We start from the raw sequence: 109011 nt of genomic DNA, 5'->3' as shown, positions 1-109011 counted from the left end.
CCGCAGCGAACGGACGGCACGCGCGCGGCGTGCGCAAGGGTCCGCGCACGTTCGGGCTCGCGGCCGCTGGGTTGCCCGGATGACGGCTGCGCAATAAGATGCAGGGCATCAGCACATTTATCGAGGGGTTGGCCGACGCTATTGTGCGTCAAAATCCTGCCGGCGTCCCGACCTTCGCCGGCCTTCGACGCCGCTCCCCGGCCCCTTCATTGCCATGACCGACACGCCTGCCCTGCCCGACAACCCTGCTCCGATCCGTCCCCGCGACACGGAACCGACCGAAGCCAATATCCGCGACCTCGTCTACGCGTTCTACGACCGCGTGCGCGCCGACCCGCTGCTCGGGCCCGTATTCGACGCCAAGCTGGCCGGCCGCTGGGACGACCACCTGCCGAAGATGGTGAGCTTCTGGTCGAGCCTCGTACTCGGCACCAAGGGCTACCGCGGCAATGTGCAGCAGGCGCACCAGCCGCTCGACGGCCTCGAGCCCGCGCACTTCAGCCGCTGGCTGTCGCTGTTCCTGAAAACGGTGGAGGCGCGCTATACGCCGCCTGCGGCGGTCCGGTTCATGGAGCCGGCGCTGCGGATCGCGCAGAGCCTGCAATTGAGCCGGTTCGGCTGGGATTACCAGATCCCGCCCGAGCAGCAGGCGCTGCTCGACGCCGTCGCGCCGCGCCGCCGCGACGATTCGGCGCACCTGCCGCCGCGCCCGCGCGGGGAGCCGTTCCCGGCGAAGATCATCGGGCGCGGTTCGTCGGACGAATGAGCGGCGCGCGACACTGAGCGGCGCGCGCGCTCAGCGTGGCGCGTTGCCCGATTCGACGCCCCAGCGCGCGAGCGCTGTGTCGTCGGTGCTGCGGGCGTCCACCCAGCGTTCGCCTTCGGGGGTCGTTTCCTTCTTCCAGAACGGCGCCTGGGTCTTCAGGTAGTCCATCACGAACTCGCACGACGCAAACGCGTCGCCGCGGTGCGCGGCGACCGTCGCAACCAGCACGATCTGGTCGAGCGGATACAGCTTGCCGACGCGGTGCACGATCGCGACGTCGATGCCCGGCCAGCGCCGGCACGCGTCGCCGGCAATCTTCTCGAGCGCCTTCTCGGTCATCCCCGGATAGTGCTCGAGTTCCATCGCGGCGACCGATTCGCCGTCATTCAGGTCGCGCACCGTGCCGACGAAGCACGCGATCGCGCCGATCTTCGGATTGCGCGCGCGCAGCGCCGCCACCTCGGCGTTCAGATCGAAGTCGTCGGTCTGGACTCGCACCGTTGCCATTGTTCGTCCCTTACCCGTTCGTTACCCGCCCGTCACCGGCGGAAAAAACGCGACTTCGCAGCCGTCGGTGATGCGCGTGCCGGCATCGGTCATCTCGTGATTGCACGCCATGCGCAGTGCGCGGCCTTCGGCGAGCGTCTCGGCCCACGCGCCGCCGCGCGTGCGCAGCCATGCGCGCACGTCGCCGACGGTCGCTATGCCGTCCGGCACGTCGGCCTGCTCGTCGGCCACACCCAGCGCCTCGCGCACGCTTGCAAAGAATTTCAGCTGAATCTTCATGTCGGTTCGCTGCCGCGTCAGGACAGCAGTTCGGAAAACGGAAGGAAGCGAACGGTTTCGCCCGCGCTGATCGCGTGGTGCGGCGGATTGTCGATCAGGCCGTCGCCCCAGACCGTCGACGTCAGGACCGCCGAACTCTGGTTCGGGAACAGGTCGAGACCGCCCGCCGCGTTGATGCGCGCGCGCAGGAACTCGTTGCGCCGGTCGGCCTTGCCCTGCGTGAAATCGGCGCGCAGCGACAGCGCGCGCGGCGAAACGTCGCGCACGCCGGACAGGTGCAGCAGGAACGGCCGGACGAACAGCAGGAACGTGACGAAGCTCGACACCGGATTGCCCGGCAGCCCGATGAAATGCGCATCGGGCCGGCTGTCGCCGCGCCGGATCGCACCGAACGCGAGCGGCTTGCCGGGTTTCATCGCGATCTGCCAAAGCGCGAGCCGGCCTTCGGCTTCGACCGCGGGCTTCACGTGGTCCTCGTCGCCGACCGACACGCCGCCGCTCGTCAGGATCACGTCGTGGTCGCGCGCGGCCTCGCGCAGCGTGTCGCGCGTGGCGGCGAGCGAATCGGGCACGATCCCGTAGTCGGTCACGTGGCAGCCGAGCCGCTCGAGCAGCCCGCGCAGCGTGAAGCGGTTCGAGTTGTAGATTGCGCCCGGCTTGAGCGGCTCGCCGGGCATCGTCAGCTCGTCGCCGGTGAAGAACGCCGCGACCTTGATCCGCCGTGCGACGGACAGCTGCGCGCAGCCGACCGAAGCGACGAGGCCGAGCGCCTGCGGCGTGAGCCGCGTGCCGGCCGGCAGGATCACCGAGCCGCGCCGGATGTCCGCGCCCTGCGCAGTGATCCACTCGCCGGGCTTCGGCGTGTGCAGGATTTCCACCGCGTCGCCGTCGGGCTCGGTCTGCTCCTGCATCACGACGGCATCGGCGCCGGGCGGCACCGTCGCGCCGGTGAAGATGCGCGCCGCGGTGCCCGCCGCGAGGGGCGCTGCCGGATGGCCGGCCGGAATGCGCTGCGACACGGGCAGGCGCCGGTCGCCGTGCAGCAGGTCGGCGACGCGCACCGCATAACCGTCCATCGCGCTCGTATGCATCGGCGGCACGTCGAGCGGCGACTCGACATCGGCCGCGAGCACGCGCCCGAGCGCGTCGAGCGTCGCGACGGATTCGGCGCCGGGAAGCGGCGTGGCGGCGTCGAGCAGCGCGGCGAGCGCCTCGGCGGTCGACAGCATCGGCGCGCGCGGCGCCGCAGGATTCGGGTTCGACATCGATGGAATCGGGATTCGTGGGAAGCAATACGTCATTGTAGCGACGCCTTCGGGCCGGCGTGCGATATGGCGGACATGCGGGAATGTCTATCTCCAGGACTGCGTGCCCCAACGAAAACGGCCGGAAAACCGATCCGTCGACGAATCGGCTTCCCGGCCGTCAGGCCGCGCCGGGCGAACCGCCCGGCGGCGGGTCGTCACGCGCCCGTATGCGCGGCGATGAAGTCCTTCACCTGCTGCGCGTCGGCATTGACGACCTCGAAACGCTGCGGCAGCGCCTCGAGCCCGTCGAACGCGGCCGGCCGCTCCGGCTCGCGATCGAGCGCTTCGCGGATCGTCTCGCCGAACTTGATCGGCTGTGCGGTTTCGAGCACCACCATCGGCACGCCCGCATCGAGATGCTCGCGCGCGACCTTCACGCCGTCGGCCGTATGCGTGTCGATCGTCGTCGCATAGCGCGCGAACACGTCGCGGATCGTCGCGATGCGGTCCGCATGGCTACTGCGGCCCGACACGAAGCCGAACTCGGCGACGCGCGCGAAATCGCCGCTCGCCGCCAGATCGAAGCCGCCCTTCTCCTCGACGTCGCGGAACAGCTGCATCACGCGCGCCGGGTCGCGGCCGAGCAGGTCGAACACGAAGCGCTCGAAGTTCGATGCCTTCGAGATGTCCATGCTCGGGCTGCTCGTGTGATACGTGTTCTCGGCGCTGCGCACGCGGTAGGCACCGGTGCGGAAGAACTCGTCGAGCACGTCGTTCTCGTTGGTCGCGACGACGAGCTTCGCGATCGGCAGGCCCATCATGCGCGCGATGTGGCCCGCGCAGACGTTGCCGAAGTTGCCGGACGGCACCGTGAACGACACGCGCTCGTCATTGGACTTCGTGGCCGCGAAATAGCCCTTGAAGTAGTAGACGACCTGCGCGACGACGCGCGCCCAGTTGATCGAGTTGACCGTGCCGATCTGGTGCTTCGCCTTGAACGCGTGATCGTTCGACACGGCCTTCACGATGTCCTGGCAGTCGTCGAACACGCCCTCGACCGCGAGGTTGAAGATGTTCGGATCCTGCAGGCTGAACATCTGCGCGGTCTGGAACGCGCTCATCTTCTTGTGCGGCGACAGCATGAACACGCGCACGCCGGCCTTGCCGCGCATCGCATATTCGGCCGCGCTGCCCGTGTCGCCCGACGTCGCACCGAGGATGTTCAGCGCCTGGCCGTGCTTCGCGAGCGTGTACTCGAACAGGTTGCCGAGCAGCTGCATCGCCATGTCCTTGAACGCGAGCGTCGGACCGTTCGACAGCTCGAGCAGCGAGATCGGCGCGCCGTTCTCGGTGCCGAGCGTCTTCAGCGGCGTGATGTCGGCCGCGTTCTCGCCGTGGCGCGTGTTGCGGTAGACGTCGGCCGTGTACGTGCGGCGCGTGATCGCGCGCAGGTCGTCGGCCGGGATGTCGTCGCTGAACTTCGACAGGATCTCGAACGCGAGATCCGCGTACGGCAGCGTGCGCCAGCGGGCGAGCTCGTCCGCGGACACCTGCGGATACTCGGTCGGCAGGTAGAGCCCGCCGTCCTTCGCGAGGCCGCCGAGCAGGATGTCCGAGAACGTATGGCGCTCGCCGATGCCGGCGCCGCGCGTGGAGATGTAGTTCATGTCGCCCTCGATCCTCAGTTCAGCGCTTCCATGCGCAGCTTCGTCACCTTCGACACGACCGTCGCGAGCCCTTCGATCCGCGCGATCGCCGCATTGACGTTCTTCTCGACCGTCACGTGCGTGATCAGGATGATGTCGGTTTCGCCGTTCGCGTCGTCGACCTGCTCAGATTCCTTCTGCAGCAGCGCGTCGATCGAGATGCCCGAATCGGCGAGGATGCGCGTGATGTCCGCGAGCACGCCGGTCTGGTCGGCAACACGCAGGCGCAGGTAGTAGCCGCTCGTGACCTCTTCGATCGGCAGGATCGGCGTGTTCGACAGGCTGTCCGGCTGGAACGCGAGATGCGGCACGCGATGCTCGGGGTCCGCCGTGTGCAGGCGCGTGACGTCGACGAGATCTGCGACGACCGCCGACGCGGTCGGCTCCGCGCCCGCGCCCTTGCCGTAGTAAAGCGTCGTGCCGACTGCGTCGCCGTGTACGACGACCGCGTTCATCGCGCCTTCGACGTTCGCGAGCAGGCGCTTCTCGGGGATCAGCGTCGGATGCACGCGCAGCTCGATGCCGTTTTCGGCGCGGCGCGTGATGCCGAGCAGCTTGATCCGGTAGCCGAGTTCTTCCGCGTAGCGGATGTCGGTTGCGTCGAGCTTGCTGATGCCCTCGACGTACGCGCGGTCGAACTGCACCGGCACGCCGAACGCGATCGCGCTCATGATCGTCGCCTTGTGCGCGGCGTCGACGCCCTCGATGTCGAAGGTCGGATCGGCTTCCGCGTAGCCGAGTTCCTGAGCGGCCTTCAGCGCGGTCGCGAAGTCGAGGCCGCGGTCGCGCATTTCCGACAGGATGTAGTTGGTCGTGCCGTTGATGATGCCGGCGATGTACTGGATGCGGTTCGCGGTCAGGCCTTCGCGCAGCGCCTTGATGATCGGGATGCCGCCCGCGACGGCCGCCTCGAACGCGACCATCACGCCCTTCTCGCGCGCGGCTTCGAAGATCTCGGTGCCGTGCACCGCGAGCAGCGCCTTGTTGGCGGTCACGACGTGCTTGCCGTTCGCGATCGCGCGCAGCACGAGCTCGCGCGCGATGCCCGTGCCGCCGATCATCTCGGCGACGATCGCGATCGACGGATCGTCGACGACCGCATTGAAATCGTCGGTGATCTGCGCGCTGCCGGCGTCGCCGCCGAGCGCGGCCTGCGCCTTCGCCGGGTTGCGCACCGCAATGCGCGTGACCTCGATGCCGCGCCCCGCGCGCCGTTTGATTTCTTCCTGATTGCGGCGCAGCACCGTGAAGGTGCCGCTGCCTACCGTGCCGAAGCCCAACAGGCCAACTTTGATCGGTTCCATGCTGCGTGTAATCGATGAGTGAATGGTGAATGTGTCCGGCGTGTCCCGCCCGTGTCAGACCGAATGGCGCTTGCGATAGCCGTCGAGGAAGCGCGCGATCCGGTTGATCGAATCGGTCAGGTCGTCATGGTTCGGCAGGAACACGACGCGGAAATGGTCAGGCGTCGGCCAGTTGAAGCCCGTGCCCTGCACGAGCAGCACGCGCTCCTCGAGCAGCAGCTCGAGAATGAACTGCTGGTCGTTCTGGATCGGATAGAGCTTCGGATCGAGCCGCGGGAACATGTAGAGCGCAGCCTGCGGCTTCACGCAGGTCACGCCCGGGATCGACGTGAGCATCTCGTACGCGAGCTCGCGCTGCTTGAAGAGGCGCCCCGACGGCACGATCAGCTCGTTGATGCTCTGGTAGCCGCCGAGCGCCGTCTGGATCGCGAACTGCCCGGGCACGTTCGCGCACAGGCGCATCGACGACAGGATGCCGAGCCCCTCGAGGTAGTCCTTCGCTCGGCGGCGGTTGTCGCCGCCGAGGCCCGACACGGCCATCCAGCCCGCGCGGTAGCCGCACGAGCGGTAGCTCTTCGACAGGCTGTTGAACGTGACGGTGATCACGTCTTCCGACAGCGCACCCATCGCCGTGTGCTCGAGGCCGTCGTAGACGATCTTGTCGTAGACCTCGTCGGCGAACACGATCAGCCCGTGCTCGCGCGCGATCTGGAGCAGCTCGAGCAGCAATTCGTCGGAATAAAGCGCGCCCGTCGGGTTGTTCGGGTTGATCACGACGATCGCCTTCGTGTTCGGCGTGATCTTGCGGCGGATGTCGTCGGGGTCGGGCATCCACGCGTTCTGCTCGTCGCAGATGTAGTGCACGGGCGTGCCGCCCGACAGGCTCACGGCGGCCGTCCACAGCGGGTAGTCGGGCGCCGGCAGCAGCACCTCGTCGCCGTCGTTCAGCAGCGCCTGGGTCGCCATCACGATCAGCTCGGACGCGCCGTTGCCGATGTAGATGTCGTCGAGGCCGACGCCTGTGACGCCCTTTTGCTGCGTGTAGTGCATCACGGCCTTGCGCGCCGAGAACACGCCCTTCGAATCCGAGTAGCCGGACGACGTCGGCAGGTTGCGGATCATGTCCTGGATGATCTCGTCCGGGGCGTCGAACCCGAACGGCGCGAGGTTGCCGATGTTCAGCTTGATGATGCGGTGGCCTTCTTCCTCGAGGCGCTTCGCGTGCTCGAGCACCGGGCCACGGATGTCGTAGCAGACGTTGAGCAGCTTGTTCGATTTCTGGATCGGTTTCACGACGACACGGTTCCTGGATAATGCCTGGCGGCCTGGGAGAAGACGGGAATCGAAACTGGAAAGCGGCCGGTCTGTGCGCGCTGTCTAGGCTGGACGATTGTGGCGGCCGGGCGCGGCTTGTGGCGACGCACGACGCGAACGCCGCCGGGGGGCGGCCAAAAAGTTATAATTTAGCGGATTTTGGCCGACTTTCGCAATGCACAATGCCGGGCCGGGCCCGCGCCGTCGGGCGCCCCGGGCGCCCGGCATGCGTAACCGGCCGCCCGGGCCCGCGCGGCCCGCCTGGGCGGCCTCACCGGGTCGGCCCATCGAATTTCCCTTTCGGAACCGCGGACATACTGATTTGAAACTGCACCAGGACTCGAGCGGCGCGCTCAACACCGTCACCGGCTACGGCCCCGATTACGTCGATGTCAACCTCGAACGTCACGAACAGAGCGTCATCGTGCTGCCCGGCGCGCCGGTCCAGGCGTGGCCCGTGTCGTCGTTCGACGCGCTCGCGCCCGAGCATTTCGCGATGCTGCTCGAGCCGGCCCCCGAGGTCGTGATCTTCGGCAGCGGCACGCGCCTGCGCTTTCCGCACCCGCGCCTCGTCGCGGCGCTCACCGCGAAGCGGATCGGCGTCGAGACGATGGATTTCCAGGCCGCCTGCCGCACATACAACATCCTGATGGCCGAAGGCCGCAAAGTCGCCGCCGCGCTCTTAATTGAACGTTAACCGCCGATGCGGTAAAACTCTCGCCGGCGAACCGGGTCCGATCCCCGGTCCGGCGCTTGCCCCTGCCGCCCGCCCCGCGTAAGCCGCCGGCAGCACATCACAACAACCAACAGGCTCAATTCCATGAACGATACGCCGTCGAGGCTACCGCTCAACCGTACCGCGCTCGTCCTGCTGATTCTCGCGCTCGCCGTCATCTGGTTCGCGCCGCTCGGCCTGCGCCACCTGATCCCCAGCGACGAAGGCCGCTACGCCGAGATGGCGCGCGAGATGTTCGTCACCGGCGACTGGATCACGCCCCGCTACAACGGCTACAAGTACTTCGAGAAGCCGCCGCTGCAGACCTGGCTCAACGCGCTGACGTTCGCGTGGTTCGGCATCGGCGAATGGCAGGCGCGCCTCTATACCGCGGTCGCGGCCTTCGCCGGCGTGCTGCTTGTCGGCTTTACCGGCGCGCGCCTGTTCAACCCGCTGTCGGGCTTCCTCGCGGCCGTCGTGCTCGCGTGCTCGCCGTACTGGAACCTGATGGGCCACTTCAATACGCTGGACATGGGCCTCGCGTTCTGGATGACGCTCACGCTGTGTGCGCTGCTGCTCGCGCAACGCCCCGGGCTGCGGCCCGCCGCGGTGCGCGGCTGGATGTGGGCGTGCTGGGCGGGGATGGCGTTCGCGGTGCTGTCGAAGGGCCTGGTCGGCCTGATCCTGCCGGGCGCCGTGCTGGTGCTCTATACGCTGATCGCACGCGACTGGGTGCTGTGGAAGCGCCTGTACGTCGTCAGCGGGCTCGTGATCTTCTTCGCGATCGTCACGCCGTGGTTCGTGCTCGTGCAGCAGCGCAACCCGGAATTCTTCAACTTCTTCTTCATCGTCCAGCAGTTCCGCCGGTATCTGACCCCGGAACAGAACCGCCCGGGGCCGTTCTACTACTTCGTGCCGGTGCTGCTGGTCGGCTTCCTGCCGTGGCTGTCGGTCGCGTGGCAGAGCCTCCGCCACGCGCTGCGCATGCCGCGCCAGCCGAACGGCTTCGCGCCGATGCTCGTGCTGCTGATCTGGAGCGCGTTCATCTTCCTGTTCTTCAGCGCGTCGCACTCGAAGCTGCTCTCGTACGTGCTGCCGATCGCGCCGGCGCTTGCGCTGGTGATCGGCGCGTACCTGCCGCTCGTGTCCGCCGACCGCTTCCGCCGGCACCTGCTCGGCTATCTCGTCTTCCTCGTCGTCGCGGCATTCGGCATTATCTTCCTCGCGTACCAGGGCGACGCCCGCACGCCAAACGCGCTGTACCGCGCGTTCCAGCACTGGCTGTATGCAGCACTCGCGATCGCGGCCGCGCTGACGCTCGCCGCCGCGTGGCTCAACCGCCATGCGCGTGCCGGCGTCACGGCCGCGATCACCGCGTTCGGCGCGGCCTGGCTCGCGTTCGGCACGATCGGCGGCACCGGCCACGACGAATTCGGCCGCTACAGCTCGGGCGCGCTGCTCGCGCCGGCCGTGCGCGCCGAGCTCGCGAAGCTGCCGGCCGACACGCCGTTCTACTCGGTCGAGATGCTCGACCATACGTTCCCGTTCTACATGGGCCACACGACGATCATGGTGCACCGCCAGGACGAGCTCGCGTTCGGGATCTCGGTCGAGCCGAATAAATGGGTGCCGACGGTCGACGAATGGATCGCGCGCTGGAAGCAGGACACCCACGCACTCGCCATCATGCCGCCCGGCCAGTACGACACGCTCGTCAAGCAAGGCGTGCCGATGAAGGTGATCGCGCGCGACAACCGCCGCGTGATCGTCGAAAAGCCGCAATCGTAAGTAAGCAAGGACGTCCCACTTGAACCCGATCTCGCTCGTCTGCATCATCACCGGCGTCATGCTGAACGCGTGCGCGCAACTGCTGCTCAAGGCCGGCGTCAACGCCGTCGGACACTTCGAATTCACCCGTGCGAACATTGTGCCAGTCGGCCTGAAGATCGCCACCCAGCTCCCGATCATCGGCGGGCTCGGGTGCTACGTGCTCAGCGTCGTCGTCTGGATCGTCGGGCTGTCGCGGGTCGACGTGTCGATCGCCTACCCGATGCTGTCGCTCGGCTACGTCGTCAATGCGTTTGCCGCGTGGTACCTGTTCGGCGAGGTGCTGACCGTCCAGCGCCTCGTCGGCATCGGCATCATCCTGATCGGGGTGTTCGTACTCGCGCGCAGCTGAGCGCGGCCGCGTACCCGCCGCGCATCTGTCGCGCAGCTGTCGATTAAGCATCCGCCTACAAAAAATCACGGTACGAATCGGTCAACCGGTGTTTAATGCCGGTTTCGGGCGAACCGCCCGTCCCTTTTAATACACGCCACTACGAGTCAAGCGTCCATGAACCAGACTGCCGTTCCGTTCCTGCCGTTCACGCGTCCCGAAATCGACGAGGAAACCATCCAGGGCGTCGTCGAGGTGCTGCGTTCGGGCTGGATCACCACCGGCCCGCAAAACCAGCGGTTCGAGGCTGCGCTGTCCGAATACTTCGGCGGCCGCCCGGTGCGCGCGTTCAATTCGGGCACCTGCACGCTCGAGATCGGCCTGCGGATCGCCGGCGTCGGCCCCGGCGACGAGGTGATCACGTCGCCCGCGTCATGGGTGTCGACGAGCAACGTGATCCTCGAGACCGGCGCGACGCCCGTGTTCGCCGACATCGATCCCGTCACGCGCAACATCGACCTCGACCTGCTCGAGAAGGCGATCACGCCGCGCACGAAGGCGATCATTCCCGTCTACCTCGCCGGCCTGCCGGTCGACATGGACCGCCTGTACGCGATTGCGCGCGCACACAACCTGCGCGTGATCGAAGATGCGGCGCAGGCGCTCGGCTCGACGTGGAACGGCAAGCGCATCGGCGCGATCGGCGACATCGTGTCGTTCAGCTTCCACGCGAACAAGAACCTCACGACGATCGAAGGCGGTGCGCTCGTGCTCAACAACGAGGACGAGGCGATCCTCGCGCAGAAGTACCGGCTGCAGGGCATCACCCGCACCGGTTTCGACGGGATGGACTGCGACGTGCTCGGCGGCAAGTACAACCTGACCGACGTCGCCGCGCGCGTCGGCCTCGGCCAGCTGCCGCACCTCGAACGCTTCACCGCGAAGCGCCATGCGCTCGCCCGCGCGTATTTCGCCGCGTTCGAAGGCGGTGCAGCCGCGAAGCTCGGCCTCGGCCTGCCGCTCGCCGAATTCGAGCACGGCAACTGGCACATGTTCCTCGTCACGCTGCCGCTCGACCGGCTGACGATCACCCGCGCCGAGTTCATGGCGCAGATGAAGGAGCGTGGCATCGGCACCGGGATCCACTACCCGGCCATCCATCTTTTCTCGCTGTACCGTGCGCGCGGCTTCAAGGAGGGCATGTTCCCCCACGCCGAACGGTACGGCGCGTCGACCGTCACGCTGCCGCTCTTCACGCAGATGACGGAAGACGACGTGCGTCGCGTCGTCGACGCCACCAACCAGATTTGCGAACAATACGGAAAGTAAGCGGACATGAGTCACCTTGAAGCACGCGCCGGGCACCCGGGCGCCGGTCATCCGGGCGCAGCGAAGCCGGGCGCCGGGCAACCGGAAGTATCGGTCGTCATCCCCGTGTACAACGAGGAAGACGGCCTCGCTGCGCTCTTTGCGCGGCTGTATCCGGCGCTCGACGCGCTCGGTACGTCGTACGAAGTGATCCTGGTCAACGACGGCAGCCGCGACCGCTCGGCCGCCCTCCTCGCGGACCAGTTCCACGTGCGCCCCGACACGACGCGCGTCGTGCTGCTGAACGGCAACTACGGGCAGCACATGGCGATCCTCGCCGGCTTCGCGCAGTCGCGCGGCGAGATCGTCATCACGCTCGACGCGGACCTGCAGAACCCGCCCGAGGAAATCGGCAAGCTGATCGCGAAGATGCGCGAGGGCTACGACTACGTCGGCACGATCCGCAAGCAGCGCCAGGACAGCCTGTGGCGGCGCAAGGCGTCGCAGATGATGAACCGGCTGCGCGAGCGCATCACGCGCATCAAGATGACCGACCAGGGCTGCATGCTGCGCGCGTACAGCCGCCGCATCATCGACACGATCAACGTGTGCGGCGAAGTCAACACGTTCATCCCGGCACTCGCGTACACGTTCGCTCAGAACCCGACCGAAATCGAGGTCGCGCACGAAGAGCGCTTCGCGGGCGAATCGAAGTATTCGCTGTACAGCCTGATCCGCCTGAACTTCGACCTCGTGACCGGCTTCTCGGTCGTGCCGCTGCAGTGGCTGTCGTTCATCGGCGTGATCCTGTCGCTCGGCTCCGCGGCGCTGTTCGTGCTGCTGCTCGTACGCCGCTTCATCGTCGGCGCGGAAGTGCAAGGCGTGTTCACGCTGTTCGCGATCACGTTCTTCCTGCTCGGCGTGATCATCTTCGCGCTCGGCCTGCTCGGCGAATACATCGGCCGCATCTACCAGCAGGTGCGCGCCCGCCCGCGCTACCTGATCCAGACCGTGCTCGAGCGGCACGGCAACGTGCACGATGCGCCGTCGGACGAAGGCCGCCAGGAGGTCACGCGATGAAGCCGCGCGCAGTCGTGTTCGCGTACCACAACGTCGGCGTGCGCTGCCTGCAGGTGCTGCTCGCGCGCGGTGTCGACGTCGCGCTCGTCGTCACGCACGAGGACAACCCGAACGAGAACATCTGGTTCGGCAGCGTCGCGTCGGTCGCGGCCGAGCACGGGATCGCCGTCACCACGCCGGCCGATCCCGCCGACCCCGCCCTGCGCCGCGCGATTGCCGACGCACGGCCGGATTTCATCTTCTCGTTCTATTACCGGCACATGCTGCCCGTCGACCTGCTCGCGATCGCACCGCGCGGCGCGTACAACATGCACGGCTCGCTGCTGCCGAAATACCGGGGTCGGGTTCCGACCAACTGGGCGGTGCTGAACGGCGAGACGGAAACCGGCGCGACGCTGCACGAAATGGCCGCGAAGCCCGACGCCGGCGCGATCGTCGGCCAGACCGCGGTGCCGATCCTGCCCGACGACACCGCCGCGCAGGTGTTCGACAAAGTCACGGTGGCCGCCGAGCAAACGCTGTGGCGCGTATTGCCCGCACTGCTCGCGGGCGAAGCGCCGCATCTGCCGAACGATCTGGCGGCCGGCAGCTACTTCGGCGGGCGCAAGCCCGAGGACGGCCGGATCGACTGGTCGAAGCCCGCCGCGCAGGTCTACAACCTGGTCCGCGCGGTCGCGCCCCCATATCCGGGCGCGTTCACCGATCTGAACGGCGCACGCTTCGTCGTCGCCCGCGCGCGCGTTGCGGCGCCCGGCAGCGCGGCCGCCGCGGCGGCGGCCGATTTGCCGCCCGGCCTGCACGTAAGCGATAATGCGCTATTCGGCGTCTGCGGCGACAGCCGCGCCATATCCATTCTCGAGCTGTGGCAACAGCGCGACGGCAGCGAAACCGTCGTGACGCCCGCGGAATTCGCGCAGTTCATACATTCTTCCCGTCATTCATGAAAGCAAAAAAAGTCCTGATCCTGGGTGTGAACGGCTTCATCGGCCATCACCTGTCCAAGCGCATTCTTGAAACCACCGATTGGGAAGTGTTCGGCATGGACATGCAGACCGATCGGCTGGGCGACCTCGTCAACCACGAGCGGATGCATTTCTTCGAAGGCGACATCACGATCAACAAGGAGTGGGTCGAGTATCACGTGAAGAAGTGCGACGTGATCCTGCCGCTCGTCGCGATCGCGACGCCCGCAACCTACGTCCAGCAGCCGCTGCGCGTGTTCGAGCTCGACTTCGAGGCGAACCTGCCGATCGTGCGCTCGGCCGTGAAGTACGGCAAGCACCTTGTGTTCCCGTCGACCTCCGAGGTCTACGGCATGTGCGCCGACGAACAGTTCGACCCGGACGCGTCGGCCCTCACCTACGGCCCGATCAACAAGCCGCGCTGGATCTACGCGTGCTCGAAGCAGCTGATGGACCGCGTGATCTGGGGCTACGGGATGGAAGGCCTGAACTTCACGCTGTTCCGCCCGTTCAACTGGATCGGCCCGGGCCTCGACTCGATCTACACGCCGAAGGAAGGCAGCTCGCGCGTCGTCACGCAGTTCCTCGGCCACATCGTGCGCGGCGAGAACATCAGCCTCGTCGACGGCGGCTCGCAGAAGCGCGCGTTCACCGACATCGACGACGGCATCGGCGCGCTGATGAAGATCATCGAGAACCCGAACGGCGTCGCGTCGGGCAAGATCTACAACATCGGGAATCCGAACAATAATTTCTCGGTGCGCGAACTCGCGCACAAGATGCTCGAACTCGCGGCCGAGTTCCCCGAGTACGCCGATTCCGCGAAGAACGTGCAGCTCGTCGAGACCACGTCGGGCGCGTACTACGGCAACGGCTACCAGGACGTGCAGAACCGCGTGCCGAAGATCGACAACACGATGCAGGAGCTCGGCTGGGCGCCGCAATCGACGTTCGACGAAGCGCTGCGCAAGATCTTCGAGGCGTACCGCGGCCACGTCGCCGACGCGCGCGCACTCGTCGAGCAGCAAGCCTGACGCGGGACGCACGCTTGGCTCGCATCGTCCTCAAGATCGACGTCGACACGCTGCGCGGCACGCGCGAAGGCGTGCCGAACCTCGCGCGCATCTTCGACCGCTTCAGCGCGCGCGCAACCTTCCTCTTCAGCCTCGGGCCCGACCATACGGGCTGGGCGCTGCGGCGCGTGTTCCGCCCGGGGTTCCTGAAGAAGGTGTCGCGCACGTCGGTCGTCGAGCATTACGGCGTGAAGCAGCTGATGTACGGCGTGCTGCTGCCGGGTCCCGACATCGGCCGCCGCGCGATCGCCGACATGCGCGCGATCCACGAGGCCGGCTTCGAATGCGGGATCCACACGTGGGATCACGTGTACTGGCAGGACAACGTCCGCCAGCAGGACCGCAACTGGACCGCGCGCGAAATGCAGAAAAGCCACGCGCGCTTCGTCGAGATCTTCGGCGCACCGCCCGTCACGCACGGCGCGGCAGGCTGGCAGATGAACGACGCGGCGTTCGAGCAGATCGACGCGTGGGGCATGCGCTACGCGTCCGATGGCCGCGGCCATTCGCCGTACCTGCCGGTCGTCGGCGGCCGGACGCTCGCGCACGTGCAGATGCCGACGACGCTGCCGACGCTCGACGAGGTCCTCGGCGTCGACGGCGTCGACACGCACAACGTCGCCGCGCACATCCTCAAGTTCACCGAAACCAATCCGCACGACCAGGTCTTCACGCTGCACGCGGAGCTGGAAGGCCAGAAGCTCGCGCCGGTGTTCGAGCAACTGCTCGCGGGCTGGCGGGCGCAAGGCCACACGTTCGCGACGATGGGCGACTATCACGCGACGCTGGACCGCGACACGCTGCCATCGTACCCTGTCACGTGGGGCGAAATTCCGGGCCGCTCCGGCGAGCTGATCGTCCAGCCCGACTGAGCTGGCGCGCGGGCAGGCGCCGGCCGATCCCGACCCTCCGGTGCGGCTGCCGCCGCACCGCACCCTGTACGCCGCCGTGCACGCGCGATCGATGCGCAGCGCGCAAACGCGCCATCGCCAAGGCGCCCTTCCATAACAACAGGAGAAACACGTGTCCGTCGAAGTTGACCGTCAAGTTCCCGATTTCACCGCGCCGGCTACCGGCGGCGACCTGTCGCTGTCCGACCTGCAGGGCAAGAAGCTCGTGCTGTATTTCTATCCGAAGGACAACACGCCCGGCTGCACGACCGAGGGGCTGCAGTTCCGCGATCTCTATCCGAAGTTCAAGAAGGCCGGCGCGGAAATCGTCGGCGTGTCGCGCGACAGCCTGCGCTCGCATGACAATTTCAAGGCAAAGCTCGAGCTGCCGTTCGCATTGATTTCCGATGGCGACGAAGCGCTGTGCACGCTGTTCGATGTCATCAAGATGAAGAAAATGTATGGCAAGGAAGTGCGCGGAATCGAGCGCTCGACGTTCCTGATCGACGCCGACGGCGTGCTGCGTCGCGAATGGCGCGGCATCAAGGTACCGGGCCATGTAGACGACGTGCTGGGTGCTGTACAAGCGCTTTGAGGCGCGCTATATTGGGCCGCAATGAATGCCAGTACGCCCCATATTTCTCGTAGCTGCGCCGGTGCTCGTTGCGATGCTTTCCGGCACCTGACGCGCATCACGACGGTATCAGCCGAGCCGCTTGTCCCGGTCGACGGGGCAGCGGCTTTTTTTATGGTCTGCGCGCCGGCACTCGGTCCGGCCCTTCACCCCGTCAAGGAGCTGATCGACATTTAGGCGAACCGGCTAAACGAAATTCATGTGCGCCACCGCGCGCAAACTGCCAGCGTCTTCGTCACGAAGCAGAATGCGATCAGCGGCGCATGCCATGCGACACGATTCCTCCCGAGGGACACCATGCCTTTGCCTACCCCCCCCAGCAAGCTCGGCAGCCTGCTGCCGCCCGACGAATACAAGGCGAAAGCGCGACCCGCGAAAGCCGCGAAGCAATCCGCCGAAGGGGACGTTTCCACAGCCGGTGACTACGGCCCGGCTAGCGTGGCCCAACCGATGACCGAAGCCGCGAACACCGCTGCGCCGCTGCGCGCAGTCGGCGCAATTGCCCCGACGCAGGAAGCCGCGAGCACCCCCGCGCGCGGCCGCAAGACCAAGCAGACGGCCGCGCTGCTGCAGCCCGTGCCGGCACCCGCAGAACCCGCCGCGCCTGCCGCGCGTGCCGAGAAGCCTTCGGCCACGAAACCGGCCGCCGCCGTCGCGCGCGAAGCCGGCACCGCGACCAGGTCGCGCGGCCGCAAGGCCGCCGAAGCCGAGATGCAGAAGCTGTTCGTGCTCGACACGAACGTGCTGATGCACGATCCGAGCAGCCTCTTCCGCTTCGAGGAACACGACGTCTATCTGCCGATGATGACGCTCGAGGAACTCGACAACCACAAGAAGGGGATGTCGGAAGTCGCACGCAACGCGCGCCAGGTGAGCCGCACGCTCGATGCGCTCGTCGCCGACGCGGGCCCGATCACGACCGGCATTCCGCTGTCGCGCCTCGGCAACCGCGATGCGCTCGGCCGCCTCTATTTCCAGACGACGCTCACCAGCATCGAGCCCGTCGAGGGCCTGCCGCAAGGCAAGGCCGACAACCAGATTCTCGGCGTCGTGCGCGCGCTGCAGCGCGACCGGCCGGACCGCCAGGTCGTGCTGGTGTCGAAAGACATCAACATGCGGATCAAGGCGCACGCGCTCGGCCTGCCGGCGGAAGACTACTTCAACGACCAGGTGCTCGAGGACAAGGACCTCCTGTACACCGGCGTGCGCGAGCTGCCGCAGGATTTCTGGACCAAGCATGCGAAGGGCATGGAGAGCTGGCAGGACACGAAGACGGGCACCACGTACTACCGCGTGACGGGCCCGCTCGTCGCATCGATGCTCGTCAACGAGTTCGTCTATCTCGAGCCGCAGAACGGCGAGCCGACGTTCCATGCGGTCGTCCGCGAGCTGAACGGCAAGACGGCGCTGCTGCAGACGCTGCGCGACTACAGCCACCACAAGAACAACGTGTGGGGCATCACCGCGCGCAACCGCGAGCAGAATTTCGCGCTGAACCTGCTGATGAACCCGGAGATCGACTTCGTCACGCTACTCGGCCAGGCCGGCACCGGCAAGACGCTCGTCGCGCTCGCGGCGGGCCTCGCGCAGGTGCTCGACGACAAGCGCTACAACGAGATCATCGTGACGCGCGCGACCGTGCCCGTCGGCGAGGACATCGGTTTCCTGCCCGGTACCGAGGAAGAGAAGATGCAGCCGTGGATGGGTGCGTTCGACGACAACCTCGAAGTGCTGCAGAAGACCGACGACGCCGCCGGCGAATGGGGTCGCGCAGCGACGCAGGAACTGATCCGTTCGCGCTTGAAAGTGAAGAGCATGAACTTCATGCGCGGCCGCACGTTCGTCGACAAGTACCTGATCATCGACGAGGCGCAGAACCTGACGCCGAAGCAGATGAAGACGCTCGTCACGCGCGCGGGCCCCGGCACGAAGATCGTCTGTCTCGGCAACATCGCGCAGATTGATACGCCGTACCTGACGGAAGGCAGCTCGGGCCTCACCTACGTCGTCGATCGCTTCAAGGGCTGGAGCCACGGCGGCCACGTGACGCTCGCACGCGGCGAACGGTCGCGGCTCGCCGACTACGCGTCGGACATCCTGTAACGCAGCCGGCCGGCTCGGGCCTGCTCGAGTCGGTTCGCGACATCGCACGGCGCTCCGGAAACGGAGCGCCGTTTTCTTTTTGGGGCCGCAAGCGCTACGTACCGTCGTCATGCAACAACCCTGTTTACGCGCGAAACTTCAAGTAAATTCTCAGGAATGGTTGCCTAAGCCCCGTCGGTGCGACTACTATCGGGCCTATCCGTCGTCATACGATTCGCGAGCGCGCCGCGCTCGCCTGCCTGTCATGCTTCGAATCTGGGTTCCCGTCGCCGTCGTGTCGCTGCTTGCGGCCTGCTCCAGCGTGCCGCCGCAGTCGGCGTCGCGCTCGTCGGGGATGACGATCACGACGCCCCGCGCGTTCCCGCCCCCCGCCAATCTCCCGAAATTCGTCGACCACAGCGTCGGCCAGGAAGAAATCTCGATCCAGGCGATGAGCCTCGTCGGCGTGCCGTACCGCTGGGGCGGCAACACGCCGGCCAGCGGCTTCGACTGCAGCGGGCTCGTGCGCTACGTGATCGGCCGCGCGGCGGACGTGGACCTGCCGCGCACGACCGCGGACATGAGCGGCCGCGGCATGTCGATCGACCCGGACCAGGTCGCGCCGGGCGACCTGATCTTCTTCAACACGACCGGGCGGCCGCATTCGCACGTCGGCATCTATGTCGGCAAGCTGCGCTTCGTCAATGCGCCGTCGACGGGCGGCACCGTGCGGCTCGACTACCTGACGAATCCTTACTGGGCGAAACGCTTCGACGGCATTCGCCGCGTCGCGCCGCCGAAGGCGAAGCCGACGCCGTTCGATGCGCCGACCTACGAAGCGCGGCGCGATGTTCCGCGTGCGCAGCCGGCAGCACCGGCGCCTGTCCTGGCGGCCGTCGCGCCGAGGCAGCCGGCCGACGCGGCTGCACCGCCGAGCGTGGCACCGCAGTCGCCGGCCACGACGGCTGCACCGACGACTCCGGCAACGTCGACCGCACCGGTGCTTCAGGCGGCAGCCGCCGATCCGTACGAGCCTCCGCCACCGCGCATGCTGGCGGCCCAGCAGCAGGCGGCATCCGTGAATGACGTTGCGACGACAACGGCAAGCCCGTCGCGAGCCGGCGCCGCCGAGGTCGGCACGCCGATTCCGACGACCGCCCTGACTGCCGCCGAAGCCGCCGCATTCGATTCGGAACCGCCGCCCTCTGCCCCGGCGACACGCCAGGCGAGCACCGTCGAGCCCGACGGCATCCAGGTACTGCGCGCATCGACGCAATCCGCCCCAGTCAGCCCGCGCACCGGCACGGCCGACGACCCGATCGCCCGCTTCGCGAACGGCACCTACTGATACAGGACGCTCTCGTCGCACCGCCCGATGCGCGGCGTAACGGTTAGCCAGCCCGACCTGCCTGCCTGCCTGCCTGCCGCGCCATCGTCACGCGTCGTGCACCGCAGTCGACGACACACGCCGTGCATCGCCTCAACCCACCCGCAGTCAACGTGCTGCACGCTGCGTGCATTCGTCGCGCCGTGCAAACTGCCGGCCGGATTTTCCCGACACGCACGGCGGCGTCATCGCGAGCGCCGCCGGATCACCCGTGCGATGCCGGCCGTTCGCAAGCGATGCCTCCGCGACATCCACACAACCGAGGTGCGCCGCCCTCGCCCGATACGCGCGCATGAAAAAAGCGCCACAGCCTGTCGGCATGCGGCGCTTTTGGGATCGAAGCGGCAAGTGATGCGATATGACGCGATCAGAAGATCCGGTGGCCGAGCCACCAGCCGCCCGCCGCGAACAGCGCGGACGCCGGCAGCGTCAGCACCCACGCCCAGACGATGTTGCCGGCCACACCCCAGCGCACGGCCGACAGCTTCTGCGTCGCGCCGACACCGACGATCGCGCCGGTGATCGTGTGCGTGGTCGATACCGGGATGCCGAGGAACGACGCGATGAACAGCGTCATCGCACCGCCCGTCTCCGCGCAGAACCCGCCGACCGGCTTCAGCTTCGTGATCTTCTGGCCCATCGTGCGCACGATCCGCCAGCCGCCGAACAGCGTGCCGAGACCCATCGACAGATAGCACGCGCCGATCACCCACGCGGGCGGCGCATCGGCGGTGGCCGACGCATAGCCGGTCGCGATCAGCAGCATCCAGATGATGCCGATCGTCTTCTGCGCATCGTTGCCGCCGTGACCGAGGCTATACAGCCCGGCCGACAGCAGCTGCAGGCGGCGGAACCGCCGATCGACCTTGCTCGGCGCGGTGCGGAAATACAGCCACGACACGCCAAGCATGAACAGCGAACCGAGGATGAAACCGAGCAGCGGCGAGATGAAGATGAACGCGACCGTCTTCATCAGGCCGTCGATGTTCAGCGAGCCCCAGCCCGACTTTGCGAGCGCCGCGCCGACGAGACCGCCGATCAGCGCATGCGACGAGCTCGACGGAATCCCGTAGTACCAGGTGATGACGTTCCAGCCGATCGCACCGATGAGCGCGCCGAACACGACGTAATGGTCGACGATCTCAGGGTCGATCGTGCCTTTGCCGACGGTCTGCGCGACCTTCAGGTGGAAGATGAAATACGCGATGACGTTGAACGCGGAGGCAAACGCCACCGCCTGCTGCGGCTTCAGCACCCCGGTGGACACGACGGTGGCGATCGAGTTCGCCGCGTCGTGGAAGCCGTTCATGAAGTCGAATACGAGCGCGACGAGCACCAGCGCCGCGACCATCCATAGTGCGAGTTGTATCGAATGCATCGTAATCGGCTCAGGCGTTTTCCAGCACGATGCCTTCGATGATGTTCGCGACGTCCTCGCATTTGTCGGTGATCTCTTCGAGCAGCTCGTAGATCGCCTTCAGCTTGATCAGCGTCTTCACGTCGTCTTCTTCGCGGAACAGCTTCGACATCGCCGCACGCAGCACGCGGTCGGCTTCCGATTCCCAGCGGTCGATTTCCTCGCACGCCTTCAGGATCTGCGCGGACTGCTTCATGTCCGACAGCAGCGCGACGGCCTGCTGCACGTGCTGCGCGGCCTGCGTGACGATGTGCGCGAGCTGGCTCGCCTCGGAGGTCACCGAGCGCACGTCGTACAGCGACACGGCGGTCGCGACATCCTCCATCAGGTCGAGGATGTCGTCCATCGTCGTGATCAGCTTGTGGATCTCGTCGCGATCGAGCGGCGTGATGAACGTCTTGTGGAGCAAATCGATCACTTCGTGCGTCAGCTTGTCGGCGGCCTTCTCGGCCAACTGCACGTTTTGCTTGTGAATCTCGGCATCGGCGAGATTGTCGATCAGCAGTTCGAGCTCGCGGCCCGCGGCAACGATGTGCTTCGCGTGCGCATTGAAGTATTCAAAGAACTTGCCCTCGGTGGGCATGAATCGACCGAACATGGGATTCCTGGAGGATTGTCAAACGGCTGTCACGAAAATCGGCGACATTGTACCGTTTCCCGTCCGGCGCGCGCACGGGACACGCGCGCGCACCGCGACGGGATACAACGTTTCGTGAAATAGGGGTTTACATCCGGCGTCACTCGCCGTAGAAGGTCTGCGCCCCGGCAAAATTGTCGAACTTCGTGTATTGGCCGAGGAACGTGAGCCGAACGGGCCCGATCGGGCCGTTACGCTGCTTGCCGATGATGATTTCGGCAGTGCCCTTGTCCGGGCTGTCCGGGTTGTAGACTTCGTCCCGGTAGATGAACAGGATCACGTCCGCATCCTGTTCGATTGCGCCGGATTCCCGCAGGTCCGACATCACCGGACGCTTGTTGGGCCGTTGTTCGAGACCACGGTTCAACTGCGACAACGCGATCACCGGCACGTCGAGCTCCTTTGCGAGGCTCTTCAGCGACCGGGAAATTTCCGAGATTTCGGTCGCGCGGTTCTCGCCCGACGACGAACCCGACATCAGCTGCAGGTAGTCGACGATGATCAGCCCGAGCTTGCCGCACTGGCGCGCAAGGCGCCGCGCGCGCGAGCGCAGTTCCATCGGGTTCAGGCCGCCCGTCTCGTCAATGAAGAGCTGCGCCTCGCTCATCTTCTGCACCGCATGCGTGAGCTTCGGCCAATCCTCGTCGGTGAGACGCCCGGTCCGCATCCGATGCTGGTCGAGTCGGCCTATCGAGCCGAGCATACGCATCACGAGCTGGGTGCCCGGCATTTCCATCGAGAACACCGCGACCGGCAGCCCGTATTCCACGGCGACGTATTCGCCGATGTTCATCGAGAAGGCTGTCTTACCCATCGACGGACGCCCCGCCACGATGATCAGCTCGCCGCCGTGCATCCCCGACGTCATCCGGTCGAGATCGACGAAGCCCGTCGGCGTGCCGGTGACGTCACTCGGGTTCGCGGTGTGATACAGCGTGTCGATCCGCTCGACGACCTGCGTGAGCAGCGGGCCGATCTCGAGGAAGCCGTTGTTGCCGCGCGCGCCCTCTTCAGCGATCGAGAACACCTTCGCTTCGGCTTCGTCGAGCAGCTGACGGACTTCCTTGCCCTGCGGATTGAACGCATCGGCGGAAATCTCGTCCGCGACGGACACGAGGCGGCGCAGCACCGCGCGATCGCGCACGATCTCCGCATAGCGGCGAATGTTCGCCGCACTCGGCGTGTTTTGCGCGAGCGCGTTCAGGTAGGCGAGCCCGCCGACGTCGTCCGCCTTGCCCGACGTGGTCAGCGCTTCATATACCGTCACCACGTCGGCCGGGCGCGTCGCCGCGATCAGGCGGCCGATGTGCTCGTAGATGATCCGGTGGTCGTAGCGATAGAAATCGCCCTGCGACAGGAAATCGGCAATCCGGTCCCACGCCGCGTTGTCGAGCAACAGGCCGCCCAGCACCGACTGTTCGGCTTCGACCGAGTGCGGCGGGACTTTCAGCGATTCGATTTGAGGATCTTGCGGCGCGTTCATGGGTTGGGATTATCGCGAATTGAGCGCGGGGACGCCAGCCGGTCGCCGGCTGCCGGACAACAAAAAAGGCAGGCCCCGGTTACCCGGGCGCCTGCCCTTCATCCGGGCGGCGGGAGCCGCCCGGCAAGACTGCGTACGCGTTAAGCGTGGTCGCCGATCACGTTGACCGTGACGTCGACGACGACGTCCGTGTGCAGCGCGACCTGGACAGCGTGCTCGCCGATCATCTTCAGCGGGCCTTCCGGCATGCGAACCTGTGCCTTCTCGACGTCGTAGCCTGCCTTCTTCAGCAGTTCAGCGACGTCCGCGTTCGTGACCGAGCCGAACAGACGGCCGTCAACGCCCGACTTCTGCGTGATTTCGAACGACTGGCCTGCCAGCTTCTCGCCGACTGCCTGCGAAGCCGCCAGCTTTTCAGCGGCGATCTTCTCGAGCTCTGCACGGCGCACTTCGAATTCGGCGATCGCTTCCTTCGTTGCGCGGCGAGCCTTGCGGTTCGGAATCAGGAAGTTGCGTGCGTAACCGTCCTTGACCTTGACGATGTCGCCCAGGTTGCCCAGATTGGCGACTTTTTCCAACAGAATGATTTGCATTCGAATTCTCCTTATTGCGTCGCCTGATTACGCCTTGTGCTGATCGGTGTACGGCAGCAGCGCGAGGAAACGCGCACGCTTGATAGCCGTATCCAGCTGACGCTGATAGTGCGCCTTCGTACCCGTCAGGCGAGCCGGCGTGATCTTGCCGTTTTCGCCGATGAAGTCCTTCAGCGTTTCCGTGTCCTTGTAGTCGATCTGCTCGACGCCGGCTGCCGTGAAGCGGCAGAACTTCTTGCGCTTGAAGAGCGGGTTTTGTTGCTGACGACGCTTGTCGAATTTCTTACCAGTGGGGCGGGCCATGTTCAGTCCTTTCCAATGTCCTGCAATGCTGTGATGTGAAACACCAAGGTTCTCGCGTTGCGGCCTTTCTTTGCCAGGAAGCCCGTGAACAGCGTCTCGACGCCCATTTCACGGCTCTCCAGCCTGCCGCTCGCCTCACCGGCCGCCACCGCCTCGATCGTCATTTCGACCTGACGGGGAATGCCTGCCTCGACGACTTCCGTGCGGTGATGCAATGTAGCGCTTGCGATCGGAACGCCGGCGGGGGTGTACCGCACCGGTGCGCGCTCGACGACGCTAGCGATCAATTGCAGCCTGTTCACGTGAGTGGCGCGCTCCTTGGTGGCTTAAATGACTAAAAGCTTAAGCCTGCGCTTCGGTCGGCTGAGCAGCAGCCGCCTTCTTGGCTTCTTCGCGCTGAACTTCCTTCATCATCGGCGACGGGCCGGTCTCGGCCTTCTTCATCTTGACGATGAGGTGACGCAGCACGGCGTCGTTGAACTTGAACGCGTGTTCGAGTTCGTCGAGCGTCGTCTGGTCGCACTCGATGTTCATGCAGACGTAGTGAGCCTTCGCGAGTTTCTCGATCATGTAGGCCAGCTGGCGACGGCCCCAGTCTTCGACACGGTGGATCTGGCCGCCGTGCGACGTGATCGTGGTCTTGTAACGCTCGATCATCGCGGGCACTTGCTCGCTCTGATCGGGGTGCACGATGAAGACGATTTCGTAATGACGCATTGCACACTCCTTGTGGATTGAAGCCACCCGGGCGTCTGAACCGGTGTGGCAAGTGAGAAGCCGAAGATTCTAACCCGGATATGGGTCGCGTGCAAGGTTCATCGACGCTTCTTCATCGATGCCTTGCCGCGCGATTCGGCCGTGTTTTCAACGACTTGTGCCGCACGGGCGGTACCCGGCAATTGGTCGTGGCGTCCGGCGGCGGCGTCCGCGCGGCGCTGTCGGCCACGCGGGTCGCTATGGGAGCGAGATAGGGGCGAGATGGGGACACAACGCGTATCGCGGCGTCATTCAGTGCCCGGCACGCCGAGGCGCGCATTCAGCGCGACCTTGAACGCCGCGAGCGCGGACGGTTCGGCATCGGTCACGGCCCACCACGTCATGCCGGCCGCGTCCCAGCGGTCGAGCGCGTAACCCTGCGACACGGTCGCAAACGGTGCCGCCGCCCCGCCCTCCCCGGACGGCCTCACGTAGACGTCGATCACGTGCTGCCGGTAGCGGTACACGAGCACCGCGACGCGACGCTGCCCGACGTAGTCGAGCCGGCCGCCCGCGAGCACGAAGCCGTTCGCGGCGAGATCCTCGACGGGCGGCGCATAGTCGAGGCGTCCGTTGAACCACGGCTTGACCGTATGCCGGTCGGTCGAGATCACGTCGATGTCGCGCGCCGACAGGCCTGCCCGCACGTGGCTCGCGACGAGTTCGTCGACGGTGCGGTCGGTCGCCGCGCGATGCGCGGACAGCGTCATCCCCGCAGCCGCCGCGAGCGCGATCACGAGTGCGACGCCCCAGCCGGCGCCGGGCAGCGCGATGGCGCCAGGCCACGGCCGGCCGGCCGACTGGCCGCGCTCGCCACTCGACTGGCCGCGCTGGCCGAGCCGCCCGAGCCAATCGAACCAGCCCGTTGCGCGCGCGGGCGGGCGCGGCGCGTCGGCCGCAGGCGGCAAGCCCGCCAAGATGCGCGCGCGCAGCGCGTCCGGCGCGCGGTGGTATTCGGCCCGGCGCACCGCCTGGCTGAGCGCGACGATCCGGTCGCGCTCGCGGCGGCACGCGTCGCACGCGTCGACGTGCTGCTGGATCCGCAACGCGTCGGGCGCCGACAACTCGCGGTCGACATCCGCGCCGAGCAGTTCGCGCGCTTCGTTACAGTCCATCGATGGCCTCCGATGCCGTTCCGGCTCCCGGCGCACCGCCCGCCGCGCTTCCGCCCGGCGGCGCCGCCGCAGCATGTGCCGCGTCCCGCGCCGGCTCGCCGCACACGCCTTCGAGCAGCGCGGCGAGCCGGCGGCGGCCGCGCGCGAGCCGCGACATCACCGTGCCTACCGGCACGTCCGCGATCGCCGCGATCTCGCGGTAGCTCAGGTCTTCCATTTCACGCAGCACGAGCACTTCCCGATATTCGGTCGGCAGCTTCGCGAGCGCGGCATTCACGAGGCGGGCGTCCTCGCCGCGCAACAACTGTGCGAGCGGGTCTTCCGCGGCCGGATGCCAGTCGTCGGGCGACTCCGTGCCGTCGAGCGTGTCGGGCATCGCCACTTCGTGCGCGTGCGTGCGCCGCCCCCATTCCGTGTACCAGGTGTGGCGCACGATCGTCAGCAGCCACGGCCGCGCGTTGTCGCCATGGCAGCCATCGACGAAGCGCAGCGCGCGCACGCACGCCTCCTGGACGACGTCCTCAGCGTCGCTTGCATTGCCGCTCAGCCAGCGCGCGAGGTTGTACGCGGCGTCCAGATGCGGCAGCACGAGCGCGCGAAAGCGTTCGCCGCGCGCCGCGGCGCCGCCGTCATCCATCGCCCGTTCGTCGACCCCCCGGCCGGATTGCCCCACGTCGCCTCCTCGTTGATCCGCGCGGCCGCGGCCGCCTCCGTCCGGCGTGCGGTGCCCGGACAGACTGGCGATACGCACGCGGTCACACCTATTTACCGCCCGTGGATCGAGTTTATTCCCGCCGAACACGCGCGGAGACGAAAAATATTCCGGGAATGGCGGCCGCGCTCGGCCGGTATCACAGGCACACGCCTACGTCATTACCCGCACAGGTGCCGCCATGCCATACGCTCTCCCGTTCCCGAAGCACCCCGATTCCCGCGCGGCCAGCCGCACCCGCCGCGGCGAACTCCGCGCCCGCGCCGCCCGCCGCCGCGCCCGGTCCTGCCCCGGCCGCTGCCGCGTTCCGCGCGGCTATGGCGTGCCGCTCCAGTAACCGGGGCGCGCATACGCGTCGCGCAGGTAGTCGATGAAATAGCGCACGCGCGCGGGCACGTAGCGCTGCTGCGGGTAGACGGCGAGGATGTCGTAGTCGGGCAGCGCGTATTCGTCGAGCACGGTCTCGAGCTCGCCCGTCTCGAGCTGCGCGGCGATCTCCCAGGTCGAGCGCCAGCCGAGCCCGAGCCCTTCCGACGCCCAGCGGTGCAGCAGTTCGCCGTCGTTGCAGTCGAGGCTGCCCGTCACGCGCATCGTGACGATCTTGCCGTTGCGCTGGAAATACCAGCCGCGGTTCTGGCCGCCCTGCAGGTTGAACGCGAGGCAGTTGTGCGTGAGCAGGTCGTCGAGCGTCTTCGGGCGGCCGTGCCGGCGGAAGTAATCCGGTGTGCCGCACACGACGCGCCGGTTCGACGCGAGCTTCACCGCGACGAAATTCGGATCGACCGCGCCGCCGATCCGGATCGACAGGTCGTAGCCTTCGCGCACGAGGTCGACGACCCGGTCGGTCAGGTTGAACGACAGCTGCATGTCCGGCTTGTCGGCGAGAAAGCCCGGCGCGTGCGGCGCAACATGCTTGCGCCCGAACGCGGCCGGCGCCGACACGATCAGGTGGCCGCTCACCGAGCGCCGCCCGGCGGCCAGCTCGTTCTCGGCCTGGTCCCATTCGGCGAGCAGCCCGCGGCACCGCTCGAGGAACGCCGCGCCCTCCTCGCTGACGACGAGCCGCCGCGTCGAGCGGTACATCAGCTTCACGCCGAGGCGCTTCTCCAGCGCGTCGATGCGCCGGCCGAGCACGACGGGCGACACGCCCTCCTCGAGCGCGGCCGCCGCGAGGCTGCCCGCGTCCGCGACCCGCACGAACGTCTCGATCTGCTTGAAGCGGTCCATCTCACGTCTCCTGCGTGACGGCCGGGCGAAGCCCGCAACACCGTCATTCAATACTTTTAGTTTCGAAAAAAGCGACTCCGGCTGATCTTATCAAACCTTTGATGCATCCCTAAAGTGTGTCCAACAGACCGATTCGCAAGATCCGCAAACATTCAAGGAGACATCCATGGCCAAGATGAGAGCCGTCGACGCCGCAGTACTCGTGCTCGAGAAGGAAGGCATCCAGACCGCGTTCGGCGTGCCGGGCGCCGCGATCAACCCGTTCTACTCCGCGATGCGCAAATCGGGCGGCATCAGCCACGTGCTGGCCCGCCACGTCGAGGGCGCGTCGCACATGGCCGAAGGCTATACGCGCGCCGCGCCGGGCAACATCGGCGTGTGCATCGGCACGTCGGGCCCGGCCGGCACCGACATGGTCACGGGCCTCTACTCGGCGTCCGCCGACTCGATCCCGATCCTCGCGATCACGGGCCAGGCGCCGCGCGCCCGCCTGTACAAGGAAGATTTCCAGGCGGTCGACATCGAGTCGATCGCGAAGCCCGTCACCAAGTGGGCCGTCACCGTGCGCGAGCCGGCGCTCGTGCCGCGCGTGTTCCAGCAGGCGTTCCACCTGATGCGCTCGGGCCGCCCGGGCCCGGTGCTCGTCGACCTGCCGATCGACGTACAGCTCGCCGAAATCGAATTCGATATCGACACGTACGAGCCGCTGCCCGTCTACAAGCCCGCGGCCACCCGCGCGCAGATCGAGAAGGCGCTCGCGATGCTCAACGACGCGGACAAGCCGCTGATCGTGTCGGGCGGCGGCGTGCTCAACGCGGCGGCCGAGGACCTGCTCGTCACGTTCGCGGAAACGATCGGCGTGCCGGTGATCCCGACGCTGATGTCGTGGGGCGCGATTCCGGACGACCACCCGCTGATGGCCGGCATGGTCGGCCTGCAGACGTCGCACCGCTACGGCAACGCGACGATGCTCGCTTCCGACTTCGTGCTCGGCATCGGCAACCGCTGGGCGAACCGCCACACCGGCAGCGTCGACGTCTATACGAAGGGCCGCAAGTTCGTGCACGTCGACATCGAGCCGACGCAGATCGGCCGCGTGTTCGGCCCGGATCTCGGCATCGTGTCGGACGCGAAGGCTGCGCTGGAGCTGTTCGTCGCGGTCGCGCAGGAATGGAAGGCCGCCGGCAAGCTGAAGGATCGCAGCGCGTGGGTCGCCGAATGCCAGGAACGCAAGCGCACGCTGCAGCGCAAGACCCACTTCGACAACGTGCCGGTCAAGCCGCAGCGCGTGTACGAAGAAATGAACAAGGTGTTCGGCCGCGACACGTGCTACGTCAGCACGATCGGCCTGTCGCAGATCGCCGCCGCGCAGTTCCTGCACGTGTTCAAGGCGCGCAACTGGATCAACTGCGGCCAGGCCGGCCCGCTCGGCTGGACGATCCCCGCCGCGCTCGGCGTGCGTGCGGCCGATCCGAGCCGTCCGATCGTCGCGCTGTCGGGCGACTACGACTTCCAGTTCATGATCGAGGAACTGGCGGCCGGCGCGCAGTTCAAGCTGCCGTACGTGCACGTCGTCGTGAACAACTCGTACCTCGGGCTGATCCGCCAGGCGCAGCGCGCGTTCGACATGGACTACTGCGTGCAGCTCGCGTTCGACAACGTGAACGCACCGGAACTGAACGGCTATGGCGTCGATCACGTCGCGGTGGCCGAAGGCCTCGGCTGCAAGGCGTTGCGCGTGTTCAAGCCGGAAGAGATCGAGCCGGCGCTGAAGCAGGCGCAGGCACTCGCGGAGGAGTTCAGCGTGCCGGTGGTCGTCGAGGTGATCCTCGAGCGCGTAACGAACATTTCGATGGGCACCGAGATCGACGCGATCAACGAGTTCGAGGATCTCGCCGAAAAGGCCGAACACGCGCCGACCGCGATCTCGCTGCTCGACTGACCCACCCTTCTTTTGACTGACCGACCGAAGAGGCTTAGCTCATGCCGAAGTTTGCTGCAAACCTGACCATGCTGTTCAACGAAGTGCCGTTCCTCGACCGCTTCAAGGCGGCCGCCGACGCGGGCTTCGACGCCGTCGAGTTCCTGTTCCCGTATCCGTACGCGAAAGAGGAACTCGCCGAGCAGCTCGAGACGCACCGTCTGCGCCTCGTGCTGCACAACCTGCCCGCCGGCAACTGGGATCAGGGCGAGCGCGGCATCGCGTGCCTGCCCGATCGCGTCGGCGAATTCCAGGAAGGCGTCGGCCGTGCGATCGAGTATGCGAAGGCGCTGAAGGTGCCGCAGCTGAACTGCCTGGTCGGGATCCCGTCGGCGAGCACGCCGCGCGACAAGACCTTCGTCACAATCGTCGACAACCTGCGCTTCGCCGCCGATGCGCTGAAGCGCGAAGGCATCCGCCTGCTCGTCGAGCCGTGCAACAGCTTCGACATCCCGGGCTTCGCGCTGAACCGCTCGGCCGAAGGGCTCGACGTGATCCGCGCGGTCGGCTCGGACAACCTGTTCCTGCAGTACGACATCTATCACATGCAACGCATGGAAGGCGAACTGGCCGCGACGATCGAACGCAACCTCGCATCGATCGGCCACGTTCAGCTCGCGGACAACCCGGGCCGCAACGAGCCGGGTACGGGCGAGATCAACTACGCGTTCCTGTTCGCGCTGCTCGACCGGCTCGGCTATGCCGGCCATGTCGGCTGCGAATACAAGCCCCGCACTACCACGACGGAAGGGCTCGGCTGGCTGCAAAGCGTCGCCGGCTGCGCACCGGGCTCGGCGCGCCGCGCCGCCTGAGATCCGCCCTTCCCGCTTTCGCCCCTATAGGAGACTTTCACATGGCAACCATTGGTTTCATCGGCCTCGGCATCATGGGCGCGCACATGGCGCGCAACCTGCTCAAGGGCGACCACCAGCTCGTCGTGAACGGTGCGTTCCCGATCCCGGACGACCTGCGCGCGAGCGCGAAGGTGGTCGCGAACTCGACCGAAGTCGCGCAGAACGCGGACGTCATCATCTCGATGGTGCCGGACACGCCCGACGTGCGTAACGTGCTGTTCGCCGACGACGGCGTCGCGAAGGGCCTGACGGCCGGCAAGCTCGTGATCGACATGAGCTCGATCTCGCCGCTCGACACGCAGGCATTCGCGAAGGACATCAACGCACTCGGCTGCGACTACCTCGACGCGCCGGTGTCCGGCGGCGAAGTCGGCGCACGCGAAGCAACGCTGACGATCATGGTCGGCGGCCCGGAACAGGCGTTCGAGCGCGCGAAGCCGCTGTTCGAGAAGATGGGCAAGAACATCACGCTGGTCGGCGACAACGGCGCGGGCCAGACCTGCAAGGTTGCGAACCAGATCATCGTCGCGCTGAACATCGAGGCCGTCGGCGAAGCGCTGCTGTTCGCCGCACGCTCGGGTGCCGATCCGGAACGCGTTCGCCAGGCGCTGATGGGCGGCTTCGCCGCGTCGCGCATCCTCGAGGTGCATGGCGCTCGCATGACGAAGCGCACGTTCGATCCGGGCTTCCGCATCGAGCTGCACCAGAAGGACCTGAACCTCGCGCTCGACGGCGCACGCAAGCTCGGCCTCGCGCTGCCGCACACGGCGAGCGCGCAGCAGCTGTTCAGCGTCTGCGCGGCGCACGGCGGCAAGGCATGGGATCACTCGGGCCTCGTGCGCGCGCTCGAGATCATGTCGAACTTCGAGATCGCGCAACCGCAAGCCGACACGAAGGCCGCGTAAGCGCGCCAATCGCCGCCCGCGCCCGCGGGCGGCACGAATATCGACGATGCGTTCCGCCACGCCGGAAACGCATCGATGCGCGACAGTCTCGCGCATCACGGTGGGGCGTCCCGCTGCGCAACTCAACCGAGCGCGGCGGGACGAAAAGCGCCGCTCTGGGCTGAGAGCGGCGTGGTGGGGTCCGCAGCGGCACCCGGCGACGCCGGGGAAGCCTTGGTCGGTCAGACGTCGTCGTCGGGTGTCCGTCTGTCGGATTTCACGTCTTACATTTCTTTACGTTCACGCGCGCAATTGTTCATGCATTTGACGCGGCGAACGCCTACACTTTCGCCACGCCTTTCGAGAAAACCACCGCGCTTGCGTTCGCCTCTGACGATCACGCCCAGCGCGGTGTTTTTTTCGCCACTTCACGGCGCGTTTTCTTTTCAACCACCTAAGGAGTGCAACGATGGGTCTTCTTTCGTTTATTAAAGAGGCGGGTGAAAAACTGCTCGGCAAGAGCGACGAACAGGCAGCAACCGATCCGAATGCCGCGAACCAGACCGCGGCCGATGCGATCAAGCACTACATCGACACGCAGGGTCTCGACACGTCGAACCTGACGGTCGCGTTCGACGGCGCGTCGCGCACCGTCACGCTGTCGGGCAGCGTCGCCGACCTCGACACGAAGGCGAAGGTCAAGGTCGCGGCCGGCAACGTCCAGGGCGTCGCGGGCGTCAACGACGACGACCTGCAGCCGGACGATCCGGAAGTCCAGTACCACGACGTCGAGTCCGGCGACAACCTGTGGAAGATCGCCGAGAAGTATTACGGCGACGGCACGAAGAACACGGTGATCTTCGAAGCGAACAAGCCGATGCTGTCGAGCCCGGACCGCATCTACCCGGGCCAGAAGCTCGTGATTCCGCCGCAGTCCTGAGCATTCGCGCAGCACCGCGCAGGATCAAAAACGACAAAGCAGGCCGATGGCCTGCTTTTTTATGCGCGCGGATGCGGTTCGCGCGATCCGCCGATCCGCCGATCCGCCGATCCGCCGATCCGTCGATCAGCAGGCGTCGAACAGCCGCTGCACGTCGCCGCGCGCGTGAATCCCGTTCGCGAGCGCGAGCATCAGCAGCACGCGCGCCTTGAACGGATTCAGCGAACCTGCGCTGACGAAGCCGAGCGCATCGTCGTTCGCGGCGCCGTTCTTCATCACGTGCCCCGAACCGACCCGCGACGCGCGCACCACGACGACACCCTGCTTCACCGCATCGGCGAGCGCCGCCTGCAGCGTCGCATGGATCGAGCCGTTGCCGGTGCCCGCAACGACGAGCCCGCGCACGCCGGCCGCGACGAGCGCATCGACGGCCGTGCGCGTGACGCCCGCGTAGCTCGCGACGACCTCGACCGGCGGCCATGCGCTGCCGATTGCCAGTTGCGTATCGCGCGAACGCGTGACGCGGCGCGCGAATTCGACGCGGCCATCCTGCACCCAGCCGAGCGCGCCGAGCTCCGGCGACTGGAACGCATCGACCGCGTACGTGCTCGTCTTCACGACATCGCGCGCGCCATGGATCCGGTTGTTGAACGCGACCAGCACGCCCTGCCCGCGCGCGGCCGGGTGAGTTGCGACCGTCACTGCGTTGAGCAGGTTGAGCGGTCCGTCGGACGACAGCGCGGTCGCCGGACGCATCGCCGCGGTCAGCACGACCGGCTTGTCACCCTGCACGGTCAGGTGCAGCGCATAGGCGGTTTCCTCGAGCGTGTCGGTGCCGTGCGTGATCACGATGCCGTCGACGGTGTCGTCGGCCATCAGCGCGGCGATCCGCGCGGCGAGCGTGTTCCACAGCGGCAGCGCCAGATCCTTGCTGTCGATGCTCGCAACCTGCTCGGCGCGGATCTGCGCGACCGACGCGAGCGCCGGCACCGCATCGAGCAGGAAGTTGACGCCGAGCGCGCCGGCCTGATAGCCGGCCGTGCTGGCCGCATCGGGTGCCGCCCCGGCGATGGTGCCGCCGGTGGCGAGAACAGCGATGCGCGGCAGCGCCGGCGACGAAGGGGAGGCCTGATTCGGAGTATTCATGGGCGCGATTGTAATGGCTCGCGATCCGCGTCCGATAGCCCCCGGCCGCAACGCCTGCGCAGCCCGAACCACACGGCTCTCATGGTTTGTCCGGATCGCACGGCGGCGCGAGCCGTCAACGCCCGCCGCGCGCGCCACGTTATAGGAAGTGCTGTTTTGGTGTTTTCACATTGATTCGCCATAATCGGAGCGCGCGGCGCGATGTGTCCCCACCTCGCGCCCTGCTTCGTGACGGCGTCAATAAAACGCAATTCACCCCATGGGAGTGTCAAATGAAAATCCAATCGCTCGTAGCCGCACTGCTCGTCGGCGGCATGCTCGCTTCCCCCGTGTTCGCAGCGAACAGCCAGCAGGACAAGATGAAGGCCTGTAATTCCCAGGCAGCCGGCAAGACGGGCGACGAACGCAAGGCGTTCATGAAGGACTGCCTGTCGGCCAAGCCGGCGAAGAAGATGTCGCAGCAGGACAAGATGAAGGCCTGCAACACCCAGGCCGGCGACAAGAAGGGCGACGACCGCAAGGCATTCATGAAGAGCTGCCTGAGCAGCCAGCCGGCCGCCTGAGTTCCGCCGCTCCCGCATCGATGCCGCGCACCGTTCCGACGGGCGCGGCATTGTTGTTTTCGTTGCCTGCGCACCCGATGCGACACGCGCGCATGACGCGCTGACGCCCCCGCGTCGCCTGCCGCCACGACGCGGCGCCGCCCTGCCGCCCGCCCCTCGCACGCCCCTCCGGCAGCGGACACATGCGCATCACGGATACCCGCCATATGGTGCGGCAATTCGCCGCGTTTTCTTCTATGATGGCTGCAACGCGGCCCATCCAAGCAAAAGAAGCGCCATCGGGCCGCCCTCGACACGGACGCGCACACCGCGTCAAACGGAGGCATGGATGGCATGGAGACAACACCGCTGGTTCCGCCGCTGGCTGATCGTGATCGTATTCTGGGCCGTGCCCGTCGCGATCGTTGCCGTGCGCGAAATCCGCGAGGAGATGGCCTACAACAAGGCCGACCTGCAGCTTGCGCTGACCACGTGGGAACTCACCGACGCGCAGCGCGCCGCCGGCGCCGCCGCGCGCTGTCACGGCGATCCTGACGAAGCCCGCGCAGCCGGCTGCCCGGCCGGCGTGCTGGCCGCCAACGCACCGCGCCAGCAGGCCGCCCGCGACGAATACGTGGTGCGCCGCAACACGCTCGCCAGCTATCTGTGGCACGCGTTCGTCGGCTATTGGGTCGTGCCGGCCGCGTTCCTGTTCGCGTGCGGTGTCGTGATCGCGCTGATCCGCCGCGCGCTGCGGCGGCCGCCGATCAAGCCGCCCGTCACGCATTGACGCATGCGTTTCCCGCTGCGTCGCGCGCTTCACGATTGGTCACAGTTGCGCGCGTCGCGCGGACGCCCGCCCGCGAGCGACATGCGGCGGCGTGCCGCGGGATATCCGATCGCTTTGACTGCCTTATTGCGTCAGGATGAAAAGCACTTGTAATCCGCTGTGATATAACTGACGTCGTGATCCGCCCCTTGAGCCGGACACACTCCGAACATCATCCGATGGAGAAGAACGATGCAAAAACGGAATCTCGTGCTGAAAGCCGCCGCAGCGCTGATCGTCGGCAGCCTCGCGCTCACCGGTTGCACCACGACGCCCGACAAGCCCGACACCGCCGCGACCAACGCGTCCAAGCGCCAGGCGATCGACGCGAGCGTCGATGGGACGCTGTCGCGCCTGTATTCCACGGTCAAGGGTTCGCGTGAGCTCGTCGGGAAGTCGCGCGGCGTGCTGGTGTTCCCGGACGTGATCCAGGCCGGCTTCATCGTCGGCGGCCAGAGCGGCAACGGCGCACTGCGCGTCGGCGGCGCGACGGTCGGCTACTACAACACGTCGTCGCTGTCGGTCGGCCTGCAGGCCGGCGCGCAATCGAAGGCGATCGTGTTCCTGTTCATGACGCAGGAAGCGCTCGACGAATTCCGCGGCTCGGACGGCTGGGCCGCCGGCGCCGGCGCATCGGTCGCGCTCGTGAAGATGGGCGCGAACGGCGCGGTCGACACGACCACGGCCACCGCACCGGTCCAGGTCATCGTGCTGACGAACGCCGGCCTGATGGGCGACGTGTCGATCAACGGCACGAAGGTCACGAAGCTGAAGATCTGACGCCCGCTGCCCGTGCGCCGCACGGGCAGCCGACATGCGCAAACGGCGATGTCCGCGCGGACATCGCCGTTTTTTCCTGCGCGAACCGCGTCAGGCGGATCAGGTCGTCGAATCGATCACCTTGAAGCGCGAGCGCTTCTGTGCGCGAATCACCGACTGGTAGACGTCGACGTACTGCTGCGCCATCCGGCGCGACGTGAAGCGCTCCTCGAAGCGCTGCCGCACGCGCGCGCGCGGCAGCAGGTGCAGCCGGTTCACGGCCGCGACCGCGCTGATCTCATCCTCGACGATGAAGCCCGACACGCCCTCGTCCAGCACCTCCGGCACCGAGCCGCGGTTGAACGCGATCACCGGCGTGCCGCATGCCATCGCCTCGATCATCACGAGGCCGAAGGGCTCCGGCCAGTCGATCGGGAACAGCAGCGCATGCGCGCCGGACAGGAATTCCGCCTTCTCGTGATCGGCGATCTCGCCGACGTATTCGACATGCGGCAACGCGAAGAGCGGCTTGATCTCGCGGTCGAAATACTCCTGGTCGGCCGCGTCGATCTTCGCGGCGACCTTGATCGGCAGCCCGCACTGCCGCGCAATGCGGATCGCCGTGTCGACCCGCTTTTCCGGCGAAATGCGGCCGAGGAACGCGAGATAGCGCGGCTCGACGGGCTGCTGCGTATACAGCGACTCGGGCAGCCCGTGATAGACGGTCGTCAGCCACTTCGCCTGCGGTAACGGCTGGCGCTGCGCGTTCGAGATCGAGATCACCGGCGCAGTGTTGAACGTATCGAACACCGGCTGCTGCTCGGGCAGGTCGAGCCGGCCGTGCAGCGTCGTCACGTACGGCACTTCCTGACGGTTGAAGACAGAGAACGAGTAGTAGTCCATGTGGAAATGCAGGACGTCGAAGTCCTTCGCGCGGCGCGCGACCGTTTCCATCAGCAGCATGTGCGGCGCGATCCGGTCGCGGATCGACGAGTCGAGCCGCAGCGCGCGCGGCCACACGGGCTCGAGCTTCGCACGTGTCGTCGAATCGCCGCTCGCGAACAGCGTCACGTCATGACCGAGATCGACGAGCGCCTCGGTGATGTAAGACACGACGCGTTCCGTGCCGCCGTACAGCTTCGGCGGCACCGACTCGGTCAACGGGGCGATCTGGGCAATTCTCATGATCCACGTCTCCTGGGGGCCGGAACATTGCCGGCCGAATATCTCATTATTAGCGATCCGGGTGCACGGCACCGGCCGTCTTGCATTTTATGGGCGTTGTTACAGACAGGATACATTCCGGGGGCCGGCCATCCGGGGGCCGGCCGCCGAATTCTGCTGCAGCCCGCCCGCGCGTCGGCGCGACGGCCATTCCACGGCGGCAGGTCGTGCGTATCGGCGTCGACGAGCCGGGTCGCGCCGAGCTGCTTGTCGAGCACGAGCGATTCGCAGCCGGCCTCGCGCTCGAGTGTCCCGAGCAGCCGCAGCGCGCGATACACGCTCGACTTGCCGCTGCCGTTCGGCCCCGTGACGACATTCAGCGCCGCGAGCGGCGCGATCAGTTCGCGCAGCGAGCGATAGTTGGCGATGGCGAGCGTGCGGACGGGCGCCATGGATCGATTCGCATCAACGTCAGTCGGTGGCCTTCGGATCGGCCGCGGTGTTGGCCGCCGTGCTGGCGGCAGGCACATTCGCGTGCGGACGTCCGGCACCCGGTGCGTCCGGCACCGACGCATGCCCGAACAGCTCGGTGCGGCTGCGCGGCAGGCACTGCGGATAATGCGTCTGAATGTACGCGATCAGCCCTTCACGCACGCGGCAGCGCAGATCGAAGCACAGCGACGAATCCGCCGCGCTGACGAGCGCCCGCAACTGCATCGTGCGTTCGGTCGCATCGGTCACCTGCAGCACCTGCACGCGGCCGTCCCACTCGGGCGCCGCCTGCACGAGCCGCGCGAGTTCCTCGCGCAGCGGCGCGAGCGGCGTCCGGTAGTCGACGGACAGGAACACCGTGCCGATGATCGCCGAGCTGTTGCGCGTCCAGTTCGCGAACGGGTTCTCGATGAACCACTGCAACGGCACGACGAGCCGCCGCTGGTCCCACAGACGCACCGACACGTAGGTGCCGGTGATCTCCTCGATGCGGCCCCACTCGCCCTGGATCACGACCACGTCGTCGAGCCGGATCGGCTGCGTCAGTGCGATCTGCAGGCCGGCGATCAGGTTGCCGAGCACCGGCCGCGCGGCAATACCGGCGACGAGACCGGCAACCCCGGCCGACGCGAGCAGGCTCGCGCCGACCTGGCGCACTTCCGGGAACGTCATCAGCGCGGCGCCGGTGCCGATGATCACGATCAGGATCATCACGGTGCGCGACAGCACGCGCGCCTGCGTATGGATGCTGCGCGCGTACAGGTTGTCCGCCGTATCGAGCGGATGCGCCTGGATGATCGCTTCGCCGACCGCCACCGCGAGCCGCACGAGCAGCCAGGTCAGTGCGACGATCATGCCGACGGCCGCCGCGGTGCGCATCCCGCGCACGAACGACATGCCGTCGTCGGCCTGCACCCACAGGAATTCGAGCGCGAGCAGCGCGAGCGTGACGAGCGACGGCTTGTCGATGTAGCGCAGCACGACGCTCATCATCGGATACGGGCGCGCGATGCGCTTGACGATGCGCGCGCCGATCCGGTGCATGGCCGCGCCGACGAGCAGGACGATCGCCGACACGGCCAGCGTGCCAGGCCACGAATGCAATGGTGCATCCGCGATGCGCTGCAGTTCCTCGATTGAAATCATCGGCGCCTCGGCTGCTTCGGTTCAGGCGGCGCGCACGCCACATGCGGGATGCGTCGGCGAAGTCCGGACCCGGGCGCGGCACGCACCGGGGCCCGGACACGGTGTCAGGTCAGTTGCCGCCCTTGCAGGGAAACGCCTTGCCGAGTCCGAGCGACACCGCCGTGCTTGCGTTGTAGTCGGCCAGCTTCGGATTCTCCGCGATGTACTTGCGCACCGCGTCGGTCATTTGCTGCGACTTGATGTCGGGCGGCAGGCAGAAATACTGGCCGACGCGCGGCCCGGTCGTGCCGCCGATCGCGTCGATGGTGTTGTAGACGCCGTCGGCAGCGCCTTCGATGTAGGCCGCGCACGACGCGCGCGACTTGACGTCCGTCTTCGCGCACAGCCGGTCGAGATCCGCGCCCGTGAAAGCTGCCGCCGTCAGCGGCACGGCGAACGCCGCGGCACAAAACAAAGCCCGCAACATGGTGTTCCTTTTGTCTATGCGGCCGAAGCCGCACGCTGCGATGATCGGCGCGGCGGCACCGGGGCGCCGGCCGCGCCTATGCCGGCCGCGCCTATGCCGGCCGCGCCTATGCCGGCCGCGCCGAAAACCATCATTTTGCACTCTTTTGCGCATCCGCCGGCGACGACGCGCCGACGCGCACGGTGCGCTTGCTCAGGATCTCCGTCGCATCCGGCGCCTTGTAGTGCTTCGCGAATTCGAGCGCGGTGAGGCCGAGCTGATTCTTCACCTGCGGATCCGCGCCCTGGTCGAGCAGCAGGTTGACCGTCGATCCGTGGTTGCCACGTGCCGCCATCATCAGCGGCGTCGTGCCGTTCGGCGACGCGGTGTCGATGTACGCGTCATGATCGAGCAGCACCTTGACGACTGCGTCCTGGCCGTTCGTGGCCGCGTAGTGCAGCGGCGCCCAGCCCTTCTTGCTGACTTCCGCGCCCTTGTCGATCAGCAGCTTCACGAGGCCGACGTCGCCGTTCAGCGACGCGAGCATCAGTGCATTCTCGCCGGCCTTGTCTTCCTTCTCGAGATCGACGTTCGGCGCCGCGGCGAGCGCCGCCGCGACCTTGTCGGACTTCTCGCGCGCGGCGATCACGATCAGCGGATCGCCGTTCGGCGCGAGCGTGTTCGGATCGAGGCCGTTCTTCAGCTGCTTGCCGATGTCGGCGATATCGTCGAACTTGACCGCCTTGACGAGCGCGTCGAGCGATTCAGCATGCGCGCCGGCAGACGCGAACAGGCCGCCCGCGACGAGCGCGGCGGCGACGAGCGAGGCCACCGATGCGCGTTTCGGCAGATGTTTGATCGGCTTCGTCATTGTTGTGGGCTCCTTCCCTGGGTTTTCGGCTCGGGTTGTCGGCTGTCGCGCGCCGCCGTCAGCGGGCGATCTTGAACAGCCGGAAAAAGTTCTGTGTGGTCGCATCGGCGAGCGCCTCGACGGCGATCCCGCGCTCGGACGCGATAAAGCGTCCGACATGGCTGACGTACGCAGGTTCATTCGGCTTGCCGCGGTACGGGACCGGCGCGAGGTACGGCGAGTCGGTCTCGATCAGCAGCCGGTCGAGCGGCACGCGCCGCGCGACGTCCTGCACATCGGTCGCGTTCTTGAACGTGACGATCCCCGACAGCGAGATGTGGAAGTTCTGCGCGAGCGCCTGCTCGGCAACCGACCACGGCTCGGTGAAGCAGTGCATCACGCCGCCCGGCACGCCGGCGCGCTCCTCGGCCATGATCCGCAGCGTATCGTCGGACGATGCGCGCGTATGGATGATCAGCGGCTTGGCCGTCGCGTGCGCGGCGCGGATATGCGTGCGGAACCGCTCGCGCTGCCATTCCATGTCGGCAATCGAACGGCCTTCGAGCCGGTAATAGTCGAGGCCCGTCTCGCCGATCGCGACCACCTTCGGGTGTGCGGCCAGTTCGACAAGCTCGGCGAGCGTCGGTTCTTTCGCGTCTTCATGATCGGGATGGACACCGACCGATGCATACACGTTGTCGTGTGCTTCCGCGATCGCGAGCACGTCGGGCAGCGTCTCGAAATCGACGGACACGCACAGCGCGTGGGTAACGTCGTGCTCGCGCATGTTCTCGAGCACCGCCGGCAGGCGGTCCGCGAGACCCTTGAAATTGATGTGGCAGTGTGAATCGACGAACATCGCGTTTCCTGATGACGGGTTACATGAGGCGCCCGGTGCCGGGCCGCCCCGGGTGGCCGGCTACACGCCGGCGTCACGCGAACATTTCGCGATATCCGAGAAAGAGTTCCTCGAACACCAGCCGCGCGTTGAGCGGATGATTCTCGACCATTCGCTGGCGCGTCACGGCTTTCATGAAGCGCGCGAACGCGTTCGCGTCGAGCGCACCCGCGCAGCGCGCAAGCGCGGCCGCATGCGCCGGGAAATAGCGCGGCGCGCCGGCCATCCGCTGCGCGAGCAGATCGTACAGCCAGCGCTGCAGCCAGCCTAGCACGAGCGGCACCGGCAGCTTCTGAAGCGCTTCGCCGCACGCAAACGGGTCGCACCCCGCGCCGGCTGCGAGCTGGCCGAGCGTGAAATCGCGCAGCGGCCGGTTCTCGTCGCTCGCGAGCGCCAGCGCCGCGAGCGGCGCGCCGCCCGCCTCGGCGAGCAGCGCCGGCGCATCGGCGACGCCCTGCGCGGCGAGCCACGCGGCCGCGGCGTCCGGTGCCGGTACCGTCATCGGCCACTGCCGGCAGCGGCTGATGATGGTCGGCAGCAGCCGATCGATGCGTGCCGATACGAGCAGGAACACGACGCCAGCCGGCGGCTCCTCGAGCGTCTTGAGGAGCGCGTTCGACGCGGCGACGTTCAGCGCCTCGGCCGGATACAGCACGACGACGCGCGCGCCGCCGCGGTGCGAACCGACGCCGCAGAAATCCAGCAGCGCGCGCACCTGCTCGATCTTGATCTCCTTGCTCGGCGTGCGGGTCTTCTTGCCGCCGTCGTCCGCATCCGCGGGCTTCGCGTCGTCCGCGGCGCCCGGCGCTTCGCCGGCGAGCGCTTCCGGCAGCACGATCCGGTAATCCGGATGGTTGCCCTGCTCGAACCAGTTGCAGGCCGCGCAGGTCCCGCACGGCTCGCCGTTCGCCTGTGGCGCTTCGCACAGGAAGCCCTGCGCGAGATGCTGCGCGAAACGCAGCTTGCCGATCCCGGCCTGGCCATGCAGCAGCAGCGCGTGCGGCCATTGCGCGCGCAGTTGTTGCAGGCGGTTCCAGTCGTCGGTCTGCCACGGATAGATCATCTGCTTCCCTTGCTTGTGGAATTACAGCGCGGCGAGCACGCCTTCGAGCTGCTTGCGGATCTCGGGGATCGACTGCGTCGCGTCGACGATCGCGAAACGGTGCGGCGCCTCTTCCGCGCGCCGCAGGTATTCACCGCGGGTGCGCGCGAAGAACGCGTCGGATTCGCTCTCGAACTTGTCGGGCATGCGCGCGGCGCCACGCCGCTCGCTCGCGACTTGCGGCGCGACGTCGAACAGCACCGTCAGGTCCGGCTGGAAGCCACCCTGCACCCAGCGCTCGAGCGCCTCGAGCTTGTCGCGCGGCAGCCCGCGGCCGCCGCCCTGGTACGCGAACGTCGCATCGGTGAAGCGGTCGGACACGACCCAGTCGCCGCGCGCGAGCGCGGGCTCGATCACGAGCGCGAGGTGCTCGCGCCGTGCGGCGAACATCAGCAGCGCCTCGGTCTCGAGGTCCATCGGCTGGTTGAGCAGGATCTCGCGCAGCTTCTCGCCGAGCTGCGTGCCGCCCGGCTCGCGCGTGACGACGACCTGCCTGCCGGCCCCGGCGAGCCTGTGCTGGAGCTGCTCGCAGAACCAGCTCAGGTGGGTGGTCTTCCCCGCTCCGTCGATGCCCTCGAACGTGATGAATTTACCGCGCGCCATCTATTGACCTCGTATGTATTTGTCCACGGCTTTGTTGTGATCGCCGAGCGTGTCCGAAAACACGCTCGTGCCGTCGCCCTTCGCGACGAAGTACAGCGCGCCTGTGGCCGCCGGATTGATCGCCGCCTGCAGCGCCGCGGCGCCCGGCAACGCGATCGGCGTCGGCGGCAGCCCGCGCCGCGTGTACGTATTGTAGGGAGTGTCGGCCTGCAGATCGCGCTTGCGCAGATGGCCGTCGTATGCGTCGCCGAGCCCGTAGATCACCGACGGATCGGTCTGCAGCGGCATGCCGATGCGCAGCCGGTTCGCGAACACCGCCGCGACGAACGCGCGGTCGGCCGCATGGCCGGTTTCCTTCTCGACGATCGATGCGATCGTCAGCGCTTCGTAAGGCGTCTTGTACGGCAGCCCCGGCGCGCGCGCGGCCCATGCCTCGTCGAGCCGCGCCTGCATCAGACGATAGGCGCGCCGGTAGAGGTTCACGTCGCTCGTGCCCTTGTCGAACAGGTAGGTGTCGGGGAAGAACAGGCCCTCGCCGCTGCCGCGCTGCACCGCGCTGTCCGGCGCGCCGATCGCGCGCAGCACGTCGGCGTCGCTCATCCCGGCCGTCGAGTGCACGAGGGCCGGGTTCGCATCGAGTTCCGCGCGCATCCGCTTGAAGGTCCAGCCCTCGATCACCGTCGCGACGAATTCGTTGACGTCGCCGCGCGCAATCTTCTGCAGCACTTCGTACGGCGTGATGCCGGTCTTGAATTCGTAGTTGCCGGACTTGAGCTGGCTCGACAGCCCGAGCACGCGCGTCATCGCGACGAAACCGAACGGCGCGACCGGCACGCCGGCGCGCTTCAGCTGCTGGGCGACGCTCTTCACGCTGCTGCGGGGTTTGATCGTGACGTCGAGCGACGCGGCGCCGAGCAGGAGCGGCCGGGTCGCCCAGTAATACGTGCCGCCCGCGCCGGCGGCGGCCACAAGGACGGCCAGCGCCGCGAACGTCGCGGCGCATTTCTTCAGTAGGGACAGCACAATAGGCAGTTGAAGTTAAAGCGGTAAGACACTGATTTTTAACGAAAAGTCTCGCGCCGGTCAGCTTTGAGACTTTGCCACGTTGGTGGGTTTTTGGAGACGTTGAGCCCTATATTGTATCGGTGTGGGCACGCTTTGGTCACAGCAGCGTCCGCCCATCCGCATTCTCACTTTCGAGTCGCTTTGCCTGTGCCGGCTCATTCGATGACTCCGAGCGTCTCTGTATGGCTGCATACAACAGCATCTTGGCGCTGGTGATTGCCAACGCATTGCCATACTCTATGAACTCCTTCCGTCAAACTGACAGCGAGCACAATGAGCATCTCGGGTCCGAGTCTCACCTTCGCGACCATATGCCAAGATTCAAGCATATGGTTCTCCGCATACAAATTCGGATGGGGCTACGGTGCGTTTGCTGTGCCCAGCGTCATAGTTTGCAGCCAGCTTGGTGCCGCCGACACGACCCCACGACAGTTGCTGTTGGCGTTTGAGCTCGGCAAACAACGAATCTTGCTCGCCGTTACACGACGCGGGCCGGCCGCCAACGGCGAGCGAACCTATCTCGAGGCGACCGACTTCTATTTCGAGCGTACTGGCACATTTCGCTCAACTACCGCAGCCGCCATCTCATCGGCCGGATAGAGCTGCAGCATCAAGCGAGCAGCCTCGACGTTCGTCGTGTGCAGCCACTCGTCATAGTCGGCCGGCCGCAGGATAACGACCGACCGCTTCTCGTCGCCCGGCTTGTGCATGTGCTTCATGACAGGGTGCTCGTCGGCGTTCACCGTGAGCATCGCCATAGCAAGGGTCTCAGCGCCGTCCGGCCCCTTCCACGCGCGCCAGACGCCAGCGACGCAGTACGGCTGCCAGTCTGCCACGCCAATCCGGTATCGCACGTGCTTTCCCGTCTCCCAGTTCGGCTCATAGATCCACTGCGCCGGTAACGGCAAGAGGCACCCCATGGACGCGCACACCGCAAGGTGCAGGATATGGACATGTACCGTTGTGGACGAGAACCGGCGACGGGCCCTTGTCGACCCACATGCGCCATTGGGATTTGAGAGGGGCGAACGGCCGCTTCGAGGCACCAACGGCCATCGCTGGAGGATCGGGCAAGTCCGAGCGATCGACGCTCAGTCGACCAATGCATCGTTCAGTCAACCAAGCCGACGAGCTTGCAAAGCGACTTCATGCCTGCACGGGCAACACTCAATGCTTAAGTTGATTGAACAAAAATCTCGGCAAGATGCTTTTGAAGCAAATCCTCCACCCGTGATTTCCCCTCTATTGTATTTTCATAGAAAATTGCCCTAAATCCGGAAATATCGAATGGCAATCGAGTCCCCTTTTGCGCCAGCAAGATGGTCGGTTTCCGTAGGGCATGTGCGTAACCAACCTCATAGAAGACGTTTGCATTTACCGGAGTGACATCAGCGATAATAACGCTCGATTCGGCAATTTGTTGCTCGATGTCTGACAGAATCTGTCCAGGACCATGTCGCTCGTCGGCACGCACAGCGTTGATCTTTGCTTTCTGGCAGACAGGCTTGATGACGTGAGCATAGATATCGTTGAATGTCTCACTGAACTCCATAACAATGAAAGCATTCCTTATTTCAGATAAAACCTCAAAATTACTGATCGTTATATCGCCCTGCCCCAAAAACCATGCCCCGACACTTAGTCTGTTTAGTGTTTCTCTGATATCGAAGCTTATCAAAGAGACACCGTCTACGCTTGCTTCGATTTTCGAGCCATGCATTCTTACTTCGAGTAGATAATCGCGCTCGGCTTGAAGGTTGCTTTGGCTTCCGACCAATTGATAGTCAATCCATCTGGGAGTGAGGCCTCCCTGCATGTTTTGCTGATCCCCTGGGTTCCATGCTCGCAAGGAGCAGAACAGCCCCATACCTAACATAACGGTAAGATGCGCGCCTGTTACTGGGTTTGCGGCGAGTGTGAGCCCTGCCCCCATTTTGGGATGAAGTGTTGCGAAACGAACTACGCCCCGAATTTTTCCGCCGCTGAACCGCGCGTCGCAAAGAGCCTGTCCGGCGATGCCGCCATCATTCCGTTGCTCCCCGGTCACGGGATCGGGATACGGAACAGTTTCTCCCTTAAATGAAATGCTTGTTGGACTTGTTTCCGTAACGGGACCAAAAAGTGGAATCCAGCGATAAGTCATATGGGCTCTCCGCATCGACCGTGCTAGACACAATAGCAGAAATGGATCGATAGCCAACAACGAGGACGGCGATTTGCCCTGATCCACGCAAATGTCCGTTGCTTGGCTGGAGCCGACGCTGAAGCAGCGGCATGGAAGTGCCCGTCCAACGTCCGAAACTGGCCGAGGCTGTGTGAAAACGCAAAAGTACTTGGTTTTCGGGTGTCACTTCACCCTTCCCGAGTCGTTGCCAAGCCAATACAGCGCGATCTGAAGGGTAGAGTTTCGCGACGAGCGCGTCCGATGTGCATTTTCACACAGCCTCGGCCGCCTGCCGCGCGACGCGATCGGCCGTAGCCGACCCGTTTCGGCAAATCCGCCGTCCCGAAAGTGGGCGCTATCGGTAACATACTGCTGCGTGTTGCCTGCTCTTTGGACGTTATCATTCGGTCAGAGTTGTGGCCATCGACGGCGAATCTTAGAAGGCGACCGCTAGCGCCAAGCCCCACAACGCGTAGTCCGGGAGAAATTCAAAAATGACGCAAGCTGATGCCTGGGAGTTCTTCAAGCAGTTCATTCTGACCGGTGGTGGTGCAGCTGCCATCGCATACGGACTGTTCAAGTGGCTAGGCCAAAAGTGGATCGAAGACAAGTTTTCTCAGCGTCTAGAGCACCTTCGGCAAACAAATGCCAAGGAACTGGCCGAGCTGAAGGTCAAGTGGGACACTGACCTTCAAGGCAGACTCAAGTACCAAGAGCGCGAATTCACAGTCATCCCCGATGCGTGGGAGAAGCTTGCGGATGCGTTCGGTCTTGTGAGCTGGCTTACCAGCCGGACACAGCAGTATGCGGACGTTGCGGCAATGAATGATGCGGAGCTTGAGCAGTTTTTGAAAGACGGCGAGCTTCTCGAGACGCAAAAGCAGCAGCTGCGGCAGAGCAATGGCCGTGACCGGGCGGATTACTACCAGCACACGATCTTCTTCCACCGCTACCAGCGCGTCGAAACCGCCGTTCGTCAGTTCTCGGTCTACGCCAATCGCAACTTCCTATTTATGCCAGAAACGCTATTCGTGAAGCTGGGGGCCCTGTCGGACCTTCTGTATAGCGCGCTGACAACTGTACGCATTGGCCACGAGAATCATCACGGGTCCATGGTCGTGGAAGCCGCAGAGATCACGGCCGGAAAAATTCGCCCTCTGTTTGACGAAGTGCAGAGCGACATCCGCCAGTTAATGGCCGCGCATCGCAGGGAGCAGGAGCAGCAACAGACCACAGCAGAAAGTCTGTATTGAACATGGGGCAAGAAAACCCGGCCGGTTCCGTACACGTCTCACGCTGGCCGCGTGCAGCCTGACGCATTCGGCGCATGCCGACCCGTTCGAGCCCTACGGTCCGGCGACGTCCTGACGGCTGCTTTCGAAGTGCAACCGCCACTTCACCGAATCGCGTCGGACCGCAAATGATCTATGATTGTCTCATCCAATCACACGGATGGCGTGAGTAAGGCTACGACAGCATCCAATTTGGGTTGGACGATTAAAGTGCTCGGCAAGCGTGATCTGCTTGCAGAAATATCTATTAGTCAAATATCGTATGATTAATTTCTTGGCCAAAAGAATATGGTCCGCAATCGTTATCATTTCGACTATAGGCGGCGCCATCTCGCTCTTTCAGTTGACAACGTCGAGAGATGAGTATGCAGTCGAGGTGAGGGTTTTGAGCGGCTCCGGGATCGTGCAAAGCAATTCGATGGCTGGCAATTTTCGCTCTATTCCATATAACAAAGGAGTGAATTCAGTTTACTTACTGAAGATCTTGATTAAAAATTCCGGTCGACGTGGATTGCCTCGAGACTACATTTACAAGCCAGTAACCATCCTGCTCGAGGGGCCAGGCTCGATAGTGAATGTCAGCTCGTCGGATCCATATACGAGGCACGATCAACACTCAGTGTCATTTCCGTGGGATCTACTCAACCCAAACGATACGATAAATACCTCAATATTCTATACAGCCCCTGATAAAATTAGCGCTTCCGGCTTGATTAGAGATGTTGAGAAAATAAACTATATAAATGAAATAGAAAATCCCCCAACAAAAATTAGGATTTTGTCAATCGGCCTTATTTGGCTTGCGCTCTTGATTTACTCAATATTGGCCACGATTGACGCCATTTTTCTTGTGCTAGGGGATGCAAAACTTCAAAAGGTCTTTAATATAACGCGCGAGCTTGATTCGACTGATCCGATTAATAAGGAAGAACTTCTTTCCAGGCTCGGGAGGCTGTACGAGGATTACTACAATTCGGTGCCGATTCTATTCGTGAAACCAATGGATTTTGCCGACAAAATCACAAAGATATTAGACTCCTCTGCTATCACAAATGGTGATTATCGAGAAAGCGTCAAGAGGGGGATTATCGGCAATGCGAGGTACGCAAACCTTTACAGCTTTCGGTCTTCCAACATAATCATCGGGCCGTTATTGTTCGGGTTCTGTTTTATAAGACTCGCGTTCGCACTAATCGCTTAACCGCGTCAAGTCGACTGCCGCGAAGCCGACTATGCGGCATGCATGCTTAGTCTGGGAAGGTCGACTTGCTGGCGAGACCGGACGCCCAAGTGTCTCGGCTTGGGCGGCCGCGAGCGACGCTTTGTGGCCGACTCCTGTCCCACGGTTCAACTGGAGGGGCGGCACATCTCGCGGGCCATGTGCCATGGACGCTTGCTTGGCAAATTGTAAGAAAGCAGTAGTTCCATGGACGCAACTGGAACTTGAACGAAACCAATGTCCAACTTGCCTGACGCGGCTGTCCATACTCCGGCTACTTACCGTTACGCTGGGATCAAACAGCACTGCCCCGCGCGCCATGCCGTGCGATACGCCGGCTTCTCGCCGACTGTCTCCGAGCGCGCGTTGACTGTCATGTACTTCTTGCCAGGCGGCTGGTGGTCCCTGGGGATCATCCCGAAGTTGGCAAGCACCGCCTCGGCACTATCTCCAGCCGCGCGCACGATCGGCGCAGAATAGTCCGGCCAGATCTCCTCCTTCCACGGGAACCGGCGATACAGGTCGCTGAACGGCTCGATCCGTAGCTCGCGGAGCTCGAATTCTTCGTGTGGCGCTCGGTAGTTCGTGCACATCGTCCGCTCCCCATTTTCGAGACTTGACTGCGGTAGCTTATCTCGAAATATACTGTATATCCATACAGTATTCGTTCTGCGTTATGTCGAAGCACCTCCCTCCCATCCAGTCGCCGACCGTCGAGGAGCTACGCGAGCTGTGGCGCCAGTACCCCGACGGGCACGAGGTGCGCCGGCTGATCATCGAAATCTTGCGCGCGCGAGAAGTTATCAGGGAAGCCGATGGCTATCGACAGATCGTGCAAAAGGTGTGGAACAATGAGTCAGGCGGATCGCACTTAGTCGCGCTTCACAAGCTGCGGCTTCTGTTGCAAGACGAGGTGCGTCGCGGGTAGTGGACTACTGCGCTGTAGCCGTCAGCGCGTCGTAGTCACGCTGACACTGCTGGCCGGCGATGCGGGCACGGTCAGCATATTCCGCCAGCTCTCCCGCGCGATCGTCAGCCCGGCCGAGCACGTCGGCAAGCAGAACGAGGGCGTCGCCGGTTGCCGGGCTTCCGGCGGTAGCGGCGGGATGGCGGGCGGCGACGACGAGTTCATCGACGCGCTGCTGCAGGCTGCCAGCGGCAGCACGAGCAGCAAAAGCATCGCCGAGCGCAGCGGTTCGTAGTTGGTTCGCATCGTTTGCAATCTCCGATTGGGCCGCGGTGCGGCGTTGTTCGTCGGTGCGAGCTGCCATTACCGCGTCGAGCTGCGCTTTCTGCGCGGCGGTCGTGGTGACGCGCACGCCGTCTGCGTAACCCTTGAAGTAGCCGCCGGCCGAACCAGCGACAGCCGCGACGATGATGACGAGCCAGATGCGCGGATCGATCCAGGTCATAGCCCCTCCGAATACGTCGTGCGCGGCGTTCCGAACGAAGCAGTAAGCACTTGGCGCCGCGGCTTCGTACCGTACGCCACAAGTCCGATATGCACCCACGTCCCTTCTTGGATCAGCTGATCGAATTCGATAGGTGACGCCGCGATTACCCGACAGATATCGATCGGTGCGCCGAATTTCGGACATACGAAATCCACCGCCAACCCGGACAAGTGCGCACTATTTGCAACACCGCCGACGGCGCGATTGAGCGCAGGCGAACGATAGCCGGAGGTAACAATCATCGGCCGCGCGCCGAGCTGCTCACGCACGCGCTCCAGTACCTCGGCCGTCCTGCGAAGATTCGCGACGACTACAGGGGACGGCGTGTTATCGATCCCGCGCCGGCGCGCCGTGTCGCTCGCGACCATTTCCTCGAGCGTGAAATGCGTTGTGAGGTGTCCCATTTTTATTCCTTCCAAAACAGTTTCTTTGCACTACGCCGAAGCAATACTTCGAGGTACTGCGACCCGATGATCCCAAGCGCACTCCCAAGGCCCAGGAGTGCGATCGGTGGCAGATCCGGGATCTGCAGCAGCGCAACGCCTGCGACCATCGACGTCGCCGAGCCGAGCAGCGCTCGCCCAGCCACGAGTCGAAACGTCAACTGCTCACTCCCAACCAACACCTTCGCAATGCCAATGAGTCCGCCCATGATGATCAGCTCCAAGATCGTCTTTTCGTGCTCTTGCATTACCTCTCCCCGCTTTCAAACCCCGTAAAAAATAAAGGCCACCCGAAGGTGGCCCGTCACACAATTCCCGTACCGTCTAGCACCATGAAGCGCAGGTGGTATTGCTCCCTGTATCCCGCGAAGTTTTGCGGCTTTCCGCCTCCATACATTGTGGTGCCCCAATACACGGTGTCGCCGCCGATACGTATCGAACTGAGCTCCACTGCCGCAGGAGAGTAATTCCACGCTTTATGTACCGGGTAAATTGCCGCGGCGAGAACAGGAACACCATACGATTTTTGCTTCCACTGCGGGTATGGCGAGCCGGTCACAACCCATCCGTTATCAGGCAGGTACTCTTCGTAAATAACGTCCAGAACCCGCAGAAACGGTCGCGAAGAATCAGCGATTAGCGTTCCGCTTGCATCAAAGACCTGCAAACCAAATTTTCCTGCTGCAGGTGGAACACGATCGAACAGGAATAGATAGACCGTGCACGGTTGCTCGGTTACGAAGGTGAGCGTAAACAGCCCGCCTTCATACTTTGTACTCCATATCGTTATCCCAACGCCCCCCGATGCATAGACGCCATACATCGGCATCGTAGTTGCGCCAGCAGCGAACGTGAACCTGACAATCGGTAGGTTTGCGTAAAACGCCTTTCCAGCATCGTTTAGCGCCAGCAAGATTCCTTCCGTGGCCGACTGCCCAGACATCGACGACACCAACTGATAATTCGGCGTCTGCCCGTCGATCTGATAGACCCCGGTATCGGTGAATGCCTGAAATCCAGCTCCCATCAAAACACCCCGTATATGAGCCAACCCGGAACGCGGTTATAGGCGTTCGACCCGCTTGAGTTCGGGTTGTAGCGCCAACTTACGCCCGACCCGCCTATGGAAACGATGGGCTTCGGTTCAGTGCCCGAGACGCGCTTGAAGATCCAATCAGGCATGAATGCCCAGAACGGCTCCCCACTCGAGAGATCGACCGACACACTCCCATCTCCGTCGATCCATTTGATTCCGACCACGCGCCCGGCACGCGACTTCGCGTCGAGCACGAGACGGCCGGCGCCGTCGAAAATCTGCAGCCCAGCCGTCATCACCACATCCCCATGCGCACACGTAGTACGCCGTTTCCGTCATAGACCCGCACACTGCTTCCGTCCATTACAAGCCGATTCCCACTTCCGTCAGAGGCGTTGATCTCGAACCAACCGCTCTTGTCGAGCCGCCACCCTTGTCTGCCGGCGATGTAGTTGTCGGACTGGATGTAGCTGCCGATCATCGCGTTCGTGATCCAGCCGGCACCGATGAGCGCCTGCCGCAAGAACACCTGGCCGCCCTGCACCACGAATGGCACGATCGACGATCCGCCGTTGTTCGGATCCACGACAGCGAAGCGCTGCGCCGACACAAGCACCTGCGACTCGGCAATTCCGCTGCTGTTGTCAATCCCGACGCCGATGGCGGCAATGTACGTCTTGCCGTCCGTCGTGACCTGCGTTTTGATCTGGTACGACGCCGCGACCCGCCCATTCAGGTCCGCGTATGACTGCGCGACCGTCTGTACCGCCGCCGCGTTTTCGTTCGCTTTCGCACTGATCGTCGCAATCTGGCTGGCCTGTGCGCTGTCGGCGTCTACCCGGGCCTGAGCCTCGTTCCGAATGCCAGCGAAGAGGTCCGCCTGCCCCGACTGCATCTGCGCGGTAACGGCTTCGACTCGTTGCGCGAGCGCCATGTCGGCTTCAGCGCGCGCAGCCTGCTCCGACCAGACGCCGGCCAAAACCTGCGTCGAGCCCGCGGCTTGCCCCGTATCGCCAGCCATCGGCACGTTGATCTGCGCCGACACCTGGCTAATCTGGGTCGCCAACGCGGAATCTGCGTTGGCGCGAGCCGTCGCCTCGCCTGTCACTGCGGCCTGCGCAAGCACCGCCGCCAGCCCGTTCGACGCATTCAGCAGCCGGCCGTTGAGCATGGCGAACGTGTACGAGATCTGTGCAGCCGGATCGGAATCAACCGAACCCGCACGCACTTCGACACCAGCCCCCTCCCCACTACCGGGAACACCAATCAGCACATACGCACCGCGGTACTTGATACTGCCGAGCACTGCATTGCTGGCACCGCAATTTACGAGCGCCGACTGGAGCACGCCCGCAAGGTTCGTTCGCGGCTCGTCATACGTCCACACGATCACAGACACTGCTTTCGACAGCCCGTTAAGGGCATCGGCCATTGCAGCGGCATTTGCGGCCGATCCGAATACGTCCCAACGGCCGAGCAGTGAAACTGTGTTGTTCGCAGTCACCGTCGCAACCATCCAGCTACGCACGGATGCTGCAATCTGCACGCCACTCACAGCATTGAACAAGCCACTCGCGGGCGACCCTACCGCGCTGTTGCCATTAGCGTTGAGCCTGAGATGTAGCGAATTGCCGACCTGCGCCTGCAACCCTGTGATGCTTCGAGCGTTCGCTGAATCACCGTCAGCACGTGCCTGCTGCTCTGCCGTGATTGCCGCCTTGTTCGCATTGGATGTCGCCGTGACTGCATCGATTCGTGTCGACAGCGCATCGTCAGCATTCGCCCGCGCGGTCGCCTCGCCCGAGATCGCGGCCGCGTTGTCGCGCGTCGACGCCGTAACCGTATCGATGCGACTGGAAAGTGCACCATCTGCGTCGGCACGCGCCTTCGACTCAGCCTGAATCGCCGCCGAGTTTTTCCCGACCCCGGCCGACACTGAATCGATCCGCTTGCCGAGCGCACCGTCGGCGTCGATCCGCGCGGTCTGCTCCTGCTGAATCGCGCTCGACGCATCACCAATCTGCGCGACCACTGTATCGATACGCTGGCCAAGCGCCGTGTCAGCGCTCGCACGCGCCGTCGCCTCCTGCTTGATTGACGACGCTGCATCTCCGACACTCGCACTCACTGTGTCGATTCGTTTGCCCAGCGACTCGTCCGCCGTTTGCCGCGACTGTTGCTCCGCAGTAACCGCTGCGCCGCGCTGACGCGCCTCTTCGGCCACCGCAGCAGCGCGATCTGCAGCCTCCTTTGCAATTGCGTCCGTCCGATCCCTCACCTCCTTTGTAATCGCGTCTGCGCGAGCCCGCGCCTCATTCGCGACGGCAATTGCCCGATCCGAGACTTCCTTCGCAATCGTGTCTGCGTTGCTCGACACGTCCTGCTGAATACCCGGAATCGCGTCGATCGGCTTCTTCAGGTCCTCCCCGAGCGCCGAATGCGAAATCTGACCTTCGAAATACTTTTCGTACTCGCTTTGGTCGGTCGACGGCTGCCCCTGCACGCCCGGCCCGGACGCCGGAAACCACGGCCCGACGTTGCCGGACCGGTCGACGAGTCGAGCCCAGAAATAGAACACCTGACCAGGCGCGAGCCCTTGAAGCGACGTTGATGCTTGCGGGTATGCGTAGTCCGACAGCTTGATCGCATCGTCCCGATTCGGCGTGCGGCTCTGCCATACCTCCGTACGCTGCGTGTCGCCTGCCGAGCCATCCGCCGGGAACGCCCAATCGAGATTGATCCCATAGACCACGCCGGCCGCCTTCAGCGACGCGACAGCCGGCGGCGGTGTCGTTTTGCCCGTCAGGGTCGTTTCCGCGCTAACGGCCGGCAGCGACGTGACATTCATCACGTTCCGAGCTCGCACGCGGGCCACGTAGCGCCCTTGGTAGATGCCGGGGATCTCGACTTGCAGGCCGCCCGTTTGGGCGACGTTCACCCAATCGCCATTGTCCTTCCTCCATTCCGGCAGGTACGTCACCGCCTTGTCCGCAGCATCCCACGCGATCACCATGTTGGTTTTCGCGATGCCTTGGTCGACGACCGAATACGTCGAGATCCGCACATTCGCCGGCGGTGCCTGCACCGACGGCGGCACAATGGTCACCGGCCGCTGCTGAATTTGCGCCCCGTCGTCGATCGCCGCGTACTTGCCCGGCTCATGCATCGTCGCCGTGATCGTGTATGCGATCTGCCCGTCGTCGTCGCTTTCCTGCACGCTGACGACACGGTAAAGCTGCGCCTTCAGTTCGCTGCTCTCGATCATCCATACCGCGCCAGAAACGGGATCCGCATCGAAGCGATCCGACAGCGTCAGCGTGTCGCCGTCAACTAACTTCACGTTGCGCGTCTGCGCGAGCCCGGACGGCAGAATAGCTGTGAACCTGTCGCCCGGCGCCACTGTCGGTGCCTTGTCCAGCTCGATGACAGCGCCAGCCGCCGAACGAATACGACCACCAATCCGCCGCCCTGCCTTGCGAGGATCGGCGATCGCGAAAACCTGACCGGGTCCGACCAGCACACCGTCCATTCCGACTTGAAACGACACCGTGCCGGCTTCGTATCGCGACGTCAGCAAGATCCAGCGCCCAAGCCGATGTGCCTGGGCCTGCGACGTGCAGCCGAACGCCGTAACCTGCGTTTTGATGACGCCGTAGCGCGCGATACCGTCATCATCCGGCACGTATTCGACGCTCTGCTTGTACTGGTTTGCCGGATCGTTGTAGCTGACCAGCGCGACCGTGTATCGCGTCTTGCGCTCGCTCCCGACGTAATTGAACGTGCCACCGATCACGTTCGCCGCGGTGTACAAGTAGACGGGATCGGACGGCATGTCGGCCGATGCGACGACTGCACCAGGCCCCCAGTACGCAATTCCGCGGAACACGCTCGCAAGATCTTGCAGCACCTTGAACGTGTCGGCGGCCGACTGGATCACGCAATTGCAGGAGAAGCGCGGCTCGAGCCCGCCCCGGCCATCCGACACCATGACGTCGCAGTAACGTGCGATCTCGTACAGCCCCCACTTGTCGATCATCGACGCGTCGACTTGCTTGCCGACTCCATATCGTTCGTTCAGCAGCAGATCGTAAAACACCCACGCCGGGTTATTCGACCACGCCATCTTGAACGTGCCGTCCCACGTCCCGGAGTATGCGCGTGTCTCCGGATCGTAGTTGGACGGCACGCGGATAATCAGCCCGCGCACGCCGTAGGATCTCACCGGCACCTGCGAAAACGACCGGGCATCGAACGTCATGCCGATCATCGCGGTCATCGGATAGCGCAGCTTGCGGTCGATTACTTCGGTAATCGCCTCGATATTGACCACATCCGCGATCATCGAGCTGTGCGCGTTCGGCGTGATGCGCCTCACACGCACAAGCCATCCGGTCTTTGCACGCGGCAGTTCGATCCGATGCGATCGCTCGTACAGCGAGGTCGTCTTGCCGTCGAAGGCGCCGGCTAGCACCTGCGCATAGGATCCGCCATCGACGGACACATCGATTGCGTATTCGATGCGATAGCCGAAAATGCCGTTGGCCGGATCGCTCCTTTGCAGCGCCGGCACACCGAATCGAATGCGGACAGCGGTCAGTTGTGTGTTCTGCACTTGCCGTACCCACGGCGCATCCGACGTCAACGGCAGGCCGACGGCTGCCTCGCGCTCGACTGCCGGAAAACCCGGCATAAAATCCTGATCCTGCGTCCCCGTTCGGACGTCGACGCTGTAGTTCTGGAAATTGATCGAGCCGTCGGCATTCTGGATCGGCGTGCCGTCGAGGAATACGGATTGCATGCCCTTGACCAGCCCGACGATCGGACCTTCCGAGACAATGTCAAGCACCTTCGCGCGCGCGACCGAATGGAGGTTGTCAGGTGATTCGCTCCCACCGCCGCCGCCGCCACCGCCCTTGGCACCGCCGATCCTCATCAGCCCCGCTTCCGCGTGCAGCTTTTTCACACCTGATCCTCCGCATAAATCCCAGCGCTGGCCACCTTCGAGCCAACGATCATTTCCCCGTAGATGAGCGGCACCGGCTCACCTTGTGCGGCACTGTTCACCGGCCCGTTGAAGTAGTACGACGTCCCGTTGTCGGCCACGCCCGCGAGCCCCGGTTGCTGTGGACTGAGCATCTGCGTGATGCCGCCGAGCGCCATCGAGATACCCATGCCGATCAGCGTCGGTTGGTTGAACACGAAACCCGCAACCGCCAAAGCGGCACCGAGAATCGTCTGAAACAGGCCGCCGTTCTTGCTTCCGATGATCACGGGCGCGATTCGAATCGCGTCGTCGCCAACCGGACTGTCGAGATCGTCTTTGCTCAGGTTCCGGCGACCGTTGAACACGGCGAACGTCAGACCGTTGTCGCGCGCTTCGAGCAGGAACTGCCTGAAACCCGGAATCAACACCGACAGGGCGCGCACGGCCTCGGCCGTCGACGACACGGCCAATCGATGTACACGCCCGAACCGCGTGCCAGCTATCCCGTAAAGCCTCACCTCACGCAGCCTCTCGTTCATGCCACGCTCCCCGAATAGCGAAGCACGGTTGCGCAGTGCACCGCCCACATGCCACCCCAGACATCCCGGCGCGACAGCCGACCGTGCATGTGATGCAGGAACCGCCCGTCGCCAAGGTAGACACCAGCATGATTCGGCACCCCGTTTTCGCTCCGGATCTGCATTAGCAACACGTCGCCAACCTGTAGCTCGGCGTCCTGTCCGACGTCGACGAATCCGGCCTCCGCGAAGTGGTCGATGTAGAGGTTCGAGCGACCGTCATTCCACCAATCGTCCGCCCGCTCGAAGTCCGGTAGCGCAACGCCACAGCCGGCCAGATACCAGTCACGGACGATCGCGTAGCAGTCGTGCACGCCATGGACGAACTCACGGCCCACCAAAGGCGCGACGTAGCCGCTCGGCCCGAACTCGCACCAGTCATCGACACCGATCGAGCCGTCGGCCTGCACGCCGAGCGACACAATCGCCCACGACGCAATACCGCTGCGCTCGCACATGACGCGATCGGCCGGGCTCGGCCGTGCCGTACCGCCCGGATGCGAATGCACAATCGCGACGATCTCGCCCGCGTCCTCGGCTGCAGCGTAATCCTCGGGCGCGAGCGCAAACTGCTCCGAGGGCTTCGCCGCGACGTTTCGACAACGCACATACTCGTCACCGGTCCCCGTCCGCACGACAAGTCCGCAGCACTCACGCGGATACTCAGCGAGCGCGTGGTCGGCGATCGCCTGCTTGATTCGTTCGTCCATAAAAAAACCCGCCAATGGGCGGGTCCGCAAAGATAGATTGCTCGACGACTACGCAAGCGTGTCGCAAAGAAAGCCGCCATACGGCAGCGGATTGTTCACTCCGAATCGGCACTCGCATCCGCTGATCTTCTGGCTGCAGCGATCGAGCGCCGGATCACTCACCGGCTTGTCGCTCTTATCGAAATAAACCGTGCCCATGTACCCACATTCCGGGCCGCGGTACGCGGACTGGCACACGCCAACGATCTGCCGCGCCGGCACCTGCTGGCCACCGAAATCGAGTGGCGACGACAGCGTGAACTCGACCTGCACACCAGGCTGCTCGTTGCTTTTCTGCTCGATTCGCCATTGCTCGATCGGCCACTGTTCGTTCGGATCCGCGCTCGGATTCCCGCCGGGAAAATTCACGGCATCAAGGTACTTGGCGAGCGTGCGTCGACGGAACACCTTCGCACCGACAAGATCCCCCAGCGCGACACACAGTGCCGTGATCGTGCCGTTGATGTCGCCTACGGTCAGCGTCGGCGACGGCTGACGCGCATCCGACGTCCGCTCGAATCCGACCACCTGGATCGGCCACGGCCCGTACTCTTGCCCCTGCCATACGATAGACGTCGACTGCAAATGCCCATGAAACCGCAGGACGTCGCCGCCGATGGCCGTGCCATCGACCTCGAACAATTCGATTCTTGCGCCTGGCTCAAGCCCCTGAATATCTGCCGATATGCTCATGCCTGTTTCTCTTCGAGTACCGCAATGCGATCTAGCGCAGCGCTAAGCAAACGCTCCAGCTCGATAACGCCCTTTAGCGCCACCGCGCTCGCGTTTGAGTAATTGAATCCGAGCGCCTTACGGCCCACAGGCCGCCCAGCCTCACCGAAGAGCTCTTCGCCGGTTTCAGGGTCATATTGGCGCGCGATGAAATCACCATCTGCGTCAATCTCCTCTGACAGCTCTGTGACAAGCTCCGGGAAATCGTCCACCCAATCCTGAGCGATCACGCCAACGTGCTTCTCATCGGACAAGCCACCGCCACTCGATAACGGCACTTTGTAGCGGAACGTCACGATCCGCTTGTCGCGCAGCAGCGGCAGCACGTCCGGAAGCGACGTTACGTCGCCCTTGAGATCCTTGTCAGAAGTCTGGGTAACCCCCGCACAAGTAATCGAGGCCCAAGATGCAGAATCCCACGAAACGACCTCCAGCTTGCCGGTACTCGATACACGCATCTGTACTGCGGAGGCGTTGTTGAACCCCGAGATACCCACATACGCTGATGCGTTATAGCCACTATCTACCCAGAGATTCGCGCCAGTGTACTGACCACTAGCGGCCGATTTCGAGTAAATCCGACCAGCCTTTACAACTCCGCCATACTTACAGAGATTGATGTTGTATTTTTTGTTGCCGTCGCTATAGTCCAGCGCCTCAATCACCATCTCGAAAGGGGCATCACTATATACCGCCGCCGTAACGCTGTTTGCGCTGTTTACACGCAAGCGACCACTCGATACGGCGCCGGTCACGCTCAAATCACCAGCAATCGATGCGCCAGCCTTCGCGGCAAGCGCACCGGTCACGTCAGTCGCCGAGAGGGTCGCTTTGCCAGTGACCGATAGCGCTCCAGTCACGTCAGTTGCCGCCAGAGACGCTTTCCCAGCTGCGGAAAGAGCCCCGCCGACGGCAAGGTCGCCAACGACTGCCTCGTTGTCGGCGCTCGACCTTCCTCGCATTAAGATGCGCCACGTGTTCACGCCGTCCGTATCAAGTATCGCAGCCTCACCAGGATTTAGCCCGGACAACGCAACAACATCACCCGAGCCATCGTCCGGAGCAAGCAGCACTCGCTTCGCTCCGCCGTTGACTAGCCACACAATCGAGTCGGGACCGCATGTCGAAGCGCGCTTCATCTTGATGACGCCGCCGGCCGTCGCAAAGCTCACGCTAATGCGCTTGCCAATGTGATCGGCCGTGAGCGTCTGGGACTTCGTAGTCATCGGCGCAGATGAAAGCGCCGCCTGTGCGTTCAGAACATCAACATTCGAATTGAACTTCGTGTTCGCCGTGCGCTGGTCATCGCCGCCGGCGCCGGTCGGCACTGTGCCGAGGTTTGCTTTTTGAAGATTTCCCATGTCTAGCCTTACGGCGCGAATGTCTGTTCAAACTGTGCCGTGATCGTGTACACGGCGCCATCCTTCGTCGGCTCTGAGTATTTTTCACACACGAAGCGCCCTTTCGGTCGGAACAGTGGCGTCCAATAGAACGACACCGCTCCGGCGTGCGCATCGAGGAACGCGAGAATCGCCGCAATCTTGTCCGCCTTCCCGACAAATCGGAGGTTGTATGTCGATTGCCGATTGTTCAGGCCGTCGGCTGCCCGCTGCGTGTACCCATCGCCAAATTCGGCTTTCCGCACACGCAGCGTCGTATCGCCGCCATAACCCTGAACGGTCGGCGACCAGTTAAAGGTGTCGGTCATTAAGCAACCCCGTTTTTGAGTTTCCAGAGCGACCCGCCTTGGCGGCTCTCGGCCTGAATCAATCCCTGCACAAGCTGCTTGAGCTTCTTCACGAACTCCGCGCTTGCCATCATTTGCGACGGGTCGCCGGAGCCGCCTTCGATCGTGACCGGAATAGTTAGCGCTACACCGGCTTCCTGACCTCCGAGCACGCCACCACCGGCCGAGCCACCACCGACGAGGCCGCCGTTCGCAAACTTCGCGAAACTGATATCCCGCCCGCTGTTGATCGCCTCGAGCAATTGAAGGACACCTGGCTTCCGCACGGCAGCCGCCTTCACCACGAATTCATCGTTCGAAAGCCACGCAGGAATGCTGTCGCTCGTCGACGTGCCAGGCCCGGTCACGCGCCCGCCGGTCGCAAGGTGGAAGCCATACGTATTGCCGCCAACAGCCCCCGCGATACCGTCCGACATCCCGCCCGCGAAACCACCGAGCAACGACGACGAACTGAATCCGCCAGCTGCCGACGCGCCCAGCCCGAGCGCCGAGCCAAGCGCGCTAAATACCGGCGCCATCGCGGCCCGCGCGGCGAACCGCGCGAGATCGGCGATCATGCTGTCGACGAGCCCCCGGAAATCCAGCTTCCCGGTTGCCGCAAACGACGCGACCGCATCCTCCAGATTGCGGAACGAACTGGTAAAGGCTTCCTCGGCCCGGCCGGCCGCGTTCTCCGCAGACTCCTGATACAGCGCTACCGCTCGGCTCGCGCCGACGCGCCAATCACGCTGCATCGCGAGCCGCTGATCGAGGTATCCGCGCTCGCGGTCGACCTGCTCGGCCTCTGCGCGGTTGATGCGCTCGATTTCCGCCAGATACTCCGGCGAGCCGAGCGTTCCGTCCTTCCGCGCGCCCTTCGTGAAATCGTCGCGTCGGCGCCTAAACTCATCGCTGACCCGGCTCATCGCCTGATTCAGCTCGCGTGCGTTGTCGCCCATCGACATCGCGGCGAGCTCGCGCTCCACCTCGCGCTGACGTTCCGACGCGTAGTCGGCCAGCTCGGCGTCGATCTGCGCGCTGCGCTCTTTCAGCTTGTTGATCGCATTGTGATAGCGGACCTCCTTTTCGAGCTGAACCGCCAACTCATATTTCGAGCGAATCTCTTGCTGATCGCGGATCAGGCTCTTGTCGCCGTCCGAAAGCTTAGTGCGCTTGCCGAGCAGATCGGTCAGTTTCTGGTCGAAGCCGATCCGATCCTTTTCCGACTGCGTGAGCTTGTCGGTCGCGACTGCTTCGACGCGCAACTGCGCAATCCGCTGCGCGATGTTGTCGAGCAAACGCTGGCTTTCCGGATCGGACCGCGCACCGCCGGCCCGCCCCTTATGCGCCAAAGCCGGCGCGTTGACGCCGATGCGCGCGACCTGCGCAGCCGACTCCGATACCGTGTCGTCGAATGCCTGTTTCCCGCGCGCCGCAGCAGCCGCGCGCGCCGCGTCGGCGTTGAAACCGAATTTTTCGAATTTCTTGCTGACAAGATCCGCCTGGAATTCAGCCAACGCCGCCGCGACGACCATTTGCTGATTCATCAGTGCGAGCTCGCGCGTCAGATTGTCGATATTCCGACGTGCGCCGGCCTCGGCCTTTGCATCCTTGTCCTGGATCGCCTTTTCAAGCGACTTGTAGGCATCCGCGCGACCGGCAATCAAACCCGCCTGCCGAGCCTCCGCAGCGTTCGCCCCCTTCGTTTTCGCCTCGTGCTCAGCGCGCTGCTGCGCAGTCATGCCGATGACGTCGGACGCTTCCTTCAGCTTCTCGACGTACTTGTTCCACGCCTCGACCGCCATGCCGCCCGCGAAGAAATTGTTTTCCTCCGAGAGCAAGCGAATTCCTTCGGCCGCATCGCGCGCAGATCCCGCCATCGCAGAAAGTGCCTCGGAGGTTTTTCTCGACACCCCCTCCGCTTTATCAATCGATTCCGCAGCAGCGATCAGAGACTCGCGAAGCTCAGCCCCACTGCCGGCCGCCTTCACAAATTCATCGATAAGCCCCAACCGGGCTTTCGACTTTTCGACAACACTGTCCGTCGACGCCTCAACCGCACGAAGGGACGCATTGAACTTGTCGACCGCTTCCTGCGTTTCCGGAGGGAGGAAAGCTATCCCGCCGTCCATCGACGCCGGCATGACCGACTGCGTGGCCTTGAATGCTAGCGTCTGGTAGGCCGCCGCCGCATCATCGCTTGCACGCTTCCCTTCCTTTTCAACACGAAGCCGCTCCGCCTCCTGCATGAGCGGCGTCAACTGCCGGTACTTGTCGATGATCTGATCGAGCGGCGCCTGCATGTCGATCAGGCTCGATGTCGCGCTGCCTGCGTGATCACTAAACAACAGCCAGTTCACGGCCGCGCCGAGCGCCACTGTGCCAACGGTTGTCAGGATGCCCGGCAGGCCTCCAACGACCGAGAGCAGCCCAGAACCGACCGTTCGCATCAGCGAACCTGCGCGCGCAGCGGCAGTCTGAGCAACTGCCGCACGCTCGGTCGCGGCAGCAAGGCCTGCAGTCGCTGCCGTCGCGCCACGCTCAGCACTCTCTCGGGCCCGCGTCGCTGCTGCAACCTCACGCTCAGCGACGGCCAGGCCCTTCTCGGTTTCCGCAAGTGCCGCGGCATACCGCGCCTGGTCGACCGTACCCTTGGCCGCCGCCGACTCCAACGCGACGCGGCGCTGCCGCGCCAACGCCAACGAAGCTTCGGCGCGCTCAAGCTCACCCTGCGCCGCCGCCGTCTCACGCGCGATCACTGCCGCGTACGGCGTGCCCGCGATCCGCGTGCCGATCTCCTGGCTGTTGGCCAGATTCGAGCGCGCCGTCGCGACCTGCGCCACGGCGCTCGCCTCGATCGCCCGCGCCTCGGCGAGTTTCGCCTCCGTATACCGGATCGAGCCAGCCGTCAGAGCCGACTGCATGGCGAGGCTTTCGCGCATGGCGCGCATGCCGGCCAGCTCAGCCTGTGCAGCAACCTCGGCAGCCTGCGCGTTTTGCAGCTTCGCAGCCGCTGCGTCGCGATCACTCTGCGCCCTCGCGATCGTGACCAAGGCGGCCGCGTTCTCCGTCTGCGCTTTCGCGAGCAGCGCTTGCCGCTCGGCGTTCCACGCGATCGCCGACTTTCCGGCGGCCACTGCGGTCTGGATGAAATACACCGCCAGTCGGCCAGCAGCGAGCGATGTGCTGATCTTCGCGATCTCGTCGATGTGCTCGGCAACGTAGATGATGCCTTGCGAGAGCTTCGCGCTCGCGCCCGTTGCCTGATCCGTTTCACCGATGTACTTCAGGATCTCCGTATGCAGCCGCGTCATCGACTGATCAACGGTCGCCTGCATCTTGGAGAACAACGCGTCAGTGCTGGACGCGGCATTCTTCAACGCGTCAATGAGGTTCTCGACCGTCAGCTTGCCGGCTTCTGCGAGCCCCTTCAGCTCTGACGAGCTGCGCCCCATCCCGCGCGCGATTGCCTCGGCGACGCCTGGCAGCTCTTCGAGCACGCTGTGCAGATCCTGACCACGCAACTGACCAGACGCGAATGCCTGACCGAGCTGCACGATACCCATCCGCGCCGTATCGGCCGAAACCCCGGACAGCGCGACCGCCTTACTGATCGTCTCGACCAGTGGGCCGACCTGCTTGATCGACAGGCCAAGATGACCCGTGTTGTTGGCGATCCGCTGGTACAGTTCGGCCGTCGCGTCGAGCGGCTGGCGCGTCGTTCGTGCGATTTGAACCACATCGCTTTGCGCGATCGCGAAATCGATCTGATCTCGCGTGACGATCTTGAGACGGTTGCTCAGGTTCGTCCATTCATCGGCATATTCGATGAGCTGATGCACGCCGAATGCCGCGGCAGCCGCCTCGGCATACCCGCGAATCGATCCGCGCGCAGCCTCGATCGCGCGGACCGTCACCTGCACACTTGAGGCGTTCGACGCAAATGCCGCATCAGCGGCCCGGCCCCCGTCCCGGACTGCGTTGAAATACCCGCCGGCCGTCGAGGCCAGCCCGCGCATACGCCGATCGTATTCGGTCGTATTCGCGCTTACGCTGACGATCAGCTCGCGCAGACTCGTTGCCATTTATATTTCCCGCCTACTTTGCCAAGCTCATGAGACCCGCGAAGAACGGATCGTCCGCGACCTCTTGAGCGTCATCCGACTCGCCGCGCCAGTTCGGCATCATGTCGGCCACCTTCACTTTCGCGCCCTGCGCCTGGAACACTGCCGATGCGACCATCGCGGCATGCAGGTCGTAGCGGTCATCACTGATCGGAGATTCGGCATCCAGCGCCTGCCACAACGCGAACTCGGCCGCAGACATCTGCGCGCGCAGCTCGGCCAGCGTCTTGCCGAGCCGCAGCGCCAACGTCAGTTCGAGTCGGAGATCGGGGTTTCGGCGGAAGGCTTTTTTCCGTCTTCCTCCGGATCGACACTGAGCTTGCCGAGCTCGATCGCCTTGGTGACGATGCGATCGTGTGCGACGCCATACACCGCGGCCACCTCTTCAGCGTCACCGTCTTCGAACTCGCGCTTCCAGCCCCCCGGCGTCTCGGTGAACAGCACGCGAACGAACAGACGGGCATAGGCCATCTGGTGCACTTCCGCGCTCAGCTTTCCGTACTTCGCGCGTGCCGTTTCCTCGTCGTCGCCCACTTCGACGCCGGCGGCCAGGCGAAGCGGTTCGAGCCAAAATGCGCGATCGCCGAGCAGCGGCTCACGCACCGCGATCGTTTCGCCGCCCCATTCCGGCATCTCCAGAAATTCATGCTTCCAGCCGGCGAGCGGGTTGAGAATTGCGGCGCGCAGCGCGCCGGCTTTTACCTTGATCGTCATCTTCAATTCCTTGCTGGTTCGCGAGATCGATTAGCCTGCCGGCGCAGCCGACGGCGGAACCTCCTTCGGCGAACCGCTGACGCGCACGCTGTACGTCGACGTCACAATGCCGTCGACGCCTGCCGACCACGTGTACTGACGCACCATGCCGACGAACAGAAACTGCGACCTGTCCCGGAATGTCACGCGGAACACACGCTTTTCACCGGTCGCACGCGCTGCACGGAGAATCCCCTGACCTTCGTCGTCGGACGAATAGTTGCCGTCGACCGAGAATTCACCCGGATCGGGCAACCCCAGTTCGGATTCCTTTTCGTCGCTCGCGAGCGTCGTCGCGTCGATTTCCGACGACTGGCCGCCCTGCCACTGGATCGTCTTGCTCGTCGTATTGAGATCGACGAACGTGAGCGTTTTGCTTTCGAGATCCGTCGAAACGGTCTTCGACACCTCGACCTTCGTGCCTTGCGACTTGATGCGCTTGCTCTTCTCGGCCATAAGCCCCTCAAAATGAAAAAGGCCCGCGCTCGGCGGGCCAAACAGAAATCGAATCGATCAGAACTGCACGGATATTTCGAGACTCACCCGGAAATCCCCGGTATCGCTCGAAAAGTCGTCGGGTAATTCGCTGATACCGCCGACGGCAAACTGCCCGCTCGACGAGGCACGGTCGATCACCTGGTCGGCAAGCGCGTCGGCCGCCGTATAGGTGCTCGCGTACACGTCGATCTGAAACGCACCAGATTTGCCACCTGTCTCCCCGCCAAGGGCGATATCGCGGGCGCCGCTCACCCGGGACACAACGTAGTACGGCGATTGCGCTTTCGACCCGGCGACAGCGACATAGCCCTTCGCGACACCCACCGTCCCGATCGCATTGCGGATTACTAGCGCGCTCACAGACCGCCTCCGATCACCTGATCGATTGCTCGCGCAATCTCGGTCCGAATTGCACCCTCGGCCTGGGCGATCGAAGCGTCAAAGGCCGGTCGCATGAACGGCTCGGCCTTCATGTGCTGCGTACCGAGTTCGACAAAGCGCCAGTAAAACGCGTTGTTCGGCGAGTTGGCCTTCCCCTTCGTTCGTACACGCACGCCGGCCGTCGCTACGCCCGGTGACTCTTTCTGCCGCAACGAAGTCGATGCGATGTTCCGGCGAAGCTTCCCGGTCTTCTTCGGCGCTCGCGCACGGGCCTCGTCGCGGATCACCTTCGCGCCTGCCAACGTCGCGCGCCGGAGCGCCTTCGTTGACTGCGCCTTCGCGAGCTTTGCGAAATCGGCTTGTAGGTCGGCCAGCCCGAGGATCTGGATGCTAGACATACTTCTCTCCCACTTTTACCGACAGGTCGAGATATCCGCGCGTCCGCGCGGGCAACACGGCCGTGATGTCGTACAGCCGCCCGTCGTAGCGCACGCGCATCTGTTCATCGATACCGGCGCGGTAGCGAATGCGCATGCTGGCAACCGTTGAACCTCGAATGGCTCCGGAAACGACATGCTCCTTTCCGTTCAGGAAAAGCACGTCGGCCCAAGGCCTTGCATGCACGACCCACGCACCCGGCAGCGGTTCGCCGTTCTCGTTTTCCTCGCCACTTGGCCGTTCGATGACGATCCGCTCCTTCAACTTCCCGGCTTTCATCAAAACCTCGGCGGAACAGTGATGGAATCGAGCAGGAGATCCGCATATCCGTCAGGCAACTGTGCGATCGTCTGCCCTTCAGAAAAAAGCTCGCGATGGTCATAGGCCCACGCCGCCGCAAGCAGCATCCACGATTGCACCGATGGATGCTTGGCGAGGTCGATACCCGCCTGATACGTGATCGTCACGGCGTGCGCGCCCGGCCAGCGGGCATCACCAAGCGGGGCACAGAGTGTTTCGCGCCCCAGTTGGATCAGCTCATAGGTCCGCGGATCCAGTGCCGTCGGCGCGCCGGAAGCATCGCGTGCTTCGATGCAGTCGACGCTGAGCACTTGCCCGACAGACAACGGGAATTCGCCAGCCGGAAAGCCCGCCAGCCGTTCGACATAGCGCGCTTTCCGGATAGCGGCGCCGGACTTTCTCTCGGCCGCCTGACGCGCGCCGGGAATCACAAGACGCTCGACGAACTCGCGCTCATCGTCATCATCGATTCGGCACTGAACGGCGACATCTTCGAAGGTAAGCGGCTCCGCGTCATCCAAGTATTCGACGAGAACAGCGGCCATCTGGGATTACCCCTTCGCCGCGGCGGGCTTGGACGTTTCGGCCTTCGGCGATGCTTTCGTCTCCTTCGAATCCGGCTCGTACGCCTGGGCGATCCCCGCATCGGCGAGCCTGTCTGCGTGCTCGTCCTCGAATCCAGCGATGTCGCCGGGCGTGTACTGCGCGTAATGCCGCTTGAACTTGACCACCTTCATGTTTTTCTCCGATATGCGGACCGCCTACGAACGGACGGACCGCACGGTTACAGACTCGCTTACGCGCCCCAGGTCACGCCGGCCAGCACGGAAATCGACTCGACGTGACGCGGGCCGAAGTCGTTCTTCGCGATCACGCGGATCAGCGTCTGGTCGCGCTGGAATGCGCTGACCACATTGCCGTCAGCGTCCTTATAGGTGGCTTCCTTGCTGTAGTCGATCTCGAGCGTTTCTTCTTCACCGATGAACACGTCACCGAAGTCGACGAAGTAGATCTCCGATTCCTTCGCCCCCTGGCCGAGATTGATCGGCACCTGCGTCGTCTTCCCGACCGGGTAGCCCTTCAACATGCCGTTGGCGAGTTCCGGATAGACCTTGTTGCCGTTCCCGTCCCGCAGGCCTTCGAGGAAACGGAACGTGCGCGGGGCCATGATCCAGCCGGGCTGCGTCAGGTTGGCGTCGGCATTCTCGAGCGCGAGAATTGCCTTGCCGAGATCCGTTTCGATCTTCGACAGCGTCGCGCCATCGCTTGCGGTGATGACATTGCTCGCGAGCGCCCAGAAGCGCAGGCCCTTCGGCGTGTTTGCCGTGCCATCGTCGCGAATGAACGCCTTGTCTTCGCGCGCACCGATCGCGGCAGTGAGATCGCCGACCACGATCTGATCGACATTCGGATTCACGCCGGCATATTTGATGAGATCGTTGGCGATCGGGACCAGCGCGGCGAGCTTCTTCGCCGTCAGCTGCAGATCATCGAATTGCTGCTGCGTTGCCGGGATATCGCTGTCGGCACCGATATAACCGACGATTGCGCCGCCCTTCAGGCGCGGAATGGTGATGTTGCCGTTCGAAAGCGGCAGCGTGCGCGCGCCGAGCTTGCGAACAACGGACTTCGGACGAAGCAGCTCGATGACCTCGCTCGACAGGTTCTCCGGCACCAAGACACCGCCCGCGCTCGACGAGAGCGTGTTGAGCGACATCGCCACTTCCTCGCCGAAACCGCGCTCGATCGCCAGCTTCGACGCGAGTTGTGCGTCACCGCGCGCTGCCGCGAGCGCGCGAACCATGCGCGCCATCTTCGCGCCCTTCACTTCCGGCGCCTTCGGTTGGGCCGGCACGGACGCTGCCCCCGGCGCAGCGACAGCAGCCGGCGTCGGGTCGACCGGAACCGCCGCGGCGGCCGCCATGCGTTCGGCAGCTGTCGCGCGCTCGATCTGCGAGCTCAGTTCGCTGAATTTCGAACTGAGCTGGTCGAATTCGGCCTGCTGCTCGGCCGACAGCGCCGCACCACCCGCCTCGATCTGTGCCAGCGCTTGCACTCGCTGATTGATGGCTGCGCGTTCGCGGCGAAGTTCATTGATGTTCACTACTCTTCTCCTAAAAAAAATGCCACCCGAAGGTGGCAGCACTCGACTGAGACGCGAACGCGCTCCAGTGTTGATTTGGGAAAATCAGATTTCTTGCGACTGGTTACATCATGGTCTGCATGTTCATCGCGGCCGCGCGCGCCGAAACGCTTCGACGCGCGCCCGCGCCCTGACGGTCAGCACGCGACGCACGCACTTCCGTAGCAATCCGGTTGATCGCCGCCTGCGGAGTCTCAACGCTGTCCGCGAGACCCGCATCGACGCCTTGTTGGCCGAAGAAGATGCCGGCCTGCGTGTTCTTCACCGCTTGTGTGCTCATGCCACGGAAGTTCGCGATTGCGTCGACGAACTGTTTGTAGCTGTTTTGCACCATGCTGGTCAGGAATGTCAGCGACTGGTCGCTCAGCGGCTCATGCGGCGTGAGATCGTTCTTGTGATCCCCGGCAAACACCGATGTCACCTTGATCCCCTGCTGTTCGTCCCGCTTCGAGACGTCGAGGTGGTTGGCGATGACGCCGATCGAACCTACGCCCGAGGTGCGGCTGACGATCACCTTCGATGCCGCAGCGGCAATCAGATAGCCGCCCGAGAAGGCCGAGAAGTTGACGATCGCCGTGATCGGCTTCACAAGCGAGGCAGTGCGGATGTCGTCGGCCAGCTCGAACGCACCGGTCGCGCTTCCGCCGTTGCTGTCGATATCGAGCACGATATGTTCGACGGCCGGATCGGCAACAGCCTGATTCACGGCAGATCGCAGCCCCTCGTAGCTCGTCATCGGCTCGCATGGGTTCATGTGCGCGGATCGCGATACCAGAATCCCCGACACCGGGATGATGTCCATGCCGGTATCGGCGACCAGGGCGCGCCGACGCTCCGACGCCGCGGCCATCTGCGCACCTGTGTCGAATTCGTCGCCCTCCATGATCTTCGGCTGGGCGTTGTTCACGGTCAGGTTGACGATGTTGAGGTTGAGCGCGTGATTCGCCCACTGCACCGCGAGCGACATCATCGGATCGGTGACGAGCTGCGGCTGATTGAAAATCAGACTTGCGAGTCTGAGGTGCGGTTTCAAGATAGGATCCTCCCAATTTCGTCGATTGCCGCTTTCGTCGGCTCCGTTTTGCCGACAGGAAGCGGCTGCGGCTTCGACGCGTCGACCATGTTCATCGGACTCAGGTAGATGTCGCCGCCCTTGACCGGTGGCATGTTCTCGAGCCGTCGAATGTCGTTAATCGACAGCCAGCCCCACTGGCGCCCGACCGCATACGCTGAATAGCGCGACGCCTGATCGCCTCTCAGCAGCCCCGCGAGGTTGTATTCGATGAAATACTGCTTACGCTCCGACGGCAACAGCAGATCGCGCGTCTTCGCCTGCTCATGCCGTTTGACCCACGGCAACAGCGTGTAGATGACGAACTGGATCTCCTGATGCTCGATGTTGCTGAACGTCGCCCGCTCCAGCTCGTTCACCATGTGAGCCGGGATTTTGTAAATCCGCGCGATGTCGAGCGCCGAGAGGCGCAACGCATCGATCAGCGCTGCGTCGACGTTCGTCATCGACAGCGGCTTGAACGTCATGCCCTCTTGCAGAAGGGCGACCTTCTTCGCGTTCCCAGACCCGCCGAACTTCGCATTCCAACCGTCCGTGATTCGATCCACGCTGGCCTGATCCTTGAGCGCCGGGCTTTCCTTCGGTCGTTCGATCACTCCCGACAGCGCCGTGCCATTCATGAATGACTTGCCGGCGTATTGCTGGATAGCCTGCGCATGCCCGATTGCGTTTGCGTGAAGCAGCACCGGCGACAGCCCCGTGTAGCCGTTGATCGACATCCAGCGAACGTGATGCACCAGCCGTTTTGGCATCGGATCGGATCCGTATACCCGATAGACCGGCATCAGGTTCGGGCCTTTCATGACCGTTACCGCCTCGTTATCCAGCGGATACAGCCCTTGAATGACACCGTCCTGATCGCGATCGACGAAGCTGTAGCTGTTGCCGCGAAGGCCGACGGCTACCTGCGACTGCTCCTGATACTCAAACGGCGTCTGCCACGGGTTCGGCTCGTACTTCAGGATCGAATACAGGGGGTGATCGGTGGCCGGCTTCCTATCGTCGCCGGAACGCTCATACAGCTCGATCGGTAACTGCGCGATGCTCTCCGAAAGCAGCGTGACGCAGTTTTGCAGGACCGTCAGCGACAGTGCGCTTGCCGGAGTCACAACCTGCCCGGCGTCCGATCGCGAGCTACCGAGCAGCGCCGACACCCACCCACCGGAACCCATCTGCGTCTGACCGGGGTTGGACAGCAATTGCCTGCTGAAGAACATAGGGCTACTCCTTGGGCTGAACAACGCGCGCAGCGCGCGCCGCCGCCAGATCCGCAACGAACGCCCACAACAACAGAAGGACACCCGCGACGATGAGCCCGATCGGCAAGCTGATCAGCACCACGCCAGTCACCAACAGCGCAAACCCGAGTAGGCCGGCCACCCAGGCCGCAATACCAATTGAATTCAAACACCCACTCCTTGATCGTAGATCGACTCGGAATCGACGCGATCGGCCAGCATTGCCCGGCCCACTGCCATGATGAGCGCTACAGCGCCGTCGATTTTGTTGTCGTTGCCCTGCTTGATCGGGCGCACCACATCGTCGTTGCCCGGCAAATTCTTGCCGATAACGTTGCTGATGCACCACGTCATGATCGGGTTGCCGTCGTGATGAAACCGGCGCGACGTAATCGCCGCCTCCAACTCCTTCATCGGGTCCGACATGTTCGTGTAGTTCTGCACAATGGTGACCGGCGTCAACCCTTCGTCCTCGAGCTGGTGCGACAGGTTCGTTGCGCCATGCGGGTCGAGCGGAGTGCATTGCACCGGACACATCCGGTTTGCATCCTTCGCCTCTTCCAGAATGTCGCGATAGTCGATCTCCGCGCCATCCGTTTCGAGCAGAAAGCCCTGATTGACCCACGCTTGATACCGCTCCGCCATACGGCGGTTTTCGGTGTTGCGCACGGTGTCCTCGGGCACCCAGAATCGCGGCGCAACGCAGAAGTAATGTCGACGCCCGTCGATGTCGCGCCAGAGAAGGCGGGCCATGCTGTTCAAGTCGAGCTTGCGCGCCATGTCGAGCGCTAGCACGCAATCTTGCCCCTCGAACCGTTCAAGGGTCAGCGACCGGTCTTCGCACGCTTTCCAGTCTTCGAGGTTGAAATAGCCCGCCTTGGCCGACGTCCAGACGTTCAAGTGCTTCGTCTTAAACGTGTTCGTGAAGCGTGCAGACTTGATCGCGCGCTGCTGCTGGCTTTCCAAATACTCCTGATAGACAGAAATTCCGATATTCGGATTGGCTTTCGCCAGCACGCGCGGATCGGTCCAATCGTCGCCTTCGTCGATCGTCCAGATCCAGCCGAAAAGCTCGTCGTCGGACACCGTCCCTTCGAGCATTTCGATCACCTGCCGGCGCTTGTCGTAGCACGGCCCCTCGATGTTCGCGCCCGCAGTCGTGATGATGAACATGAGCGGCTGTCGACGCGCGCCCATGCCAGTCAGCATCGTTTCGTACAGTGCGGCGCTATCGTGCTCGTGATACTCGTCCACGATCGCACACGACGGCGACGCGCCATCGCCCGGGTTGCCGATGATTGGCTCGAATCGACTGCCGTCGGCCGGCTTGTTCATATTCGAGGCATTCACCTCGATTCCAGCCGACTCAATCAGCATGGGCGAGCGCTTGACCATCAGCTGAGCCGGGCGAAAAACCTCCCACGCCTGCTTTTCGGTCGTCGCGCCGGCATATACCTCCGCACCGAACTCGTCGTCGAGAACGAACATGCCGATGCCAACGCCTGCGGCGATCACCGATTTGCCGTTCTTTCTCGGAACCTCCCAGTAGCTTTCTCGAAACCGGCGCTTGCCAGTGCGCTTGTTCAGCCAGCCGAAGGTCGCCATAAGGCCGAACTTCTGCCACGGCTCCAGCGTTACCAGTTGTCCCTTGAACGCCCACTCGCCCTTCGTGTGCGGCAGCAGTTCAATCAGTGCGAGCTTTCGCTCAGCGACCGCCGGATCGAACTTCCAGCGGAATTCCTTCTTTCGGCTCGCCGCAAGGTCGTCAAGGTGGCGCTTGCAAGCGAGTTGCACATACCGACAAGCGGCACGTTTGCCTCGAACGATTTCCCGTGCGAACTTGAGCCCCTGCTCTACGCGCGGGAAATTCGTCGCCATGTCTTCCAATCATTTGCCAAGCAGCTTCGCGAAAGGGTTGTCCGGAGTCTTTGGCTTTGCGCCGACCAGGCGCTGCCGGCTTGCCGGGTCGAGCCCCAGCATTGCGCCGAAGCTTGCCATTTGCGCCGCCGCCTCCTTCACAACGGTCGCGGCCGGATTCTTCATCGGACTGCCTTGCGAGCTGTCGACGACTGGGCCGTTACGGGTCAATTCCTCCTGGGCGGTACGCCAGTTGCCGTAGGCCGCACAGAAGATTTCGACGATGTGTAGGTCAGTCACCTGCAAGATTTTTTGATCGCACAGAAGCGGTACGACACGCTCCCACATGTCCCGCGCCTCGCCGGAAATCCATTCCGGCGGCTCGATGTTCGTGACAAAGCCGAAATCCGGCTCGTTCTTATTCAGAGCGCGTTTGCCGGGATTTCCAGCAGCGATTTTCCGAGCGGTCGGCTTGGGTTTTCTGCCGCGGCCCGGCACTGTCGCGATACCTCCCACTGGCCAACTCCTGAATTTTTAATTTCGCGGGTGTAAAAATTCGACGAAGCGGGCGGTCCCGAAGGCGACGCCTTCCAAGCTTTTTACCCCCCCTCCCCACCGGCTGTGACCGCCGGCCCACCGACGCGCCGGCTCGATCACACCCGCGTCACCGCAACCGCTCGCGCGCCGTCTTCGTCGCATGACAGTCATGGCAGATCGCTTGCAGGTTCTCATCGCGGTCAGTTCCACCTCGCGCTTTCGAGATAACGTGGTCGACAGCCGACGCTGTCGTCACACGTCCGGCTTGCAGGCAGGGCTGACAGAGGCCGCTGTCGCGACGCAGGATGCGTTGCCTAATCTTGTCCCACGCAGTTCCGTAGCCGCGTGCATGGCGATTGCCGCGCACTGCGTCGGGCTTCCACTTGACTGCCTCATGAGCGTGCTGCTCGCAGTGCGACTTCCCACCCGCGACGAGCGCACTACAGCCCCGATGCTTGCATGGCCTCAGAGGACGGGCCGCCATAGATTCACCCTGAGAGCGCTATGCGATGAGTTGCCTGACCGGCGATGACCATTTTCGAGCGCGGAAACGAAAAAGCCCGCGAGGTTTTCACCTTGCGGGCTTCAATATATGGGGGGGTGGTGAGATTCGAACTCACAACTCCAGCCGACAAGGCCGGACGGCCGTACCAACCGGGCCGAAGCCCAGCCAACCAGGCAAGCCTCTCGGCTCGCTTTCGGTCTTTAGCCTACACCCCGTCTAAAATGTTATCAGGTCGCGCGATGGCACAAAGCAAAAAGCCCGCTTGCGTTCGCAGAGCGGGCTTCGGTATTGGTTGCGGGGATAGGATTTGAACCTATGACCTTCGGGTTATGAGCCCGACGAGCTGCCAGACTGCTCCACCCCGCGGCCGAGATTGTAGGCGAACAGGCGCACCGCTGCAATCAAAAAAGCCCGCTTGCTTTCGCTTGCGGGCTTCGCTTGGGCGCACCTCGCGCCCGACGTCGTCAATATAGCGAAAAGAGAAGGGGTTTACAAGCACTTTGTGTATGAGTCTGCACCGGACCAGACAGACAACGTCGGATCGACTGAGTTTGAAAATCGTGGCCCTGTTTGCTTATTGCATGCGAGTTGATACCATCGCTTCAGACCAAAACCAACACAAGGGGAAAACGGTGGTAAAGCCTGTCGTCCTAGCACTAGTCGTACAACATCTAAAGACGAAAGCGATCTCAGTGCTGTCACTGACACCCGAGTACACGTTTTCTGTTGTGCCTAAGTCGCGTGGCCAACATGTTGGGCCAACGATTCACGTACTCGCCAACGAAAAATTCGTCAATTCAGCAGTGCAGCTTCCTGTGGACTCGCTAACGGTGATCTATGGTGAGAACGGCGAGGGAAAGACTACCTTGTTGCTGGACGTGTGCCGGACGCTGAATTTATATGGTCGCGAACCCCGTGTCGGTATCAATGGTCGCGAGCGCCCTCTCGGTGTAATTTGGCGTGACAAGTCAGGGGTCATTCGCCTAGATCCGGGCTCTCACCAGGCGGCGCTTCGTTTATCTGGACCCATGACAACGAGCGAGTCCGTGAGGCCTGAGGGGCGGTTCGGCACAGTTTTCTACACGACGTCGCCGTTCGAGTCGGCCCGGCGACGAGAGCTCAACGCCGGCGGCACGATGGACGTAACGCCATCGTTTGGCACGAACTCATTTAGCGGGACGTCGCTCTGCCAAGCCGCGAGTTCGTTGCCAAAAGATATCCCTTTCATTCGTCGTGTGCGGATCCAACTCGAAATTTCCGAGAGTCTGGACATCAGCGAGGAGATCCAAAAATTCTCTTCGACCTTGCTCCCGGAGGAACTGTCGACGGCGAAATCGAAACGCAAGTCACGCGTAACAACGCTTATTGACCGACTGAAGAAACTCTCGATGGGACTGAATGCTCGAACGAGTTTCTTATTGGCCATCGAATTGTATCGCGCAAGGCTGGATGGCCCAAAGGCCATGGAGATGCTTCTTCTCGAGCTTGTCGACTACAACGCGCAACCAGTTGAAAGCGACGCCGTCAGCCGTTTTCTCGTCCGTCAGGAAGCCCGATCAAGTCGGCGCATAACAACCCCGCATATTCTCAAAGCCCTTGAGCGATTAAAGAAGGTGGTGATAGATCAGGAGCCTAAAGGATTACCGGACTACGCCCGCGCTCTGCACTCGGTTTCGTCTATGGTCATTGCCGGACTGCAGGAGGCCGAAAATCTTGGGCTGCTGCGCTGGAACTTTCTTGAGCTTAGCAGCGGACAAGTAGCATTGTTGATGCTGTTTGCGTCGCTCAGTGCCGCGCTGGAGACGCTTCGAAAAAGAAGCATTCGATCAGTGGTGCTGGTGATCGACGAAGGCGAGATGTTTATGCATCCCGCATGGCAGCGGAAGTATCTCCGTGATCTGATGAACTTCATTGCGCACTACCGAAAATTTTTCGGCGAGATCCACCTTATCTTGGCAACGCATTCTTTGATCGTTGCAGGGGACGCGCCACCAAACCGGCTTTTCGATGTGAAATCGGGCGAGATGCGAAACGGCTTCGCCTACGGTCCCAAGGAGGTTTTGACTGATTTATATGGCGTTGATGAGTTCTCTGGAAATATCGCTGAATCGTTGTACGAAAAAATTGTGACGTTCCTGCGCACGCCAAACCCCACTATAGACCACAGGAACAAAGTGCAAGGACTCATCGACCAGGTGGCCTCGGATCAGCTTCGAAATTTCCTTCTCCGAGAAATTCAACAGCCGGAGCAAAGTCGAGATGCTTAAGTTGAAACCCCTGTCTCACGTAGAGCAACAGAAACACTTCAATTTACTGAAGGCCCGATTCGATGCGAAGTTGTCTAGCTCCATGATCGATGTCGGTAACGGTCCGTACGACAAAACGTTGATCGATCACCTCGAGAAGTCCTTGCGCGACATTCTTCTCGGTTCGCCAACAGAGATTGAGGCTTTTGCTAGCGACATGGTCAACAGGTTCTCGAATTTTTCCTCCTATACTGTTAGCCGAAAAAAGAGTACTTTCCCCGATCACGGCACGCACGAAAACACGCTGGCGATCATCAACGCGTGCCTCGACTACGATTGGTTTTGCCGCCAAACGAATGGTTGGGGCGCTTACGCTCTAGTTCAGGCCTATAACCTTCGAATCTGCCCATATTGCCAGGCTAATCACGTCAACCTGCACGTTAAGAAGGCCAAGGGCGCACGAGGCACCGCGGCGTTTCAGCTACGGCCTCCTCTGGATCATTACTTGCCCAAGTCCGTCTATCCGTATTTGGCCGTGTCCCTGAGTAACTTGGTACCGTCGTGTGCTCAGTGCAACTCAGGCGTCAAGATTGCCGGTGACCCTCGCGGCAAAGGCTTTGTCCACCCTCTAGACACCACAAAGATCTCCGTTAAGTTTTCGTCAAAGGGAACGCTTCGACAGAACCTCAATGGGCAGCTCCGAACTGAGGATGTAGTGCTCACGTTGACGGGTTTGGATACCCCATCGGCTAGCCACGTAGCGGAGTTTCGGCTGCAGGAACGGTATGACTGGTATCGTCACGAGATCAAAGACTTACTCGACCGAGATGAGCAACACCGAAACCTGAATCGCAAGTTGCGAGGCGTTATTCCACGAGAACTTTATGTGTTGGGCTTTCTTGAAGCGAGTGCGGAGACGCGCGCCCTAGGGCTATGTCTCCGTGACATATACAGGGAAATCGCCCCTTGATTCGCATATCTCTCGGCCCCATCGCTAGCTCAGTACCGCTCCCAGCTATTCGTTAAGCGGTCACCGACCTTGGTGCCGACCTATTTTCGTTGATTCTCGTATAGGGCGTTCGGTGCAATCCGCGTGAGACCTGAAGACGTCAACAAGTCGGGCATGACGAGTCCGTCACGACAGACGTTGTCGGCCGATGCAAAGCGGTCGGTGACGGCTCAAAGCCGAACTTCCGTTTTGAGTCGATCACGACCCTTGATGAAGTGGCGCTGCCAGAAAGATCAGGCTAGCCTCGCGCACTTTTCAGGCTGGGTGCGGATCCTTCAACAAGCCTCGCGCTTTCACGCGCGGATACAGCGCTTCTTTCGCGGCCTGATAAGTCGCATGCGCCTCCGACACATCGAGTCCACGAGGATTGCTCCAGACTTTTGCGCCGCATGTCTCGTTCATCGCTCCGATTCGCTTGCCCTTCATGTGTCGCTGGATTGCTGCGCGCTCCTGCCAAGTCAGTTCGTCAACGCACACGTCAACCTGTTCCGCCCGTTTCTTCGCCGCCTTCCGGTCCGCCTCTTCAGAGCGCTCGTCGGCCGTCAGAGTGCTGTCGGATTCGGAAAACCCACGACATGACGGATCGATGCGCCCATATCCTAGGCTCGGCACATACCCTGCCTGCCAGGCGTACCATTCGCGGAGCAGTTCTTCGATCTGGTTGCTTTCGTCGATCGTCATGTTTTTCCTGATTTCGATTTTCGTAAAACGCGGAGCTATCTACGCGAGGGCCGCTGTCGTTACATAACGACCGTGAAGCTGATGCCGTAGTGCGTGAACCAGTCGCCCAACGCGTGCCGATATGCAATGTCAACCGGCCACGCATATTCGATCTGCGTGCCGTGCTCCGTATCCGTGACCTCGCCGCTGTACGGGCATTGGTCGAAGGCGATGAGCTGCGCGCCTGTCTCGCCGTCTTGATGCTTCACTGCCGACTCGACCAGCCGTTCCGGTACGTCCGAATAGAAGATGTAGGCGTGTGCGCTCATGCGTCGTCCCTCAGATTCCATTCCCAATCGCCGCTCTCTATGAACGGCCCGAGAATCCGCGATTTCTTGTTGTCGACCCAGTACGCTTTCGTGCGCAACACACCAGGCGCGACCCATCGCAAATCGCTAGGCGCGATATGCGTCCGGTGACGCTCCGGGATGAACGCATCGACCTCGACAACGGTCAGCAACTGGCGCTTGACCGTCGGAATTCTCGCGATCCGATATACGGTCGTCAGGAGGGGCCGGTGCATCTCGGAACTGATCGTCGGCCCCATGCCGTGTTTTCGCTTGAAGCAGTGGCGGCCTGCAGGCAACTGCACGGTAAGAATCACTGGCAATTCGCCTCTCCCATCTTTCGGGCGCGCACTGGCACCCATTCCTCATATGCCCGATCCCAAACATCGAACTTGACCTGTTTCGGCGTGCCGACGCGGTTTTGGTCGATCCATGCGTGACACCACATGCAGCCCGGAACCGTGAATTCGTTCTTCGCTTTCAGCGAACCGGCCTTCCCGTGTCGCGACTGGTTCGAATGACACGGCACGACGGTTTCATCGACCGGGTTGAGACGACAGACGCTAGGCACACGCAGATAGCACGGCTCGTCGCGGCAGGCGGCCAGATACTTGGCCCCATCAGCGACAGTCGGACGCTTTGCATGTCGGTTATGCCATGCCTTGCGCGGAGCCTGGGCCGGCAACGGTGAGCTTTTCCGTGTCCAAGAACCGCGCGTGAGCGGCTTTTTCCGAGGGCCGAAACCTGATCGCTTCATGCGGCTTCCTTTGCCGCAAAGTGGCGACCACGCACACCACACGCCCCGGTCGCCACTGCGATAACGTACGGCAACGACCTCTCGCTAGCGGCCAATACGCGGCGCCGGATCGCAGCGCCGTCGACAGGATCGATGCCGCGATTCATGCGCGGATGAGCGCAAAGCTGGGACGCGCCCGGTTGAGCGATGAGCGGCCTGCGTGGGTCTGTTGTCATGTTCGCGCCGTAGTAACGGCAGTCAACGCACAGCTTCATGCCGCCACCCTGCCCACATCGATCATGGCGCGGATCGCCTTGCTAACCGACGCGATCGCCGCTCCTGCTTGCTCCTGATATGCGATCTGCGCCGCCACCTTTTCCTGATGTTTCTGCCATCTGCCGGAAAGCGCCCAGTCGTCGGTTCCCTCGAACGACTTTCCGGTGTATGTCAGCGGGGTAATGACGCATCCTTTCAGGATCCTCTTCGTTCCCGCAGCAAGGTAGCCGCGCGAGATCAGGCGCCGAATGATTTCCCGCGTCGATCCGCCTGAACTGAGCTTGAGCGTACGAGTGACCTCGCCAGCGTGGATACCTGGCTGCGTCTGAACGCATTCGATGATCTTTCGCGACAGCGGCCCCATCTTCCCTTCTGCCATCAGAATTCCTCCGTTTGCCAGCCGCCGCCAGCCTTCTTCGGGTTTGCTTTCACAGCGATGAAACGGATCGGATACTGATCCGCTGCGACCTTGATCTTCACGCGCGCGTCGTCTTGCCAGTACCCCTTGACCTCATGGGCTTCGAGCCGTCCGTCGGACAACATCACGGCGAAATCCGGGGTGTAGAACGTGTTGTCGGCTAACCGGAACTTGATGCCCTCGAACCGATACCAGACGATCTCGCCTGCCTGCCTGCGCGCTTCCAGGTGCGTGGCGTATCGCTTCTCGGTCTGGTTCATCTCGCCGGTCTTCAGTCGGCCGAGCGCCTGCATGCGCGTCTTGGCGTCGACCTGGCGGTACGCCGGCGTCAGCACCGGCGGCGCATCGATTCCGTCGCCGATGTCGTCGAAGCCGGCGTCGACCTGTGGGCGGTTTCCCGTCTTTTCGAATATCCCGCGTTGGGCCGCCGTCATCTTGTGCCGCGAGTCCTCGCGCACGTGCGCCGTGCCAACCGTCTTCGTGCCGGATTCGACTCGCATCGGCCACGGTGTCCGCTTCGTCATTCCGCCTCCGGCTGCGCGACCTGGTCACGCGGAATGTCGTTGAAGAACGCGTACAGGGCTTCGTAGCGCTCTTCGCTCTCGCGACTTACGGTGCGCAGCATGTCTTCCATCCATTCGCCCGGCCCGGCCGCCTTGAACACGCGCGCCTTGTATTGCTCGAACACTTGGTTCGGCTTTTCCTCGACGCCGAGCTGCTTGCCGCGCTCGCGGATGCCCGGCGCCGTCTTCCACCAGTCGGGCGAAATCGGCTGCGCCCCACCTGCTGCGTCGGCCGCCTCAGCCTTGACCGGAAATAGGCCAGTCCAGCCGCGCAGCACCGCTTCATCGATGCATGCCACCGGATCGTGGCCGAGGTCTCGCAGCTTGGTCAGACGGCGAACAGACACCTTGGCTGCCGGACGCGTCCACGGCGCTGCCTTGTCGCGGGCCTTCGCTTCACGGTGTTCGCACCAATCAGCCCATGCGTCTGCCGGCAGCCAGTCGGGCAGTTCGATCGATCGCAGTTCGTCATTCAACGCAACTCGCGGCGCACGCCGCGCGTTTTGCTGTTCTCCGTTCTTCTCATGTACTTCTACTGCTTTATTGCCCTCCAAATTTCGACCCTCTTGAGACGAAATTTCATCCCCCTTGACGTGGGATTTGGAGGGGCTTGAGGTGGAATTTCGAGCCGCTTGAGATTTCGAGCCGCTTGAAATCTCACCCCCCTTAATGCGTCGAGATTTGGAGGGGCTTTGCTTTTCACCCCGCTTCGCATATTCCTCAAGCGTCGGCGGGCTGAGAGAGATCGTTTCACCTGAACGCTGATCTACCGCCTGAACGATGACCGCCCCGGCCGGCGCGAGGATCTGATAGACAACGATGCTGCGAGTCTCTCCAAGTCGACGCTCCGTCTCGACGAGGAAGCCGAGTTCAATCAACTTGGTTCGCGCCTTACGGATCGTCTGGATATTTAGCTCCGTGTCGATCAGCAGTTCGTCGTTCGTGACCCACGTGGAATAGTCCTCGGCCGCCCAGTGCGCATAGGTCTTCAGCAAAGTTTTGGCAGACGAGTCGCCGACGTGTTGGCGCTTAGCCCATTGATATGCGTACCCGCTCATGCCGCCTCGTCGATCGACATCTGGCGCGAATCGACATCCGCTGTCGCCTGCGTGGCATCTTCAAGCCCCAACACCCACCGCAGCGCGTCAGCACGCTCGCCTGCCGCCTTCTCAAGCTCGGCGGCAATCTGCTTGCGGGTGCGCATGCGCGGGGCTGCGTTGCCGGTCAGCGCGGCTTTCTGTGCGCGCGACCGTTCATGCCCTTGCTTGCCTTCGCCGGCCGCAATGACCTCTTTCACCTTTGCACGTTGCTCGGCCGGCTCAAGCTTCGCCAATGTTCGAGCATGCGTGACCTTGATCTGGCCAGCGTCGACGGCCTTCTGAACGTCCTCGCAACAGTCAAGCAAGGCAACTGTGGCACGCACAACCTGAACGCTGCAGCCGAACAGAATCGCCACGTCATCCTCGGATCGCATGCGCAGCTGGCGCGCCATCTTCGCGGCCATCGAAAGCGGTGTCTCCTGCTGCCGAATTGCGTTCTCGCTGGCCATTGCGGCCGACAATACCGACGCCCGTTCGTCTTTCGCGAGTCGACGGACAATCCCGGGCACCGTGACCGGGGGCTCGCCACGATCGATCAGTCGGCGGTTAGCCTCTCGGGCTGCTTTCACACGTTGTCGACCGGTGACAGCCTGCACCTCACCGGTTTCCGGATCCTTCGTTACCTCGATCGGCTGGATCACACCGTGGAACATGATGTTGCGGACCATGTTCTCGTCGACCGGCCAGTGAACGCGCTCGTCAAAGAGCGGATGACTCGGATTGGTTACGAGCACCAGAGTGTCCGGATCGAAGTCGAGCGCGTTGCCCTTACCTTTCGCTCCGTAGACATCGATGGAATTCTTTGCCATTCGTGGATCCTCAGTGGCCGCACGGCACGGAGCCGTCGAGAGATTCGGTCGCCCCGCACGACAAGCACTTGCGCGGGTACGTCGGGTGTTGGCTGGCGTCGCGCACGATGCGCTTCACCTGTTCGGAAATGGCCGGCGCCTGATTCGGTGTACCGGTCTGTCGATTGTCTTGTGTGAGCTCCATAGATTCATTCCTGTAGGAGTACTAATTCCAGACAGAAGCGCTCTCTGTCGAAAACGCTTTTGACGGGATCCCGTCGCTACATCACCACCGGCCGCCGCACTCCCCGAAGCCCTCCCGCGCACAATGGCAATTCACGCCAACCTTGCTCATCGTCGACAGCCCGTCCAGGTACTCACGTGACACAACGCGCAGCTCAAGCGCATTCATTCCGGCGTCGATTTTGTTGATCGGAACGCCGAGGTTCCCCGAAAGGAATCGACTCACCTGCGAGTCGTCCCACCCGAGCGCATCGGCGACCTGCCCGCGGCTGCGCGGATCGCTCAGCGCTTCCCGGAAAGCACGCTCAATGCTCGGCTTCCGGATGACCTCAATCGTGCTCATAGCAACTCAACTCCGTTCAAAACTGATTGAATGACCTTGAAGGTCGATTTTTCTAAACTGCGTACATCACAACTGGATGCGAACCACCGCTATGCGAGAATTGAAGCTCCTTACTTCCTCAACCACCACAAAACGGGGTTCGCATGACCATGAATTTCGATTCCCATCGGGTCGACGTCTCATGCCCGAAGTGCAACAAGAAGATCTCGGAGACGCTCGGACGGCTGAAGCGAGATCCGACACTCACCTGTCCGTCCTGCAAATCGGAAATCCGGATCGACGCGAGCCAGTTCCGCGACACCGAGCGGGCCATCAACAAGCAGCTGGACGACCTCAAGAGGTCGTTCGGAAAACTGCGCTAGTTCCGAGAGAGCCGCACTCAGCGCGCTGGCATCCGCAACCAAACGAAGTGCCGGCGCGCTCACGCAACCTCCTTCTGTTGAACCTTCTTCATATTGAAATTGCCATGAAACTCGACCGCGAATATCAAAAGGAAGTCTTGACAGCACTTGCTGAGATTTATCCTTGTCTGGGGCATGCAGAACGTGTTGGTGACGTGACCGAGGAAACGCGTGCGGCAAACCTCTATTACTTGGCGGAGCACGGGCTAATCACTGATTCCGCGAGTACCAATCTCAATAATTCCGTTCACTACCAACCGGCTCGCATCACGAAAGACGGGATGGACTTCCTTGCAGAGGATGGTGGCCTCTCTGCGATCCTCGGCGTCGTCACGATCAAGCTGCACGAGGACACAATCAAGTCGCTCATCGAAACGAAGATCATGGAATCCGACCTGCCTGCTGACGATAAGCCTCGATTCGTTGATGCGCTTCGATCGCTGCCAGCCGACGCCACAAAACACCTAACGATGAAACTACTGGACTTGGCGCTGTCTCACGCGCCGGGCGCACTTCACGCAGTACAAACGGCACTTCACATCGGCTAGCGATGGAGCCGGCCAGGCGCTCGAATCTCCCCCAACCAACCTCCGGGCCTAGCTCGACCCAGAATTCGGATACCTCGGTGGACGACTCTATGACGACATATCCGTTGGCGAACACAACGGCGTCGAACGGAAGATCCATCATGCAACCTCCTTCTGTTGAGCGAGCTCCGGCCAGATCTCTTGCCAGTCGTCGGGGCGAAGGTCGCGACGAGTAACGGCTCCGACCGTGGCACGCTCAATGGCGACACACTTGTCGATAGCGATAGGTCGCCGTCCAGTAAGCCACTGATAAATGAGGCCCTGGCTAACACCCAGCAGACCGGCAAATGCGGCTTGGGTAAGCTTCTGTTCGGTCAGGTAGGCAGATAGGTTCATGGCTCAAATGTAGCAACGCTACATTTAAAAAGCAAGCCATGCTACACCGTTTCTTGAATAGCATCGCTATATGTACATCTGGTCAGTTGAGCAGGAAGGCGAGGAACTAGGAAAGCGGTTCGCTGAAATCGACCGCGCCGGCTTTGCGCGTCTACACAACATCAGCGGCGGTGCGTCGATGATCTATCAGCACATCACGGCGAGGCGTCCAATGAGCATTAAAGCTGCCGTCGAGTATGCGGCTGCCTTTAACTGCCCCCTAGAGGAAATTAGCCCGCGGATCGCACTGGAGGTTGCTGAGGCTGCGCGATTTTTAGGGTCGAGCGGCCTGGTGCCGCCAGCCAAGCATGAAACCCCAAAACGCGACGCGTCCTGGCTAGAGACACTGAGTCCGAGCGCACGGCGACTTGCTGGCGAGATTGCGACGGCCGATAAAAGGGCCGTATCGTCTGCTTCGTTTGACGCGATCGCAGCCCTAGTCAAGTCGATTCCAGGGGCTGCGGGACCAAATGACCCGTTTGACGTTGAAGCCCCATCCCCTTGATTGGCGTTAGGTTCCAATCGTACATAAGCGCGTGTGTCTGCTGCCTAACTAGGCCAGACACCACGCCGCGAGCGACAACCCCGGCGCCCTGAATCTCGGTCAGCCAGTCATGGGGGCCATCGCCACATCGCCCTACCACACGCACCAGCAACCCGATCCGCTCCGGCACCCCGCACTTCGTCACGATCGCCAAATCCCCCGGCCTGCACCGCAGCCCGCTCGCCCTCGTTTCTCCCTTCACTTCAGCCCCGTCCTTTTCTCAAAATACTGGATGGATGTACAGTAGTTTAGCCCCAGATTCGAGAAGCTTTCAACCAGTCTCAGTGGATGCTGAATTTGAAAGCATGGCGCGGCACGCGCCGCTATAATCGATCAGCCCCGTTCCGGCCCTCTGCGGCCAACGCTGGCTCTAAACCACGACCAAGAGACCACAAAATGAAAAAGATCGTCACAGCCGTGCTCTGCGTAGCCCTCGTGGCCCCTACATTTGCACTTGCAAGTGGCGGCCACTATGCCGGCGGCCATGGGTCGTCGCACAAAGGTGGCCATTACAAGAATGCTCGTACTGGTGATCGCTATCAGAAGCGGCGATGATCAACGGCCAAGTGGTCCGCATTCGCGAGATCCTTCACCGTTCCGTCCAAGGCCGTACTTTTCCGTTCTACTGCCGCGGCGAAGATGACCGCCTGTACTACGTGAAGGGCGCCGGGGCTGGACGGAAGAGTCTCATCGCCGAGTGGCTTGCCAACAGTATGGCGCTGCATTTTGGCCTTCCAATTGCGGAATTTCGTATCGTGGATGTGCCCGAAGAGCTGGGATACCTTGGCATCCAGGACTTCCCCGAATTGGGGGCGGGATATGCTTTCGGCTCGGTAGCTCGAGAGAACGTAGTTGAGCTGCCGTTCACGCATGTTGCACGCGTACCAGATACCATTCGACGCGATGTGGCTGTGTTTGACTGGTGGGTTCGGAACGACGATCGAACTTTGACCCCACGCGGCGGAAACGTGAACCTTCTCTGGGACTTGGTTCAACAAGAGCTCGTCGTCATAGACTACAATCTAGCGTTCGACAACACGTTCGACGCGGCCCAGTTCCTCCAGGGGCACGTGTTCTCTGGCGACTGGAATCTCGTCTACCAAGACTTCTTGGCGAGGCCAGATTATGAGGGCCGGATGCGAGAAGCGCTCCGCCACTTCGACGACGCCTGCGACAAAATGCCTGACGAATGGCTTGAGGCGGCACCTGGTGTACCGGCACTCTTGCAACCGGACGAGGTCAAACAGGTGTTGGAGAGAATAGATTCACCTGACTTTTGGAATCGACCATGAAACACGCATGCAGGTATGCGTTGATTCGCTTCATGCCATATGCGGAAACCGGCGAATTCGCTAATGTCGGGGTAGTCTTGATGAGCCCGACTGCGCGCTACTACGGGTATAAGCTTCTGGACCGCGTTGGTCGAATCACTGCATTTTTCGATGAGCTTGACGCGAGCGTATATCGCCGTGCGCGCGATACGTACCGCGAGGAGTTGGCTCGCGTCGGAGAAATGATTGAACGCGCCTTCATTGGTGCCGTGAACGGCCCGAGTGCCGATTTTGCGAATTTCGCCTTCGAGGAACTGGTAAAACCGCGCCAGGCAATCATTTATGCTGACGCACCGCGAGCGGCAATGATTGACGACCCGGCGGATGCATTGAGCAAATTCTTTGAGCACTATGTAGGCCGCTCTTTTGTGACCCCAGCCTATCAAGAGCGGCAGGTCGAGCAACGCATCCGCAACATCTTGAAGGCGGCAGACCTCCAAAAGCTGTATCAGGCGCGCGTGCTCGGCACTGACTATCAAGCGCGGTTGCCGTTTGTCCGTGTCGACAAGAACGGAGTCGCGACTCGCTTGATCAAGCCCCTGGATCTGGGTCGGAATGACCCGACTCGCGTATTCGATCACGGGTGGGAATGGCTTGGAAAGATTAGGAAGCTCACACACGATCGACAACTTAGAGGCAAGGCACTTTTCGCGGTGCGCGCCCCCGAAGACAACTTTGGCGCGAGCTCAGCCGCATTTGCGGAGGTTAAGCAGGAGTTTGAGCGAGTTTCCAATATAGTTGTTGCCGAGGAACACGAACAAGAGAAGATTCTCGCGTTCGCCACTGACGACTAACCTTCCCGTCCAAGCATTCATGCCCCGCCCCGAGCGGGGCTTTTCATTTCTGATGCTGCTCGAATCCCTCCCTCCAGAGCGTCGCACCCACTGACGTCAACGATGCTCTCGTCGCAGCTTAAACGGCACTGGCCTCCGACAGACAGCCGCCAAGCTAGCGAACGCCTCTTCTAGGTCGACTGCTGCCTAGCCCTCTACGTCCACCGCCCGAAGATCGTGATCACGTCGTATGGCTCCATGGTCTGCTCTTGGCGAAAGATTCATTACGTTTACCTGTCTTTATGCTTTCATCGCCATATAATTAATGACCCGGATTTCCGCAGTTCGCTAATGGCGAAGCGCTGGAATCGGGGACTCGGGGTTACGGGGTGCGACCGTACGGTTTCCGCCGTCGCGTCTCATTGGCAAAGCCCGTGCTAACAACAATTAACATTGTCAATGTCGAACTATGAGACTTAGATCACTTCCCATCATCGCCTCAATCATCCTCGCGGGGTGCGCTCCAATGCAGCAACAGAGCACCGCGCGATCGTCTCTACCTCCAGTTCCCACCCCAGTCTGTAAGTCACAGAAGCAATGTGAAGCCATGTGGATTGAGGCTCAAGACGCGATCCAGCGCGTGACGTTTATGAAAGTGCGCTACGTCGCCAGCGACCGAATGGAAACTTACAATCCACTGAGAATTGGCAACCTAGGTGGTTCGGTTTCGAAAATGCCAATTGACGGAGACTCGTATGAGATCCGGGCAGACCTCTGGTGCCAACGAGGCGTGCCCTGCGATGGATTGATTGAATCGGGCAAAAATCTGTTCAACTCTCGAGTCACCAATGCTGGGGCGCGGTTTGAACCGCTGCCCGTAGTCGAGGAAACCTCGACGCAGGAAGAACAGAAGCCGCAGAAGGCGCCGCCGAAGAACACAAAAACCAAAAAACAGGCGAGACCCTCGCAGCAATGACCCGCGACGGCGCTGCATGAAGCCGACTGAGCGAGCAATAGCGACAAATGGGCTCACTCGACGCCCCACACATGTTAAGGAAATCAGCCCGCCCCGAGCGGGCTTTTTTTTGCGCCGCGCCCCTTTGCTCATGCTGCAATCCCGGGAAAAAGAAGCAATGCTATTGCGAAGCACATGTAGCGATGCTATATTCAACTCCAACGCAGCACAGACCGCTGCGCCACCGCCCAGGCGGATCGCTCTCTAACAATCGAAGGCAAGCCGGGACCGCGCAAGCGGAGCAACCGGCCGGCGTGATCTGCGTCGTGAATCAGAACGGACGCTGCGGAAGACCGTGGCGGTGTGCAAGACCCGAGTGAACCTGATGCAAGACAGCCCGCAACACGTGTCCGATGGCGTGGTAATCGGCACAAACCTCGCGCGCCCCGGAGCCGGCCTAGCTGGGAGTAGCCGGGCGCGCGAGTGAAGCAGCGATGATCGATGCGCTTTCTATGAGAGTGCATCGGCGATCGTCAGCCCTGAGCGGGAACGCCTGAAGTTGGCGCCGCGACTATAAACAGCCCGTATGGGGTTTCCTTTGTGAGACGAGGCGTTCCCGCTCAGCACTGATGGCCGATGCGCGCATAGTGCAGGCGCATCGGCAGATTTACTACAGGAGATTGGTATGGAAGAACGAAAGCTCGAATTTCTCAACGAGGACGATGTGGCTAATTTCGTGACAGAAATTATTCGTCATCAGCAGCATCAGGGAAGCCTCGATGAGTTCATCAAGAGAGCGGTCCACAGTGCTTTCGAGATGGACCGCGTACTCGCTACTTCTCGCCGCCTTCGTACATCGACTTAAGGCCCGCATAGAGAACGGACAGGTAATCGATCGCGTGCTTCGCTTGCTCGGCTTCGGTCTCGGCGGAGTACCCGCTCGGGACACTTACAGACTTACTTGCGACAAGCTGCAACAGTAGTTCATGGGCTTTATCGCGGCTTTCTTCTGCCATGGGTGGTTCCTTGTAACGGTTGTTAATGGATGCCGTCTCTCAGTCCGGCACATCCATTATCGCAAGGAACCATCCACCAATCCGGCTCAATGGTGTAGCCGAGAAACGGGGTAGCGCCCGACACCGCGCAGCTTTCATGAGATGGGGCCTTGCTGATACAGACGTGGTCTCGCCGCGGCGAGGAAGCCAGAGGACGCCGGAATTGGTCACGACGCTGAATAGCGGTTCGCGAGATAGCCGGAGAACGGACCGAAAGGGAAAGCGAAGCCGGAATTTACAGCACCGGCCCCATCCCATGAAAGCTGATTCGGACCGCGCTGATCGGATGGCATTACCAAGGTAGCGCCCTTCCTTGAACGCAGTCAGGAATCAGAAAAATGCCCGCTCCCTTTCGGGAGCGGGGACCTACTTAGCTAAAAAAGAACATGAGCAGAGCGAGTATTGCGTGCAACTGCTTGTAGCTCAGTTTCAGCTTGATTGTCAGCTCGAACATGGCAAAAGCCCTGTTTTTGCTGGCAGGCCTGCCAACTGGTTAGGGTTGGCATTTATATAGCGCCATGCCGGGCGCTTTACGAGTTGCTTCCTAGGATCGCTCCTCGCTCTGACTGAGACAATGGCTCTAAGGAGTTCGTCTCATCCAGTCGGCGTGGCGTTCTTCGGGTAGTTGCTTATGAAGCTGCGCTTTTTAACGTGGGCGCGATCCACGTTCACAAGCCACGCCCTCCGTCGGCTTTACCTTAAGCGGCTGAGCGGCCGCAGCCGGGTTTCTCAGGCCCGGTGCACAAAGCATATCAGAGCAGTCTCTTTCCTTCTATGCCCCCAGCTTTCGCGGGCAAACATCGAAGAATTGTGGTTAAGAAGGCAGTCGCACCTCCTTTCAGTCTTCAAGAGCGCGCACTCGGTCGCGAATCCTCCGCATCCATCAACCCAGCGCAGCAGCACCCTGCCGAGTGCGCACCCTTGAGAGTTTCGACAGCGTTGATCGGACGGCATTGATCGCCAGTGCCGTTTGTTGAGCATTGTCTTTTATTCGCATTCCTTATCACGTGAGGAAAAACACATGGCAATCGCCACCAAGGAACGGATCTACGACGAGCAGATCTCGCCGCTCATGACGCAGATTATCGCAATCTGCAAGGAACACAAGATTCCGATTCTCGCGTCGTTCTTCACGCCCGGCGACGACGATCCCGAACTCGCGGTAACGACCGCACTGCTCGGCAATGGCTTTGAAGCACCGAAGAACTTCGGCAATGCACTGCGCGAACTCCGCCCTGAGCTTTTCGACAGGGCGCCCCTGATGCTTCGCGCCGAGCACGGCGACGGCGGCACGACGATGACCGCCATCCTCTGAGTGAGCGATAGCCGGGCAGGTCGAAAGGACGGGCGGCAATGCAGCACGGCCGCCCGGTTCTCTGCGCATAAGGCACGCACTGACAAGACCAAACAACTATTTCGAGGGGCCAATGAACAGCCTACAGCCTGTATTTCCGCAAAACAGACGATCTCTTGCAACACGTGTGCCGAGCGATAACGCCCTGCTCGCCTCTTGCGATCAGGTTCATGGGTATGTCGTGAAGGGAAGCGCCGTCGCCGCCGCATGCGGCCTCTCTATCGGCTGTGTCTGGTTCCTCTGTGTTGCCTACCGTGCGGGGGTGCTCACATGGCCTTGGTGAGAGTCTGGTTCGGCGCGGCCGTTGCCACAGCTGCCTATCTGTTGATGTGCGCTGAAATGGACAACACGGCCGCGCATACCACATCACCGACCACGCAGGGCTCTAAGCACTTCAGCGACGGTTCAAGTGCGGTAGCTCGCAAGGCGATACCACAAACGTCGTGCCGTTATTGTCTTGCTTAAACGCAAATCCGAAACAGAAATCGTCTTCGGTCGGCACCCAGAATACCACCGGATCGTGACGGAAATCCCCCTCCCAGCCGTGATCTGCAGCAGCGCCTTTTGCGCTTGCCCAGGCTAACAGGAAATCGTCCACGGATATGTGGTCTTCTAGGTCTTGTAAGTCATTACCTGCCAACCTCACTTTTGCGTCGTCGGCCGCGATTTTGACTATCGTCTCTTCAACTGTCTGCACGTTCTGCCAGCCAAAATCAACAGGTGGCAGTTCGTAGGTAAACCAGCGCATAAAAATCCTCGTATTGATGTTTGATTTTGTTCAGCGCTCTCACGCCTTACGAGAAATCGTAGCACGTTCACCCTCCCCCAAGCCGCGCGAACTCCGTTGCCTCGGATGCGTGGCTTTCTCTTGTGGGCGGCTTGTATAGCGCCCGCTCTTTTTCTGATTTGAGGATGCGATGACCAAGCGCAAACCCGGATCGAACACGCCCCCGAAGGTTTTCTGGACGCCCGAGCAGATCGAGATACTTCGCCGGCGCTATCCGAATGAACGCGCGGAAGTGTTGGCGGAATTTTTCGGCTGCAAGGTGCTCCGGGTGTACTCAAAGGCCGCAGAGCTCGGCCTGAAAAAGACACCTGAATTTTTCGCGAGCGCCGAGTCGGGTCGCGCCGGGCACGACGATCGCGGCGTCGCTGGGCGATTCGTGAAGGGAATGGAGTCCTGGAACAAGGGCGTCAAAGGCTCAACCGGGAAGCATCCGAACTGCCGCCGCACTCAGTTCAAGAAAGGCGAGATGAGCGGTGCGGCCCAACACAACTACGTGCCGCTCGGGACTGAAAAGGTGGTCGACGGCTACCTGCGCCGCAAGATTACCGACGACCCGACCATTGTGCCCGTGCGACGCTGGGAATCCGTCCATCGTCTGGTCTGGATCGAGGCGAACGGTCCGATCCCTAAGGGCTATGTCGTCTGTTTCCTGCCCGGCCGATTCTCGGTCGAGATCGAGAAGATCACGATCGACGCGCTCGAGCTCGTGCACCGCGCGGAACTCGCGCGTCGCAATCACTGGACCAACAACGATCCTGAAATTGCGAGCTTGTATCAGCTCAAAGGCGCCATCACGCGCCAGGTCAACCGAATCGCCCGCGAGGCCGAGGAGAAGCAATCATGAGCAACAACATCACCACGGTGCGTCAGCACCTTCTCGACACGCTTGCCGACCTGCGCAATCGCAATGAGCCGATGGACATCGACCGCGCGCGGGCTGTCGCCGACGTGGCACGCGTCCTGGTCGATAGCGCCAAGGTTGAAGTCGACTTCATCAAGGCGTCCGGCGCGACGCGATCCGACTTCATGCAGCCGGAAAACGCCGAAGGCTCACTGCCGCCCGGAATCACTGGCATCACGCGCCACCGCGTGGTCGGGTAACGCATGAGCGCACTTGTTCTCATGGCGTGCAGCGCGGCCAAGGGCGCGCATGCTGCACCCGCCTTCGACCTGTATCGAGGCGTGATGTACCAGACGTTCCGCGCCAATGCCGGCGACACACCGCCCGCGGTGGTGATCCTGTCGGCTGAACACGGCTTTATAGACCCGCGCCTGTTGCTCTCGCCCTACGACCGCCGTATGGACCGGGCGCGCAGCAACGAAATGATCGACGACCTGGCGCGCTTCGATCGCGTTGCGTGGCCAGCGGCTGACGAGATTCTGCTTGCCGGCGGCCAGCTGTACCGGCACGTCATGCTTGCGGCGATCGCGCGACGTGGCGCCTGTGGCTCGATCCCGCTTGACGTGCACATAAGCGAGACCGCGGGCGGTATCGGGTATCAGCGATCACAACTTGGCGCTTGGCTGCGCCGTAATGCACCGGGGAACTGACATGACCACCAACGAAAAGAGCCCCGCTCCCGTACAGGCGAGCGAGGCAATCCAACAGCGGACCGAGGCTAAACGAGCCGCCGAAGGCATTGTTGCCCCCGACGCGGCCGGAAACAATCGGACGAGTCTGAAAGTGTGCGCGGGCGTGAGCCGCGCTGATGCGCTGACAGATGAGCTTCGCTTCGTGCTGAGCGAATCCCTCGCATGCATTGACGACCCCACCAACTATCTGTATCCCGCTGCGCTGAAAGCGAAGCTACGTTCCCTCCTCGCCACATCCCCTGTCGAGCAGCCCGCAGCAGCGCCGATCAACGGCTTGATCGGGCCGCCGCTTCGCGACGATCAGCGTCAGCGCGCGCAGTCGCTGTATCGCAGCCTGCCTCACGAATGGGATTCCGGCGACACGCTCATCACGAAGATCAGCGCTGACGCCTATACCAACGGCGTGCACGACGGGAAGATTCTCGCCGAAGAACCTGCCGCACCCGCGCCGGCGGACGAGCGGGCGGCGTTCCGTGAAGCACTCACGCTCGCCGGTCGAGGGGAAGGCGAATCGTCCGCCGAGCTTGCGACCATCTGGTCGGCCGCAGTCTCGTTCGCCGAGCAACGCGCCGCATCTGCCAATGAGACGGGGGCGGAAGGGGCGATCGTAGGCGCGTGGGTGGCCGATGATGATCGGGCCATCACTGCTGCGCAAAAGCAGCGCGCATTGGACGAAGGTGGCGCGACTGCTTCGGCGGTGCGCCCGTACGCGATCCCGTGCTATCTCGGCAAATCGCCCGCTATGGCGGCGGAAGCGGCGAAATCCGTCGCGACCGTTCGCGTCAAGCACGGCGGCTACGCGATGGAACTGAGCACGCATGTCGCCTATGCGCTGCCCGAAGGCATGCACGAACTCTACGCCGCCCCGCAGCCGCCCGCGCGCCGAGGTGACGGACGCCGAAAATGCGCTGCGTCGGCTAGCCTAGAGTCCCACGTCGCCGGCTTGGGCACGCTCAACCGCGTACACGCGCGCAGCTTGAATGGCCTCATCGCAGTTGCCAAATTTCTGCGGGAGCTTGTGCCTCATCGCCTGCACGAACGTATGCGCGCGATCACTCTTGCGCTCGAACAAGACCAAAGGCTCCCATACCCCCGGAGCACACTCAAACGCCGTGCAATGCACGATATATTCGCCTTCCTCGATAACGATGCAACTCGTCATAGCAAGCTCCGCCGTCCCCTTTTGGGAATCGTAGCATGAGCGCAATCATCAGTCCCTGCTGCGGCTACCGATACCGCCTCGAACGCGAGGTTGCGCCGACCGGCTTCGTCGTCGCCTTCTTCGGCGTGAACCCGTCGCGCGCTGACGCCAGCGTCCGCGACCAGACCGACCTGAAATGGACAGGCTTTGCGCACCGCTGGGGCGCACGCAAATACATCGCTGGCAACCCATTCGCCTGGCGCTCGCCGAACGTGCACGACCTGGTCGCGGTCGTCGACCCAATCGGGCCCGAGAATGATGAGCACCTCGCGCGGATCATCACGGACGCCGACCTGCTCGTCCCATGCTGGGGCGACTGCTACAAGCTGCCGAAGAGCATGCGGCCGCGACTCGACGTCATCGCCGACATGCTGTTCGCGTCCGGCAAGCCTGTGAAGGTGTTCGGCCTGACGTCGAAAGGCGATCCCAAGCACCCGCTGATGCTCGGATACGACACCCGCCTCATTAAATGGAACCCGAAATGACCAAATACGTAACGCTCGACGCCCTGATCCTCAATTCAATCGACGACGTACCGAAGCGCTTCAACGCGATCGAGACCGGCGACGTTCGCGCAGAAAGCGTGCGGCTCGCCAAAGAAGAAACCTCGCCGCGAACGAGAGGCGCCCCCGTAGCGTGGCGAATCGTCGATCGCCGCCTGCAGGCACTGCGCAAGGCCGGGAAGATCCGCTCGATGTCGACGGGGTGGGTTCGAATGTGAAAACGGGGGCGAGTCGCCCCCGCCGCGAATCATGTTATCCGCGAGTCTTAGTTGTCGACTTCTTAAGCGGAGCTTGAGCTAGTGCGCTTGCGGCGGTCTGTTTTGCCTTGGTGCCAGTACTCTTGCTTTTCAGTTGCTGGCTTGCGGTTGTTGCAACCTTCTTCGACGTCTGCTTCGAATTCATCGCCATGATTAACCCCGTAAGTGGTCGCCAACGTTGGCATCACGATGCTAACACGCCATACGCAATATCCATGTTGACAATTACGCCACGTCGACGCGATCGGCGAATAGAACCTCCGCACCCCTGCTTGCGAGGGAGAGTAAGAGTCCCGACTCGCATCGTCATGCAGAAGATGATGCAACGCCGTCCATCAGATCAAGAAATCGGCACCAGAATTCATATGCACCGCAAAGGACTTCTTTAACCGGAACCGTTGTTCCTTTGTGATCGACAGAAATCATCCATTCAAGCGCAGGTTGTTCGGCGACAAAGTCGAACACGAGAGCCGCGAGAGTTTGAACGTACGGATCATAATGCTTACTGATACGCGCGTGCTTTCCTGCAGTCGCGAGCTGCCGGCAGAAATGTATGTGCAGACTAGCTCGAAAGTACTCGTCCAAGAATTGATCATTCACGACGCAACCTCCGCAAGCAGCCGATATGCGCGCGCGTTGTTCGTCAGTGATCGACGATTTCACCCAGTCCGAAATCTGCCAGGCGGTAATAGCCGCGTTCAAAACGGTGTCGGCCTTACGATGGTTGTCAAGGCGCCCGATGGTGGGAAGTGATTTGATCTCGCGGTCCAGCTTCGCAAGCATGTCACGCGGGGTGTCATACCAGAATGTGTTGTTCTGTTGCGGCATATCCCCACCGTAGCAAATTCTTCAGGCGTATCGGCTCAGCCACTCTTCCGAAAACTTCTTCGCATACTCGACGGCTTCGGCTTCCGTGCCGAATTCGCCGAGCTTCCGGAACGCAGCCTCCCGGCTGAAACCAATTTTCGTTACCTCGACCTGGGCGGCGTACTTGCCGTCCTCCGTCACGCGCGGCTCGCAGTTCATCTCGTAGCCACGCATCACAAACACTTTCTTCATTGGTTCAACGCTATTTTGAGACGGAGGGATCGTAGCATGACGACCATCCCGGCAGATCGCGCGCTCAGTCTGAAAGAGGCCGCCGAGCTGCTCGGCCTCTCCTATTCCACCGTGTACGCGCACAAGAAAGAACTTGGTTTTTTCCAGATCGGCTCCCAGTGGCGCATCTGGCCCGAAAAACTCAAATTTTCGACCGAGTACAATCCGAGCCGACCGGCGCGGACGGAAAGTAGGAGCAAAACATGGCAATCCGAAAGCGCAAAGGCTCGGACGTCTGGCACATCGACATCCGCACGCCAAGCGGCGGCCGAGTTAGACAATCTACTGGCACGACCAACCGAAAGGAGGCTCAGGAGTATCACGACAAGCTGAAGCACGACCTGTGGCGCGTCGCCAAAATGGGCGAGCGACCGTCCTATACATGGGACGAGGCCGCAGTCCGGGTGCTTAAGGAAAGCGCACATCTTGCGGACAGCACGAACCGTGCAATCCACATCCGGCACTTTCGGCAATTTTTCGCCGGCCGAACACTGGACTCGATCACCCGCGACGAGATCTTTGACGCGCTGCCGGAGTGGGATCAGCGGAGCAAGGTGCCGCGCCCGGTATCGCGCGCGACAAAGAACAAATACCTCGCGACCATGCGAATCCTGCTCAAGCTTGCCGCGGATAAATGGGAATGGATCGACCGTGCGCCGCGGCTGGAAGATCTGAAGGTGGCCAACAAGCGCATCAGGTGGATCACGAAGGAAGAGGCTCGGCGGCTGATCACCGCCATCCGTACGGACTGGCTTCGGGACGTGGCGATCCTCGGTTTTGCAACCGGACTGCGGCGGGCAAACCTGCTGAATCTTGAATGGTCGCAGGTCGATCTGGTGAATCGCCGCGCATGGATCCATCCGGACCAGGCAAAGGCGCGCAAACCGATCGGCGTCCCGCTGAACGACGACGCCGTGGCCGCGATCCGACGCTGGATTGGCAGGCATCAGACTCGCGTCTTTTTGCGAAACGGAAAGCCGATTGAAGGATGGTGCAGCGCGCAATGGGATCGGCAGTGTGCCCGCGCCGGGATCGAGAACTTTCGATTCCATGATGTGCGGCACACTTGGGCAAGCTGGCACGTTCAGGCTGGCACGCCACTGAATCGACTGATGGAGCTTGGAGGCTGGGCGAAGTACGAGCACGTATTGCGGTATGCTCACTTAGCACCTGACCACCTTTCCGAGCACGCAAAGGCGGTCACACTTTGGGCACAACTTGATGTCGTCGCGCCGGAAACCCTTGCTGCCTAAGGCCCAATACGGACCTTATTCCAGTAGGGACATGCGGAACGAGACTCTGGTAAGACCCATATAATACTTGTTCGCCTACGCCAAAGTCAGGATTGACTGTTCCCTCATTCCATGAGCACTCCGTTCGCTTCAACAGCCGCCCAGGCCGCCGCGCCCGCCTCGCTCCCCGTATTCCCCCGCCCGTCCGCCGCCGATTTCGACGCGCCGGGCGTGTACATGCCGCTTCCGCAGTTCGGCGTGATCGACGTGGCCGGCGACGACGCCGCGACGTTCCTGCACAGCCAGCTCACCAACGACATCGAGCACCTCGACCCCGCGAGCGCACGGCTCGCAGGCTACTGTTCGCCGAAGGGGCGCCTGCTCGCGTCGTTCCTCGCGTGGCGCGCGGGCCACGGCGTTCGGCTGCTGGTCTCGAAGGACGTGCAGGCCGCCGCGCAGAAACGGCTGTCGATGTTCGTGCTGCGCGCGAAAGCGAAGCTGTCGGACGCCAGCGACGCACTCGTCGCGGTCGGCTTCGCAGGCGACGTGCGCGGCGCGCTGTCGGGCATCTTCGACGCGCTGCCGGACGGCGTGCACGTGAAGGTCGACGGCCCCGCCGGCACGCTGATCCGCATGCCCGACGCAGCCGGCAAGCGGCGCTACCTGTGGATCGGCACGCGCGCCGACGTCGACGCGCGCCTCGCCGCGCTCGACGGCAAGCTGCCCGCCGCGTCGCCGGCCGTGTGGGACTGGCTCGACATCCGCGCGGGCGAACCGCGCATCACGCAGCCGGCCGTCGAGCAGTTCGTGCCGCAGATGGTGAACTTCGACGTGGTCGGCGCCGTGAACTTCCGCAAGGGGTGCTATCCCGGCCAGGAAGTGGTCGCGCGCAGCCATTACCGCGGTACGATCAAGCGCCGCACCGCGCTCGCGCACGTCGCGGGCGACACCGATACGGTCCGCGCGGGCGTCGAGCTGTTCCACAGCGACGACCCGGGCCAGCCGTGCGGCATGATCGTCAACGCGGCAGCCGCGCCGGCGGGCGGTGTCGACGCGCTCGTCGAGATCAAGCTCGCCGCGCTCGACAGCGGCAGCGTGCATCTCGGCGCAGCCGACGGCCCGACGCTCGCGTTCGAGCCGCTGCCTTACGCATGGCCGACGGAAGTGTGACCGGCCATCTTATCCGTTCGCGTGCCGGCCCGCGCTTTGCGGCCGGCGCCTGAAGTTTCCTGCGAGAGATTCGCCCGATGTGTCTGATTGCCTTCGACTGGCAGCCTGATGCCGCCGCCGGTCCTGTCTTCACCCTGACTGCCAACCGCGACGAGTTCTTCCGCCGCACGAGCGCACCGCTCTCGTGGTGGGAAGAAGCGCCCGGCGTATTGGCCGGCCGCGACCTCGAGGCCGGCGGCACATGGCTCGGCGTGACGCGTGACGGCCGTTTCGCCGCGCTCACGAACTACCGCGCGCCGTTCGACATCCGCGCGGGCGCGCCGACCCGCGGCAAGCTCGTGTCCGATTATCTCGGCGGGCAGCCGGTCGCGCCGCTCGACTACCTGAAGCGGCTCGCCGAGCATGCGGCGGTGTACAACGGCTTCAACCTGCTCGTCGGCGACTGGAAGCGGCGCGAACTCGCGTGGTTCTGCAACCGCGCGGCCGAGGGCGAGAGCGGCGTCGCCGCGCCCGCGCTGATCCCGGCCGGCGTGCACGCGCTGTCGAACGCGCGGCTCGACACGCCCTGGCCGAAAGTGGTGCGCAAGCGCGCCGAACTCGGCACGCTGCTGACCAACGACCCCGCGCCGCCGCTCGACGACCTGATCGCGCTGATGCGCGATCCGCACATCGCCGAAGACAACGCGCTGCCGCACACGGGCATCCCGCTCGAGCGCGAACGTGCGCTGTCCGCCGCGTTCATCGAGACGCCCGAATACGGCACGCGCGGCACGACCGCGCTGCGGGTCACGATGAAGGAAGGCGTGCGGCTGACGGTCGAAATCAAGGAGCGCTGCGACGACGACGGCTCGCACCGCATCGTTCGTCCCGGCGCGTTCGAGCGCGCGATCACGTTCGACATCGACGCGACGCAGGCACGCTGACGCGTGACTGCCGCACGTCTGACGCGCCGCCCGCTCACGGCGCGCGCGTCATCTCGACGTGCGGGATGCCGGCCTCGACGAATCGCTCGCCGACCGCCGTGAAACCGTGCCGCACGTAGAACGGCACGGCCGCTTCCTGTGCATAGAGCCGCACAAGCGGATCGCCGCGCCGCCGCGCCTCGTCCAGCAGCCCGAGCAGCACGCCCGACCCGGCGCCCTGCCCGCGCGCATCCGCCAGCACCGCGACACGGCCGATCGTGCCCGTCGGCAACAGCCGCCCGGTCGCCACCGCGCGGCGCGCGCCGGTTGCGGCATCGATCCGGTATGCGACCGCATGGCGCGACAACGGATCGTCGTCGTCGAGTTCCATGTCCGCCGGAATGCGCTGCTCGCGCACGAACACCGCGTCACGAATGCGCGCGGCGTCGCCGCCCAGCGTCGCCCAGTCGCCCGTTTCCACCACGCAGTCCGCCATGTGCGCCCTCCGCGCGGCCGTGTCGCCGCGCCCGTCAAATGTTGTCGAATGCCGCCCGCAGCGCCGCGACCGCATCCGCGTGCGCAGTCCGCACCTCGGGCACGTAGCCGCCCATCTTGAAAAACTCGTGAATCATCCCCGGGTAGCAGGCCAGCGTGGCCGGGACGCCCGCTGCGCGCAGCTTGTCCGCATAGGCGGCGCCTTCGTCGCTGAGCGGATCGTACTCGGCAGTCGCGATCCATGCCGGCGCGACACCCGCGAACGACGGCGCGCCGCGCGTCCCGTCGAGCGGCGCGAAACGCCAGTCGTCGCGGTCCGACGGATCGCGCAGGTATTGCGAAAAGAACCACTGGATCGTGTCTTGCGACAGCAGGAAACCGTTCGCGAGCCGCGCATGCGATTCGGTCCGCTGGTGGCCGGTCGCGCCCGGATAGATCAGCAACTGCAGCGCGAGCCGGATGCCCGCGTCGCGCGCGAGTACCGCGCAGACGGTCGCGAGCGTGCCGCCCGCGCTGTCGCCGCCGACCGCGACGCGCGCCGCGTCGACGCCGAACGCGATCGCTTCGCGATGCAGCCAGCGCAACGCATCGTCCGCATCATTCACGGCGGTCGGAAACTTGTGTTCGGGCGCGAGCCGGTAGTCGACCGACAGCACCGCGCACTGCGCGTCGCGCGCGAACATCCGGCACAGCGCGTCGTGCGTGTCGACGCTGCCGACCGTGAAGCCGCCCCCGTGATAGTAGACCAGTGCCGGCAGCGGCTCGGCAAGGCTCGGCTCGACCGGCACATACAGACGCGCGCCGATCGAGCGCCCATCGCGCGTCGGCACGACGCAGTCCTCGACCGAATGCATCGGCGCGGGCGGCACGTCGAGGATCGGCGCGCTCTTCTCATACGCGGCGCGCGCCTGCTGCGGCGTCTGGTGATGGTAGGACGGACGTTTCGCGCGCTCGACCATGTCGAGTATCTGGGCGATCTTCGGATTCAGCGGCATCGGAAAAACAGGCGCCTGCATGGCGCCGCTCACGGACAAGCGTCACATGATGCCACGCCCGCGTCAGACGAGCTGCACGAGCTGCTTGCCGAAGTTGTGGCCCTTCAGCATCCCGAGGAACGCTTCCGGCGCACGCTCGAGCCCGTATGCGATCGATTCGCGGTAGTGCAGCTGCTTCGTCGCGACGAGCTCGGTCAGTTCCGCGAGCGCGGGCGCCCACGCATCCGGATGCTCGAACACGATGAAACCCTGCAGCTTCAGCCGCGAGCGCAGGATCAGCGCGGGGTTCGACAGCGGCGCGCTCACCCCGTCGTAGCCGGCGATCATCCCGCACACGGCGATGCGGCCGAACGCGTTCATCCGCGCCATCGTCGCGTCGAGCACCGCGCCGCCGACGTTCTCGAAGCAGCCGTCGACGCCGTCGGGCGTCGCGGCCGCCAGGTCGTCGGCGAGCCGGCCCGCCTTGTAGTCGACGCACGCGTCGAAGCCGAGCGTATCGACGACGTAGCGGCACTTGTCGGGCCCGCCCGCGATGCCGACCGCACGGCACCCTGCGCGCTTCGCGAGCTGGCCGACGACGCTGCCGACCGCGCCACTCGCCGCGCTGACGACGACGGTCTCGCCCGCGTTCGGCACAATGATCCGGTGCAGCCCGACCCATGCGGTGACGCCCGGCATTCCCGTCACGCCGAGCCACGCCGATAGCGGCACGCGCGACGTGTCGACCTTGCGCAGGCCTTCACCGTTCGATGTGCCGTACTCCTGCCAGCCGAACTGGCCAACGACGGCGTCGCCGATCGCGAAGCCGGGGTGGCGCGACTCGATCACCTCGCCCGCGGTGCCGCCGATCATCACTTCGTTCAGCGGTTGCGGCGGCGCATACGACTTCGCGTCGCTCATGCGGCCGCGCATGTACGGGTCGAGCGACAGGAAATGATTGCGCACGCGCACTTCGCCGTCGGCGAGCAGCGCAAGCGGCGTCTCGACGAGCCGGAAGTTGTCGGCACTCGCCGCGCCCTGCGGGCGAGACACGAGCAGGATCTGACGATTGACGGCATTCATCGCTGCCTCCTTCTGCGTCGCGATCGCGCACGATCGCACGCACAAACGAAAACGGCCCTGCCTGACAGGCAGGGCCGCATATCGCGAACTCACGCGTCGCTCGGGCCGGGATGCGCGTCCGGCGCAGTGCGGGTGCGTTGCCGCTTGATGTCGCGGCCCACAGCGAGCCGCCGCATGTACTTGAACGTGCCGAGCGCCTTTGCGACGAAATGGCCGTCGCTGTCGCGCACCTCGCCTTCGCAATACGCCATCGTCGTCGAGCGGTGCATCACGCGCCCGTAAGCGCGCAGCTCGCCGCGGCCCGGCTGCATGAAGTTCACCTTCATCTCGACGGTGACGACGCCGACGCCGTCGTCGGTCAGGCTGCGCGCGGCCATCGCGAGCGCGACGTCCGCGAGCGTCATCGTCACGCCGCCGTGCGCGATGCTCCACGTGTTCATGTGGCGCTCGTCGAGCGGCAGCAGGATTTCGCTCTTGCCGTCCTTCGCGGACACGAGCTGCACGCCGAGCAGGTCGACGAACGGGCTTTCGATCGACGGACCATCCGCCTGCTGTGTTGCGTCGCTCATCGTGCGTCGTCGACGAGGTAGTCGACGCACTGGCGTTCTTCGCGAATGGCCGCGACGAACTTCTTCACTTCCTCGTGGACCGGGTGCACCTGGTATGCGTCGAGCGCGGCCTTGTCCGCGAAGTCGGATACCAGCACGACGTCGTAGGTGGCTTCGAGGCCCGGCGTCGCAATGCCCACGTCGAGATGCAGGATGCCCGGCACGATGTCGCGGCATGCGTCGAGCTTTTCCTTCAGCTTCAGTGCGTTCTGTGCGCGCGTCGCGCCGTCTGCCGATTCCTTCAGCTTCCACATGACAATATGTCTGATCACTTCGTTCGCTCCAGTTCGTGAGGGTTCGCCTACCCGGCTAGAACCCTTGCTAGTCGGGCAATTCCCGACATTTTACAGTTCGCCTACGTTCGTCAGAAATCGCGCCCAGCCGAGAAAAAAGCGGGTATCTAAGCGGGTATCATTTCATGGTTCCAACGACGATACCCGCTTTCTCACCGTGCCACTTACTGACGTCAAGATCCGACAAGCGAAGGCAGGCACCAAGCCTACCAAACTTACCGACTCCAATGGGCTGTATCTTGAGGTTCGCCCGTCGGGCTCCAAGCTCTGGCGATACCGATACAGGATTGCCGGGAAGGAGAATCTGTTCGCGATCGGCGAATACCCCGCCGTCAGCCTGCAAGACGCTCGCCGGGCGCGAGACGATGCTCGCGCGCTCGTCAAGAAGGGCTTGCACCCGTCTCATGCACGGCAGGAAGTGCTTTCCAAGACCATCAGCGAAGGCAAAGCAACTTTCCGAGCCGTTAGCGATGAATGGCTTGCGAAGAAGAAAAGATCTTGGACAGAGCCTCACTATGGGGACATTTTGCGCATGCTCGAGTCCGATGCGTATCCCTACATCGGCAGCCGCCCCATGCGCTCGATCACCGCGCACGACGTGCTGTCCTTGGTGCGCCGAGTCGAAGAGCGTGGCTCCCCATCCGTCGCGATCAAATTGCGCCAGTACGCGTCGAACGTGTTCCAGTACGCGGTCATCACCCTACGGGCCGATTCAGATCCTGCGTCCGTTTTACGTGGATCCGTTGTTAAGCCACCGACTGAGAACGCTCGACCGCTGAGTCGCGACGAACTGAAGGCGCTGTTCCGGCAGCTCCCGACCTATAAGAGCAAACGCACCGTGATTGCGATCCGGCTGCTGATGATGCTGTTCCCACGCACGATCGAGCTTTGTAGAGCGCGGTGGGAAGAGATCGACCTGGGCACCGCTGAGTGGAAAGTCCCGCCTGAGAAGATCAAATCGCGACGGCTACACATCGTTCCATTGCCAAAACAAGCGCTGCCCCTACTGTGCGAGCTACAGGAGATGTACGGCAACCGCGGATACCTCTTGCCCATTCTTCATAGCAATCGGAAGCTCCCGCATATGAGCCGAGCGACGATCAACAGGGCAATCGACTACATGGTCCCGGACAACCCCGAGCCGATAACCGGCCACGATTTTCGAGCCACCGCGTCCACACACCTTCACGAAATGGGCTGGAAGGACGAGGTTGTTGAAATGCAGCTTTCACACAAGGACAAGGACAAAACGCGCTCGACGTACAACCACGCGAAATATCTCCCGGAGCGGCGAGAAATGATGCAAGCGTGGGCAGACTGGCTTGGCGAAGTCGAAAAGGAGGCACTGTCCGATGTCGCACCTGCGAGCACCGACATCAATGACCGATGATGCAGCAGTACCTGCGCTTTACCTGACAAGGAGCGCATCGGAAAGCTACGCCAAAACCTACGCGCGACTGCTTTCAGTAATCAAGCGCAACAGAGGGACAACGGCAACTTCACTCGCCTGCACGAAAAAACGGGGCCGAATCACTATAAGCGCGCGACGTAGTCCCGCACCGGAGCCACGCGCCGTATGGGAAATACGCACGTGCGACTTGACAAGGCAGGCTTCGGTTGTAAAATGCATCCAACTTCCTACTCCGGAAGTATTTCGAGATCAGCCGGATCAATTGCATCCAGGGTCCATCTCGGGAGCTTAAGCAGCGCCGATGTGCTAGTTGGGTGCCGAGTTCTGCCAGCTAGACGACGTGGCTTCAAGTCAGGGAACTCAGAAGCAAGTGATGATTTCTGTCTGGAAATACCCGCTACACTCCGTAGCGGGTTATTTCATTTTGCCTCTGACCCTGTTGAGAAAACCATGCATGACGTGCGCGACGCCTCATCCCAGTTCCTGACTCAAATTCTCTCCGTAGATTCCCCTGAACTCGGGGCGCGCCTCAAACAGCGCCTCAAGTCGGCGTTCGTCTCCAGCGGACTTGGTGTATTCGACGAAAAATCCCTTGGTTTCAAAAAGTTCTCCGACTACCTTCTGCGCGCCCATGGCGACCTTGTCAACGTTGAGCGGCAAGAAGGGCTTGGTGACATCCTTGTTTCTCTACGGGGTACGCCGACAGCTCGATCGTTCTACTTGCCGACATTGACGCAACCGAAAGCTTTGGACGGCCCCGTCATTCGCAGTGACGTATGGCAGGCCTTCGCCAATCCCGATCCGGAGCGAAAGCGCTTTTTCAACTCGCAAACCGACAAGGTCGTCCACTACCTGGACGGGCAGGACAGCACCGAGCGTGCGCAAGTTGAAGCGTCACACGAATCGTTCGTCGAAATCCCCCCTATCTCTAGGGAGGCCCAGGAGCGCTGGATGAGAGATTTTCTCGATGGCGCCTCGCTACCGCCAAACGAAAAGGAGGCTTTGGGGCCGCTCATCGCGGAGCCCTATTCCAGTACGGTGAACGCGACTTTCACCCGGGCGCTAGGCGCTCATGGTGTCGCATGGCGAAAGTACCGGACCGCGCAAGTCACGTCCACGATCGAGGCGTGGGCCTCCAATGCAGGCGTCGCGATTAGCAGGCTACATGTCGCGCCGGCGCCCGTCACATCTAGCGCCACGCAGGCGGGCGTAACGGTCGAGTCGCATGCAACGGCTGATCTATCTTTCTCCCCCCGTTCCGATCAGATGCCCCCTCGCCAGCAGGTCCTCAAGCTGCTCGAACTGCTGACCGACGATGACATCAGTCGTCTGGTACTCCCAACGCTGCTCAGCACGATCATGATCCGATCCCGCATGTAAGACGGGCAGGATTTAGACCATGAGAGTGGTGTTCGTCATTGGCCTGTTCAAACCGCTTCAGCGGAAGTTTGATGCTGACTGCGTGCGCAATGGATTGCGCAACAAGACTGTACTTGCGGATATCGGAGCCAAAGGCTCACTGACGCTTCTACCGATCGAAAGGGACGCCATTCATGCGCTACGCGCGTACCTTGACAGCCTCGATCAATATTCGGACGCCCATGTCGTAGTCTTTCCTTATGCACCAATTCCGAACGAACTCGAAGACGAACTCAAAGCGCTTACAGCAGTAGGCGGAACGGTTATCCGCGGGAACAACGGTCATGACGGATGGCCGGCCCTTGCTCCGAAACAGCGGCCGGACACCGAGGTCATCAATGCAGCGTACAAACGCCTCTGGTTCGGACTTCCAGCAGTCGCGCCGGCGGCAGAGCCGACACCATCGGAATATTTTCGGCAGGTGGCTGATGCGAATCCGCAGATTCTGTTTGCGCAAGGAGTTTTTGCCACATGCGACCAGGTGGCGCCGCACCGTCATGATTTCCTGAAACGCGCTGTCGATGCACTCGTCGATCTCGTTGCCGATGGATCAGGAGGTCGTATCGATGCCTTTTTTCGCGAGAAAGGTCTCGATCATGCACAGACCGGCGGCATCAGCACAACACTGGAAGTGTTGTCGGGAACGCAAACCGTCTACAACGAAACCACGCACACACATCTCAAGCAGGGCGATAAGACTACGCCAGAAGGCGCGGCTCGACTCTACTACCAAGTGTTCTCGCACTGCGAACGCACATATGTTGCGATCCTATATGCTGGTCCGCATCCGGATCGCAACGTTCGATGGATTTACAACTTCCCCAGCTGATTACTGCCAGACGCACTCGCTGCGACTAGCCCAACGTCCAACTTCGCCTTGACACGTCCGGACCGCTGGTAAGCTCGGGCACCCTAACGGATTATTTGTAGATCGTAGGCGTTGCCGTTATCGGTCAAGCAAACGCCCGTCCCCTGTTGTGTCCAACCGCTGAAACTGAACACGCATCGCAGGTTGTGCTGTCCATCGGCGGACTGCGCCAACACGTTGCCATTGCCGACTGCGCTCACCCCAATGGCGCTACCACTGGCGACTTGTCCGCCGCCGATGGCTGTTCCAAGCGAGAACGAGCCACCCTGGACATACACATAGCGACCCGTGTAGGTCTCGCCGGCCAATGTAATCGCTACCGATTTGTCGATTTGCTTGGCCGTTCCATGCGCGATCGGCCCGGCTCCCCGAGGCATCAATGAAAGGTCGTAAGTGGCACAGCCCTGTAACGACATGATTGCAGCAAGGCAGGCAAGAGATTTCTTCATCACTGACCCTGTGTCTTTGTAGATTGGCTCAAAAGGGACGCGCTGCCCTCGGAGCCGGTCGGTCCCACCGTTGATGATGCCTCACCGAACCTCAGACGAGAAGTCGGGGTATTCTCTCCTGCTTTGCATGATGGCTGCCTCGCCACGCCAAACTGACCGTAGTCGCTTTGCAGGCCGACGCATGCCGCCCCACAACGCCAGCGACATCGACGTGCTACTGCCGCATCGCTGGCAACCTCTCTCGACCGCCGCCTAAACTCGCTCGTCAAGACGAGTTGGCTAGCCGCTTACCTTTACTCCGCAACACTTCCCGGTAATATTCGATCACCACACAGATAACGGGGACCGAGACATGATGAAAAAGACGATTACGCTTGCGCTGGCGCTCTCCTGCGTCCTGAGCCTTCCGGCACATGCTCAGGTGCCAGGGTTACCTTTCTCGCAGACCTCAGCCCCGCTATTCACCGACAGCGTGAACAAACAGCAACACATGGTGACGGGGGCAGTGTTCCGCATAATCTGTAATGACAAACGTGTGATGGGTACGGGGTTTCTGCATAATAGCGGTGATCTGATTACCGCGGATCACGTCGTCTCGGGGTGTCAGCACATTGTGTTTCTGCAACCAGACGGCTCTGGCGGAGCCCTTGTCGTAGGCGCAACAATCGTGGCCGAGGATCAGGAACTTGACCTCGCATTGCTGAAACCTGTAACTCCGCTTCCTGACACTCCTCTTGCGCTATCCCCGGTAGTTGCACCCGCACCGGGCTCCTTAGTCACCACTTGGGGATTTCCGGGCGGGTACGGCGGGGTCGACCCAATTGTGAGCGTCGGGTATTTCTCTGGCTCGGATCTAGCCCCGACCCCTTCCGGGAAACAGGTCAAGCAATGGGTTGTGAATGCCGCTTTTAATCACGGCAATTCCGGCGGGCCGCTCATTGACGCGGAGACTGGGGCGGTGATCGGCGTTGTGGATAACAAAATTGTTCCGCTGTCTAGCTCAACGCTAGCTGCACTCAACGCTATGAGTAACAACAAGTTTGGAATGATGTATGCGGGCACACAGCCTGACGGTAAAACTGTACAGATAAGCGAAGCTCAGGTCGCAGCTCAAGTTCTATTCGATCTAGCGTCACAGGTTCAGTTGGTGATTGGCAGGGCCGTTCCATCCACTACTGTCCGTGACTTTCTTAAAGCGCATGGCATCGATCCTTAAACAGAGAGCCAAAGGTCCGTGTCAATAGGTCCAAACTCGCTTGTCAGGACCGATTCGCTGGCTGCTTACGCCTGCTGGCCGCAGGATACGTTTAAAGCAACATCCAACTCATCCAAGGGCTCCATATGTCTGATTGGCTTGATCAACATGTCAATGAAATGCAACCCCAGGTTGAACGACTGGAGAAGGGCTTGGAACTACCGACCGCCTTCTTTCAAGCGTTGCGCGCCGAGAGCGACTGGTCGTTCGTCATCAAACTTCATGCAGTTTTTGAAGCAGTGTTTGTTCAAGCTTTGACTGGCCATCTTGGGCAAGACTGTCTAGCCGACGTCTTTGGCTACCTCGAGATGAGCAACGTGCGGAGCGGTAAGATCGCCTTCGCACGTGCACTCGGCTTGGTGGACCATGAGGGTGCTAAATTCTTGGCTGCACTGTCCACATTACGTAACGATCTAGTCCACAAAGTACGCAATGTAGGATTTTCATTTGATGAATACGTCAAGGGATTAAATACGGATCAACTGAGCAGATTTACTGCCGAATTCACCGCACAATCAGCCCCAAAACAGGAAACAAACGACTGGAATAAAACAAAGGATCTCATATCCCATCGCACAAAAGATGTCATTTGGTACGTCGGAACGTCGCTACTTATAATTATGTCTCTTAATCGCGATATCGCCATAAGTCAGCAAGCAATAAAAAACACGAATGCAGAGCTGTACGAAAAATATTTCAAAGAAAACAAGCAACCAACCACGTTAGCTGATTTATTCAAATTCGAGGTATCGGGTTTCAGCTTGCGACCAGATCGCGCCAAGCCAGTCATTAGGAATTCCTCAACGACCGAAGAGTAACTCCGGAATCGAGTCGCGGCCATCACGCAACCGACAGTAACTCACCAACCTATCGATCTTTGGGCTCCTGCGTTACTGAGATGTACTGCTTGATTTCTGGTTGCCCAAACGCAATCAGATTCAGCATGGCAACGCCGAGACACCGTACGAAATCGTCGTCCAGCAAGATACGTGTCCTCGGATAGACCAGAATGGCGGGCGAGTCGCAGCGCAAGCTGCACCCGCCGCAGCAGCGAATCAGCCCGACGTGCGACCACAAGTAGTGGCAGACCCGGCAGCGCCCGCGGCATAAACGCTCAAACAAAGCTGGACGGAACCGCCAAGCATTTATGCAACGGCGGGCAGCGCCCGCCGTCAGACATCTATTGAATCAGAACAGCCCGACCGGCTGCGCCGCATCATCCCAGCTGAAGATGATCAACTCGTTCCGGTCGACGCCCCTCCCACCTCCAACCGTGTATTGAATCGGCACGGTCTCGATGTGAAACCCACTGAACACGCGCCGGATGTCGGGATGATCGTTGAGGCTCACAATCGCCCGCCCCTTAAGCAAGCGCAGCCGCGCAGCCATCTTTTCGTATTCCGCGAACGGAAATGCGACGCCGTAACCTTCCGTCTCATAGTACGGGGGATCGAGATAGAACAGCGTGTGCGGACGGTCGTATCGATCGATGCACGCGGTCCAATCAAGGCGCTCGACAAACGTGTTTGCCAAGCGCAGATGCGCCGCTGATAGTTCCTCCTCAATGCGTAGCAGGTTCAATCCGGGTGGCGTTGTCGTCGCAGTGCCGAACGTTTGCCCCTCCAACTTTCCGCCAAAGCAACTTTTCTGCAGATAGTAGAACCGCGCAGCACGCTGGATATCGGTGAGGGTTTCCGGGACCGTCTGCTTCAGCCACTCGAACACCTGCCG

The 109011-nt window shown here is 62.7% G+C and carries 122 protein-coding genes, 1 tRNA gene and 3 pseudogenes (1 of these 126 cut by a window edge); 46 read left to right on the top strand and 80 right to left on the bottom strand.

Annotated features, from left to right (window positions below):
• The first annotated feature begins 214 nt into the window (after positions 1–214).
• Positions 215–766, top strand: a complete 552-nt coding sequence (locus ACV22Z_RS10785; protein WP_448076276.1) for a group III truncated hemoglobin — start codon at positions 215–217, stop codon at positions 764–766.
• A 30-nt stretch (positions 767–796) separates the two neighbouring features.
• Here ACV22Z_RS10785 and moaE read toward each other — a convergent pair whose 3' ends face one another.
• The 6 genes from moaE to ACV22Z_RS10755 all read right to left on the bottom strand — a co-directional run bounded on the left by moaE (position 797) and on the right by ACV22Z_RS10755 (position 7102).
• Entirely contained in the window at positions 797–1273 is a 477-nt protein-coding gene (gene moaE, locus ACV22Z_RS10780) for a molybdopterin synthase catalytic subunit MoaE (protein WP_448076275.1), read from the bottom strand.
• A gap of 21 nt (positions 1274–1294) precedes the next feature.
• Positions 1295–1552, bottom strand: a complete 258-nt coding sequence (moaD, locus tag ACV22Z_RS10775) for a molybdopterin converting factor subunit 1 (RefSeq protein ID WP_039221511.1) — start codon at positions 1550–1552, stop codon at positions 1295–1297.
• Positions 1553–1569: 17 nt separating this feature from the next.
• Positions 1570–2817 carry a molybdopterin molybdotransferase MoeA gene (locus ACV22Z_RS10770; RefSeq protein WP_448076274.1) on the bottom strand — a complete coding sequence of 416 codons (1248 nt, stop codon included), beginning with the start codon at positions 2815–2817 and terminating at the stop codon, positions 1570–1572.
• Positions 2818–3014: 197 nt separating this feature from the next.
• The gene (thrC, locus tag ACV22Z_RS10765) at positions 3015–4466 is read right to left on the bottom strand and encodes a threonine synthase (protein WP_448076273.1); all 1452 of its coding nucleotides are present in this window, start codon (positions 4464–4466) and stop codon (positions 3015–3017) included.
• 14 nt (positions 4467–4480) lie between these two features.
• Complete coding sequence (locus ACV22Z_RS10760) at positions 4481–5809, bottom strand: homoserine dehydrogenase (protein WP_448076272.1); 1329 nt, start codon at positions 5807–5809, stop codon at positions 4481–4483.
• 54 nt (positions 5810–5863) lie between these two features.
• Entirely contained in the window at positions 5864–7102 is a 1239-nt protein-coding gene (locus ACV22Z_RS10755) for a pyridoxal phosphate-dependent aminotransferase (RefSeq protein ID WP_448076271.1), read from the bottom strand.
• A gap of 343 nt (positions 7103–7445) precedes the next feature.
• On the opposite strand from ACV22Z_RS10755, the gene ACV22Z_RS10750 reads away from it, so the two are divergent.
• The 9 genes from ACV22Z_RS10750 to ACV22Z_RS10710 all read left to right on the top strand — a co-directional run bounded on the left by ACV22Z_RS10750 (position 7446) and on the right by ACV22Z_RS10710 (position 15904).
• Positions 7446–7820: an Mth938-like domain-containing protein gene (locus tag ACV22Z_RS10750; protein ID WP_448076270.1), complete on the top strand. Its 375-nt coding sequence runs from the start codon at positions 7446–7448 to the stop codon at positions 7818–7820.
• 123 nt (positions 7821–7943) lie between these two features.
• Positions 7944–9626 carry a phospholipid carrier-dependent glycosyltransferase gene (locus tag ACV22Z_RS10745; protein WP_448076269.1) on the top strand — a complete coding sequence of 561 codons (1683 nt, stop codon included), beginning with the start codon at positions 7944–7946 and terminating at the stop codon, positions 9624–9626.
• Positions 9627–9645: 19 nt separating this feature from the next.
• On the top strand, positions 9646–10017 hold the full coding sequence (locus ACV22Z_RS10740; RefSeq protein WP_448076268.1) for an EamA family transporter: 372 nt from the start codon (positions 9646–9648) through the stop codon (positions 10015–10017).
• Positions 10018–10173: 156 nt separating this feature from the next.
• On the top strand, positions 10174–11325 hold the full coding sequence (locus ACV22Z_RS10735) for a DegT/DnrJ/EryC1/StrS family aminotransferase (RefSeq protein WP_448076267.1): 1152 nt from the start codon (positions 10174–10176) through the stop codon (positions 11323–11325).
• Positions 11326–11331: 6 nt separating this feature from the next.
• Positions 11332–12384: a glycosyltransferase gene (locus ACV22Z_RS10730; protein ID WP_448076266.1), complete on the top strand. Its 1053-nt coding sequence runs from the start codon at positions 11332–11334 to the stop codon at positions 12382–12384.
• Entirely contained in the window at positions 12381–13328 is a 948-nt protein-coding gene (locus tag ACV22Z_RS10725; protein ID WP_448076265.1) for a formyltransferase, read from the top strand. The genes ACV22Z_RS10730 and ACV22Z_RS10725 overlap by 4 nt, the downstream gene beginning before the upstream one ends.
• Positions 13325–14380: a bifunctional UDP-4-keto-pentose/UDP-xylose synthase gene (locus ACV22Z_RS10720; protein WP_448076264.1), complete on the top strand. Its 1056-nt coding sequence runs from the start codon at positions 13325–13327 to the stop codon at positions 14378–14380. The genes ACV22Z_RS10725 and ACV22Z_RS10720 overlap by 4 nt, the downstream gene beginning before the upstream one ends.
• Positions 14381–14394: 14 nt before the next feature.
• Positions 14395–15291 (top strand): polysaccharide deacetylase family protein, encoded by an 897-nt coding sequence (locus ACV22Z_RS10715; RefSeq protein ID WP_448076263.1) that lies wholly within the window; start codon positions 14395–14397, stop codon positions 15289–15291.
• A gap of 151 nt (positions 15292–15442) precedes the next feature.
• Positions 15443–15904 carry a peroxiredoxin gene (locus ACV22Z_RS10710; protein ID WP_448076262.1) on the top strand — a complete coding sequence of 154 codons (462 nt, stop codon included), beginning with the start codon at positions 15443–15445 and terminating at the stop codon, positions 15902–15904.
• Positions 15905–16097: 193 nt separating this feature from the next.
• On the opposite strand, the pseudogene ACV22Z_RS10705 reads toward ACV22Z_RS10710, so the two are convergent.
• Positions 16098–16333 (bottom strand): annotated as a pseudogene (locus ACV22Z_RS10705) (hypothetical protein).
• Between ACV22Z_RS10705 and ACV22Z_RS10700 the strand changes: the two are divergent.
• Both ACV22Z_RS10700 and ACV22Z_RS10695 read left to right on the top strand, forming a co-directional pair.
• Positions 16241–18046: a PhoH family protein gene (locus ACV22Z_RS10700; protein WP_448076261.1), complete on the top strand. Its 1806-nt coding sequence runs from the start codon at positions 16241–16243 to the stop codon at positions 18044–18046. The pseudogene ACV22Z_RS10705 and the gene ACV22Z_RS10700 overlap by 93 nt on opposite strands.
• Before the next feature lie 244 nt (positions 18047–18290).
• Complete coding sequence (locus ACV22Z_RS10695; protein WP_448076260.1) at positions 18291–19373, top strand: NlpC/P60 family protein; 1083 nt, start codon at positions 18291–18293, stop codon at positions 19371–19373.
• Positions 19374–19779: 406 nt separating this feature from the next.
• Here the strand turns inward: ACV22Z_RS10695 and ACV22Z_RS10690 are convergent, their stop codons facing one another.
• The 10 genes from ACV22Z_RS10690 to ACV22Z_RS10645 all read right to left on the bottom strand — a co-directional run bounded on the left by ACV22Z_RS10690 (position 19780) and on the right by ACV22Z_RS10645 (position 27655).
• On the bottom strand, positions 19780–20790 hold the full coding sequence (locus ACV22Z_RS10690; protein WP_448076259.1) for an anion permease: 1011 nt from the start codon (positions 20788–20790) through the stop codon (positions 19780–19782).
• A 10-nt stretch (positions 20791–20800) separates the two neighbouring features.
• A complete protein-coding gene (locus ACV22Z_RS10685; RefSeq protein ID WP_448076258.1) occupies positions 20801–21427 on the bottom strand; it encodes a DUF47 domain-containing protein in 627 nt (208 codons plus the stop codon).
• A gap of 139 nt (positions 21428–21566) precedes the next feature.
• Complete coding sequence (locus ACV22Z_RS10680) at positions 21567–22949, bottom strand: replicative DNA helicase (RefSeq protein ID WP_448076257.1); 1383 nt, start codon at positions 22947–22949, stop codon at positions 21567–21569.
• A gap of 140 nt (positions 22950–23089) precedes the next feature.
• The gene (gene rplI / locus ACV22Z_RS10675; protein WP_448076256.1) at positions 23090–23542 is read right to left on the bottom strand and encodes a 50S ribosomal protein L9; all 453 of its coding nucleotides are present in this window, start codon (positions 23540–23542) and stop codon (positions 23090–23092) included.
• A gap of 27 nt (positions 23543–23569) precedes the next feature.
• Entirely contained in the window at positions 23570–23845 is a 276-nt protein-coding gene (rpsR, locus tag ACV22Z_RS10670) for a 30S ribosomal protein S18 (RefSeq protein WP_004193360.1), read from the bottom strand.
• Positions 23846–23847: 2 nt separating this feature from the next.
• Complete coding sequence (gene priB, locus ACV22Z_RS10665) at positions 23848–24147, bottom strand: primosomal replication protein N (RefSeq protein ID WP_448076255.1); 300 nt, start codon at positions 24145–24147, stop codon at positions 23848–23850.
• Between the two features lie 40 nt (positions 24148–24187).
• Positions 24188–24562, bottom strand: coding sequence for a 30S ribosomal protein S6 (gene rpsF / locus ACV22Z_RS10660; protein WP_006402295.1), 375 nt, complete (start codon positions 24560–24562; stop codon positions 24188–24190).
• Positions 24563–24849: 287 nt separating this feature from the next.
• Entirely contained in the window at positions 24850–25716 is an 867-nt protein-coding gene (locus ACV22Z_RS10655) for an anti-sigma factor family protein (RefSeq protein ID WP_448076254.1), read from the bottom strand.
• Positions 25706–26389, bottom strand: coding sequence for an RNA polymerase sigma factor (locus ACV22Z_RS10650; protein ID WP_448076253.1), 684 nt, complete (start codon positions 26387–26389; stop codon positions 25706–25708). Before ACV22Z_RS10650 ends, ACV22Z_RS10655 begins: the two co-directional genes overlap by 11 nt.
• Positions 26390–26743: 354 nt before the next feature.
• Positions 26744–27655 (bottom strand): LysR family transcriptional regulator, encoded by a 912-nt coding sequence (locus ACV22Z_RS10645; protein WP_448076252.1) that lies wholly within the window; start codon positions 27653–27655, stop codon positions 26744–26746.
• 166 nt (positions 27656–27821) lie between these two features.
• Between ACV22Z_RS10645 and gcl the strand changes: the two genes are divergently transcribed.
• The 4 genes from gcl (at position 27822) to lysM (ending at position 32314) form a co-directional block, all read left to right on the top strand.
• Positions 27822–29597: a glyoxylate carboligase gene (gcl, locus tag ACV22Z_RS10640; RefSeq protein ID WP_448076251.1), complete on the top strand. Its 1776-nt coding sequence runs from the start codon at positions 27822–27824 to the stop codon at positions 29595–29597.
• Positions 29598–29638: 41 nt separating this feature from the next.
• Positions 29639–30448, top strand: a complete 810-nt coding sequence (gene hyi, locus ACV22Z_RS10635; protein WP_448076250.1) for a hydroxypyruvate isomerase — start codon at positions 29639–29641, stop codon at positions 30446–30448.
• Between the two features lie 26 nt (positions 30449–30474).
• Positions 30475–31395: a 2-hydroxy-3-oxopropionate reductase gene (locus ACV22Z_RS10630; protein ID WP_448076392.1), complete on the top strand. Its 921-nt coding sequence runs from the start codon at positions 30475–30477 to the stop codon at positions 31393–31395.
• Positions 31396–31843: 448 nt separating this feature from the next.
• Complete coding sequence (gene lysM, locus ACV22Z_RS10625; protein ID WP_448076249.1) at positions 31844–32314, top strand: peptidoglycan-binding protein LysM; 471 nt, start codon at positions 31844–31846, stop codon at positions 32312–32314.
• A gap of 126 nt (positions 32315–32440) precedes the next feature.
• On the opposite strand, the gene ACV22Z_RS10620 is transcribed toward lysM, so the two are convergent.
• Positions 32441–33460, bottom strand: a complete 1020-nt coding sequence (locus ACV22Z_RS10620; protein ID WP_448076248.1) for an asparaginase — start codon at positions 33458–33460, stop codon at positions 32441–32443.
• A 272-nt stretch (positions 33461–33732) separates the two neighbouring features.
• Between ACV22Z_RS10620 and ACV22Z_RS10615 the strand changes: the two genes are divergently transcribed.
• The 3 genes from ACV22Z_RS10615 to ACV22Z_RS10605 all read left to right on the top strand — a co-directional run bounded on the left by ACV22Z_RS10615 (position 33733) and on the right by ACV22Z_RS10605 (position 35611).
• A complete protein-coding gene (locus ACV22Z_RS10615; RefSeq protein WP_448076247.1) occupies positions 33733–34023 on the top strand; it encodes a PsiF family protein in 291 nt (96 codons plus the stop codon).
• 328 nt (positions 34024–34351) lie between these two features.
• Positions 34352–34792 carry a hypothetical protein gene (locus ACV22Z_RS10610; protein WP_448076246.1) on the top strand — a complete coding sequence of 147 codons (441 nt, stop codon included), beginning with the start codon at positions 34352–34354 and terminating at the stop codon, positions 34790–34792.
• Positions 34793–35023: 231 nt separating this feature from the next.
• Positions 35024–35611, top strand: a complete 588-nt coding sequence (locus ACV22Z_RS10605) for a BPSL1445 family SYLF domain-containing lipoprotein (protein WP_448076245.1) — start codon at positions 35024–35026, stop codon at positions 35609–35611.
• Between the two features lie 99 nt (positions 35612–35710).
• Here the strand turns inward: ACV22Z_RS10605 and ACV22Z_RS10600 are convergent, their stop codons facing one another.
• The 11 genes and pseudogenes from ACV22Z_RS10600 to ACV22Z_RS10550 form a co-directional block, all read right to left on the bottom strand.
• Entirely contained in the window at positions 35711–36775 is a 1065-nt protein-coding gene (locus ACV22Z_RS10600) for a glycosyltransferase family 4 protein (RefSeq protein ID WP_448076244.1), read from the bottom strand.
• 260 nt (positions 36776–37035) lie between these two features.
• A pseudogene (locus ACV22Z_RS10595) lies at positions 37036–37206 on the bottom strand (AAA family ATPase); the annotation flags it as partial.
• A gap of 19 nt (positions 37207–37225) precedes the next feature.
• Positions 37226–38392 carry a mechanosensitive ion channel family protein gene (locus ACV22Z_RS10590; RefSeq protein WP_448076243.1) on the bottom strand — a complete coding sequence of 389 codons (1167 nt, stop codon included), beginning with the start codon at positions 38390–38392 and terminating at the stop codon, positions 37226–37228.
• Between the two features lie 109 nt (positions 38393–38501).
• A complete protein-coding gene (locus tag ACV22Z_RS10585; protein WP_448076242.1) occupies positions 38502–38858 on the bottom strand; it encodes a Rap1a/Tai family immunity protein in 357 nt (118 codons plus the stop codon).
• A 130-nt stretch (positions 38859–38988) separates the two neighbouring features.
• Entirely contained in the window at positions 38989–39708 is a 720-nt protein-coding gene (locus ACV22Z_RS10580; protein ID WP_448076241.1) for an ankyrin repeat domain-containing protein, read from the bottom strand.
• Positions 39709–39766: 58 nt separating this feature from the next.
• Positions 39767–40546, bottom strand: a complete 780-nt coding sequence (locus ACV22Z_RS10575; RefSeq protein WP_448076240.1) for a TatD family hydrolase — start codon at positions 40544–40546, stop codon at positions 39767–39769.
• A gap of 73 nt (positions 40547–40619) precedes the next feature.
• The gene (locus ACV22Z_RS10570) at positions 40620–41648 is read right to left on the bottom strand and encodes a DNA polymerase III subunit delta' (protein ID WP_448076239.1); all 1029 of its coding nucleotides are present in this window, start codon (positions 41646–41648) and stop codon (positions 40620–40622) included.
• Between the two features lie 21 nt (positions 41649–41669).
• Positions 41670–42290, bottom strand: coding sequence for a dTMP kinase (gene tmk / locus ACV22Z_RS10565; RefSeq protein ID WP_448076238.1), 621 nt, complete (start codon positions 42288–42290; stop codon positions 41670–41672).
• Complete coding sequence (gene mltG / locus ACV22Z_RS10560) at positions 42291–43310, bottom strand: endolytic transglycosylase MltG (RefSeq protein WP_448076391.1); 1020 nt, start codon at positions 43308–43310, stop codon at positions 42291–42293.
• A 581-nt stretch (positions 43311–43891) separates the two neighbouring features.
• Positions 43892–44281 (bottom strand): annotated as a pseudogene (locus tag ACV22Z_RS10555) (SOS response-associated peptidase family protein); the annotation flags it as partial.
• A 248-nt stretch (positions 44282–44529) separates the two neighbouring features.
• The gene (locus tag ACV22Z_RS10550; protein WP_448076237.1) at positions 44530–45498 is read right to left on the bottom strand and encodes a hypothetical protein; all 969 of its coding nucleotides are present in this window, start codon (positions 45496–45498) and stop codon (positions 44530–44532) included.
• 515 nt (positions 45499–46013) lie between these two features.
• Here ACV22Z_RS10550 and ACV22Z_RS10545 point away from each other — a divergent pair.
• Both ACV22Z_RS10545 and ACV22Z_RS10540 read left to right on the top strand, forming a co-directional pair.
• Positions 46014–46772: a hypothetical protein gene (locus tag ACV22Z_RS10545; protein ID WP_448076236.1), complete on the top strand. Its 759-nt coding sequence runs from the start codon at positions 46014–46016 to the stop codon at positions 46770–46772.
• Between the two features lie 313 nt (positions 46773–47085).
• Positions 47086–48012, top strand: a complete 927-nt coding sequence (locus ACV22Z_RS10540; RefSeq protein WP_448076235.1) for a hypothetical protein — start codon at positions 47086–47088, stop codon at positions 48010–48012.
• 302 nt (positions 48013–48314) lie between these two features.
• Here ACV22Z_RS10540 and ACV22Z_RS10535 read toward each other — a convergent pair whose 3' ends face one another.
• On the bottom strand, positions 48315–48623 hold the full coding sequence (locus ACV22Z_RS10535; RefSeq protein ID WP_448076234.1) for an SOS response-associated peptidase family protein: 309 nt from the start codon (positions 48621–48623) through the stop codon (positions 48315–48317).
• A gap of 83 nt (positions 48624–48706) precedes the next feature.
• Between ACV22Z_RS10535 and ACV22Z_RS10530 the strand changes: the two genes are divergently transcribed.
• Positions 48707–48958, top strand: coding sequence for a hypothetical protein (locus tag ACV22Z_RS10530; protein WP_448076233.1), 252 nt, complete (start codon positions 48707–48709; stop codon positions 48956–48958).
• A gap of 4 nt (positions 48959–48962) precedes the next feature.
• On the opposite strand, the gene ACV22Z_RS10525 is transcribed toward ACV22Z_RS10530, so the two are convergent.
• The 28 genes from ACV22Z_RS10525 to ACV22Z_RS10390 all read right to left on the bottom strand — a co-directional run bounded on the left by ACV22Z_RS10525 (position 48963) and on the right by ACV22Z_RS10390 (position 73944).
• Positions 48963–49442, bottom strand: a complete 480-nt coding sequence (locus tag ACV22Z_RS10525; RefSeq protein ID WP_448076232.1) for a DUF2514 family protein — start codon at positions 49440–49442, stop codon at positions 48963–48965.
• Positions 49439–49888: a D-Ala-D-Ala carboxypeptidase family metallohydrolase gene (locus tag ACV22Z_RS10520; protein WP_448076231.1), complete on the bottom strand. Its 450-nt coding sequence runs from the start codon at positions 49886–49888 to the stop codon at positions 49439–49441. The genes ACV22Z_RS10525 and ACV22Z_RS10520 overlap by 4 nt, the downstream gene beginning before the upstream one ends.
• Positions 49889–49890: 2 nt before the next feature.
• A complete protein-coding gene (locus ACV22Z_RS10515; protein WP_448076230.1) occupies positions 49891–50175 on the bottom strand; it encodes a holin in 285 nt (94 codons plus the stop codon).
• A 56-nt stretch (positions 50176–50231) separates the two neighbouring features.
• A complete protein-coding gene (locus ACV22Z_RS10510; RefSeq protein WP_448076229.1) occupies positions 50232–50954 on the bottom strand; it encodes a hypothetical protein in 723 nt (240 codons plus the stop codon).
• The gene (locus tag ACV22Z_RS10505; RefSeq protein WP_448076228.1) at positions 50954–51259 is read right to left on the bottom strand and encodes a hypothetical protein; all 306 of its coding nucleotides are present in this window, start codon (positions 51257–51259) and stop codon (positions 50954–50956) included. The genes ACV22Z_RS10510 and ACV22Z_RS10505 overlap by 1 nt, the downstream gene beginning before the upstream one ends.
• Entirely contained in the window at positions 51259–55926 is a 4668-nt protein-coding gene (locus ACV22Z_RS10500) for a phage tail tip fiber protein (RefSeq protein WP_448076227.1), read from the bottom strand. Before ACV22Z_RS10500 ends, ACV22Z_RS10505 begins: the two co-directional genes overlap by 1 nt.
• Complete coding sequence (locus tag ACV22Z_RS10495) at positions 55923–56486, bottom strand: tail assembly protein (RefSeq protein ID WP_448076226.1); 564 nt, start codon at positions 56484–56486, stop codon at positions 55923–55925. The genes ACV22Z_RS10500 and ACV22Z_RS10495 overlap by 4 nt, the downstream gene beginning before the upstream one ends.
• A complete protein-coding gene (locus ACV22Z_RS10490) occupies positions 56483–57235 on the bottom strand; it encodes a C40 family peptidase (protein WP_448076225.1) in 753 nt (250 codons plus the stop codon). The genes ACV22Z_RS10495 and ACV22Z_RS10490 overlap by 4 nt, the downstream gene beginning before the upstream one ends.
• A 48-nt stretch (positions 57236–57283) precedes the next feature.
• Positions 57284–57967 (bottom strand): phage minor tail protein L, encoded by a 684-nt coding sequence (locus ACV22Z_RS10485; protein ID WP_448076224.1) that lies wholly within the window; start codon positions 57965–57967, stop codon positions 57284–57286.
• Positions 57964–59367: a tail fiber domain-containing protein gene (locus ACV22Z_RS10480; RefSeq protein ID WP_448076223.1), complete on the bottom strand. Its 1404-nt coding sequence runs from the start codon at positions 59365–59367 to the stop codon at positions 57964–57966. The genes ACV22Z_RS10485 and ACV22Z_RS10480 overlap by 4 nt, the downstream gene beginning before the upstream one ends.
• An 8-nt stretch (positions 59368–59375) precedes the next feature.
• Positions 59376–59714 (bottom strand): phage tail protein, encoded by a 339-nt coding sequence (locus tag ACV22Z_RS10475; protein ID WP_448076222.1) that lies wholly within the window; start codon positions 59712–59714, stop codon positions 59376–59378.
• A complete protein-coding gene (locus ACV22Z_RS10470) occupies positions 59714–63817 on the bottom strand; it encodes a phage tail tape measure protein (RefSeq protein WP_448076221.1) in 4104 nt (1367 codons plus the stop codon). The genes ACV22Z_RS10475 and ACV22Z_RS10470 overlap by 1 nt, the downstream gene beginning before the upstream one ends.
• Positions 63818–63830: 13 nt before the next feature.
• Positions 63831–64109, bottom strand: coding sequence for a phage tail assembly protein T (locus ACV22Z_RS10465; RefSeq protein WP_448076390.1), 279 nt, complete (start codon positions 64107–64109; stop codon positions 63831–63833).
• Positions 64106–64570: a phage tail assembly chaperone gene (locus tag ACV22Z_RS10460; RefSeq protein WP_448076220.1), complete on the bottom strand. Its 465-nt coding sequence runs from the start codon at positions 64568–64570 to the stop codon at positions 64106–64108. The genes ACV22Z_RS10465 and ACV22Z_RS10460 overlap by 4 nt, the downstream gene beginning before the upstream one ends.
• A gap of 30 nt (positions 64571–64600) precedes the next feature.
• Positions 64601–65065, bottom strand: a complete 465-nt coding sequence (locus ACV22Z_RS10455) for a phage tail tube protein (protein WP_448076219.1) — start codon at positions 65063–65065, stop codon at positions 64601–64603.
• Between the two features lie 57 nt (positions 65066–65122).
• Positions 65123–65467 carry a hypothetical protein gene (locus ACV22Z_RS10450; protein WP_448076218.1) on the bottom strand — a complete coding sequence of 115 codons (345 nt, stop codon included), beginning with the start codon at positions 65465–65467 and terminating at the stop codon, positions 65123–65125.
• Positions 65464–65886: an HK97-gp10 family putative phage morphogenesis protein gene (locus ACV22Z_RS10445; RefSeq protein ID WP_448076217.1), complete on the bottom strand. Its 423-nt coding sequence runs from the start codon at positions 65884–65886 to the stop codon at positions 65464–65466. Before ACV22Z_RS10445 ends, ACV22Z_RS10450 begins: the two co-directional genes overlap by 4 nt.
• Entirely contained in the window at positions 65879–66205 is a 327-nt protein-coding gene (locus ACV22Z_RS10440) for a phage head closure protein (RefSeq protein WP_448076216.1), read from the bottom strand. Before ACV22Z_RS10440 ends, ACV22Z_RS10445 begins: the two co-directional genes overlap by 8 nt.
• Positions 66205–66771, bottom strand: a complete 567-nt coding sequence (locus ACV22Z_RS10435) for a hypothetical protein (RefSeq protein ID WP_448076215.1) — start codon at positions 66769–66771, stop codon at positions 66205–66207. The genes ACV22Z_RS10440 and ACV22Z_RS10435 overlap by 1 nt, the downstream gene beginning before the upstream one ends.
• A 6-nt stretch (positions 66772–66777) precedes the next feature.
• Positions 66778–66963 (bottom strand): hypothetical protein, encoded by a 186-nt coding sequence (locus ACV22Z_RS10430; RefSeq protein WP_448076214.1) that lies wholly within the window; start codon positions 66961–66963, stop codon positions 66778–66780.
• A 59-nt stretch (positions 66964–67022) separates the two neighbouring features.
• A complete protein-coding gene (locus ACV22Z_RS10425) occupies positions 67023–68330 on the bottom strand; it encodes a phage major capsid protein (RefSeq protein WP_448076213.1) in 1308 nt (435 codons plus the stop codon).
• Between the two features lie 103 nt (positions 68331–68433).
• Positions 68434–69402 carry a S49 family peptidase gene (locus ACV22Z_RS10420; protein ID WP_448076212.1) on the bottom strand — a complete coding sequence of 323 codons (969 nt, stop codon included), beginning with the start codon at positions 69400–69402 and terminating at the stop codon, positions 68434–68436.
• Entirely contained in the window at positions 69399–70658 is a 1260-nt protein-coding gene (locus ACV22Z_RS10415) for a phage portal protein (protein WP_448076211.1), read from the bottom strand. Before ACV22Z_RS10415 ends, ACV22Z_RS10420 begins: the two co-directional genes overlap by 4 nt.
• A 4-nt stretch (positions 70659–70662) precedes the next feature.
• Positions 70663–70848: a hypothetical protein gene (locus ACV22Z_RS10410; protein ID WP_448076210.1), complete on the bottom strand. Its 186-nt coding sequence runs from the start codon at positions 70846–70848 to the stop codon at positions 70663–70665.
• On the bottom strand, positions 70845–72557 hold the full coding sequence (locus ACV22Z_RS10405; RefSeq protein ID WP_448076209.1) for a terminase large subunit: 1713 nt from the start codon (positions 72555–72557) through the stop codon (positions 70845–70847). The genes ACV22Z_RS10410 and ACV22Z_RS10405 overlap by 4 nt, the downstream gene beginning before the upstream one ends.
• A gap of 9 nt (positions 72558–72566) precedes the next feature.
• Positions 72567–73052 carry a phage terminase small subunit P27 family gene (locus ACV22Z_RS10400; RefSeq protein WP_448076208.1) on the bottom strand — a complete coding sequence of 162 codons (486 nt, stop codon included), beginning with the start codon at positions 73050–73052 and terminating at the stop codon, positions 72567–72569.
• Positions 73053–73200: 148 nt separating this feature from the next.
• Positions 73201–73557, bottom strand: a complete 357-nt coding sequence (locus ACV22Z_RS10395) for an HNH endonuclease (protein WP_448076207.1) — start codon at positions 73555–73557, stop codon at positions 73201–73203.
• Positions 73558–73867: 310 nt separating this feature from the next.
• Positions 73868–73944 (bottom strand) — tRNA-Met (locus ACV22Z_RS10390).
• A gap of 194 nt (positions 73945–74138) precedes the next feature.
• Here ACV22Z_RS10390 and ACV22Z_RS10385 point away from each other — a divergent pair.
• Positions 74139–75845, top strand: a complete 1707-nt coding sequence (locus ACV22Z_RS10385; RefSeq protein ID WP_448076389.1) for an AAA family ATPase — start codon at positions 74139–74141, stop codon at positions 75843–75845.
• 1 nt (position 75846) lies between these two features.
• Complete coding sequence (locus ACV22Z_RS10380; RefSeq protein WP_448076206.1) at positions 75847–76794, top strand: hypothetical protein; 948 nt, start codon at positions 75847–75849, stop codon at positions 76792–76794.
• A gap of 294 nt (positions 76795–77088) precedes the next feature.
• Here ACV22Z_RS10380 and ACV22Z_RS10375 read toward each other — a convergent pair whose 3' ends face one another.
• The 10 genes from ACV22Z_RS10375 to ACV22Z_RS10330 form a co-directional block, all read right to left on the bottom strand.
• Positions 77089–77514 (bottom strand): hypothetical protein, encoded by a 426-nt coding sequence (locus ACV22Z_RS10375; protein ID WP_448076205.1) that lies wholly within the window; start codon positions 77512–77514, stop codon positions 77089–77091.
• A gap of 59 nt (positions 77515–77573) precedes the next feature.
• Positions 77574–77822 carry a phage portal protein gene (locus tag ACV22Z_RS10370; protein WP_448076204.1) on the bottom strand — a complete coding sequence of 83 codons (249 nt, stop codon included), beginning with the start codon at positions 77820–77822 and terminating at the stop codon, positions 77574–77576.
• Entirely contained in the window at positions 77819–78157 is a 339-nt protein-coding gene (locus ACV22Z_RS10365) for a hypothetical protein (RefSeq protein ID WP_448076203.1), read from the bottom strand. The genes ACV22Z_RS10370 and ACV22Z_RS10365 overlap by 4 nt, the downstream gene beginning before the upstream one ends.
• Entirely contained in the window at positions 78154–78597 is a 444-nt protein-coding gene (locus ACV22Z_RS10360; RefSeq protein ID WP_448076202.1) for a hypothetical protein, read from the bottom strand. The genes ACV22Z_RS10365 and ACV22Z_RS10360 overlap by 4 nt, the downstream gene beginning before the upstream one ends.
• Before the next feature lie 250 nt (positions 78598–78847).
• Positions 78848–79231 (bottom strand): winged helix-turn-helix domain-containing protein, encoded by a 384-nt coding sequence (locus tag ACV22Z_RS10355; protein ID WP_448076201.1) that lies wholly within the window; start codon positions 79229–79231, stop codon positions 78848–78850.
• On the bottom strand, positions 79231–79794 hold the full coding sequence (locus ACV22Z_RS10350; RefSeq protein WP_448076200.1) for a hypothetical protein: 564 nt from the start codon (positions 79792–79794) through the stop codon (positions 79231–79233). The genes ACV22Z_RS10355 and ACV22Z_RS10350 overlap by 1 nt, the downstream gene beginning before the upstream one ends.
• A complete protein-coding gene (locus tag ACV22Z_RS10345; protein ID WP_448076199.1) occupies positions 79791–80891 on the bottom strand; it encodes a helix-turn-helix domain-containing protein in 1101 nt (366 codons plus the stop codon). Before ACV22Z_RS10345 ends, ACV22Z_RS10350 begins: the two co-directional genes overlap by 4 nt.
• The gene (locus ACV22Z_RS10340) at positions 80888–81742 is read right to left on the bottom strand and encodes a ParB/RepB/Spo0J family partition protein (protein WP_448076198.1); all 855 of its coding nucleotides are present in this window, start codon (positions 81740–81742) and stop codon (positions 80888–80890) included. The genes ACV22Z_RS10345 and ACV22Z_RS10340 overlap by 4 nt, the downstream gene beginning before the upstream one ends.
• A gap of 10 nt (positions 81743–81752) precedes the next feature.
• Positions 81753–81926 carry a hypothetical protein gene (locus ACV22Z_RS10335; protein WP_448076197.1) on the bottom strand — a complete coding sequence of 58 codons (174 nt, stop codon included), beginning with the start codon at positions 81924–81926 and terminating at the stop codon, positions 81753–81755.
• A gap of 81 nt (positions 81927–82007) precedes the next feature.
• Positions 82008–82307, bottom strand: a complete 300-nt coding sequence (locus ACV22Z_RS10330) for a DNA-binding protein (RefSeq protein ID WP_448076196.1) — start codon at positions 82305–82307, stop codon at positions 82008–82010.
• A 143-nt stretch (positions 82308–82450) separates the two neighbouring features.
• Between ACV22Z_RS10330 and ACV22Z_RS10325 the strand changes: the two genes are divergently transcribed.
• Together ACV22Z_RS10325 and ACV22Z_RS10320 are read left to right on the top strand one after the other, a co-directional pair.
• Positions 82451–82669, top strand: coding sequence for a hypothetical protein (locus tag ACV22Z_RS10325; protein WP_448076195.1), 219 nt, complete (start codon positions 82451–82453; stop codon positions 82667–82669).
• Between the two features lie 104 nt (positions 82670–82773).
• Positions 82774–83256, top strand: a complete 483-nt coding sequence (locus ACV22Z_RS10320; RefSeq protein ID WP_448076194.1) for a hypothetical protein — start codon at positions 82774–82776, stop codon at positions 83254–83256.
• A gap of 138 nt (positions 83257–83394) precedes the next feature.
• Here the strand turns inward: ACV22Z_RS10320 and ACV22Z_RS10315 are convergent, their stop codons facing one another.
• Positions 83395–83631: a YdaS family helix-turn-helix protein gene (locus ACV22Z_RS10315; RefSeq protein WP_448076193.1), complete on the bottom strand. Its 237-nt coding sequence runs from the start codon at positions 83629–83631 to the stop codon at positions 83395–83397.
• A gap of 70 nt (positions 83632–83701) precedes the next feature.
• On the opposite strand from ACV22Z_RS10315, the gene ACV22Z_RS10310 reads away from it, so the two are divergent.
• The 4 genes from ACV22Z_RS10310 (at position 83702) to ACV22Z_RS10295 (ending at position 87294) form a co-directional block, all read left to right on the top strand.
• The gene (locus ACV22Z_RS10310) at positions 83702–84175 is read left to right on the top strand and encodes a hypothetical protein (protein ID WP_448076192.1); all 474 of its coding nucleotides are present in this window, start codon (positions 83702–83704) and stop codon (positions 84173–84175) included.
• 590 nt (positions 84176–84765) lie between these two features.
• Positions 84766–85506, top strand: coding sequence for a HipA family kinase (locus ACV22Z_RS10305; protein ID WP_448076191.1), 741 nt, complete (start codon positions 84766–84768; stop codon positions 85504–85506).
• Positions 85503–86339 carry a DUF3037 domain-containing protein gene (locus ACV22Z_RS10300; protein ID WP_448076190.1) on the top strand — a complete coding sequence of 279 codons (837 nt, stop codon included), beginning with the start codon at positions 85503–85505 and terminating at the stop codon, positions 86337–86339. Before ACV22Z_RS10305 ends, ACV22Z_RS10300 begins: the two co-directional genes overlap by 4 nt.
• Before the next feature lie 586 nt (positions 86340–86925).
• Positions 86926–87294 carry a hypothetical protein gene (locus tag ACV22Z_RS10295; protein WP_448076189.1) on the top strand — a complete coding sequence of 123 codons (369 nt, stop codon included), beginning with the start codon at positions 86926–86928 and terminating at the stop codon, positions 87292–87294.
• 812 nt (positions 87295–88106) lie between these two features.
• On the opposite strand, the gene ACV22Z_RS10290 is transcribed toward ACV22Z_RS10295, so the two are convergent.
• Positions 88107–88289 (bottom strand): hypothetical protein, encoded by a 183-nt coding sequence (locus tag ACV22Z_RS10290; protein ID WP_448076188.1) that lies wholly within the window; start codon positions 88287–88289, stop codon positions 88107–88109.
• A gap of 1060 nt (positions 88290–89349) precedes the next feature.
• Here ACV22Z_RS10290 and ACV22Z_RS10285 point away from each other — a divergent pair.
• Positions 89350–89643, top strand: coding sequence for a hypothetical protein (locus ACV22Z_RS10285; RefSeq protein WP_448076187.1), 294 nt, complete (start codon positions 89350–89352; stop codon positions 89641–89643).
• A 433-nt stretch (positions 89644–90076) separates the two neighbouring features.
• On the opposite strand, the gene ACV22Z_RS10280 is transcribed toward ACV22Z_RS10285, so the two are convergent.
• On the bottom strand, positions 90077–90430 hold the full coding sequence (locus tag ACV22Z_RS10280; protein ID WP_448076186.1) for a hypothetical protein: 354 nt from the start codon (positions 90428–90430) through the stop codon (positions 90077–90079).
• A gap of 169 nt (positions 90431–90599) precedes the next feature.
• Between ACV22Z_RS10280 and ACV22Z_RS10275 the strand changes: the two genes are divergently transcribed.
• Genes ACV22Z_RS10275 through ACV22Z_RS10250 form a run of 6 tightly spaced genes read left to right on the top strand, consistent with a single transcriptional unit; the run spans position 90600 to position 93984 of the window.
• Positions 90600–91313 carry an HNH endonuclease gene (locus tag ACV22Z_RS10275; protein WP_448076185.1) on the top strand — a complete coding sequence of 238 codons (714 nt, stop codon included), beginning with the start codon at positions 90600–90602 and terminating at the stop codon, positions 91311–91313.
• Positions 91310–91570, top strand: coding sequence for a hypothetical protein (locus ACV22Z_RS10270; protein ID WP_448076184.1), 261 nt, complete (start codon positions 91310–91312; stop codon positions 91568–91570). The genes ACV22Z_RS10275 and ACV22Z_RS10270 overlap by 4 nt, the downstream gene beginning before the upstream one ends.
• A 3-nt stretch (positions 91571–91573) precedes the next feature.
• Positions 91574–92020 carry a DUF6884 domain-containing protein gene (locus ACV22Z_RS10265; RefSeq protein WP_448076183.1) on the top strand — a complete coding sequence of 149 codons (447 nt, stop codon included), beginning with the start codon at positions 91574–91576 and terminating at the stop codon, positions 92018–92020.
• 1 nt (position 92021) lies between these two features.
• Positions 92022–93263, top strand: a complete 1242-nt coding sequence (locus ACV22Z_RS10260) for a hypothetical protein (protein WP_448076182.1) — start codon at positions 92022–92024, stop codon at positions 93261–93263.
• Positions 93260–93748: a DUF1643 domain-containing protein gene (locus tag ACV22Z_RS10255; RefSeq protein WP_448076181.1), complete on the top strand. Its 489-nt coding sequence runs from the start codon at positions 93260–93262 to the stop codon at positions 93746–93748. Before ACV22Z_RS10260 ends, ACV22Z_RS10255 begins: the two co-directional genes overlap by 4 nt.
• A complete protein-coding gene (locus tag ACV22Z_RS10250; protein WP_448076180.1) occupies positions 93745–93984 on the top strand; it encodes a hypothetical protein in 240 nt (79 codons plus the stop codon). Before ACV22Z_RS10255 ends, ACV22Z_RS10250 begins: the two co-directional genes overlap by 4 nt.
• 345 nt (positions 93985–94329) lie before the next feature.
• Here ACV22Z_RS10250 and ACV22Z_RS10245 read toward each other — a convergent pair whose 3' ends face one another.
• Positions 94330–94851 (bottom strand): hypothetical protein, encoded by a 522-nt coding sequence (locus ACV22Z_RS10245; protein ID WP_448076179.1) that lies wholly within the window; start codon positions 94849–94851, stop codon positions 94330–94332.
• Positions 94852–94872: 21 nt separating this feature from the next.
• Positions 94873–95082, bottom strand: a complete 210-nt coding sequence (locus ACV22Z_RS10240; protein ID WP_448076178.1) for a hypothetical protein — start codon at positions 95080–95082, stop codon at positions 94873–94875.
• Positions 95083–95118: 36 nt separating this feature from the next.
• On the opposite strand from ACV22Z_RS10240, the gene ACV22Z_RS10235 reads away from it, so the two are divergent.
• The 4 genes from ACV22Z_RS10235 (at position 95119) to ACV22Z_RS10220 (ending at position 98446) form a co-directional block, all read left to right on the top strand.
• Positions 95119–95454 carry a helix-turn-helix domain-containing protein gene (locus ACV22Z_RS10235; RefSeq protein ID WP_448076177.1) on the top strand — a complete coding sequence of 112 codons (336 nt, stop codon included), beginning with the start codon at positions 95119–95121 and terminating at the stop codon, positions 95452–95454.
• Positions 95364–96374: a tyrosine-type recombinase/integrase gene (locus tag ACV22Z_RS10230; RefSeq protein WP_448076388.1), complete on the top strand. Its 1011-nt coding sequence runs from the start codon at positions 95364–95366 to the stop codon at positions 96372–96374. Before ACV22Z_RS10235 ends, ACV22Z_RS10230 begins: the two co-directional genes overlap by 91 nt.
• A 111-nt stretch (positions 96375–96485) precedes the next feature.
• On the top strand, positions 96486–97523 hold the full coding sequence (gene ygfZ / locus ACV22Z_RS10225) for a CAF17-like 4Fe-4S cluster assembly/insertion protein YgfZ (RefSeq protein ID WP_448076176.1): 1038 nt from the start codon (positions 96486–96488) through the stop codon (positions 97521–97523).
• Between the two features lie 77 nt (positions 97524–97600).
• Positions 97601–98446, top strand: a complete 846-nt coding sequence (locus tag ACV22Z_RS10220) for an NRDE family protein (protein WP_448076175.1) — start codon at positions 97601–97603, stop codon at positions 98444–98446.
• A 34-nt stretch (positions 98447–98480) separates the two neighbouring features.
• On the opposite strand, the gene ACV22Z_RS10215 is transcribed toward ACV22Z_RS10220, so the two are convergent.
• From ACV22Z_RS10215 to ACV22Z_RS10195, 5 genes are all read right to left on the bottom strand, one after another.
• Entirely contained in the window at positions 98481–98921 is a 441-nt protein-coding gene (locus ACV22Z_RS10215) for a GNAT family N-acetyltransferase (RefSeq protein WP_448076174.1), read from the bottom strand.
• A 34-nt stretch (positions 98922–98955) separates the two neighbouring features.
• Positions 98956–99915 (bottom strand): alpha/beta hydrolase, encoded by a 960-nt coding sequence (locus ACV22Z_RS10210; RefSeq protein WP_448076387.1) that lies wholly within the window; start codon positions 99913–99915, stop codon positions 98956–98958.
• A gap of 63 nt (positions 99916–99978) precedes the next feature.
• Positions 99979–100977: an NADP-dependent oxidoreductase gene (locus ACV22Z_RS10205; RefSeq protein ID WP_448076173.1), complete on the bottom strand. Its 999-nt coding sequence runs from the start codon at positions 100975–100977 to the stop codon at positions 99979–99981.
• Between the two features lie 89 nt (positions 100978–101066).
• Positions 101067–101546: a PaaI family thioesterase gene (locus tag ACV22Z_RS10200; protein WP_448076172.1), complete on the bottom strand. Its 480-nt coding sequence runs from the start codon at positions 101544–101546 to the stop codon at positions 101067–101069.
• Positions 101543–101857 (bottom strand): Dabb family protein, encoded by a 315-nt coding sequence (locus tag ACV22Z_RS10195; RefSeq protein ID WP_448076171.1) that lies wholly within the window; start codon positions 101855–101857, stop codon positions 101543–101545. The genes ACV22Z_RS10200 and ACV22Z_RS10195 overlap by 4 nt, the downstream gene beginning before the upstream one ends.
• Positions 101858–102035: 178 nt before the next feature.
• On the opposite strand from ACV22Z_RS10195, the gene ACV22Z_RS10190 reads away from it, so the two are divergent.
• From ACV22Z_RS10190 to ACV22Z_RS10180, 3 genes are all read left to right on the top strand, one after another.
• Positions 102036–103268, top strand: a complete 1233-nt coding sequence (locus ACV22Z_RS10190; protein ID WP_448076170.1) for a tyrosine-type recombinase/integrase — start codon at positions 102036–102038, stop codon at positions 103266–103268.
• Between the two features lie 471 nt (positions 103269–103739).
• Entirely contained in the window at positions 103740–104669 is a 930-nt protein-coding gene (locus ACV22Z_RS10185) for an OST-HTH/LOTUS domain-containing protein (RefSeq protein ID WP_448076169.1), read from the top strand.
• 19 nt (positions 104670–104688) lie between these two features.
• Positions 104689–105537, top strand: coding sequence for a hypothetical protein (locus tag ACV22Z_RS10180; protein WP_448076168.1), 849 nt, complete (start codon positions 104689–104691; stop codon positions 105535–105537).
• An 83-nt stretch (positions 105538–105620) separates the two neighbouring features.
• On the opposite strand, the gene ACV22Z_RS10175 is transcribed toward ACV22Z_RS10180, so the two are convergent.
• Positions 105621–106025 carry a hypothetical protein gene (locus tag ACV22Z_RS10175; protein ID WP_448076167.1) on the bottom strand — a complete coding sequence of 135 codons (405 nt, stop codon included), beginning with the start codon at positions 106023–106025 and terminating at the stop codon, positions 105621–105623.
• Positions 106026–106380: 355 nt separating this feature from the next.
• Here ACV22Z_RS10175 and ACV22Z_RS10170 point away from each other — a divergent pair, with 355 nt between their 5' ends.
• The gene (locus ACV22Z_RS10170) at positions 106381–107241 is read left to right on the top strand and encodes a S1 family peptidase (protein WP_448076166.1); all 861 of its coding nucleotides are present in this window, start codon (positions 106381–106383) and stop codon (positions 107239–107241) included.
• A gap of 191 nt (positions 107242–107432) precedes the next feature.
• Positions 107433–108098: a hypothetical protein gene (locus ACV22Z_RS10165; protein WP_448076165.1), complete on the top strand. Its 666-nt coding sequence runs from the start codon at positions 107433–107435 to the stop codon at positions 108096–108098.
• Positions 108099–108468: 370 nt separating this feature from the next.
• On the opposite strand, the gene ACV22Z_RS10160 is transcribed toward ACV22Z_RS10165, so the two are convergent.
• Positions 108469–109011, bottom strand: the 3' portion of a protein-coding gene (locus ACV22Z_RS10160; protein ID WP_448076164.1) for a DNA adenine methylase. It continues 246 nt past the right edge of the window; only the last 543 of its 789 coding nucleotides appear in the window; its start codon lies beyond the right edge, outside the window — the gene reads right to left on this strand; it ends in the stop codon at positions 108469–108471.

It is taken from the genome of Burkholderia sp. PU8-34, assembly GCF_053427725.1.
Note: the sequence above shows the minus strand (reverse complement) of the source record. Positions and strands in the feature narration are given on the sequence as shown.

Excerpts from the sequence above, each read along its gene's own strand:
- ACV22Z_RS10695 (WP_448076260.1), top strand. The coding sequence starts at position 18,291 with ATGCTTCGAATCTGGGTTCCCGTCGCCGTCGTGTCGCTGCTTGCGGCC.
- ACV22Z_RS10445 (WP_448076217.1), bottom strand. The coding sequence starts at position 65,886 with ATGTCTAGCATCCAGATCCTCGGGCTGGCCGACCTACAAGCCGATTTC.
- ACV22Z_RS10245 (WP_448076179.1), bottom strand. The coding sequence starts at position 94,851 with ATGCCGCAACAGAACAACACATTCTGGTATGACACCCCGCGTGACATG.
- ACV22Z_RS10350 (WP_448076200.1), bottom strand. The coding sequence starts at position 79,794 with ATGACGAAGCGGACACCGTGGCCGATGCGAGTCGAATCCGGCACGAAG.
- ACV22Z_RS10295 (WP_448076189.1), top strand. The coding sequence starts at position 86,926 with ATGTGGATTGAGGCTCAAGACGCGATCCAGCGCGTGACGTTTATGAAA.
- ACV22Z_RS10260 (WP_448076182.1), top strand. The coding sequence starts at position 92,022 with ATGACCACCAACGAAAAGAGCCCCGCTCCCGTACAGGCGAGCGAGGCA.
- ACV22Z_RS10505 (WP_448076228.1), bottom strand. The coding sequence starts at position 51,259 with ATGACGGCTGGGCTGCAGATTTTCGACGGCGCCGGCCGTCTCGTGCTC.
- ACV22Z_RS10785 (WP_448076276.1), top strand. The coding sequence starts at position 215 with ATGACCGACACGCCTGCCCTGCCCGACAACCCTGCTCCGATCCGTCCC.
- ACV22Z_RS10250 (WP_448076180.1), top strand. The coding sequence starts at position 93,745 with ATGACCAAATACGTAACGCTCGACGCCCTGATCCTCAATTCAATCGAC.
- ACV22Z_RS10580 (WP_448076241.1), bottom strand. The coding sequence starts at position 39,708 with ATGACGAAGCCGATCAAACATCTGCCGAAACGCGCATCGGTGGCCTCG.
- ACV22Z_RS10320 (WP_448076194.1), top strand. The coding sequence starts at position 82,774 with ATGAAACTCGACCGCGAATATCAAAAGGAAGTCTTGACAGCACTTGCT.
- ACV22Z_RS10395 (WP_448076207.1), bottom strand. The coding sequence starts at position 73,557 with ATGGCGGCCCGTCCTCTGAGGCCATGCAAGCATCGGGGCTGTAGTGCG.
- ACV22Z_RS10485 (WP_448076224.1), bottom strand. The coding sequence starts at position 57,967 with ATGAGCATATCGGCAGATATTCAGGGGCTTGAGCCAGGCGCAAGAATC.
- ACV22Z_RS10180 (WP_448076168.1), top strand. The coding sequence starts at position 104,689 with ATGAGAGTGGTGTTCGTCATTGGCCTGTTCAAACCGCTTCAGCGGAAG.
- ACV22Z_RS10355 (WP_448076201.1), bottom strand. The coding sequence starts at position 79,231 with ATGGCAGAAGGGAAGATGGGGCCGCTGTCGCGAAAGATCATCGAATGC.
- ACV22Z_RS10340 (WP_448076198.1), bottom strand. The coding sequence starts at position 81,742 with ATGGCAAAGAATTCCATCGATGTCTACGGAGCGAAAGGTAAGGGCAAC.
- ACV22Z_RS10470 (WP_448076221.1), bottom strand. The coding sequence starts at position 63,817 with ATGGCAACGAGTCTGCGCGAGCTGATCGTCAGCGTAAGCGCGAATACG.
- ACV22Z_RS10440 (WP_448076216.1), bottom strand. The coding sequence starts at position 66,205 with ATGAAAGCCGGGAAGTTGAAGGAGCGGATCGTCATCGAACGGCCAAGT.
- ACV22Z_RS10735 (WP_448076267.1), top strand. The coding sequence starts at position 10,174 with ATGAACCAGACTGCCGTTCCGTTCCTGCCGTTCACGCGTCCCGAAATC.
- ACV22Z_RS10550 (WP_448076237.1), bottom strand. The coding sequence starts at position 45,498 with ATGACTTATCGCTGGATTCCACTTTTTGGTCCCGTTACGGAAACAAGT.
- ACV22Z_RS10415 (WP_448076211.1), bottom strand. The coding sequence starts at position 70,658 with ATGTTCTTCAGCAGGCAATTGCTGTCCAACCCCGGTCAGACGCAGATG.
- moaE (WP_448076275.1), bottom strand. The coding sequence starts at position 1,273 with ATGGCAACGGTGCGAGTCCAGACCGACGACTTCGATCTGAACGCCGAG.
- ACV22Z_RS10645 (WP_448076252.1), bottom strand. The coding sequence starts at position 27,655 with ATGGACCGCTTCAAGCAGATCGAGACGTTCGTGCGGGTCGCGGACGCG.
- ACV22Z_RS10200 (WP_448076172.1), bottom strand. The coding sequence starts at position 101,546 with ATGAGCGACGCAACACAGCAGGCGGATGGTCCGTCGATCGAAAGCCCG.
- ACV22Z_RS10545 (WP_448076236.1), top strand. The coding sequence starts at position 46,014 with ATGACGCAAGCTGATGCCTGGGAGTTCTTCAAGCAGTTCATTCTGACC.
- ACV22Z_RS10435 (WP_448076215.1), bottom strand. The coding sequence starts at position 66,771 with ATGGCCGCTGTTCTCGTCGAATACTTGGATGACGCGGAGCCGCTTACC.
- ACV22Z_RS10370 (WP_448076204.1), bottom strand. The coding sequence starts at position 77,822 with ATGAGCGCACACGCCTACATCTTCTATTCGGACGTACCGGAACGGCTG.
- rpsF (WP_006402295.1), bottom strand. The coding sequence starts at position 24,562 with ATGCGTCATTACGAAATCGTCTTCATCGTGCACCCCGATCAGAGCGAG.
- ACV22Z_RS10455 (WP_448076219.1), bottom strand. The coding sequence starts at position 65,065 with ATGGCCGAGAAGAGCAAGCGCATCAAGTCGCAAGGCACGAAGGTCGAG.
- ACV22Z_RS10265 (WP_448076183.1), top strand. The coding sequence starts at position 91,574 with ATGAGCGCACTTGTTCTCATGGCGTGCAGCGCGGCCAAGGGCGCGCAT.
- ACV22Z_RS10600 (WP_448076244.1), bottom strand. The coding sequence starts at position 36,775 with ATGAGAATTGCCCAGATCGCCCCGTTGACCGAGTCGGTGCCGCCGAAG.
- ACV22Z_RS10205 (WP_448076173.1), bottom strand. The coding sequence starts at position 100,977 with ATGAATGCCGTCAATCGTCAGATCCTGCTCGTGTCTCGCCCGCAGGGC.
- ACV22Z_RS10210 (WP_448076387.1), bottom strand. The coding sequence starts at position 99,915 with ATGCCGCTGAATCCGAAGATCGCCCAGATACTCGACATGGTCGAGCGC.
- ACV22Z_RS10315 (WP_448076193.1), bottom strand. The coding sequence starts at position 83,631 with ATGAACCTATCTGCCTACCTGACCGAACAGAAGCTTACCCAAGCCGCA.
- ACV22Z_RS10375 (WP_448076205.1), bottom strand. The coding sequence starts at position 77,514 with ATGACGATCGACGAAAGCAACCAGATCGAAGAACTGCTCCGCGAATGG.
- ACV22Z_RS10430 (WP_448076214.1), bottom strand. The coding sequence starts at position 66,963 with ATGAAGGTGGTCAAGTTCAAGCGGCATTACGCGCAGTACACGCCCGGC.
- ACV22Z_RS10725 (WP_448076265.1), top strand. The coding sequence starts at position 12,381 with ATGAAGCCGCGCGCAGTCGTGTTCGCGTACCACAACGTCGGCGTGCGC.
- ACV22Z_RS10490 (WP_448076225.1), bottom strand. The coding sequence starts at position 57,235 with ATGGACGAACGAATCAAGCAGGCGATCGCCGACCACGCGCTCGCTGAG.
- rpsR (WP_004193360.1), bottom strand. The coding sequence starts at position 23,845 with ATGGCCCGCCCCACTGGTAAGAAATTCGACAAGCGTCGTCAGCAACAA.
- ACV22Z_RS10510 (WP_448076229.1), bottom strand. The coding sequence starts at position 50,954 with ATGGGAGCTGGATTTCAGGCATTCACCGATACCGGGGTCTATCAGATC.
- ACV22Z_RS10280 (WP_448076186.1), bottom strand. The coding sequence starts at position 90,430 with ATGCGCTGGTTTACCTACGAACTGCCACCTGTTGATTTTGGCTGGCAG.
- ACV22Z_RS10590 (WP_448076243.1), bottom strand. The coding sequence starts at position 38,392 with ATGATTTCAATCGAGGAACTGCAGCGCATCGCGGATGCACCATTGCAT.
- ACV22Z_RS10620 (WP_448076248.1), bottom strand. The coding sequence starts at position 33,460 with ATGAATACTCCGAATCAGGCCTCCCCTTCGTCGCCGGCGCTGCCGCGC.
- ACV22Z_RS10405 (WP_448076209.1), bottom strand. The coding sequence starts at position 72,557 with ATGGCGACGAATTTCCCGCGCGTAGAGCAGGGGCTCAAGTTCGCACGG.
- ACV22Z_RS10305 (WP_448076191.1), top strand. The coding sequence starts at position 84,766 with ATGATCAACGGCCAAGTGGTCCGCATTCGCGAGATCCTTCACCGTTCC.
- ACV22Z_RS10310 (WP_448076192.1), top strand. The coding sequence starts at position 83,702 with ATGTACATCTGGTCAGTTGAGCAGGAAGGCGAGGAACTAGGAAAGCGG.
- tmk (WP_448076238.1), bottom strand. The coding sequence starts at position 42,290 with ATGGCGCGCGGTAAATTCATCACGTTCGAGGGCATCGACGGAGCGGGG.
- ACV22Z_RS10335 (WP_448076197.1), bottom strand. The coding sequence starts at position 81,926 with ATGGAGCTCACACAAGACAATCGACAGACCGGTACACCGAATCAGGCG.
- ACV22Z_RS10360 (WP_448076202.1), bottom strand. The coding sequence starts at position 78,597 with ATGAAGCGATCAGGTTTCGGCCCTCGGAAAAAGCCGCTCACGCGCGGT.
- ACV22Z_RS10460 (WP_448076220.1), bottom strand. The coding sequence starts at position 64,570 with ATGACGATCAAGGTAAAAGCCGGCGCGCTGCGCGCCGCAATTCTCAAC.
- ACV22Z_RS10685 (WP_448076258.1), bottom strand. The coding sequence starts at position 21,427 with ATGTTCGGTCGATTCATGCCCACCGAGGGCAAGTTCTTTGAATACTTC.
- ACV22Z_RS10770 (WP_448076274.1), bottom strand. The coding sequence starts at position 2,817 with ATGTCGAACCCGAATCCTGCGGCGCCGCGCGCGCCGATGCTGTCGACC.
- ACV22Z_RS10475 (WP_448076222.1), bottom strand. The coding sequence starts at position 59,714 with ATGACCGACACCTTTAACTGGTCGCCGACCGTTCAGGGTTATGGCGGC.
- ACV22Z_RS10185 (WP_448076169.1), top strand. The coding sequence starts at position 103,740 with ATGCATGACGTGCGCGACGCCTCATCCCAGTTCCTGACTCAAATTCTC.
- ACV22Z_RS10700 (WP_448076261.1), top strand. The coding sequence starts at position 16,241 with ATGCCTTTGCCTACCCCCCCCAGCAAGCTCGGCAGCCTGCTGCCGCCC.
- ACV22Z_RS10330 (WP_448076196.1), bottom strand. The coding sequence starts at position 82,307 with ATGAGCACGATTGAGGTCATCCGGAAGCCGAGCATTGAGCGTGCTTTC.
- ACV22Z_RS10720 (WP_448076264.1), top strand. The coding sequence starts at position 13,325 with ATGAAAGCAAAAAAAGTCCTGATCCTGGGTGTGAACGGCTTCATCGGC.
- ACV22Z_RS10240 (WP_448076178.1), bottom strand. The coding sequence starts at position 95,082 with ATGAAGAAAGTGTTTGTGATGCGTGGCTACGAGATGAACTGCGAGCCG.
- ACV22Z_RS10170 (WP_448076166.1), top strand. The coding sequence starts at position 106,381 with ATGAAAAAGACGATTACGCTTGCGCTGGCGCTCTCCTGCGTCCTGAGC.
- ACV22Z_RS10585 (WP_448076242.1), bottom strand. The coding sequence starts at position 38,858 with ATGTTGCGGGCTTTGTTTTGTGCCGCGGCGTTCGCCGTGCCGCTGACG.
- ACV22Z_RS10235 (WP_448076177.1), top strand. The coding sequence starts at position 95,119 with ATGACGACCATCCCGGCAGATCGCGCGCTCAGTCTGAAAGAGGCCGCC.
- ACV22Z_RS10495 (WP_448076226.1), bottom strand. The coding sequence starts at position 56,486 with ATGAACGAGAGGCTGCGTGAGGTGAGGCTTTACGGGATAGCTGGCACG.
- ACV22Z_RS10615 (WP_448076247.1), top strand. The coding sequence starts at position 33,733 with ATGAAAATCCAATCGCTCGTAGCCGCACTGCTCGTCGGCGGCATGCTC.
- gcl (WP_448076251.1), top strand. The coding sequence starts at position 27,822 with ATGGCCAAGATGAGAGCCGTCGACGCCGCAGTACTCGTGCTCGAGAAG.
- ACV22Z_RS10220 (WP_448076175.1), top strand. The coding sequence starts at position 97,601 with ATGTGTCTGATTGCCTTCGACTGGCAGCCTGATGCCGCCGCCGGTCCT.
- ACV22Z_RS10525 (WP_448076232.1), bottom strand. The coding sequence starts at position 49,442 with ATGACCTGGATCGATCCGCGCATCTGGCTCGTCATCATCGTCGCGGCT.
- ACV22Z_RS10745 (WP_448076269.1), top strand. The coding sequence starts at position 7,944 with ATGAACGATACGCCGTCGAGGCTACCGCTCAACCGTACCGCGCTCGTC.
- moaD (WP_039221511.1), bottom strand. The coding sequence starts at position 1,552 with ATGAAGATTCAGCTGAAATTCTTTGCAAGCGTGCGCGAGGCGCTGGGT.
- ACV22Z_RS10575 (WP_448076240.1), bottom strand. The coding sequence starts at position 40,546 with ATGTTCGTCGATTCACACTGCCACATCAATTTCAAGGGTCTCGCGGAC.
- ACV22Z_RS10520 (WP_448076231.1), bottom strand. The coding sequence starts at position 49,888 with ATGGGACACCTCACAACGCATTTCACGCTCGAGGAAATGGTCGCGAGC.
- ACV22Z_RS10605 (WP_448076245.1), top strand. The coding sequence starts at position 35,024 with ATGCAAAAACGGAATCTCGTGCTGAAAGCCGCCGCAGCGCTGATCGTC.
- ACV22Z_RS10655 (WP_448076254.1), bottom strand. The coding sequence starts at position 25,716 with ATGGACTGTAACGAAGCGCGCGAACTGCTCGGCGCGGATGTCGACCGC.
- ACV22Z_RS10690 (WP_448076259.1), bottom strand. The coding sequence starts at position 20,790 with ATGCATTCGATACAACTCGCACTATGGATGGTCGCGGCGCTGGTGCTC.
- ACV22Z_RS10570 (WP_448076239.1), bottom strand. The coding sequence starts at position 41,648 with ATGATCTATCCGTGGCAGACCGACGACTGGAACCGCCTGCAACAACTG.
- ACV22Z_RS10480 (WP_448076223.1), bottom strand. The coding sequence starts at position 59,367 with ATGGGAAATCTTCAAAAAGCAAACCTCGGCACAGTGCCGACCGGCGCC.
- ACV22Z_RS10290 (WP_448076188.1), bottom strand. The coding sequence starts at position 88,289 with ATGGCAGAAGAAAGCCGCGATAAAGCCCATGAACTACTGTTGCAGCTT.
- ygfZ (WP_448076176.1), top strand. The coding sequence starts at position 96,486 with ATGAGCACTCCGTTCGCTTCAACAGCCGCCCAGGCCGCCGCGCCCGCC.
- ACV22Z_RS10255 (WP_448076181.1), top strand. The coding sequence starts at position 93,260 with ATGAGCGCAATCATCAGTCCCTGCTGCGGCTACCGATACCGCCTCGAA.
- rplI (WP_448076256.1), bottom strand. The coding sequence starts at position 23,542 with ATGCAAATCATTCTGTTGGAAAAAGTCGCCAATCTGGGCAACCTGGGC.
- ACV22Z_RS10325 (WP_448076195.1), top strand. The coding sequence starts at position 82,451 with ATGACCATGAATTTCGATTCCCATCGGGTCGACGTCTCATGCCCGAAG.
- ACV22Z_RS10345 (WP_448076199.1), bottom strand. The coding sequence starts at position 80,891 with ATGAGCGGGTACGCATATCAATGGGCTAAGCGCCAACACGTCGGCGAC.
- ACV22Z_RS10285 (WP_448076187.1), top strand. The coding sequence starts at position 89,350 with ATGGCAATCGCCACCAAGGAACGGATCTACGACGAGCAGATCTCGCCG.
- lysM (WP_448076249.1), top strand. The coding sequence starts at position 31,844 with ATGGGTCTTCTTTCGTTTATTAAAGAGGCGGGTGAAAAACTGCTCGGC.
- ACV22Z_RS10275 (WP_448076185.1), top strand. The coding sequence starts at position 90,600 with ATGACCAAGCGCAAACCCGGATCGAACACGCCCCCGAAGGTTTTCTGG.
- ACV22Z_RS10175 (WP_448076167.1), bottom strand. The coding sequence starts at position 106,025 with ATGAAGAAATCTCTTGCCTGCCTTGCTGCAATCATGTCGTTACAGGGC.
- ACV22Z_RS10730 (WP_448076266.1), top strand. The coding sequence starts at position 11,332 with ATGAGTCACCTTGAAGCACGCGCCGGGCACCCGGGCGCCGGTCATCCG.
- ACV22Z_RS10610 (WP_448076246.1), top strand. The coding sequence starts at position 34,352 with ATGGCATGGAGACAACACCGCTGGTTCCGCCGCTGGCTGATCGTGATC.
- ACV22Z_RS10535 (WP_448076234.1), bottom strand. The coding sequence starts at position 48,623 with ATGTGCACGAACTACCGAGCGCCACACGAAGAATTCGAGCTCCGCGAG.
- ACV22Z_RS10760 (WP_448076272.1), bottom strand. The coding sequence starts at position 5,809 with ATGGAACCGATCAAAGTTGGCCTGTTGGGCTTCGGCACGGTAGGCAGC.
- hyi (WP_448076250.1), top strand. The coding sequence starts at position 29,639 with ATGCCGAAGTTTGCTGCAAACCTGACCATGCTGTTCAACGAAGTGCCG.
- ACV22Z_RS10530 (WP_448076233.1), top strand. The coding sequence starts at position 48,707 with ATGTCGAAGCACCTCCCTCCCATCCAGTCGCCGACCGTCGAGGAGCTA.
- ACV22Z_RS10515 (WP_448076230.1), bottom strand. The coding sequence starts at position 50,175 with ATGCAAGAGCACGAAAAGACGATCTTGGAGCTGATCATCATGGGCGGA.
- ACV22Z_RS10300 (WP_448076190.1), top strand. The coding sequence starts at position 85,503 with ATGAAACACGCATGCAGGTATGCGTTGATTCGCTTCATGCCATATGCG.
- ACV22Z_RS10215 (WP_448076174.1), bottom strand. The coding sequence starts at position 98,921 with ATGGCGGACTGCGTGGTGGAAACGGGCGACTGGGCGACGCTGGGCGGC.
- ACV22Z_RS10270 (WP_448076184.1), top strand. The coding sequence starts at position 91,310 with ATGAGCAACAACATCACCACGGTGCGTCAGCACCTTCTCGACACGCTT.
- thrC (WP_448076273.1), bottom strand. The coding sequence starts at position 4,466 with ATGAACTACATCTCCACGCGCGGCGCCGGCATCGGCGAGCGCCATACG.
- ACV22Z_RS10680 (WP_448076257.1), bottom strand. The coding sequence starts at position 22,949 with ATGAACGCGCCGCAAGATCCTCAAATCGAATCGCTGAAAGTCCCGCCG.